This is a genomic window from Psychroflexus sediminis, from assembly GCF_900099815.1.
GTDB classification, from domain to species: Bacteria; Bacteroidota; Bacteroidia; order Flavobacteriales; family Flavobacteriaceae; genus Psychroflexus; species Psychroflexus sediminis.
Genome location: NZ_FNCW01000001.1, coordinates 5933 through 121275 on the forward strand (window position 1 = coordinate 5933; position 115343 = coordinate 121275).

General features: G+C 39.4%; 94 protein-coding genes, 1 tRNA gene and 1 pseudogene (1 of these 96 cut by a window edge). 55 read left to right on the forward strand and 41 right to left on the reverse strand.

All coding sequences use genetic code 11. The features are described 5' to 3' along the window. Positions 1-149: 149 nt before the first annotated feature. From BLP81_RS00015 to BLP81_RS00025, 3 genes are all read left to right on the forward strand, one after another. Entirely contained in the window at positions 150-371 is a 222-nt protein-coding gene (locus BLP81_RS00015) for a DUF2795 domain-containing protein (RefSeq protein WP_003441576.1), read from the forward strand. Positions 372-464: 93 nt separating this feature from the next. Next, complete coding sequence (gene secA / locus BLP81_RS00020) at positions 465-3824, forward strand: preprotein translocase subunit SecA (protein ID WP_093363949.1); 3360 nt, start codon at positions 465-467, stop codon at positions 3822-3824. 15 nt (positions 3825-3839) lie between these two features. Beyond that, on the forward strand, positions 3840-4319 hold the full coding sequence (locus tag BLP81_RS00025; RefSeq protein WP_093363952.1) for a DUF4199 domain-containing protein: 480 nt from the start codon (positions 3840-3842) through the stop codon (positions 4317-4319). Here BLP81_RS00025 and BLP81_RS00030 read toward each other — a convergent pair. From BLP81_RS00030 to BLP81_RS00040, 3 genes are all read right to left on the reverse strand, one after another. Next, complete coding sequence (locus tag BLP81_RS00030) at positions 4316-4996, reverse strand: hypothetical protein (protein ID WP_093363955.1); 681 nt, start codon at positions 4994-4996, stop codon at positions 4316-4318. The genes BLP81_RS00025 and BLP81_RS00030 overlap by 4 nt on opposite strands. A gap of 14 nt (positions 4997-5010) precedes the next feature. Next, entirely contained in the window at positions 5011-5766 is a 756-nt protein-coding gene (locus BLP81_RS00035) for a YebC/PmpR family DNA-binding transcriptional regulator (RefSeq protein WP_093363957.1), read from the reverse strand. A 63-nt stretch (positions 5767-5829) separates the two neighbouring features. Continuing rightward, positions 5830-6567, reverse strand: a complete 738-nt coding sequence (locus tag BLP81_RS00040; protein WP_093363959.1) for a lysophospholipid acyltransferase family protein — start codon at positions 6565-6567, stop codon at positions 5830-5832. An 81-nt stretch (positions 6568-6648) separates the two neighbouring features. Here BLP81_RS00040 and trpS point away from each other — a divergent pair, with 81 nt between their 5' ends. The 4 genes from trpS to BLP81_RS00060 all read left to right on the forward strand — a co-directional run bounded on the left by trpS (position 6649) and on the right by BLP81_RS00060 (position 9886). Continuing rightward, a complete protein-coding gene (trpS, locus tag BLP81_RS00045) occupies positions 6649-7617 on the forward strand; it encodes a tryptophan--tRNA ligase (protein ID WP_093363963.1) in 969 nt (322 codons plus the stop codon). 1 nt (position 7618) lies between these two features. Further along, the gene (locus BLP81_RS00050; RefSeq protein ID WP_093363966.1) at positions 7619-8476 is read left to right on the forward strand and encodes an aldo/keto reductase; all 858 of its coding nucleotides are present in this window, start codon (positions 7619-7621) and stop codon (positions 8474-8476) included. 167 nt (positions 8477-8643) lie between these two features. After that, positions 8644-9210 carry an REP-associated tyrosine transposase gene (locus tag BLP81_RS00055; protein ID WP_093363969.1) on the forward strand — a complete coding sequence of 189 codons (567 nt, stop codon included), beginning with the start codon at positions 8644-8646 and terminating at the stop codon, positions 9208-9210. Between the two features lie 316 nt (positions 9211-9526). Continuing rightward, positions 9527-9886: a DUF2237 family protein gene (locus tag BLP81_RS00060; RefSeq protein WP_093363972.1), complete on the forward strand. Its 360-nt coding sequence runs from the start codon at positions 9527-9529 to the stop codon at positions 9884-9886. A 156-nt stretch (positions 9887-10042) separates the two neighbouring features. On the opposite strand, the gene BLP81_RS00065 is transcribed toward BLP81_RS00060, so the two are convergent. After that, positions 10043-11092 (reverse strand): NAD(P)-dependent alcohol dehydrogenase, encoded by a 1050-nt coding sequence (locus BLP81_RS00065; protein ID WP_093363974.1) that lies wholly within the window; start codon positions 11090-11092, stop codon positions 10043-10045. 227 nt (positions 11093-11319) lie between these two features. On the opposite strand from BLP81_RS00065, the gene BLP81_RS00070 reads away from it, so the two are divergent. The 23 genes from BLP81_RS00070 to BLP81_RS00185 all read left to right on the forward strand — a co-directional run bounded on the left by BLP81_RS00070 (position 11320) and on the right by BLP81_RS00185 (position 48592). Then, positions 11320-11904 carry a YceI family protein gene (locus tag BLP81_RS00070; protein WP_093363977.1) on the forward strand — a complete coding sequence of 195 codons (585 nt, stop codon included), beginning with the start codon at positions 11320-11322 and terminating at the stop codon, positions 11902-11904. Between the two features lie 39 nt (positions 11905-11943). Then, the gene (locus tag BLP81_RS00075) at positions 11944-13206 is read left to right on the forward strand and encodes a hypothetical protein (protein WP_093363980.1); all 1263 of its coding nucleotides are present in this window, start codon (positions 11944-11946) and stop codon (positions 13204-13206) included. Positions 13207-13265: 59 nt separating this feature from the next. Continuing rightward, positions 13266-13826 carry a hypothetical protein gene (locus BLP81_RS00080; RefSeq protein ID WP_176752655.1) on the forward strand — a complete coding sequence of 187 codons (561 nt, stop codon included), beginning with the start codon at positions 13266-13268 and terminating at the stop codon, positions 13824-13826. 178 nt (positions 13827-14004) lie between these two features. Further along, complete coding sequence (locus BLP81_RS00085) at positions 14005-16824, forward strand: triple tyrosine motif-containing protein (RefSeq protein WP_093363987.1); 2820 nt, start codon at positions 14005-14007, stop codon at positions 16822-16824. Positions 16825-17059: 235 nt separating this feature from the next. Further along, entirely contained in the window at positions 17060-20104 is a 3045-nt protein-coding gene (locus BLP81_RS00090; protein WP_093363989.1) for a SusC/RagA family TonB-linked outer membrane protein, read from the forward strand. Between the two features lie 13 nt (positions 20105-20117). Then, positions 20118-21605: a RagB/SusD family nutrient uptake outer membrane protein gene (locus BLP81_RS00095; protein WP_394330523.1), complete on the forward strand. Its 1488-nt coding sequence runs from the start codon at positions 20118-20120 to the stop codon at positions 21603-21605. A gap of 11 nt (positions 21606-21616) precedes the next feature. Continuing rightward, positions 21617-23629: a hypothetical protein gene (locus BLP81_RS00100; RefSeq protein ID WP_143002792.1), complete on the forward strand. Its 2013-nt coding sequence runs from the start codon at positions 21617-21619 to the stop codon at positions 23627-23629. A 5-nt stretch (positions 23630-23634) separates the two neighbouring features. Beyond that, positions 23635-24546 carry an Ig-like domain repeat protein gene (locus tag BLP81_RS00105; protein WP_093363998.1) on the forward strand — a complete coding sequence of 304 codons (912 nt, stop codon included), beginning with the start codon at positions 23635-23637 and terminating at the stop codon, positions 24544-24546. Between the two features lie 63 nt (positions 24547-24609). After that, positions 24610-26883, forward strand: a complete 2274-nt coding sequence (gene bglX, locus BLP81_RS00110; protein ID WP_093364000.1) for a beta-glucosidase BglX — start codon at positions 24610-24612, stop codon at positions 26881-26883. A 524-nt stretch (positions 26884-27407) separates the two neighbouring features. Continuing rightward, positions 27408-30575, forward strand: coding sequence for a glycoside hydrolase 5 family protein (locus BLP81_RS00120; protein ID WP_093364006.1), 3168 nt, complete (start codon positions 27408-27410; stop codon positions 30573-30575). Between the two features lie 8 nt (positions 30576-30583). Next, complete coding sequence (locus tag BLP81_RS00125; RefSeq protein WP_093364009.1) at positions 30584-32026, forward strand: Ig-like domain-containing protein; 1443 nt, start codon at positions 30584-30586, stop codon at positions 32024-32026. A 51-nt stretch (positions 32027-32077) separates the two neighbouring features. Further along, positions 32078-32905 (forward strand): glycoside hydrolase family 16 protein, encoded by an 828-nt coding sequence (locus BLP81_RS00130; RefSeq protein WP_093364012.1) that lies wholly within the window; start codon positions 32078-32080, stop codon positions 32903-32905. Positions 32906-32999: 94 nt separating this feature from the next. Continuing rightward, positions 33000-36452, forward strand: coding sequence for a hypothetical protein (locus tag BLP81_RS00135; RefSeq protein ID WP_093364687.1), 3453 nt, complete (start codon positions 33000-33002; stop codon positions 36450-36452). Between the two features lie 6 nt (positions 36453-36458). Beyond that, positions 36459-37742, forward strand: a complete 1284-nt coding sequence (locus tag BLP81_RS00140; protein ID WP_093364015.1) for a glycosyl hydrolase family 17 protein — start codon at positions 36459-36461, stop codon at positions 37740-37742. 23 nt (positions 37743-37765) lie between these two features. Continuing rightward, positions 37766-39262, forward strand: a complete 1497-nt coding sequence (locus BLP81_RS00145; protein WP_093364018.1) for a glycoside hydrolase family 30 protein — start codon at positions 37766-37768, stop codon at positions 39260-39262. A gap of 11 nt (positions 39263-39273) precedes the next feature. After that, positions 39274-41766 carry an MFS transporter gene (locus BLP81_RS00150; protein ID WP_093364020.1) on the forward strand — a complete coding sequence of 831 codons (2493 nt, stop codon included), beginning with the start codon at positions 39274-39276 and terminating at the stop codon, positions 41764-41766. Between the two features lie 3 nt (positions 41767-41769). Continuing rightward, on the forward strand, positions 41770-42687 hold the full coding sequence (locus BLP81_RS00155) for a glycoside hydrolase family 17 protein (RefSeq protein ID WP_093364023.1): 918 nt from the start codon (positions 41770-41772) through the stop codon (positions 42685-42687). 191 nt (positions 42688-42878) lie between these two features. Beyond that, complete coding sequence (locus BLP81_RS00160) at positions 42879-44222, forward strand: T9SS type A sorting domain-containing protein (protein ID WP_093364026.1); 1344 nt, start codon at positions 42879-42881, stop codon at positions 44220-44222. 57 nt (positions 44223-44279) lie between these two features. Further along, positions 44280-45275, forward strand: a complete 996-nt coding sequence (locus BLP81_RS00165; RefSeq protein ID WP_093364029.1) for a LacI family DNA-binding transcriptional regulator — start codon at positions 44280-44282, stop codon at positions 45273-45275. Between the two features lie 124 nt (positions 45276-45399). Beyond that, positions 45400-45825, forward strand: coding sequence for a large-conductance mechanosensitive channel protein MscL (gene mscL, locus BLP81_RS00170; RefSeq protein WP_093364032.1), 426 nt, complete (start codon positions 45400-45402; stop codon positions 45823-45825). An 88-nt stretch (positions 45826-45913) separates the two neighbouring features. Continuing rightward, on the forward strand, positions 45914-47716 hold the full coding sequence (locus tag BLP81_RS00175; protein WP_093364688.1) for a GNAT family N-acyltransferase: 1803 nt from the start codon (positions 45914-45916) through the stop codon (positions 47714-47716). Positions 47717-47728: 12 nt separating this feature from the next. Further along, a complete protein-coding gene (locus BLP81_RS00180) occupies positions 47729-48124 on the forward strand; it encodes an HIT family protein (RefSeq protein ID WP_093364035.1) in 396 nt (131 codons plus the stop codon). Then, the gene (locus BLP81_RS00185) at positions 48125-48592 is read left to right on the forward strand and encodes a CYTH domain-containing protein (RefSeq protein ID WP_093364038.1); all 468 of its coding nucleotides are present in this window, start codon (positions 48125-48127) and stop codon (positions 48590-48592) included. Between the two features lie 402 nt (positions 48593-48994). Here the strand turns inward: BLP81_RS00185 and BLP81_RS00190 are convergent, their stop codons facing one another. Beyond that, positions 48995-49279, reverse strand: a complete 285-nt coding sequence (locus BLP81_RS00190; protein ID WP_093364044.1) for a sll1863 family stress response protein — start codon at positions 49277-49279, stop codon at positions 48995-48997. A 263-nt stretch (positions 49280-49542) separates the two neighbouring features. Between BLP81_RS00190 and BLP81_RS00195 the strand changes: the two are divergent. Then, a pseudogene (locus BLP81_RS00195) lies at positions 49543-50010 on the forward strand (CYTH domain-containing protein). A gap of 14 nt (positions 50011-50024) precedes the next feature. Here BLP81_RS00195 and BLP81_RS13735 read toward each other — a convergent pair. The 19 genes from BLP81_RS13735 to panC all read right to left on the reverse strand — a co-directional run bounded on the left by BLP81_RS13735 (position 50025) and on the right by panC (position 68295). Beyond that, on the reverse strand, positions 50025-50261 hold the full coding sequence (locus BLP81_RS13735; RefSeq protein WP_245686383.1) for a hypothetical protein: 237 nt from the start codon (positions 50259-50261) through the stop codon (positions 50025-50027). 54 nt (positions 50262-50315) lie between these two features. Continuing rightward, entirely contained in the window at positions 50316-50957 is a 642-nt protein-coding gene (locus BLP81_RS00200; protein ID WP_245686384.1) for a methyltransferase domain-containing protein, read from the reverse strand. Positions 50958-51117: 160 nt separating this feature from the next. Then, the gene (locus BLP81_RS00205; RefSeq protein WP_093364048.1) at positions 51118-51921 is read right to left on the reverse strand and encodes a DUF481 domain-containing protein; all 804 of its coding nucleotides are present in this window, start codon (positions 51919-51921) and stop codon (positions 51118-51120) included. A gap of 53 nt (positions 51922-51974) precedes the next feature. After that, on the reverse strand, positions 51975-52259 hold the full coding sequence (locus tag BLP81_RS00210; RefSeq protein ID WP_093364051.1) for a sll1863 family stress response protein: 285 nt from the start codon (positions 52257-52259) through the stop codon (positions 51975-51977). Positions 52260-52329: 70 nt separating this feature from the next. Next, positions 52330-52740: a hypothetical protein gene (locus BLP81_RS00215; protein WP_093364058.1), complete on the reverse strand. Its 411-nt coding sequence runs from the start codon at positions 52738-52740 to the stop codon at positions 52330-52332. A gap of 34 nt (positions 52741-52774) precedes the next feature. After that, on the reverse strand, positions 52775-53647 hold the full coding sequence (locus BLP81_RS00220) for a mechanosensitive ion channel family protein (RefSeq protein WP_093364062.1): 873 nt from the start codon (positions 53645-53647) through the stop codon (positions 52775-52777). A 36-nt stretch (positions 53648-53683) separates the two neighbouring features. Then, positions 53684-54385, reverse strand: a complete 702-nt coding sequence (locus BLP81_RS00225) for a sll1863 family stress response protein (RefSeq protein ID WP_093364065.1) — start codon at positions 54383-54385, stop codon at positions 53684-53686. Positions 54386-54463: 78 nt separating this feature from the next. After that, entirely contained in the window at positions 54464-55123 is a 660-nt protein-coding gene (locus BLP81_RS00230; RefSeq protein WP_093364068.1) for a hypothetical protein, read from the reverse strand. A 3-nt stretch (positions 55124-55126) separates the two neighbouring features. Next, the gene (locus BLP81_RS00235) at positions 55127-56560 is read right to left on the reverse strand and encodes an OmpA family protein (protein WP_093364071.1); all 1434 of its coding nucleotides are present in this window, start codon (positions 56558-56560) and stop codon (positions 55127-55129) included. After that, positions 56539-57705 carry a hypothetical protein gene (locus BLP81_RS00240; RefSeq protein ID WP_093364074.1) on the reverse strand — a complete coding sequence of 389 codons (1167 nt, stop codon included), beginning with the start codon at positions 57703-57705 and terminating at the stop codon, positions 56539-56541. Before BLP81_RS00240 ends, BLP81_RS00235 begins: the two co-directional genes overlap by 22 nt. 85 nt (positions 57706-57790) lie before the next feature. Continuing rightward, positions 57791-58012, reverse strand: a complete 222-nt coding sequence (locus BLP81_RS00245; RefSeq protein ID WP_093364077.1) for a LapA family protein — start codon at positions 58010-58012, stop codon at positions 57791-57793. 218 nt (positions 58013-58230) lie between these two features. Further along, positions 58231-59232 (reverse strand): helix-turn-helix transcriptional regulator, encoded by a 1002-nt coding sequence (locus tag BLP81_RS00250; RefSeq protein ID WP_093364079.1) that lies wholly within the window; start codon positions 59230-59232, stop codon positions 58231-58233. A gap of 205 nt (positions 59233-59437) precedes the next feature. Next, positions 59438-59821 (reverse strand): TraR/DksA family transcriptional regulator, encoded by a 384-nt coding sequence (locus BLP81_RS00255; RefSeq protein ID WP_093364080.1) that lies wholly within the window; start codon positions 59819-59821, stop codon positions 59438-59440. Position 59822: 1 nt separating this feature from the next. Continuing rightward, positions 59823-63341: an isoleucine--tRNA ligase gene (gene ileS, locus BLP81_RS00260; RefSeq protein WP_093364083.1), complete on the reverse strand. Its 3519-nt coding sequence runs from the start codon at positions 63339-63341 to the stop codon at positions 59823-59825. Between the two features lie 242 nt (positions 63342-63583). Beyond that, positions 63584-64945 (reverse strand): DNA repair protein RadA, encoded by a 1362-nt coding sequence (radA, locus tag BLP81_RS00265; protein WP_093364086.1) that lies wholly within the window; start codon positions 64943-64945, stop codon positions 63584-63586. A gap of 3 nt (positions 64946-64948) precedes the next feature. Then, the gene (locus BLP81_RS00270) at positions 64949-66094 is read right to left on the reverse strand and encodes an alpha/beta hydrolase (RefSeq protein WP_093364089.1); all 1146 of its coding nucleotides are present in this window, start codon (positions 66092-66094) and stop codon (positions 64949-64951) included. Between the two features lie 32 nt (positions 66095-66126). Then, positions 66127-67089, reverse strand: a complete 963-nt coding sequence (locus tag BLP81_RS00275; RefSeq protein ID WP_093364092.1) for a lysylphosphatidylglycerol synthase transmembrane domain-containing protein — start codon at positions 67087-67089, stop codon at positions 66127-66129. A 5-nt stretch (positions 67090-67094) separates the two neighbouring features. Beyond that, the gene (gene panD / locus BLP81_RS00280; RefSeq protein ID WP_093364096.1) at positions 67095-67442 is read right to left on the reverse strand and encodes an aspartate 1-decarboxylase; all 348 of its coding nucleotides are present in this window, start codon (positions 67440-67442) and stop codon (positions 67095-67097) included. Between the two features lie 7 nt (positions 67443-67449). Continuing rightward, positions 67450-68295 carry a pantoate--beta-alanine ligase gene (gene panC, locus BLP81_RS00285; RefSeq protein WP_093364099.1) on the reverse strand — a complete coding sequence of 282 codons (846 nt, stop codon included), beginning with the start codon at positions 68293-68295 and terminating at the stop codon, positions 67450-67452. A 109-nt stretch (positions 68296-68404) separates the two neighbouring features. Here panC and BLP81_RS00290 point away from each other — a divergent pair, with 109 nt between their 5' ends. The 5 genes from BLP81_RS00290 to BLP81_RS00310 all read left to right on the forward strand — a co-directional run bounded on the left by BLP81_RS00290 (position 68405) and on the right by BLP81_RS00310 (position 74570). Further along, complete coding sequence (locus BLP81_RS00290; RefSeq protein ID WP_093364102.1) at positions 68405-69226, forward strand: glycogen/starch synthase; 822 nt, start codon at positions 68405-68407, stop codon at positions 69224-69226. Between the two features lie 4 nt (positions 69227-69230). Beyond that, a complete protein-coding gene (locus BLP81_RS00295; RefSeq protein WP_093364104.1) occupies positions 69231-70787 on the forward strand; it encodes a BamH family beta-barrel-assembly machinery protein in 1557 nt (518 codons plus the stop codon). 11 nt (positions 70788-70798) lie between these two features. Then, positions 70799-72646, forward strand: coding sequence for a glutamine--fructose-6-phosphate transaminase (isomerizing) (gene glmS, locus BLP81_RS00300; RefSeq protein ID WP_093364107.1), 1848 nt, complete (start codon positions 70799-70801; stop codon positions 72644-72646). A 124-nt stretch (positions 72647-72770) separates the two neighbouring features. Continuing rightward, entirely contained in the window at positions 72771-74282 is a 1512-nt protein-coding gene (atpD, locus tag BLP81_RS00305) for a F0F1 ATP synthase subunit beta (protein WP_093364109.1), read from the forward strand. A gap of 12 nt (positions 74283-74294) precedes the next feature. Next, positions 74295-74570: a F0F1 ATP synthase subunit delta/epsilon gene (locus tag BLP81_RS00310; protein WP_093364112.1), complete on the forward strand. Its 276-nt coding sequence runs from the start codon at positions 74295-74297 to the stop codon at positions 74568-74570. A 69-nt stretch (positions 74571-74639) separates the two neighbouring features. Here the strand turns inward: BLP81_RS00310 and BLP81_RS00315 are convergent, their stop codons facing one another. The 3 genes from BLP81_RS00315 to BLP81_RS00325 all read right to left on the reverse strand — a co-directional run bounded on the left by BLP81_RS00315 (position 74640) and on the right by BLP81_RS00325 (position 76281). Continuing rightward, a complete protein-coding gene (locus BLP81_RS00315; RefSeq protein WP_093364115.1) occupies positions 74640-75293 on the reverse strand; it encodes a 3-oxoacid CoA-transferase subunit B in 654 nt (217 codons plus the stop codon). Between the two features lie 10 nt (positions 75294-75303). Further along, positions 75304-75492: a four helix bundle protein gene (locus tag BLP81_RS13790; protein WP_394330524.1), complete on the reverse strand. Its 189-nt coding sequence runs from the start codon at positions 75490-75492 to the stop codon at positions 75304-75306. A 96-nt stretch (positions 75493-75588) separates the two neighbouring features. Next, complete coding sequence (locus BLP81_RS00325; protein ID WP_093364120.1) at positions 75589-76281, reverse strand: CoA transferase subunit A; 693 nt, start codon at positions 76279-76281, stop codon at positions 75589-75591. A gap of 171 nt (positions 76282-76452) precedes the next feature. Between BLP81_RS00325 and BLP81_RS00330 the strand changes: the two genes are divergently transcribed. Continuing rightward, positions 76453-78483: a thioredoxin domain-containing protein gene (locus BLP81_RS00330; protein ID WP_093364123.1), complete on the forward strand. Its 2031-nt coding sequence runs from the start codon at positions 76453-76455 to the stop codon at positions 78481-78483. Here the strand turns inward: BLP81_RS00330 and BLP81_RS00335 are convergent. Together BLP81_RS00335 and BLP81_RS00340 are read right to left on the reverse strand one after the other, a co-directional pair. Next, positions 78480-79505 (reverse strand): isoaspartyl peptidase/L-asparaginase family protein, encoded by a 1026-nt coding sequence (locus BLP81_RS00335; protein ID WP_093364126.1) that lies wholly within the window; start codon positions 79503-79505, stop codon positions 78480-78482. The genes BLP81_RS00330 and BLP81_RS00335 overlap by 4 nt on opposite strands. 3 nt (positions 79506-79508) lie before the next feature. After that, a complete protein-coding gene (locus BLP81_RS00340) occupies positions 79509-80495 on the reverse strand; it encodes a DUF1028 domain-containing protein (RefSeq protein ID WP_093364129.1) in 987 nt (328 codons plus the stop codon). An 88-nt stretch (positions 80496-80583) separates the two neighbouring features. Here BLP81_RS00340 and BLP81_RS00345 point away from each other — a divergent pair, with 88 nt between their 5' ends. From BLP81_RS00345 to BLP81_RS00365, 5 genes are read left to right on the forward strand one after another with little or no spacing between them, the layout of a single operon-like run. Then, complete coding sequence (locus BLP81_RS00345) at positions 80584-84057, forward strand: PAS domain S-box protein (protein WP_093364132.1); 3474 nt, start codon at positions 80584-80586, stop codon at positions 84055-84057. Further along, the gene (locus BLP81_RS00350; RefSeq protein WP_093364135.1) at positions 84054-85253 is read left to right on the forward strand and encodes a sensor histidine kinase; all 1200 of its coding nucleotides are present in this window, start codon (positions 84054-84056) and stop codon (positions 85251-85253) included. The genes BLP81_RS00345 and BLP81_RS00350 overlap by 4 nt, the downstream gene beginning before the upstream one ends. Positions 85254-85261: 8 nt before the next feature. Next, positions 85262-85702 carry a response regulator gene (locus BLP81_RS00355; protein WP_093364138.1) on the forward strand — a complete coding sequence of 147 codons (441 nt, stop codon included), beginning with the start codon at positions 85262-85264 and terminating at the stop codon, positions 85700-85702. Further along, positions 85699-86715: a PAS domain S-box protein gene (locus tag BLP81_RS00360; protein WP_093364140.1), complete on the forward strand. Its 1017-nt coding sequence runs from the start codon at positions 85699-85701 to the stop codon at positions 86713-86715. Before BLP81_RS00355 ends, BLP81_RS00360 begins: the two co-directional genes overlap by 4 nt. Positions 86716-86717: 2 nt before the next feature. Next, positions 86718-87119 carry a response regulator gene (locus tag BLP81_RS00365; protein WP_093364144.1) on the forward strand — a complete coding sequence of 134 codons (402 nt, stop codon included), beginning with the start codon at positions 86718-86720 and terminating at the stop codon, positions 87117-87119. A gap of 4 nt (positions 87120-87123) precedes the next feature. Here BLP81_RS00365 and hflX read toward each other — a convergent pair whose 3' ends face one another. Continuing rightward, positions 87124-88356, reverse strand: coding sequence for a GTPase HflX (gene hflX / locus BLP81_RS00370; RefSeq protein WP_093364147.1), 1233 nt, complete (start codon positions 88354-88356; stop codon positions 87124-87126). A 196-nt stretch (positions 88357-88552) separates the two neighbouring features. Between hflX and BLP81_RS00375 the strand changes: the two genes are divergently transcribed. The 8 genes from BLP81_RS00375 to BLP81_RS00410 all read left to right on the forward strand — a co-directional run bounded on the left by BLP81_RS00375 (position 88553) and on the right by BLP81_RS00410 (position 97099). Then, complete coding sequence (locus BLP81_RS00375; RefSeq protein ID WP_176752656.1) at positions 88553-88915, forward strand: T9SS type B sorting domain-containing protein; 363 nt, start codon at positions 88553-88555, stop codon at positions 88913-88915. A gap of 4 nt (positions 88916-88919) precedes the next feature. After that, positions 88920-89849, forward strand: coding sequence for a PorP/SprF family type IX secretion system membrane protein (locus tag BLP81_RS00380; RefSeq protein ID WP_093364693.1), 930 nt, complete (start codon positions 88920-88922; stop codon positions 89847-89849). Positions 89850-89867: 18 nt separating this feature from the next. Continuing rightward, positions 89868-91766: an OmpA family protein gene (locus BLP81_RS00385; RefSeq protein ID WP_093364152.1), complete on the forward strand. Its 1899-nt coding sequence runs from the start codon at positions 89868-89870 to the stop codon at positions 91764-91766. Between the two features lie 77 nt (positions 91767-91843). Further along, on the forward strand, positions 91844-92194 hold the full coding sequence (locus BLP81_RS00390) for a hypothetical protein (RefSeq protein WP_093364157.1): 351 nt from the start codon (positions 91844-91846) through the stop codon (positions 92192-92194). Further along, positions 92194-94515: a M20/M25/M40 family metallo-hydrolase gene (locus BLP81_RS00395; protein ID WP_093364160.1), complete on the forward strand. Its 2322-nt coding sequence runs from the start codon at positions 92194-92196 to the stop codon at positions 94513-94515. The genes BLP81_RS00390 and BLP81_RS00395 overlap by 1 nt, the downstream gene beginning before the upstream one ends. Then, positions 94515-95324, forward strand: a complete 810-nt coding sequence (locus BLP81_RS00400; protein ID WP_093364163.1) for an NAD(P)-binding domain-containing protein — start codon at positions 94515-94517, stop codon at positions 95322-95324. The genes BLP81_RS00395 and BLP81_RS00400 overlap by 1 nt, the downstream gene beginning before the upstream one ends. Positions 95325-95343: 19 nt before the next feature. Next, on the forward strand, positions 95344-96177 hold the full coding sequence (locus tag BLP81_RS00405) for a DUF72 domain-containing protein (RefSeq protein ID WP_143002793.1): 834 nt from the start codon (positions 95344-95346) through the stop codon (positions 96175-96177). 160 nt (positions 96178-96337) lie between these two features. Next, entirely contained in the window at positions 96338-97099 is a 762-nt protein-coding gene (locus BLP81_RS00410; RefSeq protein WP_093364170.1) for a pirin family protein, read from the forward strand. 61 nt (positions 97100-97160) lie between these two features. Here BLP81_RS00410 and BLP81_RS00415 read toward each other — a convergent pair whose 3' ends face one another. The 6 genes from BLP81_RS00415 to BLP81_RS00440 all read right to left on the reverse strand — a co-directional run bounded on the left by BLP81_RS00415 (position 97161) and on the right by BLP81_RS00440 (position 102696). Beyond that, positions 97161-97847 (reverse strand): MBL fold metallo-hydrolase, encoded by a 687-nt coding sequence (locus BLP81_RS00415; RefSeq protein ID WP_093364172.1) that lies wholly within the window; start codon positions 97845-97847, stop codon positions 97161-97163. Positions 97848-98105: 258 nt separating this feature from the next. Continuing rightward, the gene (locus BLP81_RS00420) at positions 98106-99419 is read right to left on the reverse strand and encodes an HTTM domain-containing protein (protein WP_093364174.1); all 1314 of its coding nucleotides are present in this window, start codon (positions 99417-99419) and stop codon (positions 98106-98108) included. Next, positions 99412-100353 (reverse strand): bifunctional riboflavin kinase/FAD synthetase, encoded by a 942-nt coding sequence (locus tag BLP81_RS00425; protein ID WP_093364176.1) that lies wholly within the window; start codon positions 100351-100353, stop codon positions 99412-99414. The genes BLP81_RS00420 and BLP81_RS00425 overlap by 8 nt, the downstream gene beginning before the upstream one ends. A gap of 6 nt (positions 100354-100359) precedes the next feature. After that, positions 100360-100983, reverse strand: a complete 624-nt coding sequence (gene pth, locus BLP81_RS00430) for an aminoacyl-tRNA hydrolase (protein ID WP_093364178.1) — start codon at positions 100981-100983, stop codon at positions 100360-100362. 71 nt (positions 100984-101054) lie between these two features. Further along, the gene (locus tag BLP81_RS00435) at positions 101055-101732 is read right to left on the reverse strand and encodes a 50S ribosomal protein L25/general stress protein Ctc (protein WP_093364180.1); all 678 of its coding nucleotides are present in this window, start codon (positions 101730-101732) and stop codon (positions 101055-101057) included. Between the two features lie 22 nt (positions 101733-101754). After that, positions 101755-102696: a ribose-phosphate pyrophosphokinase gene (locus BLP81_RS00440; protein WP_093364183.1), complete on the reverse strand. Its 942-nt coding sequence runs from the start codon at positions 102694-102696 to the stop codon at positions 101755-101757. A 132-nt stretch (positions 102697-102828) separates the two neighbouring features. Between BLP81_RS00440 and BLP81_RS00445 the strand changes: the two genes are divergently transcribed. From BLP81_RS00445 to BLP81_RS00465, 5 genes are all read left to right on the forward strand, one after another. Continuing rightward, positions 102829-102910, forward strand: a tRNA-Leu gene (locus BLP81_RS00445). A gap of 546 nt (positions 102911-103456) precedes the next feature. Further along, a complete protein-coding gene (locus BLP81_RS00450) occupies positions 103457-103891 on the forward strand; it encodes a hypothetical protein (RefSeq protein ID WP_093364186.1) in 435 nt (144 codons plus the stop codon). Positions 103892-104335: 444 nt separating this feature from the next. Next, a complete protein-coding gene (locus tag BLP81_RS00455) occupies positions 104336-105037 on the forward strand; it encodes a hypothetical protein (RefSeq protein WP_093364189.1) in 702 nt (233 codons plus the stop codon). Positions 105038-105171: 134 nt separating this feature from the next. Further along, positions 105172-106179, forward strand: a complete 1008-nt coding sequence (locus tag BLP81_RS00460) for a zinc-binding alcohol dehydrogenase family protein (RefSeq protein ID WP_093364192.1) — start codon at positions 105172-105174, stop codon at positions 106177-106179. Positions 106180-106252: 73 nt separating this feature from the next. After that, on the forward strand, positions 106253-107254 hold the full coding sequence (locus BLP81_RS00465) for an NADP-dependent oxidoreductase (RefSeq protein ID WP_093364194.1): 1002 nt from the start codon (positions 106253-106255) through the stop codon (positions 107252-107254). A 104-nt stretch (positions 107255-107358) separates the two neighbouring features. Here BLP81_RS00465 and BLP81_RS00470 read toward each other — a convergent pair whose 3' ends face one another. The 5 genes from BLP81_RS00470 to BLP81_RS00485 all read right to left on the reverse strand — a co-directional run. Continuing rightward, positions 107359-108270 carry a patatin-like phospholipase family protein gene (locus tag BLP81_RS00470; RefSeq protein ID WP_093364197.1) on the reverse strand — a complete coding sequence of 304 codons (912 nt, stop codon included), beginning with the start codon at positions 108268-108270 and terminating at the stop codon, positions 107359-107361. A 94-nt stretch (positions 108271-108364) separates the two neighbouring features. Next, entirely contained in the window at positions 108365-110872 is a 2508-nt protein-coding gene (locus BLP81_RS00475; RefSeq protein WP_093364200.1) for a M14 family metallopeptidase, read from the reverse strand. A gap of 211 nt (positions 110873-111083) precedes the next feature. Further along, the gene (locus BLP81_RS13505) at positions 111084-111284 is read right to left on the reverse strand and encodes a hypothetical protein (RefSeq protein WP_143002794.1); all 201 of its coding nucleotides are present in this window, start codon (positions 111282-111284) and stop codon (positions 111084-111086) included. A gap of 16 nt (positions 111285-111300) precedes the next feature. Then, positions 111301-113913: a T9SS type A sorting domain-containing protein gene (locus BLP81_RS00480; RefSeq protein ID WP_093364203.1), complete on the reverse strand. Its 2613-nt coding sequence runs from the start codon at positions 113911-113913 to the stop codon at positions 111301-111303. A 352-nt stretch (positions 113914-114265) separates the two neighbouring features. Further along, positions 114266-115343 carry the 3' portion of a T9SS type A sorting domain-containing protein gene (locus BLP81_RS00485; protein ID WP_093364206.1) on the reverse strand. It continues 656 nt past the right edge of the window, so the window shows 1078 of its 1734 coding nt (coding positions 657-1734); its start codon lies off the right edge, out of view; the stop codon is at positions 114266-114268.

A 115343-nucleotide genomic window follows, 5' to 3' on the forward strand; every position in this document is an offset into this window, starting at 1 on the left:
TTGACCACTTGACCACTTGACCACTTGACCACTTGACCAACATATTTTGAAATCAGCGTCTTAGCAAAAATTTCATCTCAAATAAATGTCAAAAATGTTGACTGTTATCCTAAAAAAATTACATTTGCAAAAATTAAAATATCCTTGTAATGTATTGGACTTTAGAACTTGCCTCATATTTAAGTGACGCGCCTTGGCCAGCAACCAAAGACGAATTGATAGATTATGCGATACGAACAGGTGCACCGTTGGAGGTTGTAGAAAACCTGCAATCCATAGAAGATGAAGGCGATACTTACGACTCTATAGAAGAAATTTGGCCGGATTATCCTACCGATGACGATTATTTATGGAATGAAGACGAATATTAGCGTCTTTTTCTTTACCTTAAATCACACTTAAAGTCTCGTAAAGGGACTTTTTTTTTTCGTTACCTTTGAATCAATAAATTAATAAAACCATTTATGGGTGTTTTAGATTCCGTATTAAAAGTATTCGTAGGCGATAAGACCAAAAAGGATCTTAAAGTTATTACTCCGATTGTAGACCAAATCAAAAGCTTCGAAAGTCAGTTTGAAGCCCTTAGCATAGATGAACTTCGTGAAAATACTTCCCGTTTTAAAGCTAAAATAAAAGAGGCTACCGCCGACCTGCAGGCTCAGATCGATGACCTGAAAGCTAAAGCTGAAGATGAACAGGATATCGACGTTAAAGAGGAAATTTATACAGAAATTGACGAACTCAACGAAAAAGTATATCAAACCACGGAAGATGTTCTTAACGATATCCTTCCTGAAGCCTTTGCTACCGTTAAAGAAACGGCGAAACGCTTTTTCCATAATACCACCCTGGAGGTTTCGGCAACAGAATTTGACAGAAGCCTTTCTGCCGACAAAGATTATGTGACCCTGGAAGGCGAAAAAGCCATCTGGAGCAACTCCTGGGATGCCGCCGGAAAGCCTGTGACCTGGGATATGATACATTACGATGTCCAGCTGATTGGGGGTATCGCCATGCATCAGGGTAAAATCGCTGAAATGCAGACAGGGGAAGGTAAAACCCTGGTGGCTACCTTGCCGATGTACCTGAACGCCCTAAGCGGCAAAGGAGTGCATCTGGTTACGGTAAACGATTACTTGGCCAAGCGGGATAGCGCGTGGATGGCTCCCATTTTTCAATTTCACGGACTGAGCGTGGATTGTGTAGATTACTACAAACCCAATTCTGCAGCCAGACGAAAAGCCTATAACGCCGATATTACCTACGGTACCAACAACGAATTTGGTTTTGACTACCTGCGTGATAACATGAGCCACTCCCCGGAGGATCTCGTTCAGCGCCCGCACCATTATGCGATTGTGGATGAGGTGGATTCCGTATTGATTGATGATGCGCGAACACCGCTGATCATTTCCGGGCCTGTGCCTAAAGGCGATGTCCACGAATTTGAAAACCTAAAGCCTCAGATTGCCAAAATCGTTGAGGTACAGCGCAAGCATTTAACCGGTGTTTTGGCTGAAGCCAAAAAACTGATCAAAGACGGGGATACCAAAGAAGGCGGATTTCAGTTACTGAGAGTTTACAGGGGTTTGCCCAAGAATAAAGCACTGATTAAGTTTTTGAGTGAAGAAGGCGTGAAGCAGCTTCTCCAAAAAACCGAGAATCAGTACATGCAGGACAACAACAGGGAAATGCATAAGGTGGATGCCGAATTGTATTTTACGATTGAAGAAAAAAGCAACCAGATCGACTTGACCGATAAGGGGATTGAGTTCCTCTCCGGAGAGGATGACAAAGATTTCTTTGTGATGCCGGAAATCGGGATGGAAATTGCCCAGATTGAAAAGCAAAACCTGCCTAAGGAAGAGGAAGCTGAGAGAAAAGAAGAACTATACAGGGATTTTAGCGTCAAAAGTGAGTGTATCCACACCTTGAGACAGCTGCTCAAAGCCTATACTTTATTTGAAAAGGACACCGAATATGTGGTCATGGACAATAAAGTGAAAATTGTCGATGAGCAAACGGGTCGTATTATGGATGGACGCCGCTATTCCGACGGGCTTCACCAGGCTATTGAAGCCAAGGAGAATGTCAAGATTGAAGATGCTACCCAGACTTTTGCGACAGTTACACTTCAGAATTACTTTAGAATGTACAATAAGCTGGCCGGTATGACGGGTACAGCCTTGACTGAAGCTGGAGAATTCTGGGAAATCTACAAGTTGGATGTGATGGAAATCCCAACCAACAAGCCTATTGCCAGGGACGACAAGCAGGACAAGGTTTATAAAACCAAACGAGAAAAATACAACGCCATTATCGAGGAGGTGGCCCAGCTTTCAGCTCAGGGCAGACCGATTTTGATAGGAACTACTTCTGTAGAAATCTCCGAATTATTGAGCAGGATGCTGAAGCTGCGTACCGTTCCTCACAATGTTTTGAATGCCAAGCTGCACAAGCGCGAGGCCGATATTGTGGCTGAAGCGGGTAAGGCCGGTATCGTCACGATTGCCACCAATATGGCTGGTCGTGGTACGGATATCAAGCTGTCCAAAGAGGTGAAGGAAGCCGGAGGTCTGGCCATTATAGGGACTGAGCGTCACGATTCCAGGCGTGTCGACAGACAGTTGAGAGGTCGTGCCGGTCGTCAGGGTGACCCGGGGAGCTCACAGTTTTACGTGTCTCTGGAAGACAACCTGATGCGTTTGTTTGGTAGTGAAAAAATTGCCAAGCTCATGGATAGAATGGGTCTTGAGGAAGGTGAAGTGATTCAGCATTCCATGATTTCCAAATCCATAGAGCGCGCCCAGAAGAAAGTCGAGGAAAATAACTTCGGAATCAGAAAGCGTTTGCTTGAATATGACGATGTGATGAATGCACAGCGTGAAGTCATTTACAAGCGACGTTACAATGCCTTATTTGGCGAACGATTGAGAATCGATATTGCCAATATGATTTTTGATACGGCTGAAGTCATTACGGCTTCCAATGCCGCGGCCAACGACTTTGAGAATTTCGAGTTTGAGTTGATTCGATTCTTCTCCATGAATTCGCCGGTGACCAAAGCTCAGTTTGAAAAACAACCCGTGCAAAAGACAGCGGGGATTGTCTATAAAGAAGCTTACGAAAACTATAAAAATAAGATGATCAGCAATGCTGAAGAAGCATTCCCGGTCATCAAGCAGGTTTACGAAAAGCAGGGTGAGAAGTTTGAGCGTATTGCGGTGCCGTTTACAGACGGACAAAAAACCCTGCAGGTAGTCACCAACCTGAAGAAAGCCTATGAAAGTGAAGGGAAAGAGTTAATCACCGATTTTGAGAAGAATATCTCTCTGGCCATTATCGATGAAGCCTGGAAAAATCACCTTCGTAAGATGGACGAATTAAAGCAAAGTGTGCAGCTGGCAGTTCACGAACAGAAGGATCCTTTACTGATTTATAAATTTGAAGCTTTTGAGTTGTTCAAGGTCATGATTGAAGAAGTCAATAAAGACGTAATTTCCTTCCTGTTCAAAGGAGAGTTGCCTCAGCGGGATACGGAGCAGATCACCGAAGCCAGACAGCGCAGACCTAAGGAGCAGCTTCAGACGCAGAAAGACGAAATTCAGAACCTGGATGAGCGCGCAGCAGAATCTCGTAGAGCGGGAGCGCAGGCGAGTCAGCAGCAGCAAACGGTTGAAACGGTAATAAGAGAGCAGCCAAAAATTGGCAGGAACGAAAAGGTAACGATCAAGCACGTGGGTTCCGGCGAAGAAAAAACCCTGAAATACAAACAAGCTATTCCGATGATAGATAAAGGGGAGTGGGTCTTGTTGAACCAATAAATCCAAACCAGTCACATGAAGAAATTTGACATTGAATTAAAATGGGCTTCAGTATTTACAGCCCTGAGCATCGCCTGGGTCTATTTAGAAAAATATCTGGGATACCATGACGAATTTGTAAGTACTCAGGCTATTTTTTCGTTCTGGTTACTGATTCCACAGGCTTTGATTTACGTCCTGGCTATTCGTGAAAAGCGGGAAAAATATTACGATGGTCAGATCACCTGGCAGAAGGCTTTTATTTCTGGCGTGATCCTGTCGGCCATCATTGCAGGCTTGTCCCCGGCAGCGGTGTACATTATGGTAGAATTTGTTTCACCGGAATTTTTATCTATCATAGTGGAGGAAAAAGCAGCTCAGGGCATGCCCAGAGAAGGTGCGGTACAAATTTATAACCTGAATTCACTAGTCACACAGGCTATCTTCAATAACCTGGCCAGTGGGGTATTCTTTTCGGCGGTTATTGCGTTGATCTTCAGGAATAAAAAGGTTTAAAAGGGAAATATCACTTGCAAACGCAGTCTGTTCCCCGTTTCCTCAATGCTGTTATTTACCTGCGCATAATCGGATTCCCAGCTATTGCCGGAAATGTTGAAATCATAAGTCAGTTGCAGCCTTAAATATTCCTCACGATCTTTAGGTGAAAAGAGTGAGAATCCGAGACTAGGCCCGATATAAAACTGGGAATTATTGAGTTTGGCCAGATCTCCAAAGCCTCCTGCATCGTTTAAATCGATGCTTTCGCTTTTGTCGTAAAATTCCAGTTCTGAAGTCCTGTAACTCAGCCCTGCTCCGATGAAAATTCGGCTTTTATCTTCGAACTGAACCACATTTCTAAGGTACCTTAGACTTAGCTGAGCGGAATTCAATTGATGACCATAATCACCGCGTTCGCGCTCCTGATTGTAAAATCCGAAATCCAAATCAATTCGATTTTCGCCAAAATCTCCCGTAAATCCAAATGAAAGTTCAAAGGGAAAACGTCTGACCGTAGGCACATTGCTTTCGCTTAAAAAAGGATTGATTTCTAACGCATCTGTGTATTGTAGCCCGAGTCCAAAATAGAAGTTGATATCCAGTCCTTTTTTATCAGACGCCAGGAGCTCAGATTCCTGGGCAAAAGTCATTCCCACGAATAAGAAGAGTAAAAGAGAGGTGAATAAGTTTTTCATATTAGTAAGATTAGTTAGTCATTCATAGATTCGATAAGTTCATCAGTGATTTCTAAAGTATGATAAACATTTTGAACGTCATCATCCTCTTCAAATTTATCGATTAGATTTAGGATTTGTTTGCCCTGTTCCACCGGAAGTTCTGTAGTGTTCAGTGGTATTCGCTGTACCTCTGCGTTTTTGGGTTCGATGTGGAGCTCTTCCAGCTTAGCTGACATTTTTCCAAAGTCCGTAAACTCGGTGTAAACCCTTAGCAGGTCTTCGTCCCTTTCAAAGTCTAAGGCACCTCCATCGATTAATTCGAGCTCAAGTTTTTCAAGGCTTTGCTCTATTTCTGTGGTATTGATAACGAAAACACCTTTACGATCAAAAAGAAATTCCAGGGACCCGTTGGTGCCCAGGCTACCTCCGTGTTTGCTAAAAATAGAGCGTATAGAAGCGACGGTTCGGTTGGTATTGTCGGTCGTGCATTCCACGAAAACAGCAATCCCATGGGGTCCGTAGCCTTCAAAAGTCACCAGCTCATAAGCATCGGCATCGGCACCCGAGGCTTTTTTAATAGCGCGCTCTATGGTGTCTTTGGGCATATTCACCCCTTTGGCATTGGAAATGGCGTTTCTTAAGGTCGGATTGGTTTCCGGATCTGCACTGTTTCCTTCCTTCACCGCAACTGTTATTTCCTTAATTGCTCTGGTGAATTCCTTTGCTCGCTTTTTGTCCTGAGCTCCTTTTCTATGTTTGATATTGGCCCATTTGCTGTGTCCAGCCATATGCTTTGTATTTTTTGAATGGGAACCAATATAACCAATAGAACTAAGAAAGTCAACTTTAGGCTACCAGTAAAGCTCAGACTGAATGGCTTCTGCCGTTTTTTGTTTAAGGAACCTTCGATTTTGCAGATTCAGTTCCAGTCCCTTGGTATGAATCAACGGATGAACCACTGCCCGAAGCACACCGGGACTGCCAGAGTCGAAGCCATAACGAAAGCGTTTTTTGCTGTCCGGGAAGGAAATCGGAACAATAGGAATCTGGTGTTCTATGGATAACCTGAAAGCGCCTTCTTTAAACTGGTCCAGCTTTACGTGAATGTCATCCGGCACACCGCCTTCCGGGAAAATACAAATACTCACTCCGTTTTTAAGTCGGCGTTGGGCTTCTTCAAAGGCTTTTTTTCTGCTTTTGGCATTGCCTCGATCCACAAGAATACAAGACCGCCTATAGATCAAGCCAAACACGGGAAGTTTCGCCAGTTCGCGTTTTCCTATAAATACAAAAGGGGTTTTGGACACATAGATCATCATCATGATATCTACCATGCTGGTATGATTGGCAGTGAGCATATAGCTTTTCGTCCATTCCAGATTTGTTTTGTAAGTGACTTTGGGGAAAAATCCCATGCCGTATAAAACTAGATAAGCCCACACTTTACCTAAGAAAAAAGTACCTGGATACCATTTTTCCTTGGAAGTGGTAATCAGTAAAAAGGGAAGTAAAATAATGAGTGGCGTGATGACGAGGATGTAAAACCAAATTCGCCAAACAACTATAAAAACCTTCTTAATCCATTTCATAAGCGGCAAATTTAATAAATAGAATGGGTTGAGATAAACAAAACATTTATCTTTGATGCCATTTGTAATTTATCTCATTCTATGTCCAGAATTCTAACCGGTGTGCAAAGCACAGGAGTACCACATTTAGGAAATCTATTAGGAGCCATTATCCCTGCGATACAACTGGCCAATTCGCCTAAAAACGAATCTTTTCTCTTTATAGCTAACCTGCATTCTCTAACGCAAATAAAGGATGCCGAGGTTCTGAAAGAAAATACCTATGCCACGGCAGCTACCTGGCTTGCTTTTGGTCTGGATGTAGAAAAAACTACATTTTACAGACAGAGCGATGTCCCTCAGGTAACTGAACTGACCTGGTATCTCAACTGTATGTTTCCCTACCAGCGTCTGACTTTGGCCCATTCCTTTAAAGATAAGGCAGACCGTTTGAGCGATGTCAATGCCGGTTTATTTACCTACCCCATGTTGATGGCAGCCGATATCCTGCTATACGATGCTGAATTTATTCCCGTTGGCAAAGATCAACTGCAGCATATCGAAATGACACGGGATGTGGCTGAACGCTTTCATGCCCAATATGGAGAAACCTTTGTGTTGCCTGAAGCTAAACTCTCGGAATCCTCCAAATATGTTCCCGGAACCGACGGTGCCAAGATGAGCAAGTCTAAAGGCAATACCATCAATCTGTTCCAGACCGATAAGAAACTCCGCAAGCAAATCATGCAGATTGAAACCGACAGCACCCCCCTTGAAGCTCCTAAAGACCCGGGAACCTGCAATGTGTTTCAGATTTATAAACTGATAGGCACTGAAACGCAGGTAGCCGATTTGAAATCCAGGTACCTCGCCGGTGGATTTGGTTACGGTCATGCCAAACAGGCCTTGTTTGAATTGATAAGAGATACTTACCAGAAAGAACGGGAGCAGTTTGAGTACTTTATGAATAACAAGCCCGAAATCGATAGGTTGCTGGGGATAGGTGCAGATAAAGCCAAAGGGGTTGCCGATGAGGTTTTAAACAGAGTAAGAGTTAAATTAGGATACTGATATGGGACTTTCTAAAATTATTCAGGGCTGCATGACCTATGGGGAATGGGGTAAGCAGTTAACGACTCATGACATTGCAAAGCGTATAGAGTCGAATGTAGAAAACGGCATCACAAGCTTTGATCATGCCGATATTTATGGAGGTTACACCACGGAAGCTGATTTTGGCAAAGGCTTACAAGCCAGCCATATCCAGCGCAGCGATATCCAGATCATCTCTAAATGCGGTTTGCAATTGCCCTCTCCGGAGCGGGGAAATCAGTTGAAGCATTATCAGTACGATGCTGATTATATCGTGGCACAGGCCCGGCAAAGCATCAGCAATTTGCAGTGTGATTATTTAGATGTGTTTTTACTGCATCGCCCCAGTCCGTTGATGCAAAAAGATGAAATTGCTAAAGCCATAAGCCTCCTTAAAAGCGAAGGCTTAATCAAGGCTTTTGGGGTCTCTAACTTCAGTTTAGCCCAGATTGACTATTTAAGTTCTTCGGTTGAGATTTTATATAATCAGATTCAGATCTCATGCACACATCTGGAGGCTCTGGAAAATGACCACCTGTATGGATTGAGCCAGCGGCAAATTCAGCCCATGGCCTGGCAGCCTTTGGGCGAAGTCTTTAAACTCGATTCTGATCATAATTTGAAAATATGCTTAAGCGAGTTAAGTTCAAAATACAACTTAAATGAGGCACAGCTGGCTATCGCATTTTTGAACAAGTTGCCTTTCGATATTTTACCCGTCATCGGGACAACCTCCGTCGAGCGCTCAAGATTATCCATGGAAGCCACTCAGGTAGATTTGGAGCTTCAGGACTGGTTCAGGCTTTACGAAGCCTCGCGTGGTCATGAAGTGGCTTAGATTCCATTCTTTTAGTTATTAGATGGTCTCGCGCGATACAATCGCGCTCTTACGCGATACAATCGCATAAGAGTAGATATCGTTGCCGCACGATTAAATCCTGTGGTATAGCACTATAATTTAATTTTAAATAAATACTTTAAATTTATCAAAGCATAAATTTAGAGATGAGCAGAAACTACAAATTTCACAATCCTGAAGGTTTATATTTTGTGAGCTTTGCTGTTGTGGAATGGCTGGAGGTATTTTCTAGTAATTCTTACAAAGATATAGTGGTGGATAGTTTGTCTTATTGCCAAAAACACAAAGGCATGGAACTCGCAGCCTGGTGTATCATGACCAATCATGTTCATTTGGTTTTCAGAAGTGTAGAGGACTTACATCCCGCAAATCTACTTGGTGATTTTAAACGATTTACCAGTAAAGCCATAGTGAAATCTATAGCAGATAACCCAGGGGATAGCAGAAGAGACTTTTTATTAGATCACTTCCAAAAAGCTGCGAATCGATCGTCAAATGTGAAGAACTATCAGTTTTGGAGGCATGATAACCAGCCTATTGAATTGTGGAGTAATAAAGTCATAGCACAGAAAATAAATTACATCCATCAAAATCCAGTTAAAGCCGGCTTAGTATTTAGGCCGGAAGATTATAAATACAGCAGTGCTGTAGATTACTCAGGGAAAAAAGGTTTGCTTGAGGATATACTGGTGTTTCGAAATTTTGGATTCTAAAGTTTAAGGCAGTTATCACGCGATACAATCGCGCGATAACTTAAGGGTAAAGTTTAAAGTAGCTCTTGCGCGATTGCATCGCGTAAGAGATAACTTAAGAGTAAAGTTTAAAAGTAGCTCTTGCGCGATAACTTAAGGGTAAAGTTAAAAGTAGCTCTTGCGCGATTGTATCGCGTAAGAGGATAACTTAAGGGTAAAATTAAAAGTAGTTCTTGCGCGATTGCATCGCGTAAGAGTATATTTTGTATATGTTGAAAGCCAACTGACTTTATCTATTATTCCTTAACTTACACCAAATTCAAAAGAAGAAATTAGCATGAAAAATGTACTGGGTACAGAGTTAAAAGCCTGTTCTTATGATCCCATGACGGGAGTGTTTAGAGACGGATTTTGCAAGTATGCTGAGCAGGACAGGGGCCTGCATATCGTAGCGGCGAAAGTGACTGAAGGTTTTTTGGAATGGAATAAAGCGCGGGGAAATGACTTGGTCACGCCCAAGCCCCAATGGAGTTTTCCCGGGTTAAAACCCGGTGACTGGTGGTGTGTGTGCATGGGCGTCTGGCTCAAAAGTAAAGAAGCCGGGTTTCCGTTGTACCTCAAACTGGAGTCCTGCCACGAGAAAATGCTGGACTATATGCCTCTGGACACCCTGAAGGAATGGGAATATCAGGATTAAGGCTGATTATTTTTAAATCTGCTATAAAAAACGCCCTTCCGACATCAGGTTCAGAAGGGCGTTTTTATTTTCTTCACCTCGACCGGGCTCAGCCTTTGATCAGCCTGATGGTTTCAAGCTTGAGCAGAGTCGGGAAGGCTTTGGTTATGATCTAACCTATTTCTTGAGCGACTGCATATCGATGACAAATCTGTATTTGACATCGGAGTTTACGACTCTTTCATAAGCGGTATTGATGTTCTGTATATCGATCATTTCAATATCTGAAACGATGTCATGTTCTCCGCAGAAGTCCAGCATGTCCTGCGTTTCTTCAATTCCACCGATAAGTGAACCGGCCAGTCGTTTTCTTTTGATGATCAGTGCGCCGCCGTTAACGTCTTTCAGCGGTTCAATAGCACCGACGAGAACCATGGTTTTATCGCGTTTGAGCAAATTCAGGTAGGGGTTCACATCGTGACCAACAGGAATGGTATTCAGTATAAAATCAAACGAGTTAGCCTGTTCTTTCATTTGTTTTTCGTCTTTGGAAATCAAAACTTCATCTGCTCCAAGTTTTTCGGCATCCTTGCTTTTTTCCGGAGAGGTGGTAATCATAACCACATGAGCTCCCATGGCGTGAGCAAATTTAATTCCCATATGTCCAAGTCCGCCAAGACCTACAACCCCAACTTTATCGCCTTTCTGTACATTCCACTGTCTCAGGGGGGACCAGGTAGTAATGCCGGCACAAAGCAGCGGTGGTACAGCCTTTGTGTCCAGGTTTTCCGGGATATTCAAAACAAATTTTTCGTCCACTACGATTTCTTCAGAATATCCGCCAAAGGTATGTCCGCCAAGATGTTTGTCTTTACCATTATAGGTAGCGGTCATTCCATTTTCACAAAACTGTTCAAGACCTTCATCGCAGGCTTCGCAATTCTGGCAGGAATCTACCATACAGCCTACACCCACTTGCTGTCCTTTTTTGAATTTGGTGACCTCACTTCCCACTGCGACGACATGTCCGATAATTTCGTGACCTGGAATGACGGGGTATTTAGAATTTTTCCAGTCGTTTCTCACCTGATGAATATCACTGTGACAAACGCCACAGTAATCTATTTCTATATGAACGTCTGTAGCTAAAGGCGTTCTTCTTTTGATGTCTAATTGTTCTAAATCGGCGTCGCTGGCTTTGGCACCGTAAGCTTTTACTTCACTCATAAGTTTATTTTTCTTAAAAATAAGATTTGATTTTCGCCTCACACCCCATTTGACTTCATTTTAACCTTAAACCCGAGTGGATTTATAATCTGGGGCCCATTTGACAGGCTATATTCCGTGAAAACCATCAATATATGACATTGCTCATTTTGTGAACACTATTTGAGTTTTAAATTTGCATTAACAAATAATTAGAGATTGATTCATCAATTTAAATAGTTTGACTTATGAAACTTACACCATTAATTTCCGCTTTCGTTTTACTCCTTATTTTTTCAGTAGGGCAATCACAAACTCAGTTTAAAGCTGTTCCCGCAGATGGAAATTCTATTTTAATAGAAGGGACATCCAATATTCACGACTGGGAAATCCTGGCTAAAGATTTTGCCAGTGAAATGGATTTAGTTATCGAGGAAGATGACTTAAAAGCAGTAAACGCTATCAACTTATCTATTCCTGTAAAAAGTTTTGATAGTGGAAAAGGTAAAATGGACAAAAATACTTACGAGGCCATGAACGCGGATACCTATGAACTGGTTTCGTTCACCTCTACGTCACCGGCTTCAGTAGTGGAAAAATCTCCCGGTGTTTATCAGGCTCTGGTGAAAGGGGAATTGAGTATGTCTGGAGCGACCAATATGGTAAGCATACCTGTAGAACTCTATAAAACCCAATCCGGTTACACCCTAAAAGCAGAGCAGGGTCTCAATATGATAGACTATGAGATTGAACCGCCTACCGCATTGTTTGGAACGATTACCACAGGGGAGACTGTAAACGTAATTTTTGACCTGACCCATTATAAATCGTAAACACTTTTAATTACTTAAACACTATTAAATACTATAACTATGAAAACTCTAAAATTAACTTTAATGATTTGCCTGTCACTGGCATTTTCCTTCAGCGCTTTTGCACAGAAAAGAGACCTGGATAACTTCAGGCCAAGGGACCAGCGCGGTATCCACATTTTTGAAGCTCCGAAAGATACCGTAAGCGATTTTGATGGAGTAAAAGTAAGAGTCGGAGGTGCTTCCACCATTCAGTTTCAGGCGTTAAACCATGAAAACAGCGGAGCGGTGCCTTTGGTGGATTTAGGAGATAACTTTAACCTGGCGACAGCCAATTTGGACCTGGATGTAGCGCTTTACGATGGGGTAAGAATGCACTTAAGAACTTACCTGTCTGCCCGCCACCACCCGGAAGCCTGGGTAAAAGGAGGATACCTTTTGATTGACAAACTTGAGTTTGTAAAAGAAGGCTTCATGGAAGATGCGATGAAGTACTTAACCTTCAAGTTTGGACACATGGAAATCAACTATGGGGATGCGCATTTCAGAAGAACCGATAATGCGATGGCCCTGTACAATCCTTTTGTAGGAAACTACCTGATGGATTCGTTTACCACAGAAGTTGGTTTTGAAGGATACTTTAGAAAAAATGGCTGGATAGCTATGCTTGGAGTGACCAATGGCAGACTAAATCAATCTGCTGAAGAAACAAACACAAAACCTTCTTTCGTAGCTAAATTGGGTTACGATAAGCAACTGACCCAGGATTTAAGATTTAGATTGACAGGTTCTATGTATACCACAAGTGAGTCTTCAAAAAACTTCCTTTACGACGGTGACCGAGCTGGCTCAAGATACTACTTCGTGATGGAGGAAGTTGGAGCTTCTTCTGCAGGTAATTTCCGATCTGGTCGTGTAAATCCAGGATTTGGCACAGAGCTAACTTCTATCATGATCAATCCTTTTGTAAAATACAAAGGCCTAGAATTCTTCGGTATCTATGAAAATGCAACCGGGAAAGGTTTTGGACCTAACCCTCCAAGCCGTACCTACAACCATTATGCTGCCGATTTAATTTACAGATTTGGCGCAAATGAAGATATTTATATAGGCGGTAGATACAGTTTTGTTGATGGAGAGCATCCTTCTGGACAAGACATCAGTGTCGATAGATTACAACTTGGAGCTGGTTGGTTTATGACCAAAAACATCCTTGCCAAATTAGAGTATGTCAATCAGTCTTATTCTGATTATCCTTTGGGAACTATACTTGCTGGCGGACAGTTTGATGGACTTATGCTTGAAGCTGTAATTAGTTTTTAATTAAATAATTTGAATTAGCCAAAGGGCTTGATCTTTCAGGCCCTTTAATTTTTTTTACTATGAAAGCCTTACTACACATATTTTGTATACTGAGTCTCGGCTTTTTTATGTCAACTGATAATTCGGCTGATGTTCACATAAAAAAAGGAAGTCAAATTACCATTAGTGGTAAATCCAATGTCAATCAGTTTTCCTGTGCTTATACAACACAAATAGCAGAAGGTGGTAAGAACATCACCTATAATTATTTCAGCAATGTCATTACATTGAATAAAGCTGAAATCAAACTGAAAAGCGATGCTTTTGATTGTGGTGGCAAGATGATAAACAAAGATTTTAACGAGCTGATGCAATCCGAGGACTACCCTAATGTTGGTATTACACTTATTCAAATTGCAGTTAAAGAAAAAGTCTATGTAGTTGATGCTATGATCGAAATAGCAGATGAAATCAATGTTTACTCATTTGTCATTTCACCTCGACAGGGCGATCACTATACAGGGAGCTTAGAGTTGAACATCAATGACTTTGACATGGAGGCCCCACGAAAATTATTAGGAGCCATCAAAGTGGATCCCAATATCAATATTGAATTTGATCTATATCTGGAGGTTATCTAAACTGAATTACCTCTACACCTCTTCAAAACGGGCTTAAAGCTTTTTAACTCAACATCTCTTAAAAGTGAAGAGCAAACCCATTGTTTTTTCGTATTTAAACTGTAGTGACCTAATTTTGTTGTAATTTTCGTTTAACAAACACTTTTCAACATATAAATAACTAGAATTTAGGCCTATAATGAATTGTTTTAAAACTTATTTTATTGCGCTTTTAATTCTATTCTGCTTACCTATTCTAAGTTTTTCTCAGGAACTTCCACCTGTTCTTACGTTCTCTCCTAAAGATTACCAGGCGGATAATCAAAACTGGTCTGTCACCCAGGGTTTCAACCATTATATGTACATGGCCAATAATATTGGCCTGCTTGAATATGACGGTGAAGACTGGAGGCTATATCCCTCACCCAATCAAAGTATTCTTCGCTCTGTCTTTTACCATGACCAAAAGATTTACACCGGGAGTTACCGGGAATTTGGATTTTGGGAAAAACAACCTGCCGGAAACTTAATCTATAATTCCCTTTCCAAAGACATAATTGATTCCATCGGCACAGATGAGCAGTTCTGGACGATAGAACGTCTCGAAAACTGGATTATTTTCCAGTCTTTGGATAACCTTTATACCTTTCATATTGAGAACAAGTCGCTTAAGAAAATTTCTATCGATGGTGCGATTACAAAAATATATAAGGTAGACGGCGATCTTTTCTTTCAGATTGTAAACAAAGGTCTTTTCAAAATTGAAGATGGTGAACCGGTTTTGGTTTCAGATCATTACCTGTTCAGAGAACATGCAATCATAAACCTCTATGCTTACCCTTCCCAGGTTTTAGTTCAAACCGATACAGAGGGCATTTTTACCCTGGAAGAAACACCTCAGCCCTGGCCTTCCACGTCAAATGCCATCGATGACTTTACCGTTTATACCAGCCTGCAGACCAAAAATGATGGCATTGTCCTCGGAACGATTTCTGAAGGCGTTGTTTTTCTGGATTCTGAAGGAATAATCCAGAATCAAATCACCGAACAGGAAACCTTGTTTAACAACACGGTTTTATCTGTTTTTGAAGATGAAGATGCTAATATCTGGCTAGGCCTCGACAATGGGATTAACTGTGTTAATGTTAATTCCCCGATTTCTGTGTTTAATGATGATAATGGCGTCCTTGGCACTATCTACGCTTCATTGGTTTTTGAAGGAAAACTTTTTATTGGAACCAATCAGGGGCTTTTTTACAGACAGCTGGAGGATTCAACGGCTGATTTTAAATTTGTAGAAGGCTCAAAAGGACAGGTGTGGACCCTTCGTGAAGTTGATGGTTATTTGCTATGTGGTCACAATAATGGCTCCTTTATTTTTTCTGAAGATGAGTTCAGGCAGATTTCAGATTTGCTTGGCACCTGGTGTTTCAAAACTATTCCGGGTCGCCCGGATCTCCTTTTACAGGGAAATTATAATGGCTTGAGTATCCTGGAGAAAACAGAGAATACCTGGAGATTCAGAAACCGCTTAGATAATTTTGATGTGTCTTCAAAATTTGTTGAATTTACCTCGCCCAATGAAATTCTGATCGACCATGAATACAAAGGCGTATACAGGCTTAAGCTAAACGATAGATTTACAGCAGTAGATACGGTTTCTCAGTTTGAAGCGATCAGCAATGGTCTATATTCAAGTTTGGTCAAATACAAAGACACTATTTATTATGCTCAGCAAAGAGGGGTTTGGAGGTTCGATTCCGCGAAAAACGAATTTTTAAAAGACAGTCTGTTGAGTCGGTTATATACCGAAAATGTCTATTCTTCAGGTAAACTTGTAACGACTGGCGGGGAGATCGGTCTTTGGAGTTTTAATAAAAACAGCATAGACTTTACGCTTCAGGGTAAGATCAACAATTCCTTCAGATTAGCCTCTATTCCGATCACTTCAGATATTAGAGGGGCCATGGTAGGCTATGAAAACGTGTATCATCTTGGTGATGAAAGGTATCTTTTGGGACTGACTCAGGGCTATATCATTATTGATTATAAAAAGTTTCTGGATACTGCGATCGATGAATCTTTATACATCACTTCAGTAAAATACTGGCAGACGGGAAAACAGGCCTCATTTCTGGATCTTGAAACCTCCTCTGAATTAAAAAACAATATGAACAATGTTCATTTTAACTTTAGTGTGCCTTATTTTGAAAAGTATTTCACTTCCGAATATCAATACCGGCTTAATGGTTTTATAGACGAATGGTCTTCCTGGAATGAGCGGCATGAAGTAGCCTTTAATAACCTTCCCTTTGGTGATTATGAGTTTCAGGTTCGGGCCCGGGTTGGAGACCGTTATTTTTCAGAACCTGAGGCCTTTAGTTTCAAAATCAATCGTCCGTTTGCATTATCGAATGCCATGTTATTCCTGTATTTGATTCTCATCATCATTTTGTTTTCCATTATCCACAATGTTTATAAGCGGTATTATAAAAAACAAAAACTCGAGTTGCAGCATCAGGCCAATAGGGAGTTGGAATTGAAACAACTGGAAAGCCAGCAGGAAATCATGCAGGTTAAAAATGAACAGCTCAAGCAGGATATCGATAACAAAAGCCGTGAACTTGCTGCGTCCACCATGAGTCTAATCAAGAAAAATGAGTTCCTGGGATCTATCAAAGATGAGCTTCAAAAAGCCAAGCCTATTCCGTTAAACGCCAAGAAAGTTATCAAGATCATCGATAAGAATATCAATAATACGGACGACTGGAAAATGTTTGAAGAAGCCTTTAACAATTCGGACAAAGACTTCTTAAAAACAATGAAATCCAAGCATCCTTCGTTGACGCCAAACGATCTCAGGCTATGTGCTTACCTGCGCCTCAATTTATCCTCCAAAGAGATTGCGCCGCTTTTCAATATATCCACGAAGAGTGTAGAAGTGAAACGATATCGTTTGCGTAAAAAAATGGACCTATCCAGAGAAATTGGTTTAACAGATTATATTTTAGGAATATAAAACCAATACAATTAACTTTTTTAACTATACATTAGCCATACAAAACAGTTTTTTTAGCTTTCTACATCGATGTAGTTGCCTGTTTTAACATATAGCTTAGCCCCCTAAAAATAAGCCTTAGCAATAATATATTTAACAAAATTTAAACTTTTAACGAAGTGTAGTTTTTTTGTAACCAAAAAAAAGCATAAAAAAATAATCTTAACATTAGATTTACATTAAACAATTTATAGATATGGTTAAAAACTTTTTAATAGCGACGTTATGTCTATTATCCACGTGGACATATTCACAAGAAATCGACATCGAGGGTAGTGTATCGGATATGGATTCCGGTATGCCCTTACTTGGTGTGAATGTGATAATAGAAGGTACTACTAAGGGAACAACTACTAACTTTGACGGAGAATTCCTTCTCACTTCAGTTCCCACAGATGCCACTTTGGTTTTTTCTTATTTAGGATATGAAACCAAAAAAGTAAATGTAGCAGAAACTACAGATTTCACTATTCAGCTGCAGTCTGACACTCAGGCTTTGGATGATGTGGTTGTCATTGGTTATGGTGCCAGTAGCAGGAGGAAATTAACAGGTTCCGTATCTACAGTAGATGCTGAGTCAATACAAGACTTAGAGCCCCTCAATGCGGCCAATGCACTGCAGGGAACAACTGCCGGGGTGAGCGTAACTCCCCAGTCCGGGTCTCCGGGTGCCGAATCGAATATTCGTATTCGAGGGATCTCTACCAATGGGAACAGTTCTCCGCTTATCATATTGGATGGATTTCAATACGATGGAGGTCTTAATTCGATTAACCCGCAGGACATTGAGTCGATCACTGTTCTTAAAGATGCACAGGCTGCCATTTATGGATCGGTTGGTGCTAATGGTGTGGTTTTAATCGAGACCAAAACCGGTAAAAGGAATCAGGCCGCAGAAGTGACCTATAACACCTATTTTGGTTTACAACAAACCACCAGAGAATTGCCACTTCTAAACAATTTGGAGTACGCATTGCTTACCAATGAAAAATATGCCAATGCCGGACAAAGTCTGCCTTTTCCTGATCCTACACAAATAAGGACCAATACAGACTGGCAGGATCAGGTTTTTGAAACTGCAGCAATCGTTAGTAATAATGTCTCTGTAAGAGGGGGTTCTGAAAATACGGATTATTCGTTTAGTGCTTCACATCTGTATCAGAAAGGTATAGTAGCACCGGAGAAATCAAATTTTAAACGAACAACGGCGAATTTATCTGTCAATACTGATGTTCGTGACTTCTTAAACCTGAGTGCAAAAGTTATTTATACCAATAACCGTTCTCAGGGCATCAACTCTTTCGGACTTGGTTCCGTGTTGTTCAATGCTATCAACATTGCACCAACGATTAGACCTGACCGCTTTAATCTGGATGGAACCATCGATCTGGGCAATGAGGTCGCTAATCCACTGGCGCAAATCAATAATACCTTTAATGATTTTGAAAGCAACAGGCTGAGTGGATCTTTTCAGGCTGAGTTGGAATACATCAAAGATTTCAAGCTTACAGCTCGCTATGGTTTTAACTCTTCCAATTTAAATAACAGGGAATTCTTCCCGGAATTTGATTTTGGAACAGGGAAAGTGTTTAACAGACCTTTTAATCAGGTCAATTTGAACCAGCAGGAATTTTACGATTACACCTTCGATTTATTTAATACCATTGAAAAGTCATTTTTTGACAGGGAGTTAGATGTAACCTTTACAGTGGGTATGACTGCATTCAGAACCCATGGTGAAGGCCTTTTTGGAGCCAGAACGGGGGTGCCTAGAAACAGCTATGAATTTGCCGACTTAGGCACTGCCACCGGATTGGGAGATAACCAAACCAACGGGTCTTTTGTAAGCGAATTTCGAAGACTGTCTTATTTTAGCAGGGTACAATTTTCATTTAAAGACCGTTACTTATTAACTGGGATTCTCAGAAGAGATACCTCTTCAAGTTTTGGTCCCAACAACTCAACAGCCTGGTTTCCTTCTGTAACAGGAGGCTGGATAATCACTGAAGAAGATTTTATCGGAACAAGTGATGTATTGAATTTTGCTAAATTAAGAGCCAGTTATGGTGAGTTGGGGAACGACAGAATACCTAATTTTCTATTCTTGTCAGTCCTAAGTGGAGAAGCCACTTATGTGCTTGGAGAAGAGCAAAACTTGGTTAACGGCCAGGCTCTGGGACCGGTTGCCAATCCTAACGTAAAATGGGAAACCGCGAAAAAACTGGATATAGGTTTAGATTTAAAATTGTTCAATAACAACCTTGACGTCACTTTAGATTATTACGATAATACCAGAGAAGATCTGCTTATTCCTTTTATTCCTACTTCTGGTATTTTTGGTACCGCTGCTCCGGGAAGTTCTGCACCTACCAGGAATGCCGGAACAGTTAAGAATTACGGATTTGAAGCGGCTATCGGATATAGCAAAGAAGTCAGTAAAGATTTTTCTTTCAACGTAAATTACAATATAAGCACCATCAACAATGAAGTCACCGAAATTAATGGCGCCCCGTTTTTGGAAGGCGGACAGTTTAGTGTTGGACAACTCCCTCCGGCAAGAATGGAAGTGGGACAGCCTATCGGTTACTTCTACGGGCTTAAAACCGACGGGATATTCCAAAACCAGACCGAAGTAGAGGCTCACCCTTCACAAAGAGAGCTTGCTGGGGTAGAGGCGAGTCCTGGAGACATTCGGTTTGTAGATGTCAATGGAGATGGCATCGTTAACCAGGATGACAGAACCTACATTGGAGACCCAATTCCAGATGTAACCATGGGATTGAATTTATCTTTCAATTATAAGAACTTTGAATTTAGTGCCTATTCATTTGCAAATCTGGGAAGTGATATTGTGAGAAATTTTGAACGGGATCAGCCTAATGTAAATATGTTGAGCCGCCGTTTGGATCGCTGGACAGGACCCGGCACTTCAAATTTTGAACCAAGAGTAACAGCTGCGGCTACTGCCAATAAATTATTTTCAGATTATTTTGTTGAGGATGGCTCTTTCTTAAGAATACAAACCATTTCTTTAGGTTACTATGTCCCTGAAAAAGCCCTTGAATCTGTTGGTATCAGCTCAGTAAAGCTTTATGCGAAAGTTGATAATGCGTTCACGTTCACCGAATATTCAGGCTATGACCCAACAGCTTCAACCGGAGCTCCGATTGGCGGAGGGATAGATTTAGGGTTTTATCCTTTGCCTAGAACATTCTCACTTGGTTTAAATGTAAAACTTTAATACAAATATTATGATGAGTACCTTATATAGAAATTTATTTATGGCCTGTGTAGCACTTAGTTTGCTTTCCTGTGCTGATGATTTTGTGGAAGAACAACCACCATATCAACTGACTTCTGAAACCTTTTTTGAGACTGCAGAAGATTTTCAAGCTGCTTTAATCGGCGCTTACGATCCCCTGCAGGCCACCTACGTCAATGTTATTCTAGGCGAAATAGCTTCCGATAATACACATGCCGGAGGAGAAAGCGCTACAGATGTGGTAGGCTGGCAGCAGGTAGACAAGATGGAGCATACCCCCGTAAATGATAATATAGATGATGTGTGGGATTTTAATTTTGCAGGAGTTTACAGAGCTTCCTATATCATCGAAAATAAAGATAACATTGATTTCGATGGTAAAAGCCAGATCATTGCAGAAGCCAGGTTTTTGAGAGCTTATTTTAACTTTGAACTGGTCAAATGGTTTGGAGCTATTCCCATCAAACCTGAAGGAAGGTTTGAACTGGGTGAAGAAACGTCTATTCCAAGATCTCCCGTAGAGGATGTGTACACTTATATTGAAAATGATTTGAATTTAGCCATAGCAGATATGTCTTTGGAGCCACCTCAAGTAGGACGAGCTTCAAAAGCATCTGCTCAAGCTTTGCTTGGTAAAGTTCACCTGTATCAGGATGAATTTATTCTTGCAGCTCCAGTGCTAAATGAAGTGATCAATTCTGGTCAATTTCACCTCTATGGTACAGAAGGCGACGAAGAATTTTTAAATCTTTTCGAGTTTAATGCTGAAAATAGTGCTGAATCTGTTTTTGAAGTACAATACACAGGCGCAGAAGGTGCCGGTTTTGGCTGCCTGCAATGCAGTGAAGGTAATGTGATGGTTGGATTTAGCGGAGTCAGAGGATACAGTGGCCCTGTATATGAATCTGGTTTTGGCTTTAATTTGCCAACGCAGGAGGCCTACGATGCTTTTGAATCTAATGATCTCAGAAGAGAATTGAGCATCCTGGATATAGAAGCCTGGGTAGATGAAACAGGGGCCTCTTATACCATAGGAAATCAGGACCCTAGAACTGGTCACACCGGTTACTACAACAAAAAATATTTACCTAGGAAAAATGATAATTTAGGGGATGCCAATTTAACGCAACCCAATAACTACAGAGCTATTCGCTATGCCGATGTATTACTGATGGCTGCAGAAGCTCTAAATAGAGGAAATATCGACGATGCACTTGCTTTGGATTACGTAAACCAGGTAAGAGTAAGAGCTGGTTTGTCAGAAGTCGATATTTCAGGAAGTCAGCTTACAGAGGAAATCTTTGAACAGAGACGCTTAGAACTTATTGGTGAAGGCCACCGTTTCTTCGATCTGGTTAGAACAGGTCGTGCGGCAGAGGCTATCCAGGGATTTACAGCTCCAAAAAATAATGTATTCCCAATTCCATTAGAAGAAATTCAGTTTTCTCAAGGCAATTGGTCACAAAACACAGGCTATTAATTATGAAAATTATGAATTTAAAAAACAACATAAGAGTCAGTATATTAATGCTCCTACTATTAAGTATGATCAGTTGTACTGAAGATGAAGGTTTAACAAAAATAGACCTTGAAGCACCGAGCAATATCGATGCGACAATTAGCATCGAGCAGGATAATTCTGGTGAAGTCACTTTTACCCCTACAGGGCAAAATGCCAATGAATTCTTTATGAATTTTGGCGATGGGAGTGAGCTTTCAGATACTATTGCTGCAGGAGAAACCTTTAAGCATATCTATGCTGAAGGCAATTATGACGTGGAGCTTTTCGCTTTAAATATTGCTGATGAAATAACTCAGGCTACCAAGCCCCTCGTCGTTTCTTTTCTGCCTCCGGAAAATTTAGAGGTTACGATCACAAAATTTCCAGCCGACCCTTTATCTGTCAATGTGTCTGCGACAGCAGATAATGCTGCTGGTTTTGAAGTGACTTTTGGTGAAATGCCGGATGAAACTCCAGTTAGCTTCGGCTTAGGTGATATTGTAAGTTATACTTACTCCAGTGTTGGAGATTTCGAAATTACCGTAACCGCTTTGAGTGGCGGAGAGGCTACGACCTCTTATTCGGAAACCATTACGATAACAGATCCTTTGGTATTTCCTGTGGATTTCGAATCTGCTACTGTGGATTATACCTTTTATAATTTTGGCGGCGGCGAGTCTGCGGGTGTGCCAATTGTTGCAAACCCCGATCCTAATGCTGTCAATGATTCTGAAACGGTGGCAAGTTATACCAAGGTTGCAGGTTCTGAAACCTGGGCGGGAACCTCAACAACCCTCAGTGCACCGATCGATTTTACTAACGGTACGCTTATCAAAATGGACGTTTATTCTCCACAGGCCGGTGTTCCTGTGCTTTTCAAAATTGAAAACGGTCTGGACAACACTATTTTTGTTGAATCCCAGGAGTCTACGACAGTTGCTAACGAATGGGAAACCCTGACTTTCGATATGTCTGCACTGGATTTATCAACAACCTATGAAGTTCTTGCTATATTTTTCAACTTCAATACAGCCGGATCTGGTGAGACCTATTATTTCGATAACCTCCGCACCGCCAGTGCTGTAGATATCTCACTTCCTTTAAGGTTTGAACAAGACGCTGCGATTTATAACTTCATTGGTTTTGGAGGCGGCTCTGCGGCGGTTATTGCAAATCCTGATGCCAGTGGTTTAAACACGAGTTCACAGGTTGTAAGACAAAATAAATCGAGCGGTTCTCAGGTTTGGGCCGGAGTAGTTACCGATTTAACTGAGAAAGTTGATTTTAGCATATCGACTACACTCACGATGAAAGTCTGGTCTCCAACGGCCAATATTCCAGTTCTCCTTAAATTTGAAGACCCTAATGATCCCAATACTTTTGTTGAAACTACTTCTATCGTCCCAGAAGCCAATAAATGGGTCGAAGTCGAGTTTGATTTTGCAGGAGCAGACCCTTCTTTAAATTTCGGAAGAATGGCCGTTTTCTTTGATTTTGGAACTGCGGGAACTGGTGCCGATTATTATTTCGATGATATAAATTACAGCGGTAAGGCCATTGAAGATTTTGAAGGTACAGCCCCTGCTTTTATCGTATTTGGAAATATAGACCCGGTTGAAGTGGTTTCAAATCCAAACCCAACCGGAATCAATACGACTAGCCAGGTTGCAAACCTGACCAAGACTGCCGGATCTGAAACATGGGCGGGTGCATTATTTGAAGTTGATACCCCTTTAGACTTAGATACTTTCTCTAAAATAAGGGTACTGACGCATTCTCCAACTTCCGGCATACCTATTAAACTCAAGTTGGAAAATCAGGACGCGAGTGTAACTCATGAAGTGGATATCACAAATACTGTGGCCAACGACTGGGAAGAACTGGTCTATGATTTTAGCGGTGCACCCGAAGCAGATTATATGAGAATTGTTATATTCTTTGATTTTGGAACTGCTGGAGATGGTAGTGAATACTATTATGATGAAATAAAACTTGTAAATTAATAACTATGAAACTAAAAAATTATATAATCGGTTTACTTGGCCTGATGCTTTTTGCTTGCCAAGACGATGATCATCAGTTTGGAGATATTGTTGCTCCGTCCAATTTGACGGTTACTGCGGAACTGGCTGGCGCAGATGCCGATAACCCTAACGGGGATGGCTCTGGAGTTGTTACCTTCACGGCTAACGCAGATAATGCTATTTCGTACAGTTTTATCCACAATGGCAATCAAAAAACTGAACCATCGGGAAGCACCTCCTTTATCTTTTCAGATCTGGGAGTAAACACCTACACGATCACTGCGATTGCTTATGGTACTGCGGGTGTAAAATCGTCTACAACAGTTGAAGTTGAAGTTCTTGCTACCTATGCTCCACCGCCAGAATTGTTACAAAAACTTATTGGCGATGGTTCCAAGACCTGGAGAATCAAATCTTCACAGGCTGGACACTTCGGCTTAGGACCCCCTGAAGGATCTGTGCCAGCAGAGTGGTATGCTGCCGGACCTAACGAAAAAGCAGGTGTAGGCATGTATGATGACAGATACATCTTTAATGAGGATGGAACCTTTACTTTTATTACCAATGCTACTAACGATGATGGAGGAACAGATCCATCGGGTACGGTGTTTGGACGTGCTGGTTTAGTCGATCAGCTGGGTAGCTCTGGTGGTGAAACAAATGGCGCCGATATTGAAAATTTGCCTTATGATGACTTCCAGGAAAGCTGGGTTATCATTGGACCAGGGGGTGTAGAGACAATTAGTCTGACCGGACTTGGATTCATTGGCTACTATACCGGGGGTTCTCATAATTACAGAATATTTGACTGGACCTCTAGTCCTAATGATATCGTACTGAGTACCACAGACGGTAATGGTGAATTTGAGTGGTGGTTCGTACTTACCTCTGAATAAGCCTAAAGCTTATAGAGTAATCATTATTAAATAAAGACACTATAAAATTATATAATTAGATATATGAAATGGAATGTATTGGGTTTTGTTGGCCTCCTTTTAATAGGATGCCAGCAAGACCCTTCTTTAAATAAAAATATAGAGGAATCAAAAATCGACCAGAACGTGGAGGAACTTTTGGCTAAAATGACACTGGAAGAAAAAGTTGGTCAAATGAATCAGTACAGTGGATTCATGGATTTTACTGGGCCGCAGCCCGATCAGGGGAGAGCCGCCAAAAAATTGGAACATATCAAACAGGGTTTGGTCGGTTCTATGCTCAATGTGCATGGCGTTGAAAATGTGAGGGCTGTTCAAAAGATAGCTGTTGAAGAATCCCGACTGGGCATTCCGCTTATTTTTGGCTTTGATGTTATCCACGGCTATAAGTCTGTGAGTCCTATTCCCTTGGCTGAAGCGGCGAGCTGGGATCTTAAAGCGATTAAACGCTCTGCTGAAATCGCTGCAGAAGAAGCTTCAGCTGCAGGAATCAACTGGACCTTTGCACCCATGGTAGATATTTCCAGAGATGCCAGATGGGGACGTGTTATGGAAGGTGCCGGCGAAGATCCGTATCTTGGCAGTGAAATCGCCAAAGCAAGGATAAACGGTTTTCAGGGTGATGATTTATCCGCTACTCATACCGTTGCGGCTACAGCCAAACATTTTGCGGCCTATGGCTTTGCCGAGGCAGGCAGAGAATACAATACTGTAGATATCGGCACGTCTACGCTTTATAATGTCGTTTTTCCTCCTTTTAGAGCTGCCGTGGAAGCTGATGTCAAAACCATTATGACTGCGTTCAATGTTCTCAATGGCATTCCTGCCACCGGGAATAAATTTCTGCTAAGAGATATACTCAAAGGCAAATGGAATTTTGACGGATTTGTGGTGACCGACTGGGATTCTGCGGGAGAAATGATAGCTCATGGATTCGTAAAAGATGGGCGTGCTGCTGCTAAACAAGCCGTAATTGCGGGTTCCGACATGGATATGGAATCTTACCACTATATAGAAGAGCTTGTAAGCCTGGTTGAAGCCGGTGAAGTAGATGTGAAATTGATCGATGACTCTGTACGTCGAATTCTCAAGGTCAAATATGAACTTGGGCTTTTCGAAGACCCTTATAAATATTGCTCAGAAGCGCGCGAACAGGAGACCGTAAATCATCCAAAATTTAGAGAAGAACTAAGAGACATCGCCAAAAAGTCTATTGTCCTGCTCAAAAATGAAAAGGATTTACTACCCTTGAAATCCGCGGGTCAAAATATTGCTGTGATCGGTGCACTTGCCAACGATAAAACCTCTCCTCTAGGAAGCTGGAGGCTCGCAGCAGACACCGGAACAGCCGTTTCCGTACTGGAAGGCCTGGCGAAATTCGATCAAAATACCTATACCTATTCCAAAGGAGCTGAAGTAATTATAGGCAAAGCGTCTTTTACCAAAGAACTTCAAATCAATACCAGCGATACAAGTGGTTTTGCGGACGCCATTTCAGCAGCAAAATCTGCAGATGTTGTGGTAATGGTCCTGGGAGAGCATGGATTACAAAGCGGGGAGGCGAGAAGCAGAACGCGAATAGATTTACCCGGCGTTCAACAGGAGCTATTAGAAGAAGTGTATAAGGTCAATCCGAACATTGTTTTGGTCTTACAAAACGGAAGGCCTCTTGCGCTTCCCTGGGCAGATGAACATATTCCGGCGATTGTGGAAGCCTGGCAGCTCGGTACCGAAAGCGGAAATGCCATTGCAGACGTTCTTTATGGAGCATACAACCCGAGTGGTAAATTACCGATGACCTTTCCGCGCCATGTCGGTCAGGTTCCTATCTATTACAATCATAAATCTACCGGGAGACCTTACCTTCCTTCGCCTGGAGAGGTATTTTGGTCACATTATTCCGATGAGAAAAACACGCCTCTGTATCCATTTGGCTATGGCTTGAGCTATACCAGTTTCAGTTTTAAAGACTTACAGGTTAAAAATACTTATGCTGATAACAAGACCGTTTCTGTTTCAGTTACTTTAAGTAATACAGGAAAGCGCAAGGGTAAAGCTACGGCGCAGTTATACATTCATGATGAATATGCCAGTGTAACACGGCCTGTAAAGGAACTTAAACGTTTTGAGCAGGTTGAGCTGCAACCCGGAGAAAGCCAGAACATCACATTTCAACTGACAGATGAAGACTTAGGCTTTTACACCAATAAAGGGGAATTTATAGTCGAAGAGGGAAGCTTTCGAGTATTTGTAGGGGAAGACTCTCAGGCTGAGCTAACAGAAACTTTTGAACTGTAGCTGTGCATGAAGTAATCTGTATGGTTTTACTTTTCATTTTCCAAGAGGAAGTTAATACCCTATGAACCGTCACTACAAACACCGTTTTTTCATTAATAAAGCGGTGTTTATATTTTTTAAATCAAAACCTTAAGAATACTTTAGAGAGGTTTGAAAATGTTTCGAAAATTAGAAATTCGCTTCAGGCAATCTGCCTTCTGAAATTAATATGAATCTATATCGATTGCGAGGGACTGTAATTTTGATGTAAATCCTTAAGTTTAAATTGAGGCTCTGTGTCCAGCACCTTAACATTAGGCTCTTTAAACCAAACATTAACTATACAAGCAGGGAACTCACTTCGTTTAAGGACTTTATTTAAAATACTGTGATTCAGTAAACTTAGTGTTTTCATTCAAAGATTATGTATTTCTTAAAAAAAATAACATTTTATTACAGTGTATATATTTTGTAGTGTAATTCCATAGGCAAATATCAACTCAATCCTTTAAGTTTGAGTACATGAGTTCCTTAAATTCTTTAACATGAAAAATCTTTTATTCGCCTTTGTTTTCTTTTTCGTTTGCTCTTTTGGTTTTTCTCAAGGGCACGAGGTAGAAATCATATCTAATGAACAAGGTATGAAGTTGGAAGTTGATGGTAAAAACTTAATCATAAATGGTATGAACTGGAGTTATGTCCCTATTGGGAGAAACTTCAATTATAGTTTATGGAATCAATCTGACGAGATTATCAAAGCTGCGCTGGATGCCGAAATGGGTTTACTCAGCAATATGGGGGTAAATACTATACGAGTATACACAGGTATTCAGCCTAAGTGGATCACCTATATTTATGAAAACTATGGCATTTATACCATGCTCAACCATTCCTTCGGTCGTTATGGTTTAACTATAGATGGTGTGTGGACACCTGTGACCAAATATGATGACGCCGCTACGCAGGACCTGCTCCTTTCGGAGGTTACTCAGCTGGCGCAGGAGTATAAAGGCACTCCAGGTCTTTTGCTTTTTCTTTTAGGCAATGAAAATAACTACGGATTGTTTTGGGCCGGTGCAGAAACTGAGGATTTTCCTGATGAAGAAGATCAAATTAAAGCCATAGGCGAAAATCGGGGCAGGCCCATGTATAATTTGATGAATCAGGCTGCGGTAGCCATGAAAGACATTGACGGCTCACTGCCGGTTGCCATTTGTAATGGAGATGTTTTATTCTTAGAAATCATTGCTGAAGAATGTCCCGATGTCGATATCTACGGGACCAACATGTACAGAGGGGCATCTTTTGGTGACGCGTTTCAAAAAGTAAAGGAAGTCTATGGAAAACCCATCTTATTCACTGAATTTGGTGCCGATGCTTTCAATGCGATAGAAATGCAGGAAGACCAAAAGGCGCAGGCCTATTATATGGTAGAGAACTGGAGGGAAATTTATCAAAATGCTGCGGGACTTGGTCTTGCGGAAAACTCGCTGGGTGGATTTACCTTTCAGTTTAGCGATGGATGGTGGAAGTACGGCCAGACAGAAAACCTTGAAGTGCATGACAGTAATGCCTCCTGGGCCAATGGAGGATACAGCAGGGATTTTGAAGAAGGTGAAAACAACATGAATGAAGAGTGGTTTGGAATTTGTGCTAAAGGACCTACCAGCGCAAGGGGTTTATACGATTTATATCCCAGAGCAGCTTATTATGCTTTAAAAGAAGCTCACCAGCTCAATCCATATGCCGAGGATAATGATCTTTCTGATGTTGAAATGCATTTTAATGATATCAGTTTAATGGATGCGGTTTTGCAGGCAAGAGGAGATAAAGCAGCCTTAGGCGGCGGAGATTCTGAAAAAGTTGGAATTAGCCGATTAGCAGCGCATTTATCTACCTTTTATACCGGGGGTAATTTAATTACAACACCGGATAATCCAGATCCGAACAGCAACTCCTATCCAAACCAACTTGGGTTTGATCAAATGCAGTCCTATTTCATAGGCGTAGGTGGTAAACCTGCTGCCAATGTCAGTTTTAATGTGGACTTCAACTTCGTTGGGGATGTGGCTGAAAATCCTATCAATGAAATCTTTTATGAAAACCGAGCAAGACCTGTAACAGTAACTACGCCAGATGGTGAAGTGATCATTCAGAATGACAATTTACAGGTTTACCAGGCAGAATTTGAATGGAGTAACGATTTATTCGACTTAAGAGGATTCTACAGGACAGGTCACTACCACTGGGGTTACGAAGGCGATGTCTTTGGATTATATCCGGAAGCCAATTATGGACCCAATTTAGATATTTATGGCGGTGTTATTTCAGGTATCGAGATTGACGCTAAAGGAAGTTTAGAGGGTCTGAAAGCAGCTATTGGTCCTCAATTGTGGTGGGGTGCCAATCCAACCATGCTTTATAAATACAGTAAAACGATTAAGAATTGGGATGTTACAGGAATATACCATAGAGATTTAGAAACAGAACTAGAATTTGATGAAAATGGACGCCGAATCTTGGATCAAAATCAGGTGCGTAGTGGTGTGATTCCTCCCTGGCCTCAGGAAAGAGCTACATTGGCACTAGAAAGAGATTTCGGTAAATTTGGGTTGACTCTTGGTGGAATTTGGGCTGGTAGTCCTCTCAACGGAAGCACCTATCAGGATATAGATGATGCTGGTAATGTGGTGGTAGATCAGGTAAACGCAGATGACAACTGGGGTGGTAAAGCAAAAATCACCTATGCTGGAGGAAAATTTAACTGGTATGCTCAGGGAGCTGTCATGGGAATTGTAGCCAATGGAGGTGCAGATCCAACCTTAACCTTTACAGGCTGGAAACTGAAAGATAACGGAAGCGGTAACCAGTCTAATTTCCTGTCTGGTTTTACCTATAACATAGGGAAATGGCAGATTGCTCCTAATTTTTTATGGCAAAAACCTTTGGTAGATCCCATGCCAAACAATGGGGACGCGCCAGGAAGACTGAGAAATGTAATCGATGATCCATTCGCCGTAAGGTGGAATAGAGAAACTACAGCCGGGGAGATCCTGTTTACTTTCGATCCCACTCCCGGTACGTATATGTACAACTGGGATAACAATAGATCCGAAGATGCGGAATTTGCTTTGAGTGCGGGCTTTGTTTACAGACACTTACCCACTACCATGGACGCCCACATTGGGTTTCTGGATACACGTGAATTTTTTGCCTTTTCCAATTCTGTTCCTGCAGAAGATCTCTGGGAAGCGCATGCTAAAGTAGTTTCCAGGTTAAGTCCGGATCTCGGTTTTGTAGGGACCTTTTATTATGGTAACGGTCAGGCTCAGGGAGATTCTGAAAGACTGGTTACCGGCAGATTTGGCGCGAATTTAGATGTGAGGTATAAAAAATATTGGATTGTAGCGGATGTAAAAGTCGACGACTGGGGGCCTTATGACTACCATAGGGATTTTAACTTAACCTTTCCCCTGCAAACCATGCTGGATATGTCCATGACGCTGGCAAAACCAGAGTGGTTTATTTTACCCACTACCCAAATCGGTATACGAGGAATATGGAGATCATTAAATGAGTTTTCACCAAGATACTCTCCTAATGCAACTCCTATTGGTTCTTTTAATGCAGAACCCATTCTTAGCGCTGTTGGGTTTCCTAACGGCTCGGAGTGGGAGATCATGACATACATTAGATTTAACATAGGCAAATAATATTTAGAATGATACATAACAACTATTTTCAATTATTAGGGCTTGTTATACTATCTGTGATAGTGACTACAAGTTGCGAAAGAGAGGTGTCGGATGATGCTGCTTTGGCTACGTATCCTACCAACGGACAAATCTTTACTGATGCCCCCGTAGGTCTTACAGATGAATTCTTCATATCCTTTGATCCAGCAGGCGGAGCAAACGTAAACGGTTTTGGCACCGATGACTCTGAGGCCTATCAGGGGACCACGTCAATTAAAATTGATGTTCCCGATCCAAACGATCCGGACGGAGGATTTATAGGAGGTATATTCAGAGACAGGGGAGAAGGAAGAAATCTAACCGGTTACGATGCATTAACCTTCTGGGCTAAAGGGTCTACAACGGCAGTTATTGAAGCTGGTTTCGGAAGCGATTTTATAGATGATACATACAGAGCGACTACCGATATACAATTGTCAACCGGCTGGAAAAAATACATTATTCCTATACCAGACCCCTCCAAATTAGTTCAGGAAAGGGGCATGTTTACATTTGCTGCCGGAACCCAAAGCACCAATGGCTTGGGGTATGCGATTTGGATAGATGAGATAAAATTTGAAAACCTGGGGACTGTTGCCCAGCCCAGACCAAGAATAGAAAATGGTGATAACAGCTTCGCTCAGACTTTTACTGGGGGAAATTTACAGGTAGAAGGATTAACGCAAACCTTTAGTACAACCCAGGGAGACGTAACGACAAATGTTACTCCAAATTATTTCGAATTCTCCTCATCAGATGCAAGTGTGGCTACAGTCAGTGAACTTGGTAAGGTTGATGTTGTCGGTTCAGGAACGGCTGAAATTACGGCCACTTTAGGAGGTGAGGAAGCTGCCGGTTCTTTAGTAGTGGAATCTTTAGGAGACTTTTTTTCTGCTCCTGCACCTACACGGGATCCACAGAGTGTTATTTCTTTATTTAGCAATGCCTATCAGGATAGGCCGGTTGATTTTTTCAATGGATTCTATGCGCCTTTTCAAACCACGACTTCATCCGATTTTACAATTCAAGGGGATGATGTACTTTATTATCTGAATTTCAACTTTGTGGGTATAGAATTCAACCGAGGGGTATCTACCATAAACGCTAGTTTGGCTACGCATCTGCATTTTGACATATTTATTCCGGTAGATCCACCGGTGAATACCGGACTTAGAATCGACCTGGTTGATTTTGGTGCGGATGATTCGTTTGCAGGCGGTGACGATACGGTTATTTCTCAGGGCTTTACCTCCGGATTTGTTTCAGGAGAATGGATTTCAATTGATTTCAATATTACAGGCTTAAACCCAAGAACCAATTTAGGCCAAATTATTTTAGCTGATTTTGCAGGGAGAACACCACCCTCAGAATTTTATGTGGATAACATCTACTTCTACAGAGAAGATGGCGGAAACATCAATCCTGAATAATAAGGAAATTAAATGCTGACTATAATCGAGGTTAATGATAAATAAGAAAAGATGAAGAATTATAAAATACTCTGCTCAATGCTCATCATGAGTATGCTTACACTCAGTTTTCAAAGCTGTGACCTGGACGAAACACAAACCGTTACTACACTCAATGACCTGGTCATGGAAGAACAATTTGAGGGGTCCGAACTGGATCCCTCTCTGTGGTCTTTTGTAGTTGGAGATGGTTCTGAGGAAGGTATTCCGGGATGGGGAAATAACGAACTTCAGCACTATACCGACCGGGAGGAAAATCTAAAAGTAGAAAATGGGATGCTGGTTATAACTGCCCGCCAAGAGTCTTTTGAAGGCTCTGCATATACCTCTGCACGTATAGTGACTAAAGCCAAATTTGAAAAGCAGTATGGCCGGATAGAAGCGCGTATGAAAATGCCATGGGGTGCGGGTCTGTGGCCGGCTTTCTGGATGCTGGGCACAGATATAGATCAGGTAGGCTGGCCTCAAACCGGCGAGATTGACATTATGGAATATGATGGGAGTGAACCCACTATAGTTCACGGAAGCGTTCATGGACCAGGTTATTCCGGAGGCAATGCTGTGACTAAAAGTTATGAATTTATGGATGAAAGACTGGATACAGGTTTTCATACCTATGGTATTGAATGGGGAAAAAATTACATCAATTACTATGTCGATGATGTGCTTTACAATCAAATCACACCAGATGATGAAGACTTAACTGGTGAATGGGTATTCAATAAGCCTTTTTATATTATAATCAATATGGCCGTGGGCGGCTCTTTTGTGGGGCCTCCAAATGCTAATACGGTCTTCCCACAAACTCTGGAAGTGGATTATGTAAAGGTTTACGAGTAGTCCCTAACTCAACACAAAGATGACAAAAGCGGTATTGCTAAAACCTTACCGCTTTTGCAAATATAAAACTGAACGAAAAACAAATATTAAATTGATGAACAAAAACCAGATTATTGACAATCAAACGTCAAAAACGAGTGACTTGGAACAGGTAAGATTAAACGGTGAAAAATTTCTGAAAATCACCAATAATGACGCTTTGAGGCCGTTTTTCATGAGTATTGTGAGTGATTCTAATCACTGGATGTTTATTTCTAGTAACGGAGGTTTAACCGCGGGTAGACGCAATGCGGAATACGCCCTTTTTCCTTACTACACAGACGATAAAATTACCGAATCTGCCCACTACACCGGGAGCAAAACCATAGTTAAAATCCATTCTTCAGATCAGATCAACTACTGGGAGCCCTTTTCAAACCGCTTTGTTGAGCAGTATGAAATCACCAGGAACATATATAAGAACATTTATGGCGATAAATTGATTTTTGAAGAAATCAATCACAGCTTAAAACTCAAGTTCACCTACCGCTGGTCCACCAGTGATAACTATGGGTTTGTAAAAGAAGCTCAGTTGTCTAACCTGGATTCCAAACCGGTTAAGCTTGAAGTTTTAGACGGACTCCAAAATGTATTACCTGCCGGTGTGGTTAGCGATTTACAGATACAAAGCAGTAATCTTGTAGATGCCTACAAACGCAGCGAACTCGATGAAAAAACGGGTCTGGGCATTTTTGCCCTTAGCGCTGTTCCTGTCGATAAAGCCGAACCTAGCGAAGCTTTGAAAGCCAATGTGGTTTGGTCTCTGGGTGTCGAAAATCCAACCCATTTACTTTCTTCTTTGCAGCTCGAAAACTTTAGATCGGGAAAAGCCCTCACTGAAGAAACCGATGTTAAAGCTGAAAAAGGAGCCTACTTTATTCACGACACACTTGAGCTAAAGGCAGAAGCAGGCAAGTCCTGGCACATCATCGCCGATGTGAATTACAACCACGCTTCAGTGGTTAAGCTTCAGCAAGACTTACAGAAAGATAACCTGTTACAGCTCATTGAACAAGATATTCAATTGGGTACTGAAAAATTAATTCAGCTGAATGGCGCAGCAGATGGTTTACAGCGTTCTAATGACAACCTAAGAGATATACGTCACTATTCCAATACCATGTTCAACATCATGCGTGGCGGTATTTTTGACAATAATTACCAGATCGAACGCTGGGATTTTAAAGCATACCTGCATAAGGCTAACCAGCCTTTAGCCGAAAAATTTTCAGATGAAATCAAGTCCTTGCCAGAGGTTTTTTCTCTAAGCGATCTGAAAGCCCTGGCTGAATCTAAAAATGACAAAGATTTTTCACGTCTTGCTCTTGAATATCTTCCCTTGAAATTTAGCCGAAGACACGGTGACCCGAGCAGACCCTGGAATCAATTTTCGATTAATACAAAAGATGATGAGGGGCATAAAATTCTGGATTATGAAGGGAACTGGCGGGATATTTTTCAAAACTGGGAAAGTCTTGCCCATTCGTATCCTGAGTTTATCGAAAGCATGATCTATAAATTTTTAAACGCAAGTACCTTTGATGGGTATAATCCTTACCGCGTCACCAAGGACGGTTTTGACTGGGAAACCATCGAGCCGGATGATCCCTGGTCGTATATCGGGTATTGGGGAGATCATCAAATTATTTACCTGCTCAAGTTTCTAGAATTTTACGAAGATTACAAGCCAAATAATTTAGCTGGCCTGTTTAATAAATCAGAGTTTGTTTACGCCAATGTTCCTTACAAAATCAAGTCTTATCAGGACATTTTGAACGATCCTAAGGACACGATAGAATTCGATCATAAAGCCGATACCAGAATCCGTAAAAAACGAAATGAAATCGGAGCAGACGGCGCATTGCGACGAGATAAAAAAGGCAACATTATTCATGTCAATTTTATTGAAAAAATACTGGCAACTGCTTTAGCAAAACTCTCTAATTTTATTCCTGAAGCCGGGATCTGGATGAATACGCAGCGTCCTGAATGGAACGATGCCAACAATGCTTTGGTGGGTAATGGGGTTTCCATGGTGACCTTATCCTACCTCAGACGTTTTCTGGCTTTCTTCGAATCCGTTCTTGAAGAGGTTGAGGCTTCAGAAGGCTATGAGATTTCAGAAGAACTGGCTGACATGTTTGCCAAAATGGAAGTTACTTTTAAGACGTACCAGGATTTAACTGAAGGCAGGTTTACTGACCGTCAGCGTAAAGACATCTTGGATGAACTGGGAGAGGCGGCGAGTATTTTCAGAACTCAGGTTTACACGGCCGGGTTTTCAGGAACCAAAACCGAAGTTTCTGCCGGACAGCTTAGCGATTTCATAAGCTCAAGTCTGGTTTATCTGGAACATGCGATTGAAGCTAACAAACGAACAGATAACCTGTACCACGCGTATAATTTAATGACGCTAAACGAAGATGGGGTTTCCATCGATTATCTGTCTGAAATGCTGGAAGGTCAGGTGGCCGTCTTAAGTTCCGGCTATTTAAATTCTGACCAGGCTTTGAGTTTGCTGGATGCCTTAAAACAAAGCGCATTATTCAGACCAGACCAGTACAGTTATTTACTGTATCCTAACAAAGAACTGAAGGGCTTTTTAGAACGAAATACGATTCAGGAATCCTCGGTAAATTCTTCTGAATTACTTCAGAAAATGATCGAAGATGGAAACAGAAAAATCATTGAAAAAGACGCTAAAGGGAATTATCATTTCAATGCCAATTTCAATAATGGAAAGAAATTAAAACAGGCTTTACTAAATCTTGATGATGAATACTATGCTGCTTTAGCTGAAAGCGAGCTGGACAGGATTCTAAAGATCTACGAAGAGGTTTTCAACCATAAATCCTTTACAGGCCGATCGGGAACCTTTTACGGCTATGAAGGTTTGGGTTCTATCTATTGGCATATGGTTTCTAAACTGCAATTATCGGTTTTAGAAACCTGTGTTCAGGCGATAAACACTGAGGCCTCAGCCGAGGTTACCGGTCGTCTTCTGGAACATTACTACGAAATTAACGAAGGTATTGGTGTTCATAAGTCACCCAAACTTTACGGGGCATTCCCAACCGATCCCTATTCGCATACACCGCAGGGGAAAGGAGCACAACAGCCGGGTATGACCGGTCAGGTCAAAGAAGATATCTTGAGTCGGTTTGGCGAACTGGGCGTCAGCATCAAAAAAGGTAAGCTTCAGTTTAAGCCGCACCTGCTCAGAAAAACAGAATTTCTGGATGAAAAACATATTTTTAGATATGTTGATGTGGCCAATAAAAAACATCAACTTCAACTCGAAAAGAATTCGCTAGGATTTACATTTTGTCAGGTACCCATCCTTTATACCAGGTCAACTCAAAATAAAGTTGAGGTTGAGTTTAGTAAAGGCGGTTCAGAGCAAATCGACGGACTTCAATTGCCAAAAGAAATTAGTCAGGAGGTATTTGACCGATCTGGGAAAATCAAAATGATCCACGTTCAGGTTGAAGATTCATTTTTAAAATAAACGCTCATGAAGCCTATAATAAAGACAATTTTAATAGGATGCCTGGTTTTACTGGCTTCGTGCACTCAAACCAAAAAAGAGCAAAAATCAATGCAAAATAACCGCAATTTGACCGCTAAAGAGATTTTAAATAAGCCAGATTATTTGGCCATTTCGTATGGCGGCTACCGTAAGAAAACTCGCGATTCTCAACCGACGCTAAAAGAGCTTAAAGAAGATTTGAAAATCCTTCATGCTATGGATATTCGTGTTTTACGCACCTATAATGTTCGTCTGCCACATGCGGCAAACATTTTAAAAGCGATAAAGGAGTTGAAAGCAGAAGATGAAAATTTTGAAATGTATGTTATGCTCGGGGCCTGGATAGACTGCAAAAATGCCTGGACAGAGCTGCCTCTCAACCATAACGAAGGGAGTGTGAACAACGCTGCCGAAATTGACCGGGCTGTGGAGCTGGCCAATATGTATCCGGACATTGTCAAGATCATTGCTGTAGGAAACGAGGCTATGGTGAAATGGGCATCGGCTTATTTTGTTCAGCCCCATATTATTTTAAAATGGGTTAAGCATCTGCAGAACATCAAAAAAGAAGGAGGCTTAGATAAAAATGTATGGATTACCAGCTCAGATAATTTTGCGTCCTGGGGAGGAGGAGAAAGTGAATATCACACCCCGGAACTCGAGGAGCTTATCAAAAGTGTAGATTATCTTTCGGTTCATACTTACCCTATGCATGACACGCATTACAATCCTGTATTTTGGGGGATTTTACCCAAAGAAACCAAATTGACCAACCTCGAAAAGCTAGACAAAGTCATGGATCGGGCATTGAGTTATGCGGTGACGCAATACGATAGTGTAGCCAGTTATGTGAAAAGTTTAGGACTTAAAAAACAAATACACATCGGTGAAACAGGCTGGGCAAGTTATTCAGACGGATTTTATAGTATGACCGGTTCCAGAGCCACCGATGAATACAAACAAGCCTTATACTATCATAAAATGCGCGAATGGTCCACAGAAAACAAGGTCAAATGCTTCTACTTTGAAGCTTTTGATGAGCCCTGGAAAGATGCGCATAACCCTAAAGGTTCCGAAAATTATTTTGGCTTATTTACCGTTGATGGGAAAGCCAAATATGCGCTTTGGGAGGCTGTAGACAGGGGTGCTTTTGAGGGTCTGAAACGCGGTAAACATGAAATTACAAAGACCTATGACGGTAAATTGGGTAATCTGCTTTTGGATGTGCAAATGCCTTTAGTTAAAAATGAAATTATGGTCAACCATTAACTTAATTATGAAAATCACTATTTATGAAACCTTTGAAAATTTTATCTCTCACTTTAATATCACTTATGTTAGCTAGTTCTTGTGTAGAAAAAGAAAAATCATTGACAGTTGAGGTTTTTGAAACTTCCAGAAGTGGAAATAAACTCTCTAAAATAGACTCTTTCAGCCCTGGGACTGAGTCAGCCTCTAAAATCAGCTTAAATCCTAAAAAAACCTTTCAAACCTTTACGGGTTTTGGGGGCTCTTTTACAGAATCTTCGGCCTATTTGCTGAATCAGTTAGGGAAAGAAAATCGTCAAAAAATCATCGATGCTTATTTTGCTGATAGTGGTGCGCGCTATTCTTTAACCAGGACGCATATGAATTCAAGTGATTTTTCACTTGACCAATACTCTTATGCACCAGTTGAAGGCGATACCTTATTAAAATTTTTCAGCATTGAAGAAGATAAGGACGATATCATTCCTATGATTAAAGATGCTATGGCAGCTTCCTCAGAAGGATTTAATATTATTTCATCGCCATGGACGGCTCCGCCCTGGATGAAAACCAACAACGCCTGGGTGGGTGGTGAATTAAAGCGAGAGCATTACGATACCTGGGCCTTATTCTTTTCCAAATATGCCGATGCTTACAAAGCTGAAGGTATTGATATTTGGGGGTTTACTGTGGAAAACGAACCACACGGCAACGGGAATAACTGGGAAAGTATGCATTACAACCCTGAAGAAATGACCGAATTTGTGCGAGACTACCTCGGTCCGCAACTTGAAAATGACGGCAAGGGAGATTTAAAAATCCTGGGTTATGATCAAAACAGGAAGGGTATTAAGGAATGGGTAGATGTGATGTATAAAAATGAAGCGAATGCTAAATATTATGACGGAATGGCTATTCACTGGTATGAAAGTACGTTTAAAGTTTTTCCTGAAGCCCTGCAATATGCTCATGAAAAAGCACCTGATAAATATCTGATTCAGACCGAGGCTTGTGTAGATTCAGAAGTTCCAAAATGGCAGAATGACGACTGGTACTGGCAAAAAGAGGCTACCGACTGGGGCTGGGACTGGGCCCCGGAAGACCAGAAACACTTACACCCCAAATACCGACCGGTTTACCGCTATGCCAGAGATATTATCGGGTGTATGAACAACTGGGTAGACGGCTGGGTAGACTGGAATATGGTGCTCGACCGTCAGGGTGGCCCCAACTGGTTTAAAAACTGGTGCGTAGCTCCGGTTATCGTAGATCCAGACCAGGATGAAGTTTATTTTACGCCTTTGTATTACACCATGGCGCACTTCAGTAAATACATTAGACCAGGGGCCAAACGTATCGCTTTTGAATCGACAGACCAGGACCTGCAGGTGAGTGCTGCAACCAACCCTGATGGGAGCCATGTGGTGATTGTGTTCAATCCTTCCAAAGAAGAAAAAGTATTTGATCTTCATTTGGATGATGCTGTAAAAACACTTTCAATCAGTCCACAGGCAATCCAAACCATCACACTCATTAACTAACTCTCATTTGTATGTCTGAAATAAAAACACCACTCAAAGATCGGGTTCCGGTTGGTCAGAAGGCTGCCTTTGGGGCAGGCCATTTTGTATTAAATCTCCTGCCGGGAGTTTTGGGGGTTTACCTGCAGGTATTTATTCTTACGGCTTTTGGAATGGATCCTATATGGGCTGGACTTTTAGGTGGTTTGCCCAGAATTTTCGATGCCCTTACAGACCCCATCATGGGCTTTATTTCTGACAATACAAAATCAAGATACGGAAGACGCCGGCCTTATATTTTTTCAGGAGCAATTATTAGTGGGATATTGTTCATCCTGATGTGGCAACTGGATGAAAATGCATCTATGACCTATAATTTCTGGTACGTGATGATTCTGCAAATTTTATTCCTTGTTGGAAACACCATGTTTGCCACGCCTCTGGTCGGACTTGGCTATGAAATGACCCCGGATTATAATGAAAGAACACGCTTGATGAGTCTTGCCAATTCCATGGGGCAAATTGCCTGGATCATTGTGCCCTGGCTATACGTGATTATACCGGATCCTAACACCTTCGATAATCCAGCTCAGGGGGTGAGAACCATGGCTTATATCGTTGGTGGGGTATGTATGGTTTTTGGAATATTACCCGCTTTGTTCTGCAAGGGAATGGATGCCGGAGAGATGGAAGATCGGGAAAGGATCAGTCTCAAAACACTGGCAAAGAATATGAAAAAGCTTTATGAAGGAATTGTTCAGGTTTCCAAAAACAAGCCGTTTATGAAGCTTTGCGGAGCCACTTTTTTAGTGTTTAATGGTTTTCAGCTGGTGGCGGCTTTTTCAGTGTTTATCATTGTGTTTTATATGTACCAGGGGAGCTGGGAAATGGCAGGAACTTGGCCGGCCTGGTTCAATTCACTCAATGCGGTTATTACGGCCCTCATTGTGATTCCGATCGTTTCTAAAATGGCAACCCGGTTTGGAAAACGAAAGGCTTTCTTAATTGCAACTTTCTTATCTATAATAGGTTATATCCTGAAGTGGTGGGGATTTGATGTTGAATTGAATGAACAATTCAATCAAACGGCACTCGGTGAAAGTCTTACAGAGGCTTTAGGCTCTCTTTTTAATTTTCTGAATCCCTATCTGGAAAGTATAGGAGCAACCTGGTTTACTATCAACGTGGAAGACGGTGTGCCCTGGTTGATTTTCTTGCCCATACCGTTTTTTGCTTTTGGAATGGGCGGTCTTTTTACCCTGATGATGAGTATGACCGCAGATGTTTGTGACCTGGATGAACTGGAAAACGGCTTGCCCCGAAAAGAAGGGACGTTTGGTGCTATTTACTGGTGGATGGTGAAAGTGGGTCAGGCTTTGGCCATCATATTGAGCGGAGTTATTTTGAAAATAGTAGGCTTTGACCAAAACATAACCGATCAAAGTCTGGAGACCATGACGAATCTTAGAATTGCAGATATCCTTGTTCCGGCATCAACCGCTGCTTTAGCCTTTCTGGTCATGTGGCGTTATGATCTGGGCGAGAAAAGGGTGAGAGAAATAGCAGCTGAGCTCAAGAAAAGAAAGGCACTGCCAAAAAGAACGAGTTCCTCCTATCATGCTCAAAACCTGCTTTCGCTGACTTCGTTGCAAATCGCTCCCGATTTTAAATATGATATAGATTTCTCAGACAAATCCATAGATGAGGTACTCCATCTTTTTTCAACTACCCTCAACAAGGGCATGCATGGCTTATGCTTCAGCCCTTACGAAGAAGGACAGGATATAGAGGATGTTCTCTCTGAAGAACAAATCATAAGACGGGTTGATATCGTTAAACCTTATACAAACTGGTTAAGGTCTTTTTCATCTACCGGAGGAAATGAATACATCCCTCAGGTCGCCAGGAGATCTGGTATTAAAACCATGGCCGGGGCCTGGATAAGCGAAGATAAAGCGCAAAACCAGATAGAAATTGAGGAACTGATTAAACTTGGTAAAGCAGGCCATGTGGACATAGCCGTAGTTGGTAACGAAGTACTGCTCCGCGAAGAACTTACCGAAGAAGAACTTTTAGTGTATATTGAAACCGTCAAAAAAGCACTGCCAGGTATCCCGGTGGGTTATGTTGATGCGTATTCCCTGTTTAATGAAAGTTCGTCGCTTATAGAGGCCTGTGATGTTATTTTAATCAACTGCTATCCGTTCTGGGAAGGGGCAGAAATCGAAATAGCAACGTCTTATTTAAGGGAAATGTACTCACTCGTTAAAGCGAAAGCTAAAGACAAACCGGTGATGATTGCTGAAACAGGCTGGCCAACTCAGGGAGAAAATACAGGGAAAGCCATTCCTACCAGGCTCAACGCGATGAAATACTTCATCAATGTGAATAACTGGGCGCAAAAAGAAAATATAGACTTATTTTATTTCTCATCTTTTGACGAATCCTGGAAAGCACGCCATGAAGGGGATGTTGGTCAACGCTGGGGAATATGGGATAAAAACGAAAAAATTAAATTTAAGTAAATCATGTCGTACAGAAAAGAACAACAGGTAACAGAGCAGCAAAAACAGTTTTTAGCTTCTATACAGGACTCAGGTATCATGCCGGAGGTTTCGAAAAAGGAGCTTTATGATCTATTCAAATCCATAATGAAAGATGGATTTCACGGCATATGTTTTAGTATGTATGAAGACGGACAGGAGCCGGGGGACAGCATCACTGAAGAACAGGTGCGACGACGTATAAACATTTTGAAACCACACGTCCAATGGGTGCGTTCGTTTTCGTGTATTGAAGGCAATGAATTTGTGCCTAAAGTAGCCAAAGAAGAAGGCATGAAAACCCTGGTAGGCGCATGGATTAGCGACGATAAAGAAAAGAATAGAGAAGAACTGGACGCTCTTATAAAATTGGCAAATGAAGGTAAAGTAGATATCGCTGCAGTTGGCAACGAAGTTTTATATCGAAATGATATACCGCTTGAAGAATTGAAAGCACATATAGAAGAGGTAAAACGCTCCATACCTTCCCACATTCCGGTAGGTTACGTGGATGCATATTATGAATTTGCCGTGCATCCGGACCTGACAGATTTATGTGATATCATCTTATCCAACTGCTATCCGTTCTGGGAAAAATGCCATCACGACTATGCACTCACCCATATGCAGCAAATGTATGGGCAGGCTCTACAGGCGGGTAGAGGTAAAAAAGTAATCATTACCGAAACAGGCTGGCCAAGCCAGGGTGAAAGTTTAGGGGCTGCAGAGCCCTCTGCTGAAAATGCCCTGAAGTACTTCATTAACACGCAGTTATGGTGTAAAAAGGCTGGTATTGAAAGTTTTTATTTTTCATCCTTTGATGAATCCTGGAAAGTTGGCGCTGAAGGCGTCGTTGGAGCCTACTGGGGAATCTGGGATAAACTCGAGAAATTGAAATACTGACAATAATTTAACACTTTAACCTATACATTAACAATACGTTAATGCCAGTATTGCCTCATACCAGCCTTTTAGCAAAGGGTAAACCTGAATAAAAAGGCGTATGAATTTTGTAGTGGTCTAATTATCAATATATTATATTTTTAATGTATATTTAGTAATTCATTAATTAATATTAATTAAAAATAAAAACTATGAAAAAAATTACACTTTTAATTATGATGTTGCTAATAGTGACATTCGGATTTTCACAACAAGTCTTGCAAGATTTTGAATCTGAAAAGAATGTAGAATTTTCAGATATTTACGGGGCATTTGGAGGCGGATTAACGGCATCTTTAGCAGCAGACCCTACAGATGCATCAAACCAAGCTGGTAAAATAGAAGAAGTATCTGGAGGTGATGTATGGAAAGGTATTTTTGTAAGGCCACAAACCAATTATATTGACTTAACTTCTAGTCAAGTTGTAAGTATTGATGTATATGCTACGTCCACTACTTATTTTACAGGAATAGTTCAGGATGGTCAGAGTAATCAGGCAACTATTGAGTTAAATTCTGCTGTAGAACATACTGGAACTGGTTGGGAAACATTGACTTTTACATTTACTGGTGCGTCAGGAGAATGGGGTGAATTTGCGATGCGTGTTAATGTTGACGCTTCTGGAAATCTGGTAAATCCAGCAACAGAAGTAATCACAACCTATGTAGATAACCTTACAGCTCCTCAAGGTTCGGCTATTACAGTACCACCTCAGCCATCTACAGCTGCTCCTTTACCTCCTAGTAGAAATTCTAGTGATGTTATTTCTATCTTTAGCGATGCTTATACTGATATAACCGTTGATACCTTTGATACCGATTGGTGCCCAGGAGAAACTGTTGAACTCATGATAGAAGGGAACGCAACAAAAAGGATTTCCGGATTAGGTTGTGAAGGAATAGACTGGCAAAGTGCAAGAACTGTTGATGCCTCTGGAATGACACATTTTCACATGGATATTTGGACAGAATCAGAAACTTTAGATAAAAGTTTTAATATGAAATTTTCAAACTGGGCAGGAGGAACTGCTGAAGCTAATGCTATTGAATTTTCTGCTACTAATGCTAGTAATCCAGCCTTGCCAAATCCAAATCCTGGAACTTGGATATCTTTTGATATTCCTTTAACTTCATTTACTGAAATAGATGGTAGCAGTATAAGTGATATTGTTCAGTTCGTTATAACTTCAAATTTAGGAACCGTATACTACGATAACCTATATCTGTATAGTGATACTTCATTAAGCAACGATTCGTTTAGCAAAGCTGAATTTAAGTCTTATCCTAATCCCACTCAGGATGTTTGGACCATTAAGACCACAGAGAACATCCAAACGGTTCAGGTTTTTAATGTCACCGGACGTTTAGTGAAGGACTTAAAGGTGAACGCCTCAGAAGTTATGATAAACGCTAATGACTTAGCCAGTGGAATCTATTTAGCTAAGATTTCAAATGAATTTGATCAGACCAAAACGATCAAATTAATAAAGGAATAATTTATTAACTTATTAAAATAGCGTATGTTTGGTAAAATCTAGCATACGCTTTTTCTTATGGTCACTTTAAAAGAACTTGCCAAACAGCTCAATGTTTCTGTATCTACGGTTTCCAAAGCACTTCACGATGCTAAAGATATAGGAGAGGATACCAAAAAGAGAATTAAGGAAGCAGCCGAGCTATACAACTACAGACCCAATAAGACCGCTCTGGCTCTTAAGGTCAATAAAACCAATACGATTGGTGTAGTTGTTCCCGACATTTTAAATCCTTTCTTTGCCAAAGTCCTTCATGGTATCGAAGAATTTGCAACGACAAAGGGGTACGACACCATCATTTGTGTAAGCCACGAACAGCTTAAAAAAGAAGCGAAAAGCGTTGAGCTCATGCTGCAGGGCCGTGTGGATGGCTTTATTATTTCGCTTTCTACCGAAACTCTTTCCAGGGAAGATTTCGTGCATTTAGACCAGATCAGTCTCAACAAGAAAGGCCTTGTCCTGTTCGACCGGACCACTTCTGAAATCGATTGTGATAAAGTAGTGATCAACGATCAAAAGGCGATGTATGATGCGACGCGAATTCTGATTTCCAAGAAAAAAACCAAAATAGCCTTTGTGAGTTCAATTGAGGATCTGCCTATTGGTTTGCTTAGGAAAGGAGGCTATCAGAAAGCCCTTATAGATCACGGCATAGAGCCGGATCCGAATTTAGAACTAGATCTTACGGGATCCTCTCAGCCGCATAGTTTGATCAAAGCCTTTTTATCCTTAAATGAATTTGATGCGGTTATTTCTGCAGACAACACCTCCTCACTGATGTTCCAAAGCATCGTAAAATCCGAAAAACCAGAACTGACGGATGACATCATGCTTATAGGCTTCTCAGATGAAAAAAATGCATTGCTGAGTTACCCAAGACTCAACTACATCGATCAAAAAGCGATGAAAATTGGCGAAAAAGCAGCTGAAATGCTGATTAGCCGATTAGAATCCAAAGACTCCACAGAAAAACCAAAAACCTTCGATATGCCCTTTGAAATTCATATTGCTTAATTTGCAAGGCTTGGTTTTTTGCATATTTTAGTTATGAGCGGTACAATCACTTAGTGAAAATTGGGAAAATAAGCTTTAAGCTTCTAAAAAATCATACCAGTTTTAGGTCTAAATTTAAGTTAGAATGAAAATCCTCAAAGAATTTAAAGAGTTTGCCGTCAAGGGTAATATGTTTGATATGGCTATAGGTATCATTATTGGTACAGCTTTTAGCAAAATTGTCACTTCTTTAGTCAATGATCTGTTCATGCCCTTACTGGGTTCCATTTTGGGTAATGTCAATTTCAAAGCTTTAAAAATTGTTCTTAAAAATGAAGTTGAAAAAGACGGAGTCATTATCCAGCCAGCCATAGAAATGACCTATGGCAATTTTATTCAAACGGGTATAGATTTTCTAATTATCGCAGTCTGTATTTTTCTGGTGATTAAAGGCTTAAATCGTCTAAGAACCAAATCAGAAGACGAAACCAATCCCAAAGTGGCTACGCCAAAAGATATTGAGTTATTAGCTGAGATTCGGGACTTATTGAAACAACAGAACAATTCCTGAACTTCACGGTTTATTTGCCACTTTCCAGGCCAGACATTCCTAAACAAAATCCCAAACTTTAGTATATTTACTCACTAAACAAATGGATATGGGATTTATTACTGCTACTGAAATTGCCAGCGGGCTTAACTTGTCCAGGTTTGGAATACTTGGTAATGTCATGGGCAGCTTTATTATGCAGACCACACGGATTTCAGAGTTAAATGAAATTTACGATCAGTATGCGCATCTGGAAGGGGTGGAGTTTATCAATGCGGTTTTACTGCATCTTGATGTTCATTTTGAAATTCCGGAAAAAGACCTGAAACGCATTCCGAAAATGGGTCCGTTTGTCACTATTTCCAACCACCCCCTTGGCGCTGTAGATGGACTCATTTTACTCAAGTTACTTCTGGAACAACGGCCGGATTATAAAGTGGTGGCCAATTTTTTGCTTCACCGCTTAGAACCCTTGAAGCCATACGTGATGCCCGTCAATCCTTTCGAATCGAGAAAAGAGGCGAAATCGAGTGTAGCAGGAATTAAGCAGGCCTTGTCTCATATACAATCAGGAAGTCCTTTTGGTGTTTTTCCTGCAGGTGAAGTATCTACGCATCTGGAGGAGCGCAAGGTGGTGGATAAGCTCTGGTCCAGCGAAGCGATACGATTGATCAAAAAGGTGGAGGTTCCTGTGATTCCGGTATACTTTCACGCTAAAAATTCAGCATCTTTTTATCGCCTGGCAAAGCTGAATGAAAACCTGAGAACAGCCAGACTTCCAGGTGAAATGCTTAAAAAGAATCACCGACCTATTCGCGTGAGAATTGGAAATTCGATTTCGGTGAAGGATCAAAATAGCTTTGAAGACCTCACAGCCTATTCTAATTTCCTGAGACAGAAAACCTATTTTCTGGCGAATTCCTATGAAAAAAAGAATCTGCTTGAAAACATACCCCAGCAAATCAAATTTCCTCTGAAACGGCCTCCTAAGTCCATCGCCGATGAAATCGATTGTGAAGCTCTGGCAAGAGAGGTACAAGACTGCAGGGATCAGTCCCGAAGGCTTCTCGTGAGTAATAACTACGAAGTCTTTATTGCAGAACGTCAAGATATCCCCAACATAGTTTTGGAAATTGGAAGGCTTCGGGAAATCACCTTCAGGTCGGTGGGCGAAGGCACCAATAAGTCTTTAGACTTAGACAAATACGATGATTACTATCAGCACATGTTTTTATGGGATCACCAGGCCAAAAAACTGGCCGGGGCCTATAGAATGGGCCTGGGAAGTCAGATTTATGAGAAATATGGCATCGAAGGCTTTTACCTCAATGAGTTGTTTCGCTTCGAACCGGAGCTTTATAAAACCATGAGCGAATCCATAGAAATGGGACGGGCGTTTATCACCGCCGAATATCAGCAAAAACCCATGCCCTTGTTTTTACTTTGGAAAGGGATTGTACATTGCACCCTGAGGTTTCCTGAGCATAAATACCTTATTGGAGGTGTCAGCATCAGTAATAAATTTTCGAAATTTTCCAAATCCATGATGATTGAATTCATGAAATCCAATTATTACGATCCGTACATGGCTCAGTACGTCAGGCCTAAAAAAGAATTTAAAGTTAAGCTAAAGGATAGTGATAAAGACTTTGTTTTCGATTCTACAAAAGCTGATTTGACTAAATTTGATAAAATCATTGATGAAATAGAGCCGGGAAACCTGAGACTCCCGGTATTGATCAAAAAATACATCAAGCAAAATGCGAAAGTGGTCGCTTTCAATGTGGATCCGCTTTTCAACAACTCGGTAGATGGTTTGATGTACATTCGCATAGAAGACATTCCGGAAAGCACTGTAAAACCAGTGATGGAGGAATTTCAGGCAGAATTGGAGAAACAGAATAAAAATTAAAAAACATATATTATGTCAACACTATTCACAAAAATAATTTCAGGAGAAGTCCCTGCCCATAAAGTAGCAGAAACCGAAGATTTCCTCGCGTTTTTAGATATCAACCCCAATGCCAAAGGTCATACGCTTTGCATTCCGAAGAAAGAAGTCGATAAGATATTCGACCTGGATGAACAAACTTATTTGGATTTGATGGCATTTTCAAAAAAAGTGGCTCATGCCCTTGAGTCCACTATTGACTGTAAGAGAGTAGGTCTGGCCGTTATTGGTCTGGAGGTGCCTCATGTGCATGTTCACCTGATTCCTATAAATACGATGGACGATATGCGTTTTCAGAAGAAAGATTCTTTTTCTGAAGACGAGTTTAAGTCTATTGCCAAATCGATAAGTGAAAATGTAAGTTTGTAAATGCAGGAAATTGAACGCAAATTTTTAGTCAGTTCTGATGCTTTTAAAGAAGAAGCTTTCAAAACCAGCAACATTGCACAGGGATTTCTAAACTCGAATAAATCTCGAACTGTTAGGATTCGCATTACCGATGATAAAGGTTTTCTTACCATCAAAGGGCCGAGTTCGGCTTCGGGACTTTCCAGACTGGAATGGGAAAGAGAAATCCCTAAGGATGAAGCAAAAACCTTGCTTGAACTTTGTGAACCCGGACAAATTGAAAAGACGCGTTACTACGTGAATGCAGGTCCGCATGTATTTGAAGTCGACGAGTTTTATGGCGAAAATCAGGGTCTCACCGTCGCAGAGGTTGAATTGTCCTCGGAAGACGAAGCTTTCCAAAAACCGGACTGGCTGGGACAAGAGGTGTCAGGTGATGCCAACTATTACAATTCCATGCTTTCTAAAAAACCTTATTCCAAGTGGTAAAAATAAATTTTCTAAAACTTATTTTGAATAAATAGAATCCAGTTTTCTATCCTCGACCTTTAGTTACAATCTAACCGAAAAAAGCTTCAAAGGCAATGTCTTTATTTGGAAGACTCCATGTATTCTGAATATAAAAACCCAGTACTTAGGATAGTTTCCTCACGAAAAGGAACTGTATTCAATTCTTTTTGCTATCGTAAAACGCATGATTATTTATTCCAAGAGATGCCTCTTCATTATCGCTAATTTCCAGAAAATCACCTTTCGAGTTTCGCCACCTAAAGTTTGGTGTGAAATTAGCTTTTATAACTCTGGGGGTTTCATTTAAAACCTTAAAATTTTATTCATTTGTTTTCAAAAAAAAGTCGGCTATACAGTGAAAGTATAGCCGACAAAAATTCACTAAGAAAAGCGAGATTTTACTTTAGAAAACTCTTCTTCAAAAGAGTTGGAAGCAGATAAGAATGCAGCTTTTGCTTCTTCCCATTGGTCATCCGCTGGATGCTCTAACTTAGAGTATTTGTTATCTAAGTCTGATTTCATTGATTCTAATTCCTTGAGCGCTTCATCAAAGTCGGATTTCGAATCTTCATGTGCTGCTGCTTTTTCAGCTATCAGGTCGTTCAATTTTGCAGTAAATTCATCGATTTTCTGTTTTGCTTTTGCTTTGAATTCTCCTTTGTTCATAATTCTAAAATTTAATTATTAATAAAATAGTCTAATTTTTCAGCCATACTCTAAATATAATAAATCTTATGTTGCTGTTCCTTTAAATCTGGAGTAAAGTCTGCAGTAGGAGTTGCTTTTTTTATACCGGGAACCTATTTTCCAGTGTTCACCTTACTCCTATAAATACGATGGATGATATGCATTTTGAAATGAAAGAATCATTTTTTGAAGATGAGTTTAAGTCCATTGCCAAAACGATAAGCGAAAATGTAAGTTTGTAAATGCTGGAAATTGAACTTAAGTTTTTAGTCAGTTCTGAAGCGTTTAAAAAAGAAGCTTTCAAGGCCAGCAACATGGCTCAGGGATTCTTAAATTCTAATGAATCGCGATGCGTAAGAATCCGCATCACGGGTGACAAAGGTTTTCTTACCATCAAAGGGGAAAGTTTGGCTTCCGGACTTTTCAGACTGGAATAGGAACGGGAAATCCCTGAGGGTGAAGCCGCAATTTTGCTTGAGCTTTGTGAACCCGGGCACATAGAGAAAACACCTTCCTACGTTAATACAGGTCAGCATGTATTTGAAGTTGACGAATTCTATGGTGAAAACCAAGGCCTCATTGTTGCTGAAGTCGAACTTTCCTCTGAAGATGAGGTGTTTGAAAAACCAGACTGGCTGGAGGAGGAGGTGACAGGAGATGTAAAATACTACAACTCCATGCTATCCAAGCAGCCTTATTCAAAATGGTAAATGCTTTTTGGAAATTATACGTCTGGACTTGCTATCATTGTCATAATCCCAAGTGATAATTTCTTTTCCATAAGTCGTTTTGGTAGAAAAGCTATCATTCCCATGATGAAAAATACAATCTCACTCTCCATGTTTTTATCCCATTCGATTTCTTTTTCTTCCATTCTACTCATCCACTCTATGAGGTAAGGGCCCATAGTTCCATAATCAAAACTGCGTTCCAATTTCCAGCCACTTTTATTGAGCATCATCTTAAGATTATTTGGCGAAAACAAAGAGGTATGTCTGGGAGTGTGCCAGCCGGCTCAGTGCTTTCCGAATTTTTTTCTACTTGACGAGTCAAAATTAGGAACTTCAATGATCAGCTTTGTAGAAGATTTTGAGATGGACTTTAGATAACTTAGGTTTTCTATAGGAGAATAATCGTGTTCCAAATAGTGCCACATAGTGATGACATCCGGTCTTAATTTTTCAGATAAATCCCGAACTTCACCGATCTGTAATTCTATATTTTGGTATTTATGGTTTTGGTTGCTCCAGCCTTCATTGGAGAAATCAATTCCTAAAGTTTGACAGTTAGATTTCTCTTTACTTAGTTTCAAAAAACTGGGTTGACCACAGCCCACATCGAGCAGTAAAGATGAAGAGTTGAGTTTTTGGACACTATTTACAAATTTCAATTTTCTTAAATCAAGCTTCTTGAGACTGTTATTAACCAATTTTCCACATTTACCCCATGCTTCTGCTCCACGATAAGGCAAATAATACTTTGTATAGTAATTCTTAAGCTGCTCCGGCGAGACTTTTGGGTTTAAAAAGACAAATTCGCAATCTGTGCATTGGTCAAACTTAAAAACCTCCTTGTCGGAATGCATTTGCGCAGAAGTAGATATAAAATGTTGTACTTTTTCTGAACTGCAAACAGGACAGTTTTCAATTTTTCTCATGCGCACAAACTTAATCTAATACTATTCTGTATAGATTTAAACAGTTTGTAAATTCTACTTATGAATGTTTACTTTTATGTTCAATGTTATACATCTCATTAAAAAAGTTTTTAAAGGACTAGTTTGCTATTTTAAGGCTTAAATTGAGATTATTCAGATCCTAGAAAGTAAGAGTAATTCCAAAGTTTATATCATGGTATAACCTATCTATAGGAACCAATGGATCTGGGTCGTATATATTTTGATAAAGCAATCTGAGGCCCAGGAATTTTGTGATGTTATAAGTTAATTCAAAACTACTTGCAAGCCTGTAATTTGAAAAAAAAGATGAAAAGGCCGGTTGGTAATAGCCACTTATGTCTAGATCGAACAAAGAGCCAAATTTTTGCTTAAAACTTATGTAGGAATTAGCTCGTATTTTACTTGACTCAACCGGGTCTGTATTAGGAGGTAATAATTCTTCCTTTACTCCGGAATAACCCCACCGTTCAAACTCGTAAAAGCTACCAATAGCAAAGAATAAACCTGTACTCTTTTTCTCAAGAGCTCTCCATCTAAAATTCATTCCTGAGGCATATTTCTCTTTGAGACCTCTCACTTCATTCCAATGTACCTGGAAGAAAGGTTCAAATGCAATTTTTTTATTTTGAAGATTCATATATTCTAAATATAAAAATCCACCACTTAGAATATCTTCATCACCAAAAAAACTGTATTCAACTCTGTTGGCTATCGTAAATGCATGTTTATTTATTCTTAGAGATACATCTGCAGTATTGCTTATTTCTAAAAAGTCATCTTTCAGATTACGGTACCTAAAACTTGGCGTGAAATTACCTTTTACGGTTTTAGAGGTGTCAATTACAACGTTGAAGTTTTCTGTATGCAGAACCTGAGTAAATGCTTTAATATTTGACAGGAAAAGGGCTAGTATAACAGAGGCGGAGATAAGAGTTTTATTCATTTTTTTTAAAAAAAAGCGGCTATACCACGAAAGTATAGCCGACAAAAATCTTGTTAGGAAAAGAGAGATTTAATTTTAGTAAGACCGTCTTCAAATGAGTCTGACGCAGATGAAAATGCATCTTTTGCTTCCTCCCATTTGTCTTCAGCAGCATTCTCTAGTTCAGAGTATTTATTTTCTAAGTCAGATTTCTTTGACTCTAACTCTTTAAGAGCTTCATCATAATCAGACTTTGCATCTTCTTTTGCAGATTCTCTCTTTGCTTTTACTTCATTCATTTTTGCAGAAACTTCGTCGATTTTCTGGTTTGCTTTAGCTTTGAATTCTTCTTTATTCATGATTTTCAAATTTTAGTGTTAATAAAAGTGTTTGAATTTTTTAGTCAGATATTAAATATACTCTGATTTACTATTTTTTATTTTTCCTAAGATTTAATCTTGAAATTTCTATGCCATCCGGAAAGCACCCTCCTTCTTCGTCTTCAGCAGTAATTAATATCTCCATTGGCTGGTAAGGAAAGGATGCTGTATAAGTAGATTTTACTGCGTTTTCCTGATTAAAATGTCCTACATTTCTAAGTGTTCCTTTTTTAGACATCACCCATATGACATAATTCTTCTTTGGCTTTTCTAATCTCTCAGGAGCAGCTAAGTTTTTTGCTTCCAGACTTACTAAATAGTTAGGATCCTGTTGCTCTTTTATCTCAGCAATAATATCTGCTGCAGGTGTTACCTTTGATACCGGGAACTCGTAGGTTTCTGAACAGGAATTTAAAATGAATATTAAGGCTGCAAGTAGTGTGAATTTTATGCTTTTCATATGCTTAGTATTGACAATGCTGAATTTATAAAGTTTATTTGTCTAATTTGATTTTTAAAGAGTTTGAAGATTCATAATTTTTTAACTCAACGATAGATGCTGGCAAGCTAAAGCCCTCAGAAGTTAAGGCTGCAACCACTTTATTCATGACCTCAGAACGCACACTTTGATGTACAGAACGCTTTTTTGATTTAAATGTATCTACCCAGAATCTTATTTTTAGATTGATGGTATTAGTTGCCAACTCGTCAATAGCTATGGTAGGGTTTTTATCTCCTTTGAGGACGTCTTCGGTCTGGTTGAGAGTTTTTTCAATGATTTCAGTTGCTCTGGTAGGACTGTTTTCATAGGCAATACCCACTATAAATTCATATCTTAAAAAACCATCAATAGTGTAATTGAAAAGTGGGTTCTTTAGAATGATAGAATTCGGTAAAAAAACATCTTTCCCATCTGGTGTTTTTATGAGAGTTTCGCGAATGCTGATATCTTTGACAAAACCGACAATTTGATTTACTTCTATCAGATCATCTAGCCTGAAAGGACTTTTAAAGGCAAGAATAATCCCGGCTAAAAAGTTTTCTCCAATGTCTTTTAAAGCAAAACCGATAACGAAGGTTAACAATCCTGCACCTGCCAGAATTTTATTTGTGAAAGAATCGAGTCCAAGCAAATAAAGCGTAATCAATATCACAGCAGTTTTGATAACGAAACTGATGATTTGAGATATAAACGTAGCTGTGATTCGGTTTGGAGACTTCTTAACCAAACGTAATTTTATCCTTTGCTTTACAAAATTGGCTATCAAAAACCCTACAATTAAGAAAAGCAGGGTTAAGCCAAGATTGATGTAATTTGTCTCAAAGTAAAAAATCACATCTTCATAAAACTCCTCAGATCTATTCATAGGTTTTTAAAGAAATTAAGTTAGACTCAAGATCCATTACTGCTGGTTTTCTTCCATTTCTTTTTTGAAAGTTGAAACACTTTTGTCTAAAGCAGATTTAAGCTGAATAACTTCGGACTTTAACTCTTCTTTTTTCTCACCAGATGCATTTTGAAAGGCTTCAATCTTTTTGTCCAGTTCAGTTTTTTGATTGGAAATCTCTTGCTTTTGTTCTTTGTATTTATCTTGAAGGTCATCACTTAGATTGTTGTACTGCTCTTCGACTTCTTTGGTTCTGTCTTCAACATCATTTTTTAATTCTTCGACTTTATTGCTTAAGTCCTCCCACTTTTCTGCACTATAATCTTTAGACACCTCAATGACATCATTCATTTCTTTCTGTACATCTTCAGATGTCGTCTTTTCATCTTTATTTGATGAATTACAGGCAACTAATAAAGTTAAAACGATAAGTATCGTAAATATTGATTTTAATTTACTCCACCCTTCTTCAAAAGAATCAAAAGCAGAAGAAAACTTTACTTTAGACTCTTCCCATTTGTCCTCTGAAGAAGTTTTCAATTCTTCAAATTTCGATTCCAGATCAGTTTTTTTAGCTTCAAATTCTGCTATTGCGTCGTCGTATTTTGTTTCAGAATCTTCTTTAGCAGATTCTTTTTTAGCCTTCAATTCATTGATTTTTGCAGAAGCCTCATCTATAAGTTGTGCTGCCTTTGCTTTATATTCTTCTTTATTCATTGTGTAAGGTTTTAATTAATTCAGTTTAAATTTATAGATATTAAGATAGTCAATTTTCAGATTCTAATCTTAATTTATTTACTCTTCTTCAAAATTTTTGACTTCGATATCATAGTCAGAGCCTACAATATCTTCTTTGCTTATCCAGTACTTTGAAGTTAATACATGATACTTATTCTTTTCAGGATTTTTTATGGTCCAGATGAATTTGTGAGCATCTTCAAATTTTACACTAGCTTCAAGTTGATCCGCGAAAAGTCTTTTTACAAGGCTTCTATTTTTGAGGGCTCCCGCAATTACTTTTGCCAGGATTTCTCTGTCTTCTCCAATTTCAATTCCATCGTCTTCCACAACTTCCAATTTTAGCAGTGTAGCTTCAGTATTAGGAAAAGTACCGTTATAAGCCTTGTATAAAAGCTGATTGATGTTGAATAAATCGTAGTGTAAACTAGGTTCGGGATATTCTTCAGCCACCTTATCATTTGTCATTTCATGAGATATAGAATGAATTTGGCCTTCATTCAGTTGATCGCTCAATTTGTAGGTTAGAATAATACTGGCAGCTTCGTCCGGCTCAAAATCTGAAATGGCCATGAAAAGCATTTCTCTCAAATTTTCATCCTTAACCTCATCAGCTTCGGGGAAGTCAAACTCTTTTAGTAAAGCTGAGTAATCTTCATTTGACCAATAAGAATCGAGTTCGTTTAGGGTTTTGGCTTCTAAAATTTTTACTTTCATATCTTATTTATCAATTTTAATTTGTTCATTTTCTGGCTTGATGTACACTTTAATCTCAACTCTTCGCTCTGTCGGAATAATTTCACTTGAAGCAAATCTATCCCCAAAATTTTGCACATAAATTTTATGGACAGGTACAACTTTGGCCATGAGTTCCTTTATGTATTCCAGCCTTCTATCCGTCAAAGCCTTATTGATGCTTTGGTTTCCCGAAGCATCGGTATAGCCGGAAAGCATAATTTTTCCTACATGCTTACTTTCTAGTACTTCCTTTAGTTCCTTCATCACATCGTTGGAAGGTGCTGTTTTACCTATATCATAAAATGCAGTAATACTTAGAGAATCAACCTCCTTTGTTTTATAAACAGGGACTTCATTTATCTTATATATGGTATCCGTTTTTTGTTGTAAAAGCGCCTTCTGAGTAAGCTGTTCTTTAAGTTGTTTAATCGTATCATTTTGAGAATTTAGCTTTTCGTAAACAGCTTTATCACTCTTGTTTTCTAAAACTATTGTTTCTTTTACAGGCACTTCTTTTTCGATGTAGACAGTATCTCGTTGCTGTGGAATAGTTATCAGAGGCTGGATTCTATTATTTTGTGGTCTGGCAGGTTCATACCTTACAACTTCTTTGTAAACAGACTCAAAACTTTCATCACTGCTTTTTTCTACTTCTTTAGACGGAACTTCTTTTTCTATATAAACAGGCTCCTTATCTTGCTGAACTTTTTTTTGAGACTCTAATCGCTCTATTCGCTTTTTTAAATCGTCGTTTTCAGATTCGGTTTTTTCTGAAAAATTAGCGTTTGTATTCCTGTAAATTTCTTTTACAATAAAGACTGTATCCGTTTTCTGTGTCTGATTTCGGTCAGTATTCGCTTTATTATAATTCTCTGCTTCTTCCTGAGTCTTTTTTTCTCCAGATACAATTTGAAGTTTCTGTGCTCTGGTTAAAGTGAAAGAACTATCTCTAAGATACATTGAATTTTTATCTTCAGTAATCTTCTGTTGTAGTTTTTTGAACTCTTTATTTTGTGCGTCCAGACTGATTTTGTTTACAGAATCTTTAGTCTTAGAACCTGAAACGCTATTACCTTCTGTTGATTTTCTATCCTCTCTCATACTTTTTTTACGAGAATGATTCTTAAGTAACGAAGAGGTGTTTTCGTAAATAAGTTTTTTTGAATATACACTATCAGAAGAGATGTTCATAACTCTTTTTTGTTCATGAGGACTTACTACTGAATCTGTACGATCCACTTGAGTTAAATCAACTTTCTCTGGCTTTATTACTTCAGTTTCTACAGGAAATTCAAGTGCTGAGTCACTATCAATATACAATCCTGTGTAGCTCGTACTCTGAATACTGCAGGCAGTGATTGAAACGACCAGAACAAGTGAATAAACCAGTGCTTTTATTTTCTTATTCCCATCCATAGGTCAAGTTCTAAGGCTAATCCAGCCGTTGGTATGATAGATAATTTTTCAAGATTTTCGGTTCCTTTTTCTCCAAGTATGAGGATACCAGCGTTAAAACGTACAACTTTAAACATCCTAAAACCAAGACCGGTATAGACAGGTAAATCTACTCCTGGTGTCACATATTCTGTGCCTTCAGCATCTTCGATTGGCTCAAGTAATACGCCTACAGAAAAGCCAAAAGAGTCAAAAATACGAGATTTCATTGCTAGCTTACTTTTGTTGTTGAAAGGAATGGTAATGCCAACTCCAGGGGTGAAATCAATATTTTCAACAGATGAATTGTTGATATCCACAGATTTGCTCCAGGCGTACATGCCAACATTTACTGGTAAAGTGAAGCGTTCTTTATCTGTCTTTACTGATTTTATATTTACCAGCTTATAATGCTGTACAACATCACTATTGATAAAAGGAGCAAGTTCAGTGCTTATTAATTTCACAAGGTGATCTACCTTTTCTTGGATCAATTCGTTCGCTTTTTCGCTTTTCTCATCTCTGGTCGTTTTCTTAAAAAATCTACTGAATTTAAAATCATTTTGTTTTTTTAATTCCTGTAGTACCAAAGACGATGGAGCTTCTACAGAAATCATGTTTTTAGATTCATGGTATTTTAATGATTCCTTCACCAGCTTTTCCAATTCCTCATACACGTGTTTTGGTTTGTTTACCACGACATTTTTCCCATCGTAATACATATTGTTCATCAAAAGAAAACGTATTCTGCTTTTAAGATTTTCAAGCAATTTTGACTTTTGCGAATTAGATAACAGCTTGTAGGTGATGATTTCAAAATCATATTTTGTATTCGATCTTAAAACAGGAGGAACTACTATGTTGAAGGTTTCAGAAGAGTTTCTTTCTATTCTATTCCATAGATAAGAATGCAGGGTGTAATCTTTCTCTTCGTAAGAGATATTGACTTTTACCATCTCTATATCTTTTCCAGCTTCGCCTACTATTGAGAGGGTTTCATCAAAAGGTATTCTTGGAGTGTTATAAAATGTTCCAGATTCAAAATCAATTTTAACGCTTCTTTCTTGTGAATAAGATGCAGTTAGGGAACAAAGAAGTAAAAGAGTCGTAAGTAATGTTTTATTCATGTTTAATAGTTTCTATAAAGGGTTTGTAAATTATAAAGCTTTAGTATGAGCTTCAGAATTAATTTATTTTTTTAATTGTGAATTTCTAATTTCTGCTTTTATTTTCGATAGCAAGTTTCTTTAGCATTGAAAAAATCAAACCTCCGGAAACCGCACCTAAAACATACAACAGTATACTTGCAGCAGATAGGGGTATTTCTAGCTGCCATATGATAAATTTTAAGCTAACGGTTTCCATATTTTGGAATATGAAAATAGTAGCTGCTATTATGATTATCAGTAATAAAATGGATTTAAGAGTGCGCATTAGGGGCAATTTATTTCTATTTTAAAACTTTAATTTTTTTTAAAGCCCATTTTTAAATAAAAAAAGTTTCAGTATTTATCCAATGGTAGAAGAGTAGATCGATAGAACTCTAGTTCTTGATTGACATGCATTTAAATTTTTAGTAAATGTATAATAGAAATACATTCAAATCTTTCTTTTTTGAAAAGTTCACCCGATTGAGATGAAAAAAAAGCTTTTTAAGAGTTTTTATACTTGCCAGGTGTAGTTCCGAAGCGTTGTTTGAACCTAGTGCTGAACATTGATGTGCTTTTATAGCCACAAAAATTAGCAATTTCTTTTATGCTTAGATCGCCATCATCTATGAGAGCTTTTGCTTTATTCAATCGCTCCAGTCTTATAATGTCAGTGAAAGTTTTGCCATATAATTTTCTAAATCCAGTTTTAAGCTTTGTTTCATTTGTGCCTATTTCTCGAGAAATTAAAGACAATGTCAGTTTTTTCTCAAGATTGTTATGAATGTATTCTTTTGCTTTTTTGATTACAGGCACGTCTTGCTTTCTCAGGACTTTTTTACTGTAACCTTCAGAGGTTTCTTTGTCAAACTGTTCGGACTGAAGCCAAAGTAATTCAAGAGCTTTGGACTCCAAAAAGAATCGCTTCACCATCCCTTCTTTTTCAGTGTTTATTATTTCTGAAATAGTTTCGCTGATGTCTAAAGTGTAAAGGCTGTGGTAAATAAAATGATCATCCATTTTCTTATTCATCAATACATTACCTATTTGTTTAGGTAAGCTAAAAAAATCTGATTTCAAATCAATAGAAAAGCTTTGAGTTTCAACCTGCAGAAACAAGAGCTCAATATCATTCTGGACAGGGAATGTAAATAGTTGATTTTCACCACCTTTTGCTGCAACCATACAAGAAAAGTTGTCTGTAAGCCTATAACGAATATTTGGAGATACATTATGAATTAGCTCTCCTTTCCTTACAAAGAAAAATCTCAAATAATTATTTTTATCTTCTTCAAAGTCAAGTTCTAGTAAAGAGCTGATATCTCCTTTTAAAATGTTAAAATTAAAACCTTTGTCAAATTCATAGCTAATAAGATTGAGATCTCCTATTCCATTTGTAATTTGGGTCTTAAGCTCAAAACCTCTTTTAGAGTCAATAGTATGAAGGTTTTGATTTAATGCGGTATGTAAACCTAGGGCATTATTTTTTTCTATTTTTATTTTCATTAATAGTAAAAACTGAGTGCAAATTCAATCATTTTAATTTATTATACAATTATCGTTGTTTAAATTTGAAATTACATTTTGAAAGGTAAACTCAAAGCTATTAGAACTAGATGTATAATTAATAACTGAAATTCAACTAGTAGTTTAAACGATCAAAGCACAGAACTCTCTGTGCTTTGATCGTTTAAAAAATGTATAGTTTATTTTACTGCTTATTTTTTGCTTCTATGCTAAGTGTTGCATGCGGTACTAAAATCAATCGTTCTTTACGAATCAATTTTCCGGTTTCACGGCAAATTCCGTAGGTCTTATTTTCGATGCGAATCAAAGCATTTTGAAGATCACGGATAAATTTCCCCTGTCTAATAGCCAGTTGTGAATTGGCTTCCTTACTTAAGGTGTTGCTGCCATCGTCAAAAGATTTAAATGTAGGAGCGGTATCTTCAGTATCGTTGCTGCTGCCATTTTTGTAAGCGTCTTCGTAAGTTTGGAGTTGTTTCTTAGCTTTTTCGATTTTTTCCTGAATCAACTTTTTAAATTCTGCAAGATCTTCATCAGAATAACGCTCTTTATTGTTTTGTTCTGCCATTTTAATTTAGTTTTTCAATTGCTAAAACGGTTTGGATATCATCAAATTCTATCTGTAAACCATCTTTTACTTTTGGGGTTAAATTTATAGTATTCGTTAGTGTTTCTGTTTTTATATAGCCCAGGTTTTGATGAACAGCCTCGGAAAGTTTTCCGCTTTCCTGAAGATGAATATCGATGCGGTCTGTCACTTCAAGACCAGAGTCTTTTCTCAGGTTTTGAATTCTGTTGACCAGTTCCCTGGCTATGCCTTCGTTTACTAAATCTTCGTTGAGCGTAACATCTAAAGCTACTGTGAGACCATTTCCACTGGCTACCAGCCAGCCTTCAATATCCTGAGAAAGAATCTCTACTTCTTCAAGACGGATTTCAGTAGGTTCTCCGTTCACTTTTAGCTCAATATGCTTGTTTTTTTCTAATTCTGCAATGTCTTTGGCGTCCATATTTTGGATGGCCTGAGCGACATGCTTCATCTCTTTTCCAAAACGCGGTCCTAAAACCTTGAAATTGGGTTTGATATCCTTGACTAAAATCCCTGAGGTGTCATCGATAAATTCGATGGTCTTTACGTTGATTTCTGACTTGATCAGGTCTGAAACTTCAGCGATTTTTTCTTTGACCGTTGGATCCAAAACCGGTATCATAATACGTTCCAAAGGTTGTCTCACTTTAATCATTTCCTTTTTTCTCAAGGATAAGGCTAAAGAGGATATGCTTTGAGCCATCTGCATTTTATGCTCCAAATCTTTATCGATTAACTCAGGATTTTGCTTAGGAAAATTGGCCAAATGTACACTCTCTTTATGATCCCCAAGACTAGTCGATGTTAAATCTTTGTAGAGTCGGTCAGAGAAAAAGGGTGCAACAGGTGCAGAGAGCTGTGCGATGGTTTTTAAACAGGTAAACAGGGTCTGGTAAGCCGATATTTTATCGGTTTTGTAGTCGCCTTTCCAGAAGCGTCGTCTACTTAAACGTACATACCAGTTACTCATGTTTTCCTGGACGAATTCTGAAATGGCTCGCGTGGCCTTCGTCGGTTCGTAGTTGGCATAAAATTCATCTACGGTTTGGATAAGCGTATTCAGTTCTGAAAGAATCCAGCGGTCAATTTCCGGGCGTTCTTTGCTGTCGATGTCTTGTTCTTTATACTGAAACTGATCCAGGTTGGCATACATGGAAAAGAACGAATAGGTGTTATAAAGCGTACCGAAAAACTTTCGCTGGACTTCGCCAATGCCTTCCAGATCAAATTTTAAGTTGTCCCAGGGGTTGGCGTTGGAAATCATATACCAACGCGTGGCATCCGGGCCGTAAGTGTCCAGGGTGATAAACGGATCTGCAGCATTGCCTAGTCGCTTGGACATTTTCTGTCCGTTTTTATCTAAAACCAGGCCGTTGGAAACCACGTTTTTATAAGCCACATCATCAAAAATCATCGTGCCAATGGCATGCAGGGTATAAAACCAGCCTCTGGTCTGGTCAACGCCTTCCGCGATAAAATCTGCAGATCTCCAGGTGTCTTCCACTTTTTCTTTGTTTTCGAAAGGGTAGTGCCACTGCGCATAAGGCATGGATCCGGAATCGAACCATACATCTATCAAATCTGCTTCGCGTTTCATAGGTTGTCCTGTAGACGATACCAGGGTGATTTGATCTACGGTGTTTTTATGTAAGTCTACTTTCTCGTAGTTTTCCTCGCTGAGGTTGTCTACTTCGAAACTTGCAAAGGGATCTTCATCCATAACCCCGGCGTTTACCGCTTTTTGGATTTCTGCTTTCAGTTCTTTGATAGAACCTATGATGATCTCTTCTTTGCCGTCTTCGGTTCTCCAGATAGGCAGAGGGATTCCCCAGTAGCGAGATCTGGATAAGTTCCAGTCGTTGGCATTGGCAAGCCAGTTTCCAAAACGACCCTCTCCTGTTGCTGCGGGTTTCCAGTTGATGGACTTATTGAGTTCGTGCATTCTGTCCTTAAATTCGGTCACTTTGATAAACCAGGAATCCAGGGGATAATATAGAATAGGCTTATCGGTTCTCCAGCAGTTGGGATAGGAGTGCACGTATTTTTCAACCAAAAAGGCTCTGTTTTGTTCTTTTAACTGAATGGCGATTTCCACATCTACAGATTTCTCCGGGGCCTCGCCATCTTCGTAGTATTCATTTTTGACATACTTGCCCGCGAGGTGACCGGCTTCCGGGCGGAATCTTCCTTTTAGGTCGACCAAAGGCACTAAGTTGTCATTGTCATCTTTGACCAAAAGTCCGGGAACTTCCGGCTTCGCCTGCTTACAAACCATGGCATCATCTGCCCCAAAGGTTGGCGCCGTATGAACAATTCCTGTACCGTCCTCTGTCGTGACAAAATCTCCGGCAATGACCCGAAAAGCGTCTTTTGGCGAATGGTAGGGCAGAGCAAACTTCATCAGTTGTTCGTATCGAGCTTCGATTAGGCTTTCTCCTTTAATTTCAGCAACAATTGTATAAGGCAGTTTCTTAAGGGAATTAACCAAGTCAATTGTATCTGTTAGTTGGTCTAGATCACCAGAATTTTTTGTAACCGACTTTAGAATATCATAAATATGTTCATTATCCTTTGTCTTTTTAGGAACCGTACTTGAATCAATAAGAAATTCATACAAATCTTCACTTTCAAAATACTTTTTACCTAAAAGGTTTTTAACTAAGTTCTTAGCAAATATTACGTTGATAGGTTCGAAAGTATATTGATTGAAAGTTTTAACAACTACATACTCTATTTTTTTACCGATGGTAAGCGCCGTATTACTTGGCAGTGTCCAGGGTGTGGTGGTCCAGGCCAGGAAGAAAATATCACCTTCCACGGTTTGAAGCTGTTCCGGTAAGCTGTTTTTGATGGCTTTAAACTGAGCAGTGACCGTCGTGTCTGAGACATCCTGATACGTCCCCGGCTGGTTGAGCTCGTGAGAACTCAAGCCTGTTCCTGCTTTTGGTGAATAGGGCTGAATGGTATAGCCTTTATAAATCAGGCCTTTTTTATAAATTTCGGAAAGCAGCCACCAAACGCTTTCCATATATTTGGATTTGTAGGTGATGTACGGATTTTCCATATCTACCCAGTAGCCAATTTTTTTGGTCAGGTCGTTCCACACATCGGTGTAACGCATGACTGCTTCTTTACAGGCGTTGTTGTAGTCTTCTATAGAAATTTTGGTTCCGATATCTTCTTTGGAAATTCCAAGCTCTTTCTCCACTTTGAGTTCCACGGGAAGTCCGTGAGTGTCCCAGCCCGCTTTTCGCTTGACCTGAAATCCCTTCTGAGTTTTGTAGCGGCAAAAAATATCCTTGATGCTTCTGGCCATGACATGGTGAATACCAGGCATGCCATTGGCAGATGGAGGACCTTCGAAGAAAATGAAAGGCTCCGCGCCTTCGCGCTCGTCCATGCTTTTATCGAAAATAGCATTTTCATCCCAAAAACGCGTGATGTCTTCTGCGACTTTTGGGAGGTCAAGTCCTTTATATTCAGGAAATTTCTTGCTCATTTCTGGTTTTTTTCAAATGATTTGCAAAAATAGGGATTTTATCCAAATTGACCCCAAGTCTCAGGAAAATCTGAAATAAACTTGAGTAAATTAAACGGTTTAATCTATAACGCAGAATTTCAGTCTTAAAATACCGACAGTCCTGGGCTTCAGGTCACTTAAGGGTTTAGGTTCCTGTCTGGAAAACCTGCATACAGGCAGCTTTAGATTCCGAAGAACTTAAATTTTAAATCAGTAGTTTCCTAAAAAAGGGTATCGACCACATCTTCAATTTTAGCGACGCGGATCACGTTAATTTTATAATCACTGCGCGGTAATTTGCTTTGTTTGGAGATAAGGATTGAGGCAAAACCTAGTTTTTCGGCTTCCATCACACGCTGCTCCACCCGTGTTACCGGGCGAATTTCTCCGGCAAGACCGACTTCTGCAGCGAAGCAAATGTCTTTGGAAATGGAAACGTCTTCACTGGACGATAAAATGGCCGCGACCACTGCCAAATCAATAGCAGGGTCGTCTATGCTGATGCCACCTGTGATATTGAGAAAAACGTCTTTCGCACCGAGGCGGAAACCCGCTCTTTTTTCCAAAACAGCCAAGACCATGTTGAGTCGTTTGAGGTTATAACCTGTCGCCGAACGCTGAGGAGTGCCGTAAACAGCAGAACTCACCAATGCCTGGATCTCGATCATCATAGGACGCATGCCTTCCAGAGTGGCCGCGATAGCAGTACCGCTTAAGTGGGTGTCGGTTTTGGAAATAAGCAAATCTGAGGGGTTGGAAACTTCCACCAAACCACCTGCCTGCATTTCGTAAATCCCTAGTTCGTGGGTGGAACCAAATCTGTTTTTGTGCGCTCTTAAAATTCTGTAAGCGTAGTTTTTATCGCCTTCAAACTGAAGTACAGTGTCGACCATGTGTTCCAGAACCTTGGGCCCGGCGATGCTGCCTTCTTTATTGATATGACCGATAAGAATAATGGGTACGTTGGTTTCCTTGGCGTATTTGATGAGCTCCGAGGTGCATTCCCGAATTTGAGAAACACTTCCCGGGGAGCTTTCGACGTAATCGGTATGCAGGGTTTGTATGGAATCTATAATTAAGATTTCAGGTTCCAGAGCTTCAATTTGAGTAAAAATGAGCTGGGTTTTGGTTTCTGAAAGTATATAGCAATTGGATTCTTCTTTTTGAATGCGCTCTGCTCGCATTTTAATTTGCTGCTGACTTTCTTCACCTGAAACATAAAGTACCTTCTGATTAAAACTCAGGGATAACTGAAGCAGTAAAGTACTCTTTCCTACACCGGGTTCTCCGCCAAGCAAAGTGATACTGCCAGGCACGATACCGCCTCCCAAAACACGGTTGAATTCCTGATTGGAAGTGGGAATTCTGATTTCTTTTCCAATCTTGATGTCATTGATGCGCTGAGGTTTGGAGATGCGTTTAGGAGCTGCTGAACTGGCAGGTTTCCAGGTTTTTTCGGGTTTGGTATCAATAACTTCTTCTACCAGGGTATTCCATTCTTTGCAGGCATTGCATTGCCCCTGCCACTTGGCATGCTGAGCGCCACAATTTTGGCAGAAGAAAGTTGTTTTGGTTTTTGCCATGATTTAGTTTCCGTAAATTCTTTTTAACTCGTCTGCTCTTCCAAGAAGCACCTCACTATTGAGATAGCCCGCACTTTCGAGTCCGTAAGCAGCCTGGTATTCTTTGATGGCCCTGTTTGGTTCGCCTATTTTTTCGAAGTAAAGTCCCTGGAAGTAATTGCGTAAAACCGTGCTTGGGGCTTCTTTTCTGGCGAGTTTGCTCAGGTTTTGATAATCTTCCCATAATTTTAATTCTTCAATGGCCTCCGCGGTTTTAAGAAAATCTACAATTCGAATAGGGACTTCGATGGCATATAATTCTTGAATGGTCAGGTATTTATCTTCCAATGAATTGGCTGGAGACTGGGAACTAAGAAAATCGGATTCATATTCATAGTCAGAGATAGGACCATAGGTAGAAAAAATGGAAAGCAAAGCGCTGGGAATTGCATCGGCAACAAAACTGAAGTGGTCTGCGTTTTCAAAAACTCGGTATTTGTAATTAAAATTGGGATTGTTACAAATCGAAAGGTAAGAATCCAGGGTCTCGGTCTTGATTTTAAGCTGATGGATATCATGTTCTGAAGTTGCTAAATAATACCAGATTTTTTGTTTAACCTTATCTAGTTTTCTTTTGAGGCGTTCAGGGAGTTTTGGAGTTACGTCCGGGCTAAAATTAATGTAGCCACTAAACACGGGAGTTTCCTTAAGCAGAAAAAAATTTGAAAAATTGGCCATATAATCTATGCCAGCAATAATGGTGAAAGGGGTCGTTCTAAAGTTATCATCGATATATTTGAGCACTTCATATCCGACGAATTCAAAAAAATCTGCACCAGTAGAAACAGGTAATTCGCTCTCTGAATCTATTTGGCCATCCTTATCTCTGAATCCGGCTTGATTGATGCCGACAACAATAGATTCTGGAATAATTTCCCAATAACTGAGGTAGTCAACATTGCCCGCAAAAGGCTCAAACATGTAATCACCGTCTAAAACGATAATCACGGGGTATTCCTTTTGGCTTGAACTGTAATTTCTTGGGAGTTGCAGTTTAATTTGCCTTGTTTCCTTTAAAATGGAAGAATTGACTTCAATGTATTCCGTTTGAGAAAAAGAGGAGGTCTGGAAAGTCAAATAGAGCAGGGATAAAAGTAGGATATGCCTCATAGTCTTTGGTTTAAGTCGCTAATGTACTAAAATTATCTTCTGTTTATCAGCGGTAAGATCAAGAAAGAGAATCCGCCCAATAGGATAACCAGACCGGTTTGAGTGCCCCACATCACCCATCCAAAAGCTTCTCCTGTGGCAAAGGATACACCAAATGTATTGAAGGCAATTCCTATGGCTATAGGGTAAAGTCCAATACCCCCGTTGGTCACCGACATGGCAAATGCTCCAAAAATAAAAGCGACAAAAGTAGCTTCAAGCCCCAGGTCCTGTGTGTCCGGGAAAGCAAATTTCAAAACGTAAAACATACCGACGTAAAGTCCCCAGATTATAAACGTATGAAGAATAAAATAAATTTTTTTCTTCATAGAGAATACGCTTTTCATGCCTTTAAAGAGCTCCTCTATAAAGTTTTTTAATTTTTGAAAAAGAGGAAGCCTGCTGTTTTTAATAATTCTGAAGCCAATAATCAGTAATAAAATGCAGGTGATAATGACCAGTCCTCCAAAAAACGGATTGATGTTCTGACTGCTGAAAAAGGCAAAAATTTTATCGCTTTGAGAGATGGATGTAAAGCCAACTATAGAGAGAAGCATGATTAAATCTACAAGGCGCTCTGTGATAATGGTCCCAAAGGTTTTCTCAAATTTTACATCTTCATAGGAAGCCAGAGTCGCTCCTCTTAAGACTTCTCCAGATCTGGGGATGCCAAGATTGGCAAGATAACCAAGCATCAAGGAGAAAAAACAGTTATAAAATTTGGGAAAAATATGAACAGGCTCCAGTAAGAATTTCCAGCGGTAAGCTCTGGATAAATGGGACAAAATCCCCATTAACAAGGAGATGGCGACCCAGATGAAATCGACGTTTTTAATGTTCGACCATAGCTGATTCAGTTCTTCTGAAGAAAATTTGGATAAAGAAAACCAAATAAAGAAAATGCCTAAAGCCATTGGAGCAAAAGTCTTTATCCCTTTTTTGATGGCTTTTTTCATAAGGCTTACTTCAATAAGTTGCTTTCATTAGGAAAGACAAGTTTGGGTTTAAAGGTTTTAGCTTCTTCGGGTGTCATGATAGCATAAGCCATGAGGATAAGAATATCTCCCGGAGAAACTTTTCTTGCAGCGGCACCGTTTAAAGTGATTTCGCCACTTCCTCTTTCGCCAGGAATGGCATAGGTCTCCAGGCGCTCTCCGTTGGAATTGTTTACCACCTGTAGTTTTTCGCCTTCTATAATATTTGCCGCATCCATAAGATCTTCATCTATGGTTATGCTGCCTATATAGTTCAGGTCTGCACCGGTAACTTTTACGCGGTGTATTTTTGATTTTATAAGATGTATCTGCATGTTTTTTTTAATAAAGAGCCATATTGTCGATAAGTCTCACTTCACCTAGAAATGCGGCGATAAATGCTCTGTAATTTTCTTCAGATTCTTTAGTTTTTGTTGGAATAAGATCTTTTTCTTTTACTATTGAAAAGTATTCGAGTTCAAAAGAGGGGTGAGCCTGAAACAGCTGCTCAACCTCTTTTTCGATGGTTTCTACTGAATTTGTTGAAAACATTTTTTTGGCCCTGGTCAAGGCTTCATAAATCAGTTCTGCTTCTTTGAGCTGTGAGTCACTCAGGCGAAAATTTCTCGAGCTTTGAGCAAGTCCGAATTTATTTCTGCTTGTCGGGCAACCTACAATCTCTACTGGCTGACCGGTAATTTCGACTAGTTTTTTAACCACCCTTAACTGCTGATAATCTTTTTCTCCAAAAAAGGCCTTGTCGGGTTTTACAATGTCGAAAAGTCTTTTTAGGACACTGCCAACTCCATCAAAATGTCCGGTTCTGAATTCGCCTTCCATAAAGTTGACGAAGTTTCCAAATTCAAAAGATTCAGATTTGACTTCGTCGCTGTAAATTTCTTTTATTTCAGGAGTGAAAACGATAGTTTCGGGATTGTGAGTCTTTAAGAATTCGGCGTCTTTAGACAGGTCGCGAGGATATTTTTCCAGGTCTGCCGCGTTATTGAATTGGGTGGGATTCACAAAAATACTGACCACAACACGGTCGCATTGAGAGTAAGCGAAGTTGATCAAAGAGAGATGCCCCTCGTGCAGAGCTCCCATAGTCGGTACAAGTCCTATTGTATTTCCCTCTTTTTTAGCAATCTCTAAAGTTTCTTGAAGAGATTTTTTTGAATTTATAACCACAGGCTGTGTATCTGATTTGGATTTGCAATATTAATATTTTCGCGGGAATCCGCATAAATTTTTGTAAATTTGCCAACTTTTTGCCATTAATCTTTAATGTAAGAATTTTATGAAAGATAAACGCATACTTTACGTTTCATCTGAGGTTGTTCCTTATTTGCCAGAAAACGATATTTCCTCTGCAGCCTTTGAAGCGCCGAAATTGATCAATGCAGCGGGTGGGCAAACCCGTATTTTTATGCCGAGATTTGGAAATATTAATGAGCGCAGACACCAGCTTCACGAAGTGATAAGGCTTTCGGGTATGAATTTGGTTATCAATGACTTAGATATGCCCCTTATAATTAAAGTAGCTTCTATCCCTAAAGAAAGAATGCAGGTTTATTTCATAGACAACGAAGATTATTTCAAAAGGAAAGCAACCTTTTCTGATGAAGATGGGGAACTGTTTGAGGACAATGACGAGCGCGCTATTTTTTTTGCAAAAGGAGTTATCGAGACGGTTAAGAAATTGAACTGGGCCCCGGATATAATTCACGTTCACGGCTGGATGTCTTCCTTATTGCCGATGTACCTGAGGCATTATTACGGCAACGAGCCTTTGTTTTCTGATGCTAAAATTGTGACTTCATTATACAATCAAAGCTTTGAAGGAGCGTTAGATGATGAAATGAAAAAGAAAGTTTTGTTTGATGGAATTGAAGACGATGCTGTTGCACATCTGGATAATCCCACCCATGATAATATTTTAAAAGTGGCCATAGATAATTCTGACGGGCTTGTGATTGGAAGCGAAGAGATTTCTGAGGACCTCAAGGCTTATATCGAAAAGTCCGAACTTCCCATTCTTCCGTACGTGAAACGTGAAGAAATGGCAAATGCCTACCAAACGTATTACCTAAAAGATATTTTAAACGAAGAAGAAGATTAGTTATATGTCAAAGTTTATATTGAGAAGCCTGGCTTCAATTACTGTTTTAAGCCTTTTATGGTCTTGCGAAAATGAATATTCTGAAGTTGGAACAGACCTCATCAACAGTATAGCAATACAACCAGCCTACGAAACCGAAAATTTAATAGCTTACAGCGAAAAGCATAATTCTATTCAAACAAACGGATTTAACAATTACTTTTTAGGAAAATATGACGATCCTGTTTATGGATTGTCCGAAGTCAAGATTCTGACACAAGTTAGTTTGTCTGCCACTAATCCGGAATTTGAGGCCAATACAATTGTTGATTCCGTTGTGATGACGCTGCCTTTTTTTAGTAGAGAAGTTGAGCAAGGGGTGTATGAGCTGGATTCTGTCTACGGAGAAGGAAGTTTCAAAGTAAATATCTTCGAATCCAACCAGTTTTTGAGAGATCTGGATCCGGAGCCTGAAAGTGGTTTTCAAGAGAGACAACTCTATTTCACAGATCAACTGGATGAGTTTAGGCCGAATATAGAGGCTTCTCCTCTAGTGACTTCTCAGGTTATAAAGCCTTCAGAGCTTACAGAGCCTGTTATTTTGTTTGAAACCGGTTCGGCCGGAGCCATAGATACCCTAAGTTTATCGCCAAGAATCCGAATCAAAATGCCTAATCAGTACTTCGAGGATAAAATTATTAATCCATTTAGCCCCGAAGTCCTGGTCAGTAATAATGCGTTTAAAAACTACCTTAGAGGCTTTTTTATAGAAGCTGAGCAGCAAGAGTCTGAATTGAGTATGGCTATGTTCGACTTGAACAATGAGCAAGCTAATATTACGATTTATTATAGAAATGAAATTGAAGACGAAGAAAATCAGGGAGATCCAGAATTTAACTATAATCAGTTTGTATTGAATTTTAGCGGGATTAAGCTTAATCTGTATGAAGATAATTTCAGCGTAGATTTATCCAGTCAAAATCTTGAAGAGGGCGAAGAAAATATTTATTTGAAAGGTGGTGAAGGTTCTTCAGGAATCATCGAACTTTTTACAGGTCCAGACCTGGATGGTAATGGTGTTTCTGATGAACTGGATGAGTTAAGGTCTAATAACTGGCTGATTAATGAAGCAAACCTGGATCTTTACATCGATGAAGAAATCGCATCATCTCCAAAGAATAGAATTAACAGAGTGTTTTTGTTTAATCTAGACGAGGAAACTGTCTTGACAGATTTCATAAGAGATCCTACGGCTTCAGAGAATCCAAATCTTTCCAGACAAGTACATCTTGGCCCGCTCACGGAAGACGAAAACGGCGATCCCTTTTACAGGATAAAACTGACTTCCTATATCAATAATGTCATTAACAATGACTCTACAAACGTTCGATTAGGTCTTTATGTGTCACCAAATATCAATAATCCAGGTCTGGTTGAAACAAGAAATACGTCATTGGGTATTTCTGACGAAGTACCCGGAATGATGTTGGAAACTCCGCGGGGTATAGTTCTTCATGGTAATCGATCTGCTACTGAAACGAAAAGACTTAAATTGAGAATAATTTATACTGAAACTAACTAATATCTTTTTATATGTGTGGAATTGTTGGATATATTGGTAAGCAGGACGCTTATCCCATTATACTTAAGGGCTTAAAGCGCCTGGAATATAGAGGGTATGATAGTGCCGGTATAGCGATATTTGATGGTCAGGACCTTAATGTTTGTAAAACCAAAGGCAAAGTTGCGGATTTACAAAAAAAGTGCGAATCTGAAATCACTTTACAAGGGACTGTAGGAATTGGTCATACGCGATGGGCAACTCACGGAGAGCCAAATGATGTAAACTCACATCCCCATTATTCAAATTCCGGAAACCTGGCTATAATCCATAATGGAATCATAGAAAACTATGAATCCTTAAAAACAGAACTTCAAAACAGAGGTTATACTTTTTCATCAGATACGGATACAGAAGTCCTTGTGAATTTGATTGAAGATATCATGATTAATGAAGAAGTGAAACTGGGAAAGGCAGTTCAAATAGCATTAAACCAAACCATAGGAGCCTATGCGATTGCGGTTTTTGATAAAACAAAAACAAACGAAATAGTTGTAGCCAGACTTGGAAGTCCACTGGCTATTGGGGTTGGAGAAGATGAATATTACATAGCCTCAGATGCTTCGCCTTTTATAGAATATACCAAAAAAGCAATCTATCTTGAAGATGGTGAGATGGCTGTGGTAAGGCTTGGTAAACGGGTAAAGGTAAGAAAGATAAAAGACGATTCCCTGGTAGATCCCTATGTGCAAAAGCTTCAAATGAATCTTGACCAGATTGAAAAGGCCGGCTACGATCATTTCATGCTTAAGGAAATATATGAGCAGCCGAGCGCTATTAAAGACACCTATAGAGGGAGAATGCTTGCAGATCAGGGTATTATAAGAATGGCGGGTGTCGATGATAATCTCGAGAAATTTTTAAATGCCAAGCGTATCATCGTAGTAGCTTGCGGAACATCTTGGCACGCCGGACTGGTTTCAGAATATATTTTTGAAGATTTGGCCAGGATTCCGGTAGAAGTGGAATACGCTTCCGAATTCAGATACAGAAATCCGGTCATAGATAAGGACGATGTAGTTATTGCTATTTCCCAAAGTGGAGAAACAGCAGATACTATGGCTGCAATTAAACTGGCTAAAGAAAACGGTGCTTTTGTTTTCGGAGTTTGTAATGTGGTAGGTTCTTCCATTTCTAGAGAAACCCATGCAGGTGCTTATACCCATGCTGGACCAGAAATAGGCGTTGCCTCGACCAAGGCTTTTACCACTCAAATCACTGTATTAAGTTTGATGGCTCTGAAATTAGGCAAAGCCAAAGGTTCTATTTCAAATTCGGATTACCATATGTATTTGAATGAAATGGAACAGATTCCTGCCAAGATCGAGAAGGCATTAAAGTCCAACACACATATCGTGGAAGTTGCCGATGTTTATAAAAATGCGAAGAACTGTTTATATCTCGGCCGAGGTTATAATTTCCCCGTAGCTCTGGAAGGGGCATTGAAGCTAAAAGAGATCTCTTACATTCATGCGGAAGGTTATCCTGCTGCAGAAATGAAGCATGGTCCTATTGCTCTTATCGATGAACATATGCCAGTAGTGGTTATTGCTACCAAAAAAGGCCACTATGAAAAAGTGGTGAGTAATATCCAAGAGATAAAATCCAGGAAAGGGAAAATCATTGCGATAGTGACTGAAGGCGATACGTCGGTAAAAAACATGGCAGATCACGTGATAGAAGTCCCCGAGACTTTTGAAGCGCTTACGCCCCTGCTCACAACCATACCTTTACAACTGTTTTCTTATCACATTGCCGTGATGTTAGGTAAAAATGTAGATCAGCCAAGAAACCTTGCTAAATCTGTTACTGTAGAATAGATATAAATCAATTATTGATTAAATAGCATATTGCATTAAAAGATTTATTTAAAAACTCTATATTTGCAAAAAAATTTTAAATACGGATTTTCTCAGAAAATTCACTAAATAAAATCCTTAGATAATGTCTAAAGTTAAAGGTAAAATCACTCAAATTATTGGTCCTGTTATCGATGTAGAATTCGAAAACACCAAAGACTTGCCGAGAATCTACGATTCTTTGGAGGTAAAACGTGAAAACAAATCAGACCTCATCCTTGAAGTACAATCTCACATTGGTGAAAACACTGTAAGAACCATCGCGATGGATTCTGCAGATGGCTTGAGCCGTGGAACAGAAGTGCTTAGTACAGGGAATCCAATTCAAATGCCAATAGGAAAAGATATCTACGGGCGTTTGTTTAACGTCACCGGAGATGCTATCGACGGGCTCGGAGATCTTCCTAAAACTGGAAAAGACGGTATGTCTATCCATAGGGATGCCCCAAAATTTGAGGATTTAGCGGTAACTACGGAAGTTCTTTTTACAGGAATTAAAGTTATTGACCTTATTGAGCCTTATTCAAAAGGTGGTAAAATTGGTTTATTTGGTGGTGCAGGTGTTGGTAAAACAGTACTTATCCAGGAATTGATTAACAATATCGCTAAAGGTCACGGTGGTCTTTCCGTCTTTGCAGGTGTTGGAGAACGAACCAGAGAAGGAAATGATTTACTTCGTGAAATGCTCGAATCCGGTATTATAAAATACGGAGACGACTTTATGCATTCCATGGAAGAAGGTGGATGGGACTTGAAAAAAGTTGATAAAGCAGGTATGAAAGAGTCTAAAGCGACCTTCGTTTTTGGACAAATGAATGAGCCACCTGGAGCACGTGCACGTGTAGCCTTATCCGGCCTTACCATTGCCGAATATTTCCGTGATGGTGCGGGTGAAGCTCAGGGAAAAGACGTTCTTTTCTTCGTGGATAATATATTTAGATTTACACAGGCAGGTTCAGAGGTGTCTGCACTTCTTGGCCGTATGCCTTCTGCTGTAGGGTACCAACCTACCTTAGCTACCGAAATGGGAGCCATGCAGGAGCGTATTACATCGACCAAAAAAGGTTCGATTACATCTGTACAGGCCGTTTATGTTCCTGCAGATGACTTGACGGATCCTGCTCCGGCAACAACTTTCTCTCACTTAGATGCTACAACAGTACTTTCAAGAAAGATTGCTGAACTAGGTATCTATCCTGCGGTTGATCCTTTGGATTCTACCTCGCGAATTCTAACCAGAGATATTCTTGGTGACGATCATTACGATTGTGCTCAGCGCGTAAAAGAATTACTTCAGAAATATAAAGAACTACAAGATATCATTGCCATTCTGGGTATGGAAGAATTATCTGAAGAAGATAAACTTTCGGTATCGAGAGCAAGACGTGTGCAAAGATTCCTTTCTCAGCCTTTCCACGTTGCAGAGCAATTTACAGGCCTTAAAGGTGTGCTTGTAGATATAAAAGAAACCATAAAAGGCTTCAATATGATAATGGATGGAGAACTTGATCACATTCCGGAATCTGCTTTCAACTTAAAAGGATCTATTGAAGAAGCTATAGAAGCTGGAGAAAAAATGCTAAAAGAGGAAGCTTAAAAAATACTTGACATGCACCTAGAAATAGTAAGTCCGGAACAAATTATACTGAGTGATGAAGTGAAATCTGTGAGTGTTCCAGGGATTAATGGAGAGTTCCAGATCCTGGATAATCACGCGCCTGTAGTTTCAGTTTTGAAAAAAGGATCGATAAAACTCGACTCTTCTATCACTTTACCGAAAGAATCTAAAGACAAATTCTATAACGAAGACTCTAAATTTTATTTTGATATTTCTGGTGGTGTGATTGAACTTAAGGACAATAAAGTTGTCATTTTGATTGATTAAAACAAAATCAAACTCATAAAAAAAGGGCTGATCTTTAAGATCAGCCCTTTTTTATTTTAATGCCTTCCCCTAAAGCGACATCTCAGGAATATCGCCTTCAATAATCAAATCGCCTTCGGTGGCTTTTTGAATGTCTTCTGTACTTACGCCTGGCGCCCGTTCCAGAAGCCTGAATTTCTTATCTACGATATCCAAAACCGCCAAATTGGTGACAATTTTGGTCACGCATTCTACTCCTGTAAGGGGGAGTGAGCAGGCCTTTAGCAATTTTGAATCTCCAGCTTTATTGGTATGCATCATAGCGACAATTATATTTTTTGCCGAACCCACGAGATCCATGGCACCCCCCATGCCTTTAACCATTTTGCCGGGTATTTTCCAGTTGGCTATGTTTCCATTTTGAGCGACTTCCATAGCCCCTAAAATAGTGAGGTCAACGTGTTGACCACGTATCATCCCAAAGCTCATAGAGGAGTCGAAAAAGCTGGCCCCGGGAAGAGCAGTTATGGTTTGTTTGCCCGCATTGATGAGGTCGGCATCTACCTCTTCTTCTTTAGGAAAAGGACCCATCCCCAAAATTCCGTTTTCACTTTGGAATTCCACTTCTATATCATTGCGTACGTAATTGGCCACAAGTGTAGGAATGCCAATACCCAGATTGACATAAAATCCATCTTGTACCTCTTGAGCAATTCGTTTCGCAATTCCGGTTTTATCTAACATGGTATTTATTTTATCGGTTTGAAATTTTTTTAATTTTATGGTTTCTTTGAAGAAGATATGCTTCTTTTACAGCTGTTTTCAATTTATGAATAAAATTCGCTTTGCTTTCAGCATTTTGAGTCTCTTTTATCTTTGCTCCTGCTGAAGTACCGCTTTTATATAGTCGAGAAAGCATTTCAAACTTTTTTGCTGTCTTTATCTTTCAGGAAAGCAATTATTTCAGGCGCATCATCAAAAAGTCAATTTCATATTAGGTCGCTCTTATCATTTCTCTTCTTTAAATGGACTCGTTGATTTATTGAGTAGTTCGTTGTTCTATTCGTTTCTCGTAGGCTTCTCCCTGGTAAATGCGTTGCACGAAGATGCCCGGGATATGAACAAAATTAGGATCCAGTTCGCCGGGTTTTACCAGTTCTTCAACTTCAACAACGGTGACCTTTGCCGCTCCACACATGACCGGATTGAAATTTCGGGCAGTTCCTTTGAAGATCAGATTTCCTGCCTCATCGCCTTTCCAGGCTTTTACAAAAGCAAAATCTGCTACAAATGCCTTTTCCATAATATGCGGTTTCCCATCAAAATCTCTTACTTCTTTTCCTTCTGCGACTTCTGTGCCATAACCAGCAGGAGTGTAGAAGGCTGGAATACCATGTTGAGCAGCTCTGCAGCGTTCTGCCAGTGTTCCCTGAGGAATGAGCTCTACATCCAGTTCCCCGGTAAGCATTTGACGTTCAAATTCTGCATTTTCACCCACATAAGAGGAAATCATTTTTTTGATTTGCTTCTTTTTCAGGAGCAGGCCTAGGCCAAAATCGTCTACCCCTGCATTATTAGAAATGCAGGTAACGTCCTGAACGTTTCTTTTGACGAGTTCTTTTATAGAATTTTCGGGAATTCCACTTAAGCCAAAGCCTCCAAGCATGAAAGTCATGCCATCCTGAACCCCTTCTAATGCTTCGGTTACATTCTGTACTGTTTTATTGATCATTGGGTTTTTTATTTAGGTTGAAAATACAGAATTTTAAAATGCTTTCCAATTTTTTTAAAAGGCTGAAGATTGTGTTAGAACTGCATTTAGTTTTTTTCTAAACACTTTAGTTTTAAGAGGACTTTGCATTCAGTAGAAATAAAAATAAGTAATTTTAAGAAAAAGAATTCCATGTCTACTCAAGAAAACAACTTAAAACACGCGACAAGTCCGTACCTTCTTCAACATGCTTCAAACCCTGTAAACTGGGAGGAGTGGGGCCCGGAAGCCCTTGCACGTGCTCAGGAGGATAACAAACCTTTACTTATCAGTATTGGTTACGCGGCTTGCCACTGGTGCCATGTGATGGCTCATGAATCTTTTGAAGATGACGAGGTAGCGGAGCTGATGAATGCGCATTTTGTATGTATCAAAATCGATAGGGAAGAGCGCCCAGACATCGATCATATATATATGGAAGCGGCGCAAATGCTTACGGGCCGGGGAGGATGGCCACTCAATGCTTTTGCACTTCCAGACGGCAGACCATTTTATGCAGCGACCTATTTCCCCAAAGAGAACTGGAAGAAAGTTTTGTCAAACGTGGCTAAAGCTTACTCTAATAGTTACGATCAATTATTGGAAACAGCAGAGAAGCTGACCGAAGGTATTCAATTGTCTCAAGAACTTTCCGCAGTAGAAGAAGAAAAACCCTTCAAAGCTTCCAATTATAACGATTTTATTATGAATTGGCAGAAAATCGCCGATTTGCAGAACGGGGGCTTTAAAGGAGCCCCTAAGTTTCCCATGTCCAATTCCTGGCAATTTTTGCTTCAATATTATCAGAAAACTGAAAATCATTTTGCTGCCGAGGCTTTGATCAAAACTTTAGATGAGATGGCTTTTGGAGGGATTTACGACCAGGTGGGTGGAGGATTCTCCAGGTATGCTGTGGATGATAAGTGGTTTGCCCCGCATTTTGAAAAGATGTTATATGACAATGCTCTGCTTTTGAGCCTTTATGCCAATGCCTTCAAATTATTTCCCAAACCCCATTATAAAAAAGTGATTACTGAAACCATAGCTTTTGTAAAGCGCGAATTAAAACATCCTGAATCCGGATTTTATTCTGCTTTGGATGCCGATAGCGAAGGAGAAGAAGGGAAATACTATGTGTGGACGTATAAGGAATTAAAGGACCTGCTTTCTGAAAAGGAGTTGAGTTTGGCTGAGGACTATTACAATATTTCCAAGCGTGGAAACTGGGAACCGCCTAAAAACATCTTATTTGTAAACCAGTCTCCTCAGGACTATGCAGTAGCTAATGCTCTAGATAAGGAAACTTTTGAAGATGAGCTTGAAAATTTAAAAGAGAAATTACATTCACATAGGGAGAAAAGAGTTCGTCCCGCTTTGGATGACAAAATTCTGACCTCCTGGAATGCCTTGATGATTTCCGGCCTGGTAGAGGCCTACAGAGCTATGCAGGCCGAGGAATACTTAGAACTAGCAGAGTCCTCAGTCGAATTTTTATTAAACACTAGATTTATAGAAAATGAAAAACTTCTAAGAACTCATCACCGGGAAAGGTCCATCATCGGATTTCTTGAAGATTATGCGTTTATGATTGAAGCACTTATCAATTTATATCAGGTAACTTTCAGTATGGAGTACTTGAACAAGGCAAGACAGTTGACTGAAATTTGCTTCAGAGATTTTAAAGAGGAATCCTCTGCTATGTTTCAGTACACCTCCAAAAGGGGTGAACAGCTCATTTCGAAAACCTATGAAATCAATGATAATGTAATTCCTGCATCCAATTCTTCACTGGCAAAGTCCCTTTTCCTGCTTGGTAAATTATTCGATGATGAAATCTATTTGGAAACTTCTGAAAAAATGCTGCAACAGGTTGAACCCAAACTTTATAAATCCGGGCCTTATGCCGCCAACTGGCAAATCTTATATGGCTGGATGACCTTCCCGTTTTATGAAGTTGGTATTATGGGGGAAAACGCTCAAAAAGTTGCTCTAAAGCTTCAATCTGATTACCAGAGCAATTGCGTTTTTATGGGAGGTCAAAAGGAAAACCTGAAACTTTTAAACAATAAGTTACCCAAGGATTCTTCAGAAACCATTATTTACGTCTGTGAAAATAAAACCTGCCAGCAGCCCACAACCGAGGTGGAAGTGGCCAAAAAGCAACTCGGGTTTAAATCCAATTAGTCCTTATACATTTTGATTTCAGTTTCTCCTTTCATGTTTTTGGTGGCTCTGAACATGCCGGGAGTATTGAATTCCATGACGACATTCCCTTTTTTATCAATGCCTACGATCCCGCCGGTTCCACCGAGTTCTGTCAGTTTCTTTTGGATGACCCGCTGGGCAGCTTTTTCTAAACTGATGCCCTGATATTCCATCATTGCTGAAATGTCATGAGCCACAACCCCTCTTATAAAGTATTCTCCATGACCTGTGGCAGAAATAGCGCAGGTTTTATTATTGGCGTAAGTACCGGCTCCGATGATAGGAGAATCTCCGATTCTGCCGTATTTTTTGTTGGTCATTCCACCAGTTGATGTTCCAGCGGCCAGGTTACCCTCTTTATCCAATGCGGCGCAGCCTACGGTTCCAAATTTCTCATTACTGAGGTAAAATTCGTTTGAAGAAAGTCCCTGTTCTTTGGCTTGGGAAGCTTCCAGAGCTCTTTTTCGATTCTCAGTAATGAAGTAAGAGTTGTCCACAAACTCCAGGTCATGTAATTTCGCAAACTCTTCTGCTCCAGAGGCGCTAAGCATCACATGATCGGATTGGTTCATCACTTTTAAAGCCAGATCAATAGGGTTTTTAATATGCTGAACTCCAGAAATGGCGCCTGCATTCCTGGTTTTTCCTTCCATGATAGAAGCATCTAATTCTGCAATTCCATCAGCATTCAAAACGGCACCTTTGCCGGAATTAAACAATGGAGAATTTTCCATAACATTGATGGTTTCTTTTACAGCTTCTACGGCTGTTCCTCCTTCGGAAAGTATTTTATGGCCCACATTGATCGCTTCTTCAAGCTTTGCTTCATAGGCTTTTTGTAAGGAATCGGTCATGTATTCTTTTTTGATAACTCCAGCACCACCATGGATAACAATTCCAAATTTCGGGGTTTTGGCAACATTCTTTTCCTTGCTGAGTTTAGGCGAGTCGTGACATGCAATGAATAGCAAACTAACCAGTAATAAAATTGATTTTTTCATGAGTTATAGGTTTAATAAGTAATCTAATGCGGATTTATCTATGCTAATTAATTCAGAGGCTGGTAAACGTCCCAAGAGTCTTTGCCAGCGTTTATCATTCATAAACAAACGCTCGAATATAGGAATAGATTTGTTAACCTGGTCAGAATTGACTAAGGCTACAGCTTTCCAAAATTTAATCTCTTCATTGGTCGATAATAATGTTTCAGCCTTTTCATAAGCTTCTAAAGCTGCTTTTGGATTTTTGTTCTCCATGGCCACATCGCCTGCAGTCATAAACTCATAAGCTCTGTGAATATTAAGCAATCGAGAAAGTTCTTCTATAGGGGCTCTGTGGTCATCCACTCTCAGATCTATTTTTTTATCCAGCCAGGGCTGTTCCGGAGCATCTTTTCCAACCACAATGAGTGCCGAGGATTGTTTTCCTCTGATATCGCCTCCGCTAGCCTGAGCAGCTTTCATAGCAGCTATTACCCGTTCTGCTAGCTGAAGATTGCTGTTTTCTTCAAAAGCGTCTCGCATGGCATAAACCACGTCTTCATCTTCCATCATATTGGCTTGTATGCTGTAGTTATCTTCCACAAGATGCAACGCGGCTTCTACGCATTTTTCACCAGTAAAAGCAGCGATACTACCGTCTTTGGAAAGCATAGCTACCTGCCTGAAAGCAAGCCCTTCATCCTCTTCTTTTAGTCTTTCTAGCGCCTGTTCTGCAGAAAGCCCCTGTTCCATCAATTGTAAGCCTGCATAGCCATAGCGTTCATTGACAAAGGACTGAGTAGCGACAACGCCAACCCCGGATTTTCCCCAGGGGACAGAAGTCCCAACAGAAAACCAGTGGCTTTGAACCCCGACAGCCATGTCTCCAGTGACTGGATCCTGAGCCACAATGGAAAAGGTATGTGCAAATTTATCTGAGTTTGCTGGCTTTTGAGCAGAAGCTATTAAATGGAAAAACAAAAAGCTAAATAGCAGGTGTTTACTGAGCATTGGTTTATTTTTTCTAAATTTATGTATTAATAGGGAGTTAAAGTAAATATATCTCTATATTTTAAAAAATTCAAATTAATATCAATACATGTTACAAGCGTATGCTCAATTAAGGGATTTATTGAATTTTTTTGAATCCCCTGCGTTTCTAATTTCGGTGATTGATAATGATTTTAGCGTGGTCGAAGTAAATGATAAACTGAATGCAATATCAAAGCGAGATCACAATTTTGACGAAAATGAGAATTTAGCTGACTTTTTAAAAGTGACCTTTACCGCCGATACTGCTGAAGTTTCCAGGTTTATCAAAAAATTAAAATTATCTGATCCCACCCGTTTAAATAAATTTCTTTTTAACAACAGGTCTTATAAATTTGAATGTAAACCCTTAAATTTCGAGGATAGAACTTTCATTTTTGTTGCTGTTGAATCCTTACAAGTCAGACGTAAAACGTATCAACCTACAGAGGTCAGATTTTTTAAGAAAATCTTTGATTCCTTACCTATCGGGATTGCTGTGAGTAGAATAGACGATTCTAAAGCTTTGTATGTGAATAGTAAATTCTCGGAAATTTATGGCTGGGAAATTGACGAACTCAATAATGTTACTGCTTTTTTTGAAAAAGTCTATCCCGATGAGCAAGTGCGGGAAAGGCTTAAAAAAATGATTTTGAATGATATAGAGTCTGGCGATCCAAAAAGGATGAATTGGGAAAACCTAACAATCACCACCAGCACAGGCCAAAGAAAAATAGTAAATGCTAAGAACATTCCGTTAAGAGAGCAAAACCTTATGATTTCTACAGTAACAGACGTTACTAAAAACTATACTGTACAAAGGGAAATCGAAAAAGCTAAGGTCAGATTTGATCTTGCTGCACGGGCAACATCCGATGCTGTCTGGGAATGGGACTTAGATAAGGAAGAGTTATATTGGGGGGATGGCTATAAACGGCTTTTTGGGTATAAGATACATAACAATAAAGTGTCTAAAGCATTTTGGGAATCGAAGATACACCCAAATGACCTGCCTTCTTTTTCCCAGAGTTTAAAGGAAGCCCTGAATGACCCACATCTCTTCAAGTGGACTTTCGATTATCGATTTTTAGATAGCGGCAATAATTATGCTAGTGTTCGAGAAAACGTGGTCATCGTAAGAAATACCAAGGGAGAACCACTTAGGCTGGTCGGGGCCCTACAGGACATCACAAAACCCCTGAAACGCGAAAAACATCTCAATCTATTAGAAAAGTTAGTGGATGGGACCAAGGATGCTATTTTGGTTACGGAAGTCAAAAGCAATAGTTTTTTGGAATCTGAAATTGTGTATGTTAATTCCAGCTTTCAGGATTTATTCGGATTTGACGTGGCTCAGATTATAGGGAAAACACCTCAGGAATTCTACGTCACACCTAAAAACGCAGAGATGTTTCTAGAATTGGAAGCGGAACTCAGCCAATGGAATTCTGTAGATGCCGATATCTTAAGCTATACCAAAACCAATCTTGAATTTTGGAATAATCTTTCTATTACACCCATAGTAAATGATGAAGGCTGGTATACTCACTGGATGATTCTAAACAGAAATGTAAATGATTTAAAAACAAGTATTGAAAAGCGTAAGCTTTTAACTTTTACCCATCGCGCCTTTCAAGGTGACGATTCCATAGAAAGTGCCCTTTGCAAAATTTCATTAAAGATAGAAGGTTTAATAGGATCCGAATTTTGCGAATTCTGGCTTGTTGATCATCATTCTGAAGGCTTGTCAGAATCCCTGAGATTTAAAGAAGGTGAGCAGGTAGATCGCGATTCTGAGCTTCTGAATTACAGGTCAGAAGATTTTGCAAATACGATTTTTGAAACTGATGAATCCCAAATCTTAATTCACGAAAACGAATCAAATTCAAAAGAAAAAAACGACATAAAGCTGAGTTACGGATTTCAAATTCGATCCCATGAAGAATGTCTAGGAGTGATTATCCTTGGATTTAGAGATACCTATTCAAGAGAATTGACTTTGAGGGCTATTTTCGATGAATTTTCCATTCAACTTGCCAATGAGATTTCAAGAAAGCGCACAGAAAAAGAAATGAGTACTTTTTTTGAATTCACCCCCGATTTCTTATGCATTGCAGGAAAGAACGACTATCTTAAAAAAATAAACAATAGAGCCTGTGAAATTTTGGGATATAGCTCAGAAATCGTTTTAACAACACCGCTTTTAGAGTTTATAGAAAAAGAGGATCGTCATAAAGCTTTGAAATTATTGAACAAAGCAAGAGAGAATAAAGGTTACTTCTCTGATGAGCTTGGTGTGATTTCTCAAAATTTTGGAATGTTACGTGTGGATTGGACGGTATTCAGTCTTGAGAGCAGTGATGATCTTTTTTGCGTAGGCAGGGACATAACAGCCTATAAGAAAAATTTAGAACAGCTCAAAACTCAAAATGAGAAATTCAAAATTGTTTCTGAAACCGTAAAAGACGCCGTTTGGGATTTTGATATGCTTACTGAAAAAATGAAATGGGGAAAGGGTCTTAAAACACTTTTCGGTTACGATCCCGAAGCCTTTGAAGTCTCAGAGAAAATCTGGCTTGAAAAGCTTCATCCAGAGGATAGAAAAAGAGTGAAAGAGTCCTTTAATTCTGCTGTATGGCAAACCCAAAAAAACGAATGGCGTGAAGAGTATAGGTTTAAAAAACAAGATGGTTCGTATGCATATGTTTTAGACAGGGGTAAAATTATAAGAGATGATAAGGCTAAGGCGTTAAGAATGGTCGGTTCTCTTCAAGATATTTCAGAATATAGAGATTATCAACTCAAGCTTGAAAACCTCAATCAAAAGCTGGTTAAACAAACCGAATCTCTGGCTAAATCAAATAAAGATCTGGAAGAATTTGCTTACATAGCTTCTCACGATTTACAGGAACCTTTAAGAATGGTAACTGGTTTTCTAACCAGGCTGGAGCAAAAATATGGAGAGGATCTTGATGCTAAAGGGAAAGAATATGTTAATTTTGCAGTAGATGGTGCAAAGCGAATGCGTCAGATTATTCTTGGTTTGCTCAACTTTTCGAAAGTAGGAAGACAAAACCTAGCCTGGACAAAAGTTGACGTAGCATCGGTGATCGAGGAGGTTGAATCGCTTTTACATGAAGCTATTAAAGAAAAAAACGCCAAAATCGAAACCGGAAATCTTCCCGTGGTATTTTCTGTTGAAGATGAATTGAAAGAGGTTTTTTTAAACCTGATTGAAAATTCCATCAAGTATGCTCAAAGCAATGCGGTGCCACAAGTAAAAATTGATTATGAAGAAAGCCCAAATTACCATAGGTTCAGTGTAAAGGATAATGGTATTGGAATTTCTCAAGAATATCATGACAAGATTTTTGGAATTTTCCAAAGATTACACGGTCATAGTGAATACTCAGGGACAGGCATAGGCCTGGCCATAGTAAAAAAAATAATACATAACTTAGGAGGTAGCATCAGTTTAGAGTCTGAGCTTGATAAAGGAACAAAGTTCTTAATAAAACTTCCCAAAACTCTAAAAAAAAAATGATAAAACCTCCAATTCCTAATAAGGAAGCAGAACGGCTTAAAGAATTACACAGTCTAAGACTGATTGAGAACCTCCCAGATGAGGATTTAGATTTGATTACCAAATTAGCATCAGATATTTGTGGAACGAAAGTCTCCTTAATAACACTTATAGATTCTAAAACTCAATTTTTTAAATCTAGTCACGGTATACAACTAGAAAGCACATCCAGGGATGTGGCCTTTTGTGCGCATGCGATAAATTCTCCAGACAAAATGCTCATAGTAAATGACGCCACTGAAGATGAAAGATTTAAAGAGAATCCTCTGGTAACGGCAGATCCTAAAATCGCCTTTTATGCTGGAATGCCGCTTTCCACTAAAGAAGGACTTGCTCTGGGTACTCTTTGTGTTGTTGACACTAAACCAAAAGTGCTCTCAGCCTCACAAATTGAGTCTTTAAAGTCACTTGCTAAATTGGTTGAGCGCTTGTTTGAATCCAGACGAAAGTCGCTAGATCTTGAAAAAACCCAAACTCAGTTGCAGTTACATAAAAGACAAGCAGAGGAAATAGCCTTTTCCATCGCCCACGATCTTAAAAATCCACTGGATAGTATCCACGGTTTTTTGGAGCTTTTGCAGCTGGAAACCGGAACAGCTCTTGGCAAAGAAGCACAAGAGTACATAGAGTATGCTAAACAAAGCACCCAAAAAATGACAGGTCTTATATATGAAATACTGGCTTTTGCAAAGCTTTCTTCTACTCGTGAGGAAAAGGGCTTAGTCGATATTGAGCCTATCATTCAAAATATCATAGATTTAAACTTACCTGTTATAAAATCAGAAGATATCGAAATTGAATTCAAGGATTTACCTCTGGTAAGCACATCGAAAACTTTGTTTTCTGTTGTGCTAAGAAATCTTGTGGGTAATGCTATTAAATATAGATCTAGAGAAAGGCCACTGAAAATCCAAATAAAAGTTCAAGATAAACTGGACGAATGGAAGATAAGTGTTTTAGATAATGGACATGGGATTCAAAAACAAAATCTTGAAAAAATATTTAGACCCTTTTACAAAGAAAATAAACACAGCCATTCTGGAGTTGGGATGGGATTGGCTACATGTAAAAAAATTGTTCTAAATTTAGATGGCAATATTTCAGTAGAATCAGAGCCTGGGAAGGGAAGTGTTTTTAGTTTTGCAGTTCCTAAATAGAAAAAAAAATGAGACATCCTTTTATAATTTTGGTAGTAGAGGATAATAAAGGGGATGTCTTGATGATTACTGAAGCTTTTGAGGATGCGAATTTAGAATGTCAACATGCGGTGGTAAACAACGGTAAGGCGGCTTTAGACTATTTGTTTAAAAAAGCCTCTTTTGAATCTGTCGAAACGCCTAATCTTATTTTACTAGATTTAAATATTCCCAAATACAATGGGATGGAAGTTCTCAAGGTTCTAAAAAATAATGAAGATTTAAAAGCGATTCCTGTTGTAATATTTACAACATCGTCCTCAGCAAATGACGTTAATGCCTGTTATCAAAATCATGCAAATTGCTATATAACAAAACCTCAGGATGCATTAGGTTTTATGAATGCTGTTACCAAAATTGAAGAATTTTGGACAAAATATGCGAACCTTTCGAATTTTTCAAAATCATGAGCCTAACCAAAGAATTTCTCGAAGTGTTGATTATCGAAGATAATCTAGGAGATTATGCTTTGCTAAAAGAATACTTAGAGGAACGCTTTGAAAATTTATCCTTTCATCATTCGTTAAATTTCAAAAAGGGAGAAGTTTTACTGCTAAGCGAATTGAAATTTGATTTGATTTTCTTGGATTTAACCTTGCCAGCCGATTCTGGAAAACCACTTATAAAAAAGGTGCTTGATATAGCAGGTCAGTCTCCAGTTATAATATTGACAGGCTCGCTTAATCTTGATTTTTGCATAGAATCTCTTCAATTAGGAGTTTCAGATTATTTATTCAAAGACGAATTAAACCCGAATTCACTGTTTAAGAGCATTAATTATACCATCGAAAAACAAAAGCAAAGGCTCCATATAACTGCATCAGAAAAAAAATACAGTGATCTTTTTCATCTCTCCCCAATTGCCATGTTTGTTTACAATACAGATTCTTTCAAATTTCTGGATGTAAACTCAGCAGCTCTAGAGCTTTATGGATATGGTAAGGAGGAGTTTCTGTCTATGCACCTTCAGCAAATCCTTTTTTTTAAGGAAAAAGATGCCTTTTTAGGGGCTTTAAAAGAAATCAGGCACAAAGAAAGCTACAGCTTTAAAGATTATTTCATTTATAAAAGAAAATCTGGAGAAGAAATAAAAGCGGAAATAATTGTAAAAAACATTGATTTTCAGAATCAAAATGCGATGTTGGTTGTTGCTAACGATATTACTGAGCGTTTAAATCATTTTGAAGCTCTCGCAACACAGAATAAAAAGCTTAATGAAATTTCTTGGCAACATTCACATGAAATGCGTTCGCCTGCCTCAAAAATTTTAGGTATTATTGAACTTATAAATACCGACTCATGTTCAGAAGAAGAGCAAAAGTTTCTTATCAAAGAAATAGAAAATAGTGTAAAAGAATTGGATAAGGTAATAAGGTCTATCTCCAAAAATGCAACACAAATTCAACCCAAAAAAACCAATTGAGAATGGATTTTGAAGTTTTAAATGTTGATGATGATAAAATGGTGCTTTTTATTCACGAAAAAATGATGATTCATTCAGGATTTTCAAGTTCACCTAAATCTTTCGAAGATGCTCATGAAACCATCACATATATTTCTGAGCATATAACTGAAGAGAAAAAATTTGTTATTTTTTTAGACGTCAACATGCCAGATCTCGATGGCTGGGGTTTTATGGAAGAGTTAGAGAAAAAAGGCCTTGATAAGTATTGTTACATATTTGTTATGACCTCTTCTATAGATCCTTCAGATAAAGAAAAAGCAGTAACTTATGCTGCTGCCATCGGGTTTGTGGAAAAACCCTTGAGTGTCGAAAAACTCAATGATTTGAAAACTAAGGAGGAATTGCGCCCCCTGTTCAATTAAAGATTTAGTCCTCTTGTTCTTCCTCACCCGTATAGGCATCATATTCTGGATATAGAAAATTATTATACGGGAAACGAGTGATATGAATGTCTCTAACGGTGTCGTAAACTTTTTTTCTAAACTCTTCGATATTCTCTTTTTCGGTTGCAGAAATGAACAGGACATTATCGCCTTGTCTCTGCATCCAGGTTTTTTTCCATTCTTCCAAAGTGTAGTGCTGATAAGAGCGTTCTACCATCAGGTCGTCTTCATCCAGTGCTTCGGCTTCGTAGCTGTCAATTTTATTGAAGACCATGATTATTGGTTTATCCCTGGCTTCGATGTCATCCAAAATACTATTGACAGATTCGATGTGATCTTCAAAATTTTCGTGAGAAATATCGACGACATGCAAAAGCAAATCGGCTTCTCTCACCTCATCCAAGGTAGATTTGAAAGATTCTACCAATTGAGTGGGCAGCTTTCTAATGAAACCAACGGTATCTGTGAGCAGAAAAGGGAGATTTCTAATCACGACCTTTCGGACTGTGGTGTCCAGGGTGGCAAATAATTTATTCTCCGCAAAAACCTCGCTTTTGCTGATCACGTTCATCAGCGTTGACTTTCCGACATTGGTATAGCCAACCAGAGCAACCCTTACAAGGCTTCCTCTGTTTCCTCTTTGAACGGCCATCTGTTTATCGATGGTTTTCAGTTTTTTCTTGAGTAAGGTAATTTTATCTCTTACAATACGTCTGTCGGTTTCAATTTCAGTTTCACCGGGACCACGCATTCCAATACCACCCCGTTGACGCTCAAGGTGAGTCCAGAGTCCTGCAAGTCTTGGTAATAAATATTCGTACTGAGCAAGCTCTACCTGTGTGCTGGCGTAACTGGTTTTGGCACGTTGAGCAAATATATCCAGGATAAGATAGGTTCTGTCAACAACTTTGCATTTCAGTATCTTTTCAATATTTTTTTGCTGAGCAGGAGATAATTCGTCATCAAAAATAGCTGTACCAATCTCATGTTCTTCTACGTAATCCCTTACTTGTTCCAGCTTACCTTTCCCGATAAAGGTTTTGGGATGAGGTACATCCAGCTTTTGCTGAAATCGTTTCATGACTTCACCACCAGCAGTGTAGGTCAAAAACTCGAGTTCGTCGAGATATTCCTTGGATTTTTCCTCATCTTGAAATTGATTTATAATTCCAATAAGTACGGCAGTTTCGTAGGTTGTGTTTTGGGCGTCTATCATATATGAAGTTGATCTGCAAAATTATGAAAAATACTTCAGTTCTATTCTGAATTTAAGATTTCCAAAACGTATACTTTGAGTTCTCTGCTTTATTATTCTCTTAAGTTTCACGAGGAAGTCTAGCTTTAATACTAAAAATTCCCTTAATTCGTTTATTATAAAAAACCACACTCTTATGAACCTGAAAAAGTATCTAATGGTTTTCACTTGTTTAGTGTTAACTTATTCCTGCAGTTCAGATGATTCAGACGAACTTAATGGAGCACAGAACACCTGTGCTATCTCCAAAGGAATTTCCCCCAATCAAGATGGGCTTAATGATAATTTTGATTTGTCTTGTCTGGCAGACCGAACAGGAATTGTAAGCCTGGAGATATTTGACAGAAATGGCCGAAGTATCTATTCAAAAGCAAATTACAGAGATGAATTTGCAGGACAAAGCGACGAGGGCGATAGTCTGGTCACCGGAACCTATTTTTATACCATAACTTTTGAAACTGAAGATTTGGAATACGGCTCTAGCCTCAAAGGTGAGTTATACATAAATGTTGAACAATAAGGCTATGAAAAATAAACTTCTTTCTATTAAAAAAAGATATATCCTCACTTTAGGAATTTTGGTTTTGTTCGGTTTTCAACAGATTTTTGCACAACAAGCCCCTCAGTACACGCAGTATATGTACAATATGGGGGTGGTAAATCCAGCCTATGCGGGTTCTAAAGAAAATCTTTCTGTGGGCCTGCTCTACAGAGAGCAATGGTCTGGAATAGATGGTGCTCCCAAAACCTTTACGTTTAACGCACATTCTCCAGTGGGCAACGAATGGGGCATTGGGATTTCCGGTATAAACGATCAGATTGGTGCTACCGATCAAACCGATGTTTATGCAGATATTTCCTACACTTTGGACCTTGGTAAAAAAGGAAACTTAGCTTTTGGTATAAAGGCAGGGGCAAGGTTTCAAAGCACCGGATTTACAGATTTATATTTCCAGGATGAAGCAGATCCTGCTTTTCAACAAGATATTGATGAAACTTATCTGAATTTAGGGGCAGGTCTTCTATACTATACAGATAAATTCTACGTAGGTCTTTCCGTACCAAATTTTCTAAGTTCAACACATGTGGATGCTGATGGCAGAACATTCGGTTCTGAACAGCAGCATTATTTTATAACAGCAGGTTATGTGTTTGATATGAACGAATACATCAAATTTAAGCCTTCTACCTTAGTGAAATCCGAATTCGGTTCAGCAGTTTCTTTTGATATTAATGCTAACTTTTTGTTTTATGACAAGTATGAGATTGGAGCATCTTATAGATATGAAGATGCTATAAGTGCTCTGGCCAGTGTTCGAGCGGCAGACTGGGTTCAGATTGGTGTTGCCTACGACGCCACAACCTCCAGTTTGAATGAGCCGTCTTATGAAGCATTTGTCATTTTTGATATTTTCTTCAATAAGAAAACTTATGTCTCTCCACGTTATTTTTAATCTGAAATTATTTCTCTGATGAAAAACTTATCTATACTTAGTGTTTTCTGTTGTTTGTTTACTTTGAGTTTATGGTCTCAAAATAGCGATACTCAAAAAGCAGATCGCTACTTTAATCGGTTCGACTATGTTGATGCCATAGAAGCCTACGAAAAATTGATTCAAAAAGGAAAGGCGGAGAGTTACGTTTACAGACAACTTGCAATAGCCCATTTCAGGACTTCCAATTTTGAAGAGGCAGAACAGTTTTACAAGCGTTACTTAAGAAGCAGCCGAGATGCAGAAGCTCAGGACTACTATAAGTACGCTCAAACGCTGCTGATTAATGAAAAATACGAAGAATACAAAGAAGCAATGCTCGATTTTATAGCAAAAGCGCCACGAGATTCTAGAGCGCTGGCTTTTCTTGAAAACCCGGATTATCTTCTCGATTTACAATCTATGGAACCCAGGTTCAAGTTAAATAAGCTGAGCTTAAATTCAGATTATTCAGACTTTGGTGCTTATAAACAGGGCGATAAATTATACTTTGTTTCTGCCAGGAATGAAAAGCGAAAAACCTATGGCTGGGATGAAGAACCTTCTTTAGATATTTATGTAGCCGATGAAGTTGCAGGGACTTTTAAAAATGCAAAAGAAATTGAAGGGGATATCAATACCAAATTTCATGAAGGAACTGTGGCCCTTACAGGAGATGGTTCTTCAATGTATTTTACCAGAAATGACTATTTAAATGAAAACTACCGTAAAGATGCAGAGGGCATAAATCATTTGCAAATTTATAAAGCAAGCCTTGTTAATGGGGTTTTTCAAGATGTACAAGACTTGGCAATCAATGATGTATCATTTTCCAATGCGAATCCAGCTTTGAGTCCGGACGGAACTCAATTGTATTTTTCCAGTGACAGACCGGGGGGGTATGGGTCATCTGATCTTTATGTAGTAGACATTCAAAAAGACGGAAGCCTGGGAGAGCCCAAAAATCTTGGGCCGATTGTAAATACGGAAGGCAGAGAGAATTTCCCGTTTGTAGATGAAGAAAATGTGCTTTACTTTTCCAGCGATGGACATCTGGGTTTTGGAGGCCTGGACGTCTACTACTCCAAGTCTTATTCTGGAAACTTTTTACCTCCGCAAAACCTTGGCTTGCCACTCAATAGCAATGCAGATGATTTTGCTTTTTCTTATTATAAAAATGAGGAAAAAGGATTCGTGTCTTCCAACAGGACAGAGAAAAAGAAAGGAGAAAGAATAGATGATATATACAGTGCAAGTTTGGTTTATCCCTTGGAGCAAACGTCCATTTTAGTTGAAGTTGTGGATGCTGAAACCGGTGAATTTCTGGATGATGCTCAGGTTATTTTTTATGCTGAGGATCAGCAGGAATTTTCTAGAAACCGCACAAATTTGAAGGGATTAAGCAAAAGCTTTTTGCCAACTGGACAGAAATTTGATCTGCAGGTGAATTTACGAGGCTATGTGAGCCAGTCGAATGCCTTGGTAATCCCAGACACACAAATGCTCATAAGAGTTGCTTTGGAGCCGGAGATGTCAGCTGCCGAAGCTGAAATGCTTGTTTTACAAGAACGTATCTTTTTTGATTATGATGAGGCCAGCATCAGAGCAGAGGCTGCACTCGAGCTCGACAAATTGATTGCAATTCTTAAAGAAAATCCTGAGATGAACATCAAAGTGATAAGCCATACAGATGAAAGAGCCTCTGAAGATTATAACCTGGAATTATCACAACGAAGAGCAAAAAATACGGTTAAATACCTTGTGGAACATGGCATAGACGCTTCTAGATTAACTTCTGAAGGCAAAGGAGAAACAGAGCTTATCAACACTTGTGATTCTGGTTGCACAGAAGAAGAGCATAAAGAAAACAGAAGATCTGAGTTTAAGATTGTTGAGTAAATACAGTCTCATTATACAATCCCTCTTCTTTTAGTGGAGGGATTTTTTTATATTTACTAGTGAGTAATTCGTCTGTTATGGAAAAAACTAAATGCCTTTCTTGTGGAGAACCGATTACGGGTAGAATAGACAAAAAATACTGTTCCGACTATTGCAGGAGTACTTACAACAACCGGCTTAACAGCGATTCTACGAAAATGGTTAGGAATATTAATAATAGATTGAAAAAGAACTACAGGATCTTGAAAAGCATCAATACGGAACAAAAGACGAAGACTACCAGAGATAAATTACTAGCCAAAGGATTCAATTTTACTTATTTTACAAGTCTTTATACCACAAAAACAGGTCGAGTTTATTATTTTGTTTACGACCAGGGTTACCTGCCTTTAGAAGATGATTATTACGCCATAGTAAAACGGGATTAATGAGAAAAAGAGCTTATAAAGATATTATATGCCTGCTTGTGATAGCAGCCTCAGTTTGGTATGTTTTTTATGATTTATATCCTGCGGAAATTACAGATTTATCAACTCAGGCGACAGATTTTTCTACTTTACGAGCTTATGAGCATGTCAAAGAAATAGGAGACAAGCCTCATTATATTGGCTCTGAAGCTCATAATAAAAAACGAAATTATATCGTTGACCAACTTCAGAACATGAATCTTGAAGTGCAAACTCAGCAAGGCTTTGTGTTGACCAAAGAGGGGGTTCTTACGATTCCGGAAAATATCATTACGAGGTTACCTGCCACTAACCCGCAAGCCAACTCCAAAGCACTCCTGCTGTTGAGTCATTACGACTCGGCCGTACATTCATCTCATGGAGCAGCCGATGCAGCTTCCGGTGTGGCCACAATTTTGGAAGCTGTAAGAGCTTTTAAAGCTTCTGATCCTTCATTTCAAAACGATATTATTATTGTTTTTACCGATGGTGAAGAAGTGGGACTTACCGGGGCCGAACTCTTTGCCAAAGAGCATCCCTGGATAGAGGAGGTCGGCTTAGTCCTTAATTTTGAATCCCGCGGCAGTGGAGGACCAAGCAATATGATTGTTGAAACCAATTATGGAAATTCCAATTTAATCGCTCTTTTTGGTAAAGCCCAGGTAGAGCATCCCCTGGCCAATTCCCTAATGTACAGTGTTTACAAGTTATTACCCAATGATACAGATTCTACCGTTTTTAGAAAAATAGCTGATGTTCCGAGCTTTTTCTTTGCCTTTATAGATGATCACTACGATTACCATACTGCTTTAGATGTTCCAGAGCGCCTGGATAAGAGGTCCCTGGCACACCAGGGTGATTATCTGATGGCTACTTTGAAGCAATTTTCCAGTGTGGATTTATCCGATTTAACATCAGAGCAGGATGATGTCTATTTTGCAGTCACGGGATTAGGTCTTTTTCATTATCCCTTTTCCTGGGTTTGGGTAATTTATGCGGCTGTTTTTATACTCTTCCTGGCGCTTTTGTTCTTTGGATTTAAAATTAATTCCTTAAACAGAAGAGAAGTTTTCCTGGGATTTGTGCCCTGGTTTTTAAGTCTTATTACGGCGGGCCTGCTTACCTATTTTGGATGGCAGGGGATTCTTATTTTATATCCGGAGTATGATTCTATACTGCAGGGGTTTACCTATAACGGACATGATTATATCGTCTTTTTTGTGGCAATTACCTTATTCATCACGTTTGCGATTTACCAGTTTTACGATGACAGGCTTAATCCCAAAAATATGATTGTAGCACCACTCCTGACTTGGTTTATCTTAGTATTCCTAATCAATATTTTCTTAAAAGGAGCTGCTTTCTTCATCATCCCCCTGGTTTTTATACTCTTTGCATTTTTCCTGATGATACGCTTTCAAATCCCTTCCTATCTTTTTCTTCTGATTTTGATCCTGCCCTCCTTGAGCATTATGGCACCCTTTGTCCAATTCTTCCCCGTAGGACTTGGTCTTAAAATGAGTGTCATAAGCGCTGTTTTTACCGTTCTTCTTTTTGGAAGTCTGATTCCCGTATTCGGTTATTTTTCCATAAAAAAAGGAGTTGCTACGATGGCTTTACTCCTTGGCATCGGGTTTTTTATCAAAGCACATCTGGGTGCAGAATTTACACAGGAAAGACCACAGCCTAATAGTCTGGTTTATACAGTGAACAAGGAGTCAAATACGGCTTCCTGGAATACCTACGATGAGCTTCTGGACTCCTGGACTTCGCCCTATTTTGAAACCTACGAAGACTTAACTTCATCTGCCGAACACCAAAGCAAGTATAATACGGCTTATACCAAGGCTTCTTCTGCTCCATTAATAGACGTTTCAGGTTCAGATATTCAAATCGATACCTTAGTAGCCTCTCAGCCAAACTTTAAAAAATTCAGAGTTACATTCAATTATTCAAGAGACGTGAACAGAATTGTGGTTTCTGAAACTTCCGTGACGAATTTCAAGTCATTTAAAGTTAATGGAGAGGTGGCAGATTTTTATACAGGTGAAGCCGATGCTTACCATGTACATCAAAATCGATTTCATCCCAACCTGATCGATTATTATGTGGTTAATCAAGAGCCCCTGTATTTTGAATTTGAAGTATACGAAGACGAAGCTTTAGAATTTGTTATTAATGAAATCAGTTTCGATTTATTATCGCATCCAGACCTGCCTGTTAAAAGCAGACCAAACACCAAAATCCCCAAGCCTTTTGTGGTAAACGATGCCATTATCACTAAACAAAAATTGAATTTGTAATGCAAAAACAGATCTCCATACTGGGTTGTGGCTGGCTGGGCTTACCTCTGGCAAAAGAATTAATACAGCGGGGCTGGCAGGTGAAAGGCTCGACAACCTCTTCAGAAAAAGTTCAGACGCTGAAAGAAGAAGGCCTTATTCCCTATAAAATAGAACTTCAGGAAGACCAAATTACAGGGGATATCCAGGCGTTTTTAGAAGATTCTGAATTATTGATTATTGACATTCCGCCTGGCTTAAGACGACATCCCAATTCGAGCTTTGTGTCCAGGTTAGAACAGCTTACTAAGGCAATTTCAGCATCAGCTATTGAGAATATCATTTATGTGAGTTCCACTGGGGTTTTTCAGGATCACGAATCTTTACCGTCTTTTACCGAGCACTACCGATTTACACCAAAAGAAATTAAAAATAGTCAACTGGTTCAGGCTGAGCATTTACTTCTGAATTTAACTGAAACAAAAACCAGTGTGATAAGATTTGGTGGTTTGGTAGGGAAGGAGAGGCATCCTGTCAAGTACCTTTCCGGAAAAACCGATGTAAAAAATCCCAATTCTCCAGTCAATTTAATTCATTTAGATAACTGTATTTTACTGATTTCAGAGATCATCCAGCAGGAAAAATTCGGATTGGTTTTTCATGGCGTTGAAGCTATTCAAGGTTCTAAAGAGGACTATTATACCCAAAAAGCCAAAGAGTTTGACCTGCCTAAACCAGAATTTAATCATGAAGAAAAGTCAGTAGGAAAAGACATCAGCATGGCATGGACGTCCAGAGCGCTACAGGTGAATATTTCTGTAAAGGTGTGACTTTAGAGGATTGGGTTTTTTGATTTTGACTCACGACCTGCCTTTGCCAAGGAACGCAGGCAGGCCTGCCTTCCAAGGAACGCAGGCAGGCTCACGACTCATTGCCCAGAATGCCAAAAAGAAAAGTGATATGAAACTGCAGATTGGATGCTCGGGATGGAATTATAAAGACTGGAAAGGAGAGTTTTATCCCGAAGATGTCCCTAAGAAAGACTGGCTGAACTATTACTCTCAAAACTTCAATTCGGTGGAAGTGAATGGTACCTTCTACAATTTGCCGAAGGATGAAACCATACAATCCTGGCACGACAGCGCTCCGCACAATTTTGGATTTACACTAAAAGGGAGCCGGTACATCACCCACATGAAGAAATTAAACGGGGTGGCGGATAACGTGGATAAATTTTATAAGGCAGCTGGAATTCTAGGAGATAAACTGGACAGCATCCTCTGGCAGCTCCCTCCCAACTTACACCGCGATGATGATAAATTACGAGAATTTTGTGAAACGCTGGATAACAGGCGTAATAATGTGATTGAATTCCGGCATCAATCCTGGTATGATGATGAGGTTTATGCCATTTTGGAGGCGAATGCAGTGATCTGCTGCTCCATTTCCAGCCCGGATTTCACGGATGAATTGATTAAGACTGCAGATAAAGTTTATATCCGTTTTCACGGTAAGGGAAAGGACTGGTATGACTACCATTACAGTAAAAAGGAATTGGAGAACTGGACTAAAAAAATCAGGGAGAGCGGAGCGAAAGGTGCTTATATTTATTTCAATAATGACGTGAATGCCCAGGCCCCGGGAAATGCATTGGATTTAGCCGGTATGTTGAAGGGTGACTGAGTTTATAAAGTCCTGGTGATCCGGGCTGACAAAACTTTGGCCACATACTATTTCAAAAAGAACTTTCACTTAACACAAATTTTTAATTGGTTTAGCTTTTTCTAATTTTTTTATTATTTTAAAGGAGTAATTATTTTTTGAACCTTAAAAATCTTTTAGAATGGCAAGGAAATTATCAACCACAGATGGAATAGAAAAGATGGGAGCTACAGAGCTGCAAGAAAACGGAATTCGTTACAAAAGACTTTTTCCTAACAACTACAAACGGCATTTTGACCCTTTTGTATTGCTGGATGAATTTCACATGGATATACAATCTGAAATTAATGATCAGACGAACGAAGGTTTCGAATGTGTAACCTATATGCTGGACGGAAGTCTCAAACACACGGATGGACTGGAAAACAATGAAGAATTAGCAAGCGGTGATGCCCAGCGCTTTACAGCCGGAAATGGCTATCGACATTCGGAAAAACCGGTGCAAAAGCTAAACCACGGCATTCGCTTATGGATCGACCTGCCGGAAGAAAATAAGGATGATCCGGCGTCTTACCAAATACAACATGCCGATGACTTGCCGGTGAATGAAACCGATGCCCGTTTTGTGCGCAGCATTCTGTCTGAGAAATCACCGCTGAAGGTGAAAGCATCCGTGCTTTTTCAGGACTATAGCATTGCGGCTGATACCGAACAAAAAATCGAAATTCCCGAGCAACACCGGGCAATCCTTTATCTGCCAGGGGATATTAATGGTACCCTGCACGCAGAAGACACCTTACTTGAATCAGGTGATGCACTGCTGATAGATTTGGGAGCAGATAATTTTAAGGTGAAAAGCAAAAATGAAGCAGTTCGTTTTATGCTGATTACCGGAAAGCCATTGAATCAGGAAATTGAACTTAAAAACAATAGGGTGCTGTAAGCTTAGGCAACAGAGAAAAGACCGGAAGTTGAAAAGAATCTTTTTCTGGATATTAATTCCGCTAAAACTCAATCTCCATTCCGTCGTAACCACTTATCAGTTCTGCCTCATCGTCCTGGAGTGATTTGATCTTTTTACGACCTTCGGGTACATCTTTGATAAACCATGATCCATAATGGGTGAATACAATTTTATCGGTAAGCGGTTTGAAAATGCGTACCAAATCCGGGACACCAGTATGCCCGAATATTTGGTTGTCTTTCCTGCGGATTTGCCCGCCTTTTTTGATGAAACTGGCTTCAGTGATAATCAGATCCGAACCTTCTATCAGGTCATGGTATTTTTTCTCAATCCAGGCTACATCCCCGGAAATAAAAAGCTTTTTGTCTCCTTTTTCAATGAGATAGGCTAATGACTTTACTTTTAAACTGTGGATTACCGGAATGGGTGTGAATTGATAAGCCTTAACCTTGAATTTTCCCTCAGCCACTTCAAGGCCTTTTACCAGTTTTAGGTTTTCAGGAGCATAAACCGGTACACCCGGATCAAATTCCTCTTTAGGCTCCACAAAGTAAGCGTGATCGGGGTGAAAATGAGTAAAAACAATAGCCTCCGGCTTTTTATCCAGGAATTCCCGTTCACCCACATCTACCAGGATTGTATTATCCAGCAAATAGCCAGTGTGTTTGCTGTGATAGGGTTTGCTTTCTTCTATCTTTCCGCGGGTACCTAATATTTTGATTTTCATTCACTGAAATTTAATAATTCAGAGATCATTCATCAATGTACTTTTTTTTTGCAACAATTATATCCAAAGTGCTTAAGGTTTTGGTTTGTCCAAACCAGAATTCATTCACGAAACTGCAGGAATGAAAAAAATTCCCCTGAAGCCGGTGTTAATAATTAATTCAAATCTGCTCCCTTCCAAATTGGTAAGTTCCGAACTGATATTGTAAATTTTGACTCACGACCTGCCTTCCAAGGAACGCAGGCAGGCTCACGACTCTTATTCACTCTCAGCTTGTAGAAGAATCCAGTCATTATGTTTGAAGTAATCCCACTTGATAGTGCTAAGATCCAGTTTTGGATCCACAAGATATTCAGGAGTTCTCGCGTTGAGACTCACTTTTATTCTTGCATAAATTTCAACCGGTATTTCCTTTTCAGCATATTCTTTTTTCAATTTTTGGGTGAACTGAAAAATACCATCAGGTTTCAAAAGATTGCGTTTTTGTTTTGGGGTTAAATACTCATCAAGTTTTACGTAGTCCGTCTTTCCAGTCTTCAGATTTTTGACAAGAAAACTCGCTGAACCGCCCTTAGATCTTAGCATCATTCTCCAGCTCATTCTGTGGCCTTCTTCCGTCCAGAAGACATCTCCTTTAATAAAATAATGCCTGACGGGTAAGAGTAGCTGTATCGCAAACCAGATCAGTAAAAAGCCTTTGAAGTAGGGCGCCAGTCCGGGAACTTCAATTTCGGAATCGCTGTAGAAAGGTTTGAATTTTAGAAATTTCCTGTGAATATATTCTTTGGGAAAAAAGAAAACGGTGAGTGCTAAGGACATATAAGGAAAAATCCCAATTTGAAAAACGATGCTGTTGAACAGGTGAAAGAAAACACTGATCCAAAACATTACCACTCGTGTTCGTTTCCATAAGAGCAAGGGGACGACCAGCAAATCGAATAAAATTCCGAAATAAGCGATACTCATATGTATCCATCTTTCCTGAAGCAAATCACCGATGAGCCAGTAATGCGCTTTGGTTTTCATCAAAAGTTCCGGGAAAGTACCGTCCAGCCAGTCCGGGTATAGCTTGGCCAAACTGGCATAGGTGTACACAATCCACATTTGGCCTATGATGAAAAGCACTACCCAATTGGGCATGCTGATGGATTTTAGACTGGGGTTGTTTTTGGCATCTATCGAAAAATACCTGTGTGCAGGAACCAGGCACATGAAAATTAGAAGTAGAATTAATAAGTAGTAATGATTATTGTAAGAGGTTTTCTGCATTAAATAGACGCTTGTCCAAAGCAGGGTGTAGGCAATAACACTGGATCTGTATTTGAAGCCCAGCATCACAAATATCCCCAACAATCCCATGAGTCCAAAATAGAGATACATTCCATTGCCGGGCAGTGGTTGCAGAAAATCAAAACCAATAAAGTTGAAGGTAAACTGAGGTTCGATAAGCGTTCGTCTTACCCATCCTGTGGCAATAGCTCCCCAGGCTTCCAGGGCGATAAGCAGGCCAAATAAAATCCTAAACACGATAAGTGGGGAATTATCAACCTGCTTAAAGAGAAGCTTATTCATCAGGATTAGACGATTTTATGTAGTTTCTAGCGAAAACTTCATCGGCTTTCATCGCTTTTATCAAGGCTTCCAGGCCATCAAATTTCACTTCACTCCGAATGCGTTTAAGCAACTGAATGTGCAAATGTTTTCCGTATAAATCCATGTCCATATCAAAGAAGAAGGTTTCTATGCTCCGCTCTTGTCCCCCTACCGTAGGATTTGTGCCAATGTTCATCATTCCAAAATACTTATCACCATCAATCACCGAGGCCACCACGTAAACGCCTTCTTTGGGAATAAGCTTATAGGATTCTTCAATCTTGAGATTCGCCGTAGGATAGCCCATATTTCTTCCCAGTCCTTTTCCTTTGATGATGTCGCCAGAGAGGAAAAAAGGTCTGGAAAGGTATTCGTTTGCTTTTTCGAGATCACCTTCCTCAAGAGATCTTCTTATTTTGGTGGAACTCACCGCGACATCCTCGATATCCTGCTTTGAAATCTCATGCACTTCAAAATTGAATTCTTTTCCGAAGGCTTTCAGATCCTCGATATCTGCCGTTCTGTTTCTTCCAAAATGGTGGTCGTAACCAATGACTATTTTTTTGGCATTCAATCCTTTTACCAGAATCTCTTCCACGTATTCTCTGGCGGTGAGCCTTGAGAATTCTAAGGTAAAGGGATGAACAATAAGATGTTCCAGGCCGGTTTCCTCCAGGATCAATTTTCGTTCTTCGATGGTATTGATCAATTTCAAGTCTGAACTTTGCTGCAATACCATTCTCGGGTGAGGATAGAAGGTAAGAAGAGCCGTTTGGAGAAGTTCCTGGTCTGCGGTATCTACAAGACGCTGAATAATTTTTCTATGCCCGAGATGTACACCATCAAAAGTACCGATGGTGACCACTGTGGGGATTGTAGAATCGAATTCTGAAACACTGTTATAAATCTTCACCTAAGTCTATTTTCCGTTAAAGTTGTTCATCGTATTTTGAATCCCGGCCGTTCCGAATGAAAGAATCAATTCGGCTGAGGTCTCCAGGCGTTCTTTGAGTATTTTCTGTTCTTCCGGGCTCCATTCGCTCAGGACATAATCTATCTGACGGCCTTTAGAAAACTCATCGCTTATGCCAAACCTAAGTCTGGGGTAAGTCGTGGTTTGGAGCAATTCCTGAATACTCTTCAGGCCATTATGCCCGCCATCACTTCCTTTGGGCTTGAGCCTTAGAGTTCCAAAGCTTAAATTGAGGTCATCTGTAATTACCAGTAAATTTTGGATGGCGATATTTTCTTTTTCTAACCAGTAGCGTACGGCTTTGCCGCTAAGGTTCATGAATGTAGTCGGTTTGATAAGTATAAACTTTCGGCCTTTAAAATTGAAGCTGGTTTTATCTCCATAGCGATCTGCTTCAAAACCGACCTCTCTTTTTTCGGCTAACTCATCCAAAATCTTAAATCCAATATTGTGCCTCGTATTTTCATACTTTGGGCCTGGATTACCAAGTCCCACAATCAAAAACTTCTTCATAGGGTCTTTTTCTTCTGTTTTGTTTTTGGATAAAAGCCTGGCAAAAAAAGGTCTCATTTACTTTTTTTGTAAAAATAAAAAAGCATCCTGAAAAACAGGATGCTTTTGGATAATTATAAATCTAAGATTTATCCTTTGTTTTCATTAGAAGAATCTTCTCCACCTTCAGCTGTATTTTCTTCGCCTTCAGTACCTTCAGCTCCTTCTTCTCCTTCTAGTGTTTCATCTTCTTCTTCGTCTTCATCAACACCGATGAGTGAAACGTTTCTGGAAGTTCTGACCTGACAAATCACTGTATTGTCCGGGTGCATGATTCTGTAATCTTCACTAGCCACTGCTGTAACGTATAATTTCTGTCCAATTTTAAGTGGAGTCACGTCTGCAACGATATAATCTGGAAGATTTTTAGCAAGACCTTTTACAGTCATACGTCTTAAGTTAAATCTCAAAACACCACCATTTTTCACACCTTTAGGAATGCCTTCAGAGTGAACAGGGATTTCCATAGTGATCTCTTGTCCTTCGTGGAATTCATAGAAATCAATGTGCAGAATTTCATCTGTCACAGGGTGGAATTGAATGTCTTGAAGTACAGCATTGGTCTTGTTGCCGTTAAGGTCAACAATGACAGTGTGTACATCGGGAGTGTAAATCAACTTGTTGAAAGACACTACTGGCGCAGCAAAATGCACGATATTATCCCCCCCGTAAATAACGCAAGGGACCTCTCCAGCATTACGTAAGGCTTTCGTAGCTTTCTTGCCTACGCTTTCTCTTTTAGATCCTTTGATCGTAATCGATTTCATAAAAAAATTAAATTAAATTAAACTACATTAAAAACTTACCGCTGATGGATTTGTTGTAATGGACGGCTTTCATCACATCGGCAAACAAATCGGCACAGCTAAGTACTTTTATTTTGGGACTGTCTTTTTTCAACGGAATGCTATCCGTAACAATCAATTCTTCTAGTTTGGACTCCTGGATTTTCTCATAGGCTCCTCCAGACAAAACCGGATGAGAACAAATCGCTCTTACGCTTTTTGCACCTCTTTCCATCATCAGGTTAGCCGCATGCGTCAAGGTTCCTGCCGTATCTACCATATCATCGGCCAGGACCACATTCTTTCCGGTCACATCACCAATCAATTCCATATGAGAAATCTTATTGGCTTTCGCTCTTTGTTTGTAACAGATCACCACATCGCTCTCTAAAAATTTAGAATAGGCATAAGCTCGTTTAGAGCCACCCATATCTGGAGAGGCAACAGTGAGGTCATCTAATTTCAGGCTTCTCAAATACGGTAAAAACACAGTAGAAGCATATAAATGATCCACGGGTTTTTCAAAAAAGCCCTGGATTTGATCAGCATGAAGATCCATAGTGATAATCCTTGTGGCTCCTGCGGTTTCCAGCATTTTAGCGACCAGTTTGGCAGCGATCGGAACTCTTGGCTTATCTTTTCTGTCCTGTCTTGCCCAGCCAAAATAAGGCATAACTGCCGTAATATGTCTGGCCGAAGACCGCTTGGCGGCATCCAGCATCAAAAGCATTTCCATCAAATTGTCTGAGTTTGGAAACGTAGAGCCAATAATAAAAACACGGGACCCGCGTACACTCTCCTCAAAGGAAGGCTGAAATTCACCGTCGCTAAAATGCATGGTATTCACATTTCCTAAGGGGATACCATAGGATGCTGCAATAGACTTAGCTAATGAAGTACTTTGGGAACAAGCAAAAATTTTTGCGACTTTTTCTACGTCTGCCATAACTAATTGACCTTTTGAGGGATATTCGATTTATGGATTGCAAATTTAGATAAATAATTCAAGTTGGATGTAAATAAGACCGATATTTTCTGCAAGGAAACAAATAATTTTATATTTTTGCACTTCCAAAATGCCTAGGTGGCGGAATTGGTAGACGCGCTGGATTCAAAACCCAGTATCTTACGATGTGCGGGTTCGATTCCCGCCCTAGGTACAAAGCCTTCCTTTCGGAAGGCTTTTTTATTTTCATCAAAATACTTCGAGCCCAACTTACGTATGGGTACGACCTGCCTTCCAAGGAACGCAGGCAGGTTCCCGCCCTAGGTACAAAGCCTTCCTATCGGGAGGCTTTTTTTATTAAAATATTCAGAAATACTTTATATAGGTGTTCGACCTGCCTAAGTTCAATGGAAGGTAAATACTCGCCCTAGGTTAAAAGTCTTCGATCTTTTCGAGGGTTTTTTGATTTAAAAATGATCTAATTTTAATTTAACGAAGCTCGGGAAAGCTCTCACTTGGTACTCAATATCTCCGAGAGGACGAAGGTATTTTTGAGTTAGATGAGAATTTTAATTATTTCCAGGTGATTATACTTAGTTAAAAATACAAAGCAATTGGTTATTAATGGTTCACTATGATGATTTTTAATAATAAAATTTATTTGTGATTTTAAAAATAATTTTACTTTTACGCTCGTTGAAAAAATGAACAATTTCAATCATCAAAAACTAACAAATCTTACTAATTCAAAATTTAAATTATGAAAAGAATTATTTTACTAATTGCTGTTGCATTTGTTTTCTCTACTAGCTTAACAAGTTGTGGAGTAATGTTTGGAGGAAGTAAATACCAAGGGACTATTATTGCAAAAGACCATCCAGATGCAGACATCTATGTTGATGGCCAAAAAATAGGAAATGGAACAGCAACTAAATTATTTGCTAGAAACAAACCATTGGTTGTAACCTTAGAAGAAGAGGGTTGTGATTCTCAAACCTTAACCTATAATAAATCATTCAGAACAGGAAACTTTATCTTAAGTGCTCTTACCTGGGGAATAATAGGAATCGGAGTTGACTTAGGAACAGGAGCTTCTTATCAGCCTGATCACAATGGAAACAACAATATAGATAAATTAAGCACAAATAACTTCACTTTCAATGCAGATTACTCCAGGTGCAAAAAACCTGAATAGGGACTAAAACTATTATAAAGTAGATTTTAATTGCTCGATTATAAATTTTAAGCCGTTTCGAGGGCTTTTTTCATCTAATTCGATCTTTGATAAACAAAATTGACGAAGAATTTAGTAACTAATTAAATGACTATTTAATTTTTATTTAATGAAGTTCAGGCAAGCCCGCCCTAGGTACAAAGCCTTCCTTTCGGAAGGCTTTTTTCTTTTCAAGGATTTCCCTTTGTCTTTTATTTTGATTTTGCTCCAGTTAACTTTTATGGTTAACGGTACATTTCTTTATGTCTAAAGTTAACTTTTAACATCCAGCCTGATGAGGAACATAAACTGAAGTTGAAAAGAAAGTTTTAAGCTTAAAGATTAATCTGAAAAAGAGAATGGATATCTAGGTTTAGCTTTAATTTTAAAAACTATACTTTTAACGATGTAGCCACAAAATAAACTATGCGTAGTCCAAAAGCTTTAGAAAAATTAGCAGTTGAAAAATATCTAAAAGCATCCAATCAATCCTTTGAAATTGAAGAATTTGAATCTCCTGATTTCATTTTAAAAGGAAAAGGGAATAAAATCGGATGTGAAGTGACTGAATTCTATACTGATTATGCCTCAAAAGGATCAAGTTTAAAAAAACGGGAGAGCTTTTTAAATGAATTACATCAAAAAATAAGGGTGAAATTAGTTGAGCTATTTCCTTATGGTTATGACTTTACGATTAATTATAATTCTATAGTTTCTAAAAGAACTTCAATTGAAGTAGAGGTAAATACAGTTAGTTTAAGCGTAAGTGAAAATATTGAGTCTGAATTAATAGACGAGCCTTCCACAAATATTAGTCGGATATCTATTCGAAAAATTGGTAATTTTCCTACTCGAATATCATCTTTTATAGCTTCAGATTACACTCCGCCTAAAGTTGAATGGTTTATACCTATAATAAAAGCTAAAACAGAAAAAATAAAAAAATGGAATGAAACATATGATCGAAAATGGCTTGTAATTTCTACTGGATTATCAAGTTCAGGTGATGTATCGCTAAGGCACATCAGGAATATTGAGAAATTAAAATCAGCATATTGGGATAAAATCATAATTATCGATATCAATTTTGCCGATTACGTGGAAATCAACTCAAACTCCAATAAATAATCCTAATTAAGGGATATTAGTAAAAATATCTGAAATACAAAAGATTCCTTCAGGATTGAAAATCATAACTTTTATACATCCTCTAACAGGCTTTCTGACTTTATAATCCTAAATTAGTACATAAAACAGCTCATATGAAAGCGATAGGATTTAAGGAAAATTTAGACATAGAAAACAAAAATGCACTGCAGGATATCGAGATGCCAAATCCCGAAGCCAAAGGCAGGGATCTTTTGGTAGAAGTGAAGGCGATCTCTGTGAATCCTGTCGACTATAAAATCAGAAAAAACAGAACACCTGAGAATGACGAGTGGGAAATCATCGGCTGGGATGCCGCAGGAATCGTCAAAGAAGTGGGAGAAGAGGTGTCTCTTTTCAAGGTGGGGGATGAGGTCTGGTATGCCGGAGAGTTGAAACGGCAGGGAAGCAATGCCCAATTTCAACTGGTGGATGAGAGAATCGTAGGTAAAAAGCCGACCAGCCTGTCCTTCGCCGATGCTGCTGCACTGCCTTTAACATCGCTAACCGCCTGGGAAATGCTTTTTGACAGGGTGCAGGTGGATAAAGAAGATGCGAATAAAAGTATTTTGATTGTTGGCGCTGCGGGTGGCGTGGGATCAATCATGGTGCAGCTGGCGAAAAAACTTACCCAATTGAAAGTCATTGGGACCGCCTCGAGAGAGGTCACTAAAAACTGGCTCAGGGAATTGGGAGCAGATGTCGTGATCGATCACAGTAATAAATTAAGTGAAGAATTTAAAAAAGAAGAGCTTCCGGAAGCAGATTACGTCATCGGCATCAATGCTACCGGAGAACATTTTGAGGAAATCGTAAAAGTGATTAATCCACAAGGGAAGTTTGGATTTATCGACGATCCTAAAGTGATTAATGCCACCTCTTTCAAGCCGAAATCGGTTTCCATTCATTACGAACTGATGTTTACCAGGTCTTTATTTCAAACTCCGGATATGATCGAACAGCATCATATTCTCAATAAGGTGTCTGAACTGGTGGATGATGGAAGCCTTAAAACCACCAAGGGGAAACATTTTGGAACTATAACTGCTGAAAACCTGAGAAAAGCTCACCAACTGCTGGAGTCTGGCAAAGCCAAAGGCAAAATTGTATTGGAAGGGTTCTGATAACCGCAATAGCAAACTAAAATTTTATCAATTCGTAATGACCTTGCAATAAATCCTATTAAAATTTAAAATAATGAACACTACCAAAACTATCAACTTAAAGAACAGACCCAAAGGAAAACCTGAACTCTCTGACTTTGATTTTACAACTTCAGAAGTCTCAGAACTCAAAGACGGTGAAGTCTTACTTCAACTGACTTACGTATCCGTAGACCCGTACTTAAGGGGCAGAATGATGGATGCTGAGTCTTATATAGAGCCTTTTGAACTCAACAAACCTATTGTTTCCGGTTGCGTGGCCGAAGTGCTGGAGTCCAAAGCTTCTGACTTAAGTACTGGAGATTTCGTCACAGGGATGCTGCAGTGGAAAGAACAGCAAGTCGCAAAGGCCGACAACCTGAAAAAAGTAAATCCGGATCAGGCGCCGTTTTCTGCCTATCTTGGGATTCTTGGTATGACAGGGCTTACCGCTTATTTTGGACTTACCGATATCGGAAAACCCAAAGAAGGCGAAACACTGCTCGTTTCAGGAGCTGCAGGCGCAGTGGGAACTGTGGTTGGACAAATCGGGAAGATATTTGGAATGCGTGTGATTGGTATTGCGGGGACCGACGAAAAAATAGAGATGATTACATCTGATTTTGGTTATGATGAAGGCATCAACTACAAAACCACCGAAAACATGAAGCAGGCCATCGCCAAAGCCTGCCCGGATGGAGTGGATGTCTACTACGATAATGTAGGTGGAGAAATTTCAGAAGCTGTGCTTTATAACATCAATAAGTTCTCTCGAACGGTCGTTTGTGGTGCCATTTCGGTTTATAACAAAACGGAATTACCTAAAAGCACCAGCGTACAGCCATTTTTGATTAAAAAGAGTTCGTCCATGAAGGGCTTCGTCATCTTCGATTACAAAGACAGACACCCTGAAGGAATTCAACAGTTAGCAGAATGGCTTCAAAACGGAAAACTTCATTATGAGGAAACCATACAGGAAGGATTTGACAACATCCCGCAGGCTTTTTTAGACCTCTTTGAAGGTAAAAACAAGGGGAAAATGCTGGTTAAGGTTTAAGCAGCTGATGAGTTTGCGAGCCTGTGAGTCTTTGAGTGAAATCTATGCCTATTACCAATTGTAACTCAAGATCTCGATACACTCGGCCTGACAAAAAATTAGATTTACTTATAAAACTTCGTTTCAATACGTTTACAGTAGGGATTGGTTTTCTGAGCATAAGCGAAGCCCATGTTCCACCAGTTTTTCATTTGTTCAGGGTTGAAGATCAACGAGTTTTTGGTAAGCATTTCTGGCGGGTGGTAAAAGTTGAGATTCACGTGTTCATGTTTGCTTCTCAATTTTCCCAGGGTAAGATCATTCCTGATGATTTGGTCCAGAAGAAAGTCGAAGACTCTGGTGGTGAGCTCCAGGGCATTTCTGACCGGTTTTTTCTGGTATTGCTTCTCGGTTTTTAGAACGATGACATCTATTTCTGAAGCGCCCCGGTTGATGGCTTCAGAGATGGGAACAATATTCCCCAGACCGCCATCGCCATAATCGAATCCATCTTTCCGCATCAGACTCATAAAGGGAATCATGTTCGCGGAAGCCCAGATCCAGTCACAGAATTCTTCTCTGCTAAAGTCTTTTAAGGATTTGTATTCCACATGCCCCAGGCTTATGTTGGACACCGTGACCACCACCTCTTCAGCCTGCCACTTCATTTGTTCAAAAAACTCAGGCGTAAGTGTGTCCAGAATCAATTGTCTTAAGGCTTTGCTTTCTCCAAAGGTTCTCGAGCCTTTTAGAAATCCCAGAAGAATATTGAAATGATTCATCCTGATTTCAAATTCCTCATTTTTCTTCCTGATGATAAAGGGATTTCGGCTAAAGATTGACTTTTGGGAAACAGACGTATAGACTTGTTTAAGCTTTGAAATTTCACCGATAGACAATAAGGGAACGAGTAAGCTGCCGGTGGATGTCCCTAAAAATAAATCGTACTTATTTTGACATTCCGCAATGAGGTATTCTGCGATGCCGCCTGCAAACGCCCCTTTGCTTCCACCTCCGGAAATCACTAAAGCCCTCATGTTTTATTTTGAATTAAACTACGATAAATTGGTGTAATAAAAAAGAGCCTGTTTCAGCTAATGAAACAGGCTCTTTTTTCAAAATTTAGAAAAATTACATTTGGTCACTAAAGAAAATAGAGTTGAGGAACAATTTGAAGGTTCCCAGCCAGAAGGCTCTAAAGTTGGTATTATCTGTGAAAATGATAACATCACCTCTTCCGTAACTGCTATGCTTGAAAGGAACAGTCCCTTTTAAAAGTTCCAGGTTTTCTTCGTTGATGTAGCCACTTAGCAATGGCGAACTGGTGTATTGAATAGGATTGTTGAAGCTCAGCTCATCTGCTTTTATCATGAGGTTTGAATTTCTGAACACAGCTAATTCGTCATCAGTATAGCCGTAAGCTACAGGATGCGACCGGTCTATTTTTGTATTGAAAATGGCCCCGCCTATTTCTTTGGCTCCGTAAAATTCACTTCGCTCAATATGGCTTATGTTTTCTGCAACTACAGAATCATTCTTGGTTTCAAAATCGATCATTTTTTCTGCTTTCAGCCAGTTGGCCGTCCCTTTATAAGCTATGATAGTTCCTCCACCTCTTACCCAGTCTTTCAGTTTCGTTTTACCTGAACTGCTTAAACTGTTTGAACTGGAGCTTGGGATAATCAGATGCGTGTACTTATCCAGGCTAGTTCTGTTGAACTCCCTGGTGTCCAGTTTTGTCACAGGAATTTCAAACCTGTAATCCAGCATATGCCACATTTCTCCGGCGTCGTAAGATCTTACTCCTTCGCCAACCAGCATAGCGATATTGGGCATCTTTAAGTCATCCATATTGGGACTTCCCAGATTGATACCCTTGGTAAGTCCTGTTTTTAAAGCTGAAATATGCACGTGGTTTTCTTTTTGAAGTGAATTCAGCAGGTCATAAATTTCATCAGCATTTTTCTCCTGATTTTGAACAGGAATTAAAATAGTGCCGTAATCAAATTCTTCAGTTTCGGAACGAAAAGGCTTTTGAGCCACTTTTGTTCTTATATCGGCATCCATAAGTTTATATAAAACTTCAGGAGAATTGAAGTCACTCCATCTCAAGGCATAAGCGTATTCTGATCTGGAGATGTCCTGAGGAGTTTTAAGCTCTGTAGTCATTATTTTTTCTCCTCTACCGATAGATTTTACTTCTGTGAAATCTACATCAAAGGCATGTCTGAAACTCCAGGCTGAGACGTCATAAAAAATACTGTCTTCGAAGGTGGTGCGTTCTTCAAACATCGCCTCAACAAGCCTTTGCTGCAATTGATTTTTTGGTATGATATACGAAGAATTGACACTGAAGTCTTTTCCGTCGATGCTGGCATCACTTTCGAGTTTGTAGAGTTCAACCTGATGTCTACTTAGAACTTCAGCTAATTTTTGAGCAAGTACAGGATCTCCTTTTCTGCCAAAAACATAAGCGCCCTTATCAGCATTTTTCTTGGCGTTTCTGTAAAACTGATGCTGTAATTTTAAAATCTTCTCCTTCAATTCCAGCGAAGCTTTTAAGGTGGATAGAGCTGTGGTGAACTGATTTCTCACCGTAAACGGGAAAGTCAACAGGCCGTTGTTGGTAAGCTGACTAGAGCCTCTGGAGCTAGCCTGCTCAAAAAGAATTCCAATAGATCCGTTGATGTCCGGGAATGTTGACCCTTTTCCGTAATAAAAATCATCAAAGCTTTCCTGAGAATAATAAAGGGAACCGATACTGTCCAAAGCAGCGGCGTGGTAATTTCCGATTTGTTCGGTTAAGTCCTGATTGAGCTGTGGGGTTAAGGGGTTGGTACGTGAAGGAATACCTGGTTGAAAAAAGAAGGTGGAATTAGATCCCATTTCGTGATGATCGGTGAGGACATTCGGTCTCCAGTCGTAAAACGTTTCAATCCTGGCCTGACTTTCCAAAAGCTGCACAGGAAGCCAGTCCCTGTTCATATCAAACCAGTAGTGGTTTGTTCTTCCCCCTGGCCAAACTTCAGAAAATTCACGATCCTGTGGATCGGGATTCAAATGTGTGCTTCTATTGGTATTGGTCCAGTAAGCGAAACGCTGCAGGCCATCCGGATTGAAACTCGGGTCGAGCAGGATCACTGTGTTTTTTAGAAGGTTTTCTATAGCAGGGCCTTCAGCAGCAGCCAGGTAATAGGCTAAAACCAAAGCTGCATTTGATCCGCTGGGCTCATTGCCATGAATGGAAAACCCCTGGTTAACGACTACCGGCATAGACGCCAGATCTGATTCTGAGACTTCTCCTGAAACGATCTGGAGGTGTTTCTTTTTGATTTCTGAAAGATTGTCATGATTTTCCGGTGAGGTTACGGTAAGTAAAATCAAAGGTCTTTTTTCGTAGGTAAAGCCCCTGTTTTCGAGACTAATTCTATCAGACGACTCGGCGACAGCAGTCATATATTGAACCAGCTTGTCGTGGCTAACGTGCCATTCTCCCGGCACAAAACCTAAAATTTCACTGGGTTTGGGAATGTCCTGGTTGTAAGACACATCTGTAGGCAGATAATAATCCAAATTTGCATTTTGAGCTTGAGAGAAAATGCAAACAAAAAAAGTAATGACGAAAAGAAATGACTTCATAGAGTTTTGTTTTTTGATAAATACTAGGTTTAGGACACAAAATACAATAGAAAGTTGAATCTGATTATTGAAATTGATAAATTAATCCAATTGCTGAATTAGCGAAAAGAAATTACTCTGGTTTTAGTTTGATTCTAATCTTATTTATAAAAAATAAACTCCCTGACGAATCTTCATCAGAGAGTTAAGTTTCATCAAAAAGAGATGCTATTTACTTTAGTTTTTTAATCCCTAAAACCACTCCAATAGCAATTGCCAGAGGAATTAAGAAATTAATTGGTGCTGCAGTATCATTCACTGAGTCCTCAAATCCGATGATAGTATCAAAATCGTCAGAACCAGTTTGCGCTTCAGCGTTTAAAGCCGCAAGCATCAAAACTATTAGGAGCGTATATTTTATAAAATTTTTCATCTATTCTGTTTTTTAGTTATTGCTTAATTACTTTCTCAGTGAGTTTACCTTGGTTCGTTTGAATTTCAACCAAATAAACTCCAGAATTCAAATCAGACACGCCAACTGAAGCTGATGTTACAGATTTTACTTCCTGTCCAAGCATATTGTAAAGCTTCACTACTTTCACTTCTACTGAAGAAGGCACTTCAATATTTAATTGATTTACCACTGGATTTGGATATATTCTTAAATTCGCCTCATTAAAGTTCTGATTGCTTAGGGATTCTTCTTCAAAGCTGAGATTAAACCGATTTTGATCTACACTTTCTGAAATATTTTCATCGACTGTAAAATCATAAGTAGAAGCATCAGAAAGTTCAGTTTTCGTGCTGAGATAAGCATCATTTAAGAATACTTTCAGACTTTCTGGTTTGTTCTCCATAGCAAATGTTAAACTGTAGTTACTCTCTTTGTAATTGGCAATGACCAAATTAACCTCATGTCCATTTGACGGCAACCCCTGCTTATCTATAGATCTAAAACCATTATTAAATATTGCGTAGTTTTCACCAGGATTAGCAAGCTTACCAGCATCTTCGTCACTGCCTAAAGTGGTGTAGTCATCACTAAAGCGCAATCCAATGGCATCACTTTCCATCTTACCGTTTTGAAGCTCTGCTATTTTATATAAACGCGAATTGATATAAAAATTGGAGTAAGTATTAAAAACACTCACCTGTGGCTCTCCCGTGGCTTTGTGAGTTTCATTAAAGGTGATGCTGCCATTTCCTGCACTGGTATTTCGAACAAAAAAGGCCTGACCTGGCGCTATAAATTCACTAGCATCAGAACTACTTGGATCTGGTGCAATAGGATCTTGACTGAGATCTAATGTTACATAACCACCATTAGGATCCTGATTCACATCCCACACATAAATAAAGTCTGTAAGATTAGTTTTAGTAACCAAACTAAAATCAACTACCGCCTGGTAAGGATTACCTACAAAACTATAGTTTCCACCTGTACTGGATAGAGTTGGAGAAAAGCTTCCTCTTTGCATTGCTCCGGTAGCTCTAATTGTTGTAGCAGATGATGCGTTATTATCATTCAAATCAATAGTACGGTCTCCTCGAATATATAAACGGTAAGGCGTTCCAGCTGAAATAACTTCTGAAGTCGTTGATGTTACTTCCTGCCAGCCAGCTCTGTTGGATTGGTCTACTAAGCTGTTATCAAAAGTAAATAAAGATGGATTATTTGTTTCAGTTTCATCAAAGCCATTTGTACTACCTCCAGTTCCGGTTATATGCGTGTTTTCTTGCCAGGCATTGGCAATACTTTGTCCGCCTGTAGCTGAACTTATAAGTCGAAAGGCGCGGTTATTTGTCATATAGCGCTCAATAGTGATATTGCCTGTACCAGTTATTGTTCCTGAAGAACTCCCATACTGAGCAGTATTTGCAGCTGTGCTTTTAAAAGTAATGTTACCATTATTTTCAATTGTACCATTATTGGTTATAACATCATTTATAGTTAATGTAACACCACTATCAATTATCAATGTTCCTGAAACAGTAAGATTATCGATTATTTGGTCAGCACTAAATCTTAGTTCTCCTCCGCTATTTATCTCAACAGTAGTAGTTGATTGTAATGTATTGTTAGCATTAGCATTAAAACGACCACCGCTATTAATTATAATACTAGAGGTTGCCATCTGAGAGCCTGATGATAAAACACCTTCGTTAACTGTAGTATTGCCTGTATAATCTTGTGAACCATAAAGACTTAAAGAGCCAGTTCCGCTTTTGATTAAATTTCCAGATCCAGAAATAGAATTTTGGAAGCGAGGATTTGTATATCCACCACCAATAGTAAGCGTTCCAGAACCTAAATTTATAAATCCCCCATTTCCTATGCTCGTTTCGGAAACTGATCGTACTGTAGTATTTTGTCCGTTTAAATCGAAAGTTGCGTTGTTAGAAATAGTTACATTGGTGTCGTCTGATAAATCTCCACCAGTAAGTAATCTAAAAGTTCCTCCTTCAATAGCTGTTCCACCAGTATAAGTCATAGCTGCTCCAATTTCTATAGTGGAATTTTGCTTTAAAGCAATACCACCAGTTCCTGAAACAACTCCACTTAAGTTTAGAATATTTCCATTATCACCATAAACATCAATGAAATTACCGTTTGTCAAAACATTACCTGTGAAGGATAGATTACCAGATACAGGGTTTAGTTCAGTTACTCCATCAAAGATTGCTATACTATTATTAAAAGTGTGACTGCCATTGCTTTGATTTTCAATTTTTGAGGGACCTCCGCTTTGGTGTCTTAATTCAAGAGTGTTTCCTTCAAATATTCTATCGGTTGATGCTCCAGATTGTAATATTAATTCTTTAGCTCTGAAGGATCTCCCGTTCAGAGTCATGGTAGTGTTATTGTTGTGTCCTATCCTTATTAAGTTAGCAATTGTATTGTCGTTATCAGGATTTGGTTGTTCATTACTGAATTCGTAAAACCAAGGAAGTAGTCCATCATCCCAATTTCCAGTATTTACCTCAGCTCTTGAGAAGACTTGTTGCTGCCCATAGCTAAAGACGCTTAGGATCAAACTAAAAAAAAGTAAAAATTGTTTCATTTTTATAGATTTAAAATTATGTTAAGTGTAAGTAAACAAAAGCTTAATTAATACCCAAAAAGCTGCGGATTACGCAAACGTTATCGTTGTTAAAGTTTAACAAAATATTAATAATTATAAGGAAAAGTGAAGTTTTTATAATAATACTATTGTTTTTTTTGAGATAAACGTGTTTTTATGTCTGTTTTATTTATTATAACGCAATCGTTTTCGCAATCGATTTCTGATATTTAAGTCGTATTAAATGACTTATTACAATTAGGGGTGGAATAATATTTTTAAAAAATGCGCATATAAAAATCCCTGATGAGTAAACACCAGGGATTTTAATCCATTTTAAGCAGGTCAGAAATTACTTCTTGACAAGCTTTAAATTTTCAACAGATTCCCGTTCTGTTTTGACACTTATAAAGTAGATGCCACTTTTAAGATTTCCAATGTAGAGACCTTTGTTTTTTTGATAAGAAGTAGTTTCGATAACCTGTTTTCCCGTGATGTCTAAGATTCGTATGTTTTTGACATTTACATCGCTGATAAAGACATAGTCTGAAGCAGGGTTTGGATAAAGCTTTATATCAGACTTATTCTGATCTATTACTGAGAGTTGAGTACTGCACGACTCTATGTTCAAAGTTATAGCAGTATCATTTAATGCCATTGTATTATCAGTAGTTGTAACCAAAGCTGATGAAACATTTGTGATAAAATCTACTGTTCCGAGGGCGTTTCTAGTATAGTCTATTATGATATTACTACAGGCATTCATTTTTTGTGCATCCACATTAACCAGTTCTATATTAGCCAGACCGCCATTTGCTGCATCACCATTTCTATACCCAACAGCAAAATGAATAGGTGTAGTAGCGTCAGAATCAATTATAGCCATATCTGGGTAATAAATCAGTGGTAATTGACTTGTCCATAAATTGTAGGGTTCCGGTTGAGTCTCTTGGAAAGGTGCTAAATACTGATAACTTGTACCTACTTCATTTCCCGTAGCTTTATCAAATTCGTAAATGATGATGTTGGATTGATTATTATCGGTTCCATCGAAATAATCCCTGCGATAACCATAGATAATCAGATTATTTGGACTTGAAAGTGATTCTACTAAAGAAAATCCGTAAAAATCTAAATTGTTACTTACTTCGTTTACATACCAGGATTTTGCCGCATTGATAGTGCCATTTGCATTATCTACAACAGTCACCCCGAAATGATGCCAGGCTGAAAAATTAGTGAGTAAAAAAACTTCATCACTGGTAGAGTCATAATATCCGTCTACACTTACGTCTCTAGAATTACCAAAGATGTAACTGTTATCCCAGACAAAGTTTCCTTCAAAGTCGATTTTATGAATCAGGACTCCAGCTTGAATGTTACCGTTTAGCTCTCCGGTTGCACTTCCAGTTAAAACAAAACCATCACTG

Excerpts from the sequence above, each read along its gene's own strand:
- BLP81_RS00015 (WP_003441576.1), top strand. The coding sequence starts at position 150 with ATGTATTGGACTTTAGAACTTGCCTCATATTTAAGTGACGCGCCTTGG.
- secA (WP_093363949.1), top strand. The coding sequence starts at position 465 with ATGGGTGTTTTAGATTCCGTATTAAAAGTATTCGTAGGCGATAAGACC.
- BLP81_RS00025 (WP_093363952.1), top strand. The coding sequence starts at position 3,840 with ATGAAGAAATTTGACATTGAATTAAAATGGGCTTCAGTATTTACAGCC.
- BLP81_RS00030 (WP_093363955.1), bottom strand. The coding sequence starts at position 4,996 with ATGAAAAACTTATTCACCTCTCTTTTACTCTTCTTATTCGTGGGAATG.
- BLP81_RS00035 (WP_093363957.1), bottom strand. The coding sequence starts at position 5,766 with ATGGCTGGACACAGCAAATGGGCCAATATCAAACATAGAAAAGGAGCT.
- BLP81_RS00040 (WP_093363959.1), bottom strand. The coding sequence starts at position 6,567 with ATGAAATGGATTAAGAAGGTTTTTATAGTTGTTTGGCGAATTTGGTTT.
- trpS (WP_093363963.1), top strand. The coding sequence starts at position 6,649 with ATGTCCAGAATTCTAACCGGTGTGCAAAGCACAGGAGTACCACATTTA.
- BLP81_RS00050 (WP_093363966.1), top strand. The coding sequence starts at position 7,619 with ATGGGACTTTCTAAAATTATTCAGGGCTGCATGACCTATGGGGAATGG.
- BLP81_RS00055 (WP_093363969.1), top strand. The coding sequence starts at position 8,644 with ATGAGCAGAAACTACAAATTTCACAATCCTGAAGGTTTATATTTTGTG.
- BLP81_RS00060 (WP_093363972.1), top strand. The coding sequence starts at position 9,527 with ATGAAAAATGTACTGGGTACAGAGTTAAAAGCCTGTTCTTATGATCCC.
- BLP81_RS00065 (WP_093363974.1), bottom strand. The coding sequence starts at position 11,092 with ATGAGTGAAGTAAAAGCTTACGGTGCCAAAGCCAGCGACGCCGATTTA.
- BLP81_RS00070 (WP_093363977.1), top strand. The coding sequence starts at position 11,320 with ATGAAACTTACACCATTAATTTCCGCTTTCGTTTTACTCCTTATTTTT.
- BLP81_RS00075 (WP_093363980.1), top strand. The coding sequence starts at position 11,944 with ATGAAAACTCTAAAATTAACTTTAATGATTTGCCTGTCACTGGCATTT.
- BLP81_RS00080 (WP_176752655.1), top strand. The coding sequence starts at position 13,266 with ATGAAAGCCTTACTACACATATTTTGTATACTGAGTCTCGGCTTTTTT.
- BLP81_RS00085 (WP_093363987.1), top strand. The coding sequence starts at position 14,005 with ATGAATTGTTTTAAAACTTATTTTATTGCGCTTTTAATTCTATTCTGC.
- BLP81_RS00090 (WP_093363989.1), top strand. The coding sequence starts at position 17,060 with ATGGTTAAAAACTTTTTAATAGCGACGTTATGTCTATTATCCACGTGG.
- BLP81_RS00095 (WP_394330523.1), top strand. The coding sequence starts at position 20,118 with ATGAGTACCTTATATAGAAATTTATTTATGGCCTGTGTAGCACTTAGT.
- BLP81_RS00100 (WP_143002792.1), top strand. The coding sequence starts at position 21,617 with ATGAATTTAAAAAACAACATAAGAGTCAGTATATTAATGCTCCTACTA.
- BLP81_RS00105 (WP_093363998.1), top strand. The coding sequence starts at position 23,635 with ATGAAACTAAAAAATTATATAATCGGTTTACTTGGCCTGATGCTTTTT.
- bglX (WP_093364000.1), top strand. The coding sequence starts at position 24,610 with ATGAAATGGAATGTATTGGGTTTTGTTGGCCTCCTTTTAATAGGATGC.
- BLP81_RS00120 (WP_093364006.1), top strand. The coding sequence starts at position 27,408 with ATGAAAAATCTTTTATTCGCCTTTGTTTTCTTTTTCGTTTGCTCTTTT.
- BLP81_RS00125 (WP_093364009.1), top strand. The coding sequence starts at position 30,584 with ATGATACATAACAACTATTTTCAATTATTAGGGCTTGTTATACTATCT.
- BLP81_RS00130 (WP_093364012.1), top strand. The coding sequence starts at position 32,078 with ATGAAGAATTATAAAATACTCTGCTCAATGCTCATCATGAGTATGCTT.
- BLP81_RS00135 (WP_093364687.1), top strand. The coding sequence starts at position 33,000 with ATGAACAAAAACCAGATTATTGACAATCAAACGTCAAAAACGAGTGAC.
- BLP81_RS00140 (WP_093364015.1), top strand. The coding sequence starts at position 36,459 with ATGAAGCCTATAATAAAGACAATTTTAATAGGATGCCTGGTTTTACTG.
- BLP81_RS00145 (WP_093364018.1), top strand. The coding sequence starts at position 37,766 with ATGAAACCTTTGAAAATTTTATCTCTCACTTTAATATCACTTATGTTA.
- BLP81_RS00150 (WP_093364020.1), top strand. The coding sequence starts at position 39,274 with ATGTCTGAAATAAAAACACCACTCAAAGATCGGGTTCCGGTTGGTCAG.
- BLP81_RS00155 (WP_093364023.1), top strand. The coding sequence starts at position 41,770 with ATGTCGTACAGAAAAGAACAACAGGTAACAGAGCAGCAAAAACAGTTT.
- BLP81_RS00160 (WP_093364026.1), top strand. The coding sequence starts at position 42,879 with ATGAAAAAAATTACACTTTTAATTATGATGTTGCTAATAGTGACATTC.
- BLP81_RS00165 (WP_093364029.1), top strand. The coding sequence starts at position 44,280 with ATGGTCACTTTAAAAGAACTTGCCAAACAGCTCAATGTTTCTGTATCT.
- mscL (WP_093364032.1), top strand. The coding sequence starts at position 45,400 with ATGAAAATCCTCAAAGAATTTAAAGAGTTTGCCGTCAAGGGTAATATG.
- BLP81_RS00175 (WP_093364688.1), top strand. The coding sequence starts at position 45,914 with ATGGGATTTATTACTGCTACTGAAATTGCCAGCGGGCTTAACTTGTCC.
- BLP81_RS00180 (WP_093364035.1), top strand. The coding sequence starts at position 47,729 with ATGTCAACACTATTCACAAAAATAATTTCAGGAGAAGTCCCTGCCCAT.
- BLP81_RS00185 (WP_093364038.1), top strand. The coding sequence starts at position 48,125 with ATGCAGGAAATTGAACGCAAATTTTTAGTCAGTTCTGATGCTTTTAAA.
- BLP81_RS00190 (WP_093364044.1), bottom strand. The coding sequence starts at position 49,279 with ATGAACAAAGGAGAATTCAAAGCAAAAGCAAAACAGAAAATCGATGAA.
- BLP81_RS13735 (WP_245686383.1), bottom strand. The coding sequence starts at position 50,261 with ATGATGCTCAATAAAAGTGGCTGGAAATTGGAACGCAGTTTTGATTAT.
- BLP81_RS00200 (WP_245686384.1), bottom strand. The coding sequence starts at position 50,957 with ATGAGAAAAATTGAAAACTGTCCTGTTTGCAGTTCAGAAAAAGTACAA.
- BLP81_RS00205 (WP_093364048.1), bottom strand. The coding sequence starts at position 51,921 with ATGAATAAAACTCTTATCTCCGCCTCTGTTATACTAGCCCTTTTCCTG.
- BLP81_RS00210 (WP_093364051.1), bottom strand. The coding sequence starts at position 52,259 with ATGAATAAAGAAGAATTCAAAGCTAAAGCAAACCAGAAAATCGACGAA.
- BLP81_RS00215 (WP_093364058.1), bottom strand. The coding sequence starts at position 52,740 with ATGAAAAGCATAAAATTCACACTACTTGCAGCCTTAATATTCATTTTA.
- BLP81_RS00220 (WP_093364062.1), bottom strand. The coding sequence starts at position 53,647 with ATGAATAGATCTGAGGAGTTTTATGAAGATGTGATTTTTTACTTTGAG.
- BLP81_RS00225 (WP_093364065.1), bottom strand. The coding sequence starts at position 54,385 with ATGAATAAAGAAGAATATAAAGCAAAGGCAGCACAACTTATAGATGAG.
- BLP81_RS00230 (WP_093364068.1), bottom strand. The coding sequence starts at position 55,123 with ATGAAAGTAAAAATTTTAGAAGCCAAAACCCTAAACGAACTCGATTCT.
- BLP81_RS00235 (WP_093364071.1), bottom strand. The coding sequence starts at position 56,560 with ATGGATGGGAATAAGAAAATAAAAGCACTGGTTTATTCACTTGTTCTG.
- BLP81_RS00240 (WP_093364074.1), bottom strand. The coding sequence starts at position 57,705 with ATGAATAAAACATTACTTACGACTCTTTTACTTCTTTGTTCCCTAACT.
- BLP81_RS00245 (WP_093364077.1), bottom strand. The coding sequence starts at position 58,012 with ATGCGCACTCTTAAATCCATTTTATTACTGATAATCATAATAGCAGCT.
- BLP81_RS00250 (WP_093364079.1), bottom strand. The coding sequence starts at position 59,232 with ATGAAAATAAAAATAGAAAAAAATAATGCCCTAGGTTTACATACCGCA.
- BLP81_RS00255 (WP_093364080.1), bottom strand. The coding sequence starts at position 59,821 with ATGGCAGAACAAAACAATAAAGAGCGTTATTCTGATGAAGATCTTGCA.
- ileS (WP_093364083.1), bottom strand. The coding sequence starts at position 63,341 with ATGAGCAAGAAATTTCCTGAATATAAAGGACTTGACCTCCCAAAAGTC.
- radA (WP_093364086.1), bottom strand. The coding sequence starts at position 64,945 with ATGGCAAAAACCAAAACAACTTTCTTCTGCCAAAATTGTGGCGCTCAG.
- BLP81_RS00270 (WP_093364089.1), bottom strand. The coding sequence starts at position 66,094 with ATGAGGCATATCCTACTTTTATCCCTGCTCTATTTGACTTTCCAGACC.
- BLP81_RS00275 (WP_093364092.1), bottom strand. The coding sequence starts at position 67,089 with ATGAAAAAAGCCATCAAAAAAGGGATAAAGACTTTTGCTCCAATGGCT.
- panD (WP_093364096.1), bottom strand. The coding sequence starts at position 67,442 with ATGCAGATACATCTTATAAAATCAAAAATACACCGCGTAAAAGTTACC.
- BLP81_RS00290 (WP_093364102.1), top strand. The coding sequence starts at position 68,405 with ATGAAAGATAAACGCATACTTTACGTTTCATCTGAGGTTGTTCCTTAT.
- BLP81_RS00295 (WP_093364104.1), top strand. The coding sequence starts at position 69,231 with ATGTCAAAGTTTATATTGAGAAGCCTGGCTTCAATTACTGTTTTAAGC.
- glmS (WP_093364107.1), top strand. The coding sequence starts at position 70,799 with ATGTGTGGAATTGTTGGATATATTGGTAAGCAGGACGCTTATCCCATT.
- atpD (WP_093364109.1), top strand. The coding sequence starts at position 72,771 with ATGTCTAAAGTTAAAGGTAAAATCACTCAAATTATTGGTCCTGTTATC.
- BLP81_RS00310 (WP_093364112.1), top strand. The coding sequence starts at position 74,295 with ATGCACCTAGAAATAGTAAGTCCGGAACAAATTATACTGAGTGATGAA.
- BLP81_RS00315 (WP_093364115.1), bottom strand. The coding sequence starts at position 75,293 with ATGTTAGATAAAACCGGAATTGCGAAACGAATTGCTCAAGAGGTACAA.
- BLP81_RS00325 (WP_093364120.1), bottom strand. The coding sequence starts at position 76,281 with ATGATCAATAAAACAGTACAGAATGTAACCGAAGCATTAGAAGGGGTT.
- BLP81_RS00330 (WP_093364123.1), top strand. The coding sequence starts at position 76,453 with ATGTCTACTCAAGAAAACAACTTAAAACACGCGACAAGTCCGTACCTT.
- BLP81_RS00335 (WP_093364126.1), bottom strand. The coding sequence starts at position 79,505 with ATGAAAAAATCAATTTTATTACTGGTTAGTTTGCTATTCATTGCATGT.
- BLP81_RS00340 (WP_093364129.1), bottom strand. The coding sequence starts at position 80,495 with ATGCTCAGTAAACACCTGCTATTTAGCTTTTTGTTTTTCCATTTAATA.
- BLP81_RS00345 (WP_093364132.1), top strand. The coding sequence starts at position 80,584 with ATGTTACAAGCGTATGCTCAATTAAGGGATTTATTGAATTTTTTTGAA.
- BLP81_RS00350 (WP_093364135.1), top strand. The coding sequence starts at position 84,054 with ATGATAAAACCTCCAATTCCTAATAAGGAAGCAGAACGGCTTAAAGAA.
- BLP81_RS00355 (WP_093364138.1), top strand. The coding sequence starts at position 85,262 with ATGAGACATCCTTTTATAATTTTGGTAGTAGAGGATAATAAAGGGGAT.
- BLP81_RS00360 (WP_093364140.1), top strand. The coding sequence starts at position 85,699 with ATGAGCCTAACCAAAGAATTTCTCGAAGTGTTGATTATCGAAGATAAT.
- BLP81_RS00365 (WP_093364144.1), top strand. The coding sequence starts at position 86,718 with ATGGATTTTGAAGTTTTAAATGTTGATGATGATAAAATGGTGCTTTTT.
- hflX (WP_093364147.1), bottom strand. The coding sequence starts at position 88,356 with ATGATAGACGCCCAAAACACAACCTACGAAACTGCCGTACTTATTGGA.
- BLP81_RS00375 (WP_176752656.1), top strand. The coding sequence starts at position 88,553 with ATGGTTTTCACTTGTTTAGTGTTAACTTATTCCTGCAGTTCAGATGAT.
- BLP81_RS00380 (WP_093364693.1), top strand. The coding sequence starts at position 88,920 with ATGAAAAATAAACTTCTTTCTATTAAAAAAAGATATATCCTCACTTTA.
- BLP81_RS00385 (WP_093364152.1), top strand. The coding sequence starts at position 89,868 with ATGAAAAACTTATCTATACTTAGTGTTTTCTGTTGTTTGTTTACTTTG.
- BLP81_RS00390 (WP_093364157.1), top strand. The coding sequence starts at position 91,844 with ATGGAAAAAACTAAATGCCTTTCTTGTGGAGAACCGATTACGGGTAGA.
- BLP81_RS00395 (WP_093364160.1), top strand. The coding sequence starts at position 92,194 with ATGAGAAAAAGAGCTTATAAAGATATTATATGCCTGCTTGTGATAGCA.
- BLP81_RS00400 (WP_093364163.1), top strand. The coding sequence starts at position 94,515 with ATGCAAAAACAGATCTCCATACTGGGTTGTGGCTGGCTGGGCTTACCT.
- BLP81_RS00410 (WP_093364170.1), top strand. The coding sequence starts at position 96,338 with ATGGCAAGGAAATTATCAACCACAGATGGAATAGAAAAGATGGGAGCT.
- BLP81_RS00415 (WP_093364172.1), bottom strand. The coding sequence starts at position 97,847 with ATGAAAATCAAAATATTAGGTACCCGCGGAAAGATAGAAGAAAGCAAA.
- BLP81_RS00420 (WP_093364174.1), bottom strand. The coding sequence starts at position 99,419 with ATGAATAAGCTTCTCTTTAAGCAGGTTGATAATTCCCCACTTATCGTG.
- pth (WP_093364178.1), bottom strand. The coding sequence starts at position 100,983 with ATGAGACCTTTTTTTGCCAGGCTTTTATCCAAAAACAAAACAGAAGAA.
- BLP81_RS00435 (WP_093364180.1), bottom strand. The coding sequence starts at position 101,732 with ATGAAATCGATTACGATCAAAGGATCTAAAAGAGAAAGCGTAGGCAAG.
- BLP81_RS00440 (WP_093364183.1), bottom strand. The coding sequence starts at position 102,696 with ATGGCAGACGTAGAAAAAGTCGCAAAAATTTTTGCTTGTTCCCAAAGT.
- BLP81_RS00450 (WP_093364186.1), top strand. The coding sequence starts at position 103,457 with ATGAAAAGAATTATTTTACTAATTGCTGTTGCATTTGTTTTCTCTACT.
- BLP81_RS00455 (WP_093364189.1), top strand. The coding sequence starts at position 104,336 with ATGCGTAGTCCAAAAGCTTTAGAAAAATTAGCAGTTGAAAAATATCTA.
- BLP81_RS00460 (WP_093364192.1), top strand. The coding sequence starts at position 105,172 with ATGAAAGCGATAGGATTTAAGGAAAATTTAGACATAGAAAACAAAAAT.
- BLP81_RS00465 (WP_093364194.1), top strand. The coding sequence starts at position 106,253 with ATGAACACTACCAAAACTATCAACTTAAAGAACAGACCCAAAGGAAAA.
- BLP81_RS00470 (WP_093364197.1), bottom strand. The coding sequence starts at position 108,270 with ATGAGGGCTTTAGTGATTTCCGGAGGTGGAAGCAAAGGGGCGTTTGCA.
- BLP81_RS00475 (WP_093364200.1), bottom strand. The coding sequence starts at position 110,872 with ATGAAGTCATTTCTTTTCGTCATTACTTTTTTTGTTTGCATTTTCTCT.
- BLP81_RS13505 (WP_143002794.1), bottom strand. The coding sequence starts at position 111,284 with ATGAAAAATTTTATAAAATATACGCTCCTAATAGTTTTGATGCTTGCG.
- BLP81_RS00480 (WP_093364203.1), bottom strand. The coding sequence starts at position 113,913 with ATGAAACAATTTTTACTTTTTTTTAGTTTGATCCTAAGCGTCTTTAGC.